This window comes from Bradyrhizobium sp. AUGA SZCCT0283 (genome assembly GCF_018130385.1).
GTDB lineage: Bacteria > Pseudomonadota > Alphaproteobacteria > Rhizobiales > Xanthobacteraceae > Bradyrhizobium.
The window spans coordinates 171,054-281,399 of record NZ_JAFCLU010000008.1 but is presented as its reverse complement, the minus strand read 5'-3'; the positions used below and the strand labels follow the sequence as shown (position 1 = coordinate 281,399).

The following is a 110,346-nucleotide window of genomic DNA, read 5'->3' as shown; positions in this document are numbered from 1 at the left end:
GCGTCCATCGCATCTCACCGCACGTTCGTGACGATGGCCAACGCCCCTCATCTGCCGTGAGACAAGCGGAGTTATGCCGATGATTTGGGCTCGAAGTTAAGCGGAATATTTTTGCGGGAAGGGCTGGACAGGCTTCTGGGTGATTTGCCTCCAGGCACGTACAATATCTTGCGACCGTCGCGAGGGCCGGACGAATGCCCTGCTCCCGCGCTCGGCTTGTCGCTCTTACAGACGTGATCTAAACTTGACGGCCTAACCATAATAAATCGTGCGAGCCCGATCCGCATGCGAGGGAGGAGACAATGAAGGCATTCATGATGGCCGCGGCGGTTGTTGCCGGCATCGCTGCCAATGCGGCAAATGCCGCGCCGCTACCCGAGGCAAAGCCGGATGAGGTCGGATTTTCGCAGCAGGGACTGGCCCGGCTGGACGATTTTTTTGCCCGCGAGATCGCCGCGAAACGTGTGCCCGGCGCCGTGGTCGCGATAGCCCGCGACGGAAAGCTCGTACAGTACAAGGCGTACGGCCAACTTGATCCGACGAAAGGCACGGCGATGCCGCTGGATGCTGTGTTCGCGCTTGCCTCCATGACCAAGCCGATGGCCGCCGTTGCGGGTCTGACGCTTATGGAACAGGGCCGCCTGCCGCTTCAGGCAAAGCTTGCGGATTACTATCCCGCGTTCGCCGAGATGAAAGTGGGTGTTGCGCAGGCGGATGGTTCGCTGAAGCTCGAAGCGCAGCTTTCACCGATCTACATCCACGACCTTTATCGACATACGTCCGGCCTGATGTATGGAGGACGCCCGGACAGCTCGAGCCCGGTAGCGCGTCAGTACCCGGACGGGACAGCGCCGGCGATCGAGGGTGATACGCAGGCGTTCATCGATCGCATCACAAAGCTGCCGCTGGCGCACCAACCGGCGACAGTTTTCGAGTACGGCTTCTCGATCGACGTGCTCGGCGCAGTTGTTGAAAAAGTAAGCGAGCAGCGGCTTGGCGACTACCTGGCCGGCAATGTGTGGCAGCCGCTCGGCATGAGGGACGCCACGTTCCACCCCACGGAGGCACAGCGCGCTCGTCTTGCCCGGCCATTTCCCAATAACCCGCTGACGGGTAAGCCACAGGCGATCAAACTACTCGATACACCAACGAAGTTCGACTGCGGTGGCGCCTGCGCGTTTGCAACCGTGGGCGACTACGTACGCTTTGGGCAAATGCTGCTCAATGGCGGCGAGCTCGACGGTCAACGCATTCTCGGGCCCAAGACAGTACATCACATGGTCACCAACCACCTTGGGCCGGAAATCAAGAACAACGTGGCCAATGTGGAGCCGCATCGCGGTGGCTTTGGCTTCGGCCTTGGAGTGGCAGTGCGGACGAGCGAAGGTCTGTCCTCGGTTCCGGGCAATCCCGGCGAGTTCACCTGGAATGGCGCGTATGGCACGCAGTTCTTCTGCGACCCGAAAGAGCGCCTTGTCGTCGTCGTTGGAACGGCGGCGCCCGGCGAACTTCGGAAGTACTATCGTGAGCAGGTCCAGGACATCGTCTACGGCGCCATGGTGCGGTAGTTAATTGTAGGGTGGGCAAAGCGCAGCGTGCCCACCATCTCGCAGCGAAATCGCTGAAGGATGGTGGGCACGTCGCTTGCGCTCCTTTGCCCACCCTACGACTCCTTACGCGGGCATCATCGGCTCCGGACAATTGGTCAACCGCGCGGGAACGCCGACCGCGGTGCAGCCGGGCGGCACATCATGCTCGACGACGGCGCCGGCGCCGATCTTGGCGAAATCGCCGATGCTGACGCCGCCGATCACGGTCGATCCGGCGCTGAGATAAACGCCCCTCCCGATTTTCGGAGCACGGTCCGGCTCCGAATGTTTGCGGCCGATGGTGACGTTCTGCAGGATCGTCACCTCGTCGCCGATCACGGCAAAGGCGCCGATGATGATGCCGGTGGCGTGATCGAGAAACACCGACGTTCCGATCGATGCGGACGGATGAATGGAGACCTGAAGCTGATCGGACGACAGGCTTTGCAGCAGCAGCGCAAGATCGCTGCGCCTCTCGCGCCAGAGCCAGTTGGAGACGCGCCAGGCCTGCAGCGCGACGTAGCCCTTGAAGTTCAACAGCGGCGGCAGAAGCGCCGTGGTCGCGGGATCGTGAACAGCGATGCTCTGCAGGTCGCAGCTCGCCGCATCGATCAGATCGGGCGAAGCAACGAACACGTCACGGACGATCTGCGCAAACCGCCCGCGATCCGCGGAGCTCTTGCCGAGCCGCGCGCCGATCTGGTGAGCCAGCGCGTGAGCGAAGTCGGGATGATCGAGAATAGCCGATGACAGCGCGGCGCCGAATACCGGATCACGCGCCACGGCGCTTTCAGCTTCACGCCGGATCATTCGCCAGAGCTGATCGGCAGATAGCATTACATTCATGGCGGCCGTCCCGGATTGCGCGCGTCTGCATCATATAGACCGGCCGGGGAGCAGCGCCATGAGGCCTGATCCAAAAACAAACCGCCCACCTGCTCTCGCAAATGGGCGGCTGTATCCGCCGTCAGGCATCATGGGGGCATCACGCCTGAGGCTGAACTCTCACTCGCGACGCTATTCGCTTAGCCCTGCTGCGGCTGGTCGTTCGGCGGGGTCGGACGCTGCTTGTGCTGCGCCATGAACTGGTCGAACTCTTCCTTGTCCTTGGCGTGACGCAGGCGGTCGAGGAAATTCTTGAACTCGACCTGCTCTTCCTCGAGCCGACGCAGGGTTTCCATGCGGTACTCGTCGAACGCGCGGTTGCCGCTGGTGGGCGGACCGAAGCCGAAGCCGCCAAATCCACGGCCTTCCATGCGATTGCGCATCCGGTCCATCTTGTACTGCATCCGCTCCATCTTGTTCTGCCAGCGATCCCCGTGACTCCAGCAACCCATTTTTCTGCTCCCTAGTGTGAAAAAGAGGAGGGCAAGGCCGATCGGCCACCAGATGATGAAGCCGAGGATGGTCACGGCGATCCAGCCGGGATGCCAGGGGCTCTCAAGCATATGCGGGGGTCGATAGGATTCTTCCGTTGGGCCGCGCCATCGATTGACATCTGCGGTGTAGGCCATTTCCCTCTCCATGACGGCGATCACGCCGTTGTGAATGTAAATAACATTTACATACCTAAACCATCCCGCGTTTTTGTCAAGCGCGCGGCTCGCCGCACCCGAAAAATTATTTTGGGGTGCCCCAGGGACCGGATGGCCCACCGGTAGGCGGCACCGGCGGCGGCCCCGGCGGTTTTGGCTCCGGCCGGCGGTCGGTCGCGAAGCCGAGGCCGCGCAGATAGATCAGCACTTCGGCTTCCAGGAGATCCTCCGGCGACATCGGTAGTTTGCGCCGCGCCGCGTCGCCGCGGCCGAACAGCGAGGCCACGCCGTGCGCCATCGACCAGATGTGCAGCGCCATCATCATGGCCGGCGGCCGCGGCATGCCGGGCGGCGCCATCGCCGCAAGCCGTTCGGCGGCGGCGCGGATGATGGCGAACGCGCGCTCGCTTGCGGCCATTAGCGTGGGGTTTAAATCGACCGGAATGCCGGATTCGAACATCGCCGAATAGAACGCGGGCTCATTGCGGGCGAAGGCAAGATAGGCCTTCCCGACCCGCTCGAATGCCGACACCGTGTCCGGCCGGCCGTCGTCCCAGGCCTGCGTCAGCAGCGCCTCGAACTGCTCAAAACCGCGCTGGGCGATCGAGGACAGCAATTCATCGCGATCGCGGAAATGGCGGTAAGGCGCAGCGGGGCTGACGCCCGCCATCCGCGCCGCGTCGGCAAAGGTGAAGCCGGCCGCGCCCTTCTCGGCGATCAGGCCGAGCGCTGCCTGCAGCAACGCCTCTTTCAGATTACCGTGATGGTAGCCGCGTTCGCTGCGGCGTTGTTCCTTGCGCCAGCTCATGTGAAAGGCTTTTACATGAGCCGGCTGAAAAGGTCACTCATTTTGAGGCCGTTAACGGGTGTTCATCAAGATTAACGGCGCGCGGGTGCGGCGTAATTCCGGACGATTCTAACCTTCTGGGTCTAACCGCCCGGGATCGGGAGCACCGGCATGACCTCCACGCGCTCGCCGGGGAAGATCGCAAAATGCGGGTGGTTCTCGAACAGTTTCGCGGCGGCCTCATGTGAGCCGGCGCGCACCACCGTGAAGGCGCCCATCTCGTTGGCGATGTCAGCAATACCGTTTGAATCGACCTTCTTGGTCTTGCCGAGCGGGCCCCCCATCGCGACGATCGCCGCCTGGTGTTTTTCGACCCAAGCCTTCCACGCCGCGATTCCCTGCTGCTCCCTGGTACGCCGCTCAGCCTCAGACAGCGCATTCCAGGCCGCCATTTTCGCGCTGGTTTTGCTGCCGAGAAAGACGGCCAGAAACGTATCGCTGGTGCTCATGAGATTTCTCCTCGCTTTGCGGTTGACGGATCGGCGATAGACGTTCGACTTAACGGCGTGCGGAGCCCTGTTGCAGAGACTCACCGCGCCTTGTGCGCACTTCCCTTCTGCAGCTCGGCGAAGCCTTTGGCCGCCTCCTGCACTTCCTCGGAGAAATCGGCCATTTCCTGCACCTGGCGGATCTCGATGATTTCGTTCTCCGAGGCCGGGCATTTCTTCGCCCAGGCGATTGCCTCCTCGCGCGACTTCACATCGATCATCCAGTAGCCGCCGAGCACTTCCTTGGCCTCGGTAAAGGGGCCGTCGGTGACGACGGGCTTGCCGGTGGCGAAGGAAACCCGCACGCCCATCGACGGCGGATGCAGCCCGTCGAGCGCGATCAGCACGCCGGCGTCTTTGAGCGCCTCGTTGTACTTCATCATCGCTTTCACCCGCTCGGGGTCGAGCTGGACGTCCGGCGGCGCGGTCTCATAGCCGAGGGGTATCATCAGCATCATGAATCGCATGGTGGGTGTCCTTTGCTTCAAGTTGCCGTCATTCCGGGGCATCGCGCAGCGATAAACTTCGGTGCGCGATTGCGCACCTGAGAATCTCGAGATTCCCCGATGCGCAATTGCGCATCTGATGTCTGGTCCTTTCGGACCATCCCGGAATGACGGCAAGTCGTTACTTCTTCGCGGCCTGGGACCGCAGCCGCTCTTCCTGCTCGCGCAATTCCGGGGTGAGCGCTTCGCCGAAATCTTCCGCCGCAAACACCTGGCGGATTTCGATCTCGTCGCCATCGAGGAACGGCGCGCGCTGCATCCATTCGATCGCCTCGTCGAGCGATCTGGTGTTGATCAGCCAGAATCCGGCGACGAGATCGCCGGAGAGAGCGAACGGGCCGCGGCTGACGCCGCCCTGCCCGCTGCCATACTTGATCCGCGCGCCCTTCGCGCTCGGATGCAAGCCCTCACCCGCCTCCATCACGCCGGCCTTCACCAGCTCCTCGTTGAACTTGCCCATCGCGGTCAGCAGTTCCGTGCTCGGCATCACGCCGGCTTCCGAATCCTTGCTGGCCTTCACAATCACCATGAATCGCATTGTCGCACTCCGTATGCGTCTCTTGGGCCGGCTACCGTCGCCTCGGCCTTCATCAACAAGACGAACGGGGTTTTACGGCACCGACATGTCGATAAAAATTATTTTGGAGACATGGCTCCCTTTTCGTCACGCCCGGGCAAAAGCGCGAAGCGCGTCTTCGTGCTGGATATCCCGGGCATCCAAGGTCTTGCGTCACATAAACAGAGAAGACGTGGATGGCCGGGACAACAAGCCCGGCCATGACGAAGAAGAGACACTTGACGCAGCATGCCCGCGAAGCTACCCGGCCTGTTTGACGAACTTGCCGTTTTGGCATGTCGCGCCGAAATAGACGTCGATGCGGTTCACCTTGTTGCCCTCGAAGACGAAGAACTCGGTATTGCGAAACGTCTTGCCGTCTTTGGCGACACAGCGGTAGGTCACGAAGGCTTCATCGCTTTCGACGAAAATTCGCTCCAGCTCGTGCCGCTCGATCCAGTCGCTGTTGTTCCAGCAGCGTTCGAAATAGGTCGGCTTGTCGATCGCATCGTCGTAGGGACTGGTGAAGCGAAAATCGTCGCTGAGCGCGCTCTCGACGAAGTTGCGATCGTTGGCGAGATAGGCTGCAAAAATGGCGCGGATCGTATCCGCCCTGCTTGCATGCGCCATTCAACGCTCCTCCTTCAGGACTCTTTGGGCACCATCCGGAAATAGGGCTCCGCCTCCGTGCGCACGCGCGCGAACGAGGGCCGCGCTTTCAGCCGTTCGAAATAGGCCGCAAGATTCTTCTGCGTTTCCTCGAACGGCACCACCATGCTGCCGTAGAACAGCGACGGCGCAGCGGCGCAATCGGCAAGGCTGAAATCCTCGCCCATCGCCCACACTCCCTTTGCCATCTGCTGCTCGATCATGGCGTAGGAGATCAGCAACTGCGCGCGGGCTTCCTCGACGCCGTGCGGATCCTTTTTGTCCGCAGGCCGCAGCCGGTCCAGCATGATCTTCTGCATCGGCAGATGCACATAGAGATCGTAGAAGCGGTCGCGCAGCCGCGTCTGCAACGCAAGGTCGGCATCGTGGGGAATGAACCGCGTGGGGCCGCGATAGTGGCGATCCAGATATTCGATGATGATGCTCGACTCCGGCACGGTCTCGTTCCGCGCTTCGTCGCGCAGCACCGGAAATTTTCCAATTCCCCACAGCTTCACCAGCGCGGCGCGCTCCGCGGGATTGCCGAGATCGACCAGGTTCGGCGTGAACGGAGTGTCGTTCTCGTACAGCGCAATCAACGCCTTCCAGCAGTACGAGGCCAGCGGGTGGAAATGCAGCGTGAGCGACATGGAAATCTCGGTATTGACGGACCTTGCCGGCAAGACGATCGGCGTGCGGGCACGCCGACATTTGCCGCAGATTATTGTGCCGCTGCCGGCACGTAGCGCAGGATCACGATGCCGGTCGACAATGGCCGGCTGTCGATCAGCTTCAGCTTGAGCTTTCCGCCCGGCTTGAACAGCGGCGTTCCGCCGCCGAGGATGATCGGATTCAGCGCGATGCGGAACTCGTCGATCAATCCGTGCGGGATCAGGCTACCGGCGAGATCGGCGCTGCCGAACAGAAAAATATCCCTGGCGCTGTCGCGTTTCAGCCCGGCGACGGTCTCGGGGACATCAGCACTGAACATCTGCGTGTTGTTCCAGTCGGATTTTTTCACCGTGCGGGAGAACACGTATTTCGGCGCGGCATTCATGAAGTCGGCGACCTCGCCGGTCGCGCTCGGCCAGTGATTTGCCATCAGTTCGTAGGTGACGCGGCCGAACAGCAATCCGCCGGCGGCGTTCAACTGCTCGATCGACAGTTGCTCGAGTTCGTCGCCCCAGACGTCGGAATGCCAGGAAATGTCGCGGTTCGGACCTTCGACGAAGCCATCCAGCGTCATCAGATTCCACATAATCAATTTGGCCATCGTGCATTTCCTAAACCGATTGCGTTTTGCAACTGGTTGTATCCTGAGATAACCGGTGCAATATTGCAAGCAGTTTTTTTTAAGGGCCCCCGACCGCCCGTCTGGAACCGAACATGACCGACATCAGGCGTTCCGGCTGCCCGATCAATCTCTCGCTGGAAGTCCTCGGCGACAAATGGAGCCTGCTCATCATCCGCGACATGATGTTCGGCAACCGCCGGCACTTTCGCGAGCTCTTGACCAAATCGGAGGAAGGCATCTCCTCCAACATTCTCGCCGACCGGCTGAAGACCCTGCTCGACGAGGGGATCATCACCCGCGAGGACGATCCCACGCACAAGCAGAAGGGAATCTATTCGCTGACGGAACAGGGCATCGAGCTGTTGCCGGTTCTCGCGCAGATGGCGGCCTGGGGTTACAAATATCTTCCCGTCAGCAAGGAACTCGGCATTCGCGCGCGGCTGCTCAGCGAGGGCGGAGCGAAAATGTGGGCCGAATTCATGGATGAATTGCGCGAAAGCCATCTCGGCGTGAAGCGGCGCAGGCGAACCGGCCCGTCAGTCGGCGAACGACTGCAGGCGGCTTACGAAAGCGTCGTGAAGGCAAGGTAGCCCCCGATCGCGCGCCCGCCGCGGAAGCGAAGGCGATCGCGCAGCGCTAGACTAACGCTTCGCCATCGGCAGGAGCATTGACCTGATACGGGACGTTTCCCGTGTCGCATCGGGCCTGCCCGAATCTGCATTGAATTTCACTGCACCCCAGCCGGGACACGGCACGGGGCTTGGGTTATAGGAGCGGGAATCTTTCTCTCGCCAACGGACCCGCCCATGCCTCCCTCCCCGCAAAAGATTGCTCTCGTCACCGGCGCCGCGCGCGGCATCGGGCTTGCGACGGCCAAACGCTTTCTCGCCGAGGGCTGGCAGGTGGCGCTGCTGGACATCGAGGGCGAGTTGCTGCATGTCGCGGTCGCTGGCCTCGCCAACCCGGACAATACGCTGGAACTGCATTGTGATGTCTCCGATGCCAAGGCGGTGGCGAACGCCATGGCGGCGGTGAGCGAACGCTTCGGCCGGCTCGACGCGCTGATCAACAATGCCGGCATCGCGGTATTCGCGCCTTTGCTCGACACCTCGGATGAAGACTGGAGCCGCATCCTGCAGGTCAACCTCACCGGCCCGTTCCTGTGCACCAAGGCGGCGGCGCCCCTGATGCGCGAACATGGCGGCGGCGCGATCGTCAACATCACCTCGATCTCGGCGGTGCGCGCCTCGACGCTGCGCTCGGCCTACGGCACCAGCAAAGCCGGGCTTGCGCATCTCACCAAACAACTCGCGGTCGAACTGGCTTCGCTCGGCATCCGCGTCAACGCCGTGGCGCCCGGCCCGGTCGAGACCGCGATGGCCAAGCAGGTCCACACGCCGGAAATCCGCGCCGACTATCACGACGCCATTCCGCTGAATCGTTACGGCCTCGAGGAGGAATTGGCGGAAGCGATCTTCTTCCTGTGCAGCGATCGTTCGAGCTACATCACCGGCCAGATCCTCGCCGTCGACGGTGGTTTTGATGCCGCCGGCATCGGCCTGCCGACGCTGCGCGGCGCGCGGCGGAACGGGTAGGAGTTCGCAGACTTCGTAGGGTGGACAAAGGCGCACTTGCGCCGTGCCCACCATTTATCAACATCGGGGTATTGAATCGTGGGCACGCTGCGCTTTGCCCACCCTTGTATTAGCGCGAAGGATTAAAGTGGCGTCGTTCCGTGAGGAATGGCCCAGCCTGGGTGGCCGCCCGGGCTGGGCCGCCGATTGATCGGATCGATGCCCACCGAAGCCTTGAGGGCTGTCTTTCGTAGCAAGATCGCGATCGGCACTTCATCGGGACCCGGATGGTTGAACGAACTTTAGGTTCGCATTCACAAGGGAGGGTTCGAGGAAGATGGCCAAGCGTATCACAGTCTGTGCCGGGATCGATACCGGCAAACGGAAGCTCGACGTGGCAATCGATGGCAGCTGCGAGCAGTTGCAGGTTGAGAACACTGCAGAAGGCCACAAGGTATTGCTGGAGTGGCTGCAGCGCCACAAAATCAAACGCATCGGGATCGAGGCGAGCGGCGGTTACGAACAGCCAGTGGTCGCCGCGCTTCGGCGCAAGCGGTTTGTGGTGGTCGTGTTTCAGCCGGCACAAGTGCGCGCCTATGCCAAGTTCCACTTGCGACGGGCCAAGAACGACAAGATCGATGCCGCGCTGATCGCCGCCTGCACCGCTGCGGTCAGGCAGATTTATCCGGCGCCAGATCCCCGGCTATCGCCGTTTGCCGAGCAGCTGACAATGATCGATCAGATCGGCGAGGATATCATGAAGCTCAAAAACCGGATCGAGACCTGCCGCAACGAGCGAATCCGGGCGGTATGGAAAGAAGATATCGCCCGCCTGGCCAAGCGCGCGAGGACCGAACTCAAAGCTTTGGTGGCGGCGATCCGCCAGTATCCCGATCTCGCCGAGCGGCTGGAACTGATCCACAGCGTCGGCGGCGCGGGGTTGCCGACCGCGGTCGCCATCCTGGTGCGAATGCCCGAGATTGGCCAGCTCACTCGCGAGCAAGCCGCGGCACTCGCCGGGCTAGCCCCCTATGACGATGACAGCGGCGATCAGGTTGGCGCCCGTCACATCGACGGTGGCCGCGACCGCTTGCGCCGCGCGCTCTACTTGGCGGCGCTGCCGGCCTCCATGCGCTGGAACCCGCAGCTCATCGCCCTTTATCAACGACTGAGGGCCGCGGGCAAAGAGCACAAGCGCGCGCTGGTCGCCTGCGCCAGGAAATTGCTCATTTTCGTCAACACCGTCGTGGCGCGCGGCACACCTTGGCAAGGTGAGCCACCTGCCGCACGCACCACGAATCCATCGACCGCCTAACTCAAGTTTTGGTTCGCCCGGAGCATTTGTCTTCGTCCTTGCACGCCGTGCTCACGACGTCGCGCGCGGCCGCCGTCAAGGATGGCCGTCGCTCAATCTCGCCCATCCCTCGCTGCCGCCAGGCCACGCCTTGACGGCGGCGAGTACGACGTCATGCTTGCAAGCAAGCTGACGATCCCATTGCCCACAATCAATCGATCTAATGGTTGCTACGGGCTGTGTTGTCTACCAGCGCGTATTCACCGCAACCACACGCCAGCCGTCCTCCAGCCGATCGACGCGCGTCAGCGACAGCGGATCGATCACGAAGCGCAGCGCCTGCTCGGGCGCAAGATCGAGCGCGATGGCGAGCACGGCGCGGATGGTGCCGGAATGCACGACGAGGATCGCTTCCCCTGCGGGCAGCAGCGCAAGGCCGGCGCTCGCGCGCGCGATCTGATCGACGAAACTTTCGCCGCCGGGCGGCCGGTTGCTCGCGGGCGACTCCCAGAACGCGCGATAGGCCGGGCCGAGTTCGCGTTCGAGTTCGTTGTGACGACGTCCGGTCCACGCGCCAAAATCCTGCTCGCGAAAGGCTGTCTGTTCGACCGCAACGAGACCCAGCCTTTCGGCCGTCTCCCGCGTGCGGCGCGCCGGGCTGCACACCGCAAAAGCGCCTCCCGGCAATCTTGCCTTGAGCGCGGCAAAACCTGCGGCATCGCCAAGATCGGTCGGCGCGTCGGGTCCGTGAATCACGCCGCGCGGTCCGTCGACCGGCGCGTGGCGGATCAGCCAGAGATTTGTCTGGACGTTCATGGCGACGCCAGCCGTGCGGCGAGCAGGACAAGGATCGCGGTCTCGGCCACCTGCTCGGCGCCGCCGAGCACATCGCCGGTCTGGCCGCCGATCTGCCGCAGCGCCAGCCACGCGATGGCGAGCCCGCTCAAGCCCGCCACCACCGCCGCCCACAACGCGTTGCTCCATGACAGCGACGCCAGCGCGATCAGCAGCGCCAGCCCGCCGGCGATGGCCGCCGTCGCCGCATCGGGCTGGCCGGCGTTGCGGGCCAATCCATCCTTGCGCGCATAAGGCAGGTTCAACGACATCGCGGGCAAGATGCCGCGCCCCAGCGCATGCGCCGCAATCAGGCTCGGGATGACGTGGCCGTCCGGGATCGCCGCCAGCGCGGAGACTTTCGCAGCAAAGCTCACCAGCAGGATCATGGCGCCATAGGTGCCGAGCCGGCTGTCGCGCATGATCTCCAGCTTGGATTCGAGATTGCGGCCGCCGCCGAATCCGTCGGCGACGTCGGCTAAACCATCCTCGTGCAACGCGCCGGTGACGATGGCGCTGCCGCCCAGCGCCAGCGCTGCGGCCGCCAGATCGGGCACGCCGATCGATCGCAGGCCGAGGCATAGCAATCCTATCGCGGCGCCGATCAGCGCGCCGACCACCGGAAACATCCGGTGCGCGCGCACGAAATTCTGCGGCATCGCGCCATCCGGATGCGGCATCGGCAGCCGCGTCAGGAACGCGACGGCGGTTTTGAAATCGTCGAACCATTCATTCATGGAGATGTCCGGAGAATCGTTCTAGCGTGCGGCCCCGATTCGACGAGAGAATCGCATGCAGTTTGCCAGTCTAGACGACATCCGCGCCTTCTGTCGCGACCTGCCCCGCGGCGATCGGCGATTCGCTGACATGGCCGCGCAGCGGCAACAGAATCTGACAAAGCCGCCTGGCAGCCTCGGCCGCCTCGAAGAACTTGCGATCTGGCTGGCGCAATGGCAGGGCCGCGAAAAGCCGCTTCTGGAACGCATCACCATCGCCGTGTTCGCCGGCAATCACGGCGTCGCCGCACGCGGCGTCTCGGCCTATCCGCAGGCCGTCACCGCGCAGATGGTGGCGAATTTTGCCGCAGGCGGCGCGGCCATCAACCAGATCGCCAAAGCCGCCGCCGCCGAGCTGCGGGTGGTGCCGATCGAACTCGAACGGCCGACGCGCGATTTCACCGAGGCGGCGGCGATGAGCACGGACGAATTTCTCGCAGCGGTCGACGCCGGATATCGCACCGTGCCTGACGATTGCGACCTGCTGGCGGTCGGTGAGATGGGCATCGCGAACACGACGACGGCGGCCATGCTGTGCGCGGCCCTGCTCGGCGGCGGCGCGGCGCGCTGGGCCGGCCGCGGCACCGGCGTCGACGACCACGGGCTGGCGCGCAAACGTGCGGCGATCGAGACCGCGCTGCATTTCCATCGCGGCATCCTCGGCGATCCGCTGGCGGTGGCGGCAGCCCTTGGCGGCCGCGAGCTCGCGGCGATCGCCGGCGCCGTGCTCGCCGCGCGGCGGCATCGCGTCCCGGTGCTGCTCGACGGTTTCGTGGCGACATCCGCGGTGCTGCCGCTCGCACGTCTTGATGCAGGCGCGCTCGATCATTGCCGCGCCGGGCACGTCTCGGCCGAATCCGGCCACCGCGATCTCCTGCGCGAACTGAAGCTGCCTCCGCTGCTCGACCTCAGAATGCGGCTCGGCGAGGCGTCCGGCGCGGGGGTCGCGATCCTGCTGGCGCGCGCCGCGCTGGCCTGCCATGCCGGAATGGCGACATTCGCGGAGGCCGGCGTTTCCGACTCGGAGGATTGACGAAACCTTGCCACATATCTCAGCGTAACTGGCCGGGAGGGCAGTGCTGACGAAGGAGCTGCACATGCGAATGGCGGTCATCAAGGTAATCGTAGTCGCCGCCGCGCTGTTTGCGGCAATCGTGCCGGTGCGGGCCGAGATTCGCATTCTCGCCAGCCCCGGCGGACAGGTCGGACCGTTTCTCGAACTGTTCGATCGCGTGCGCCAATCCGGCGAGCGGGTGGTGATCGACGGGCCATGCCTGTCGGCCTGCACGCTGGTGCTGATGACGATCCCGGAGGAGCGCATCTGCGTGACGCGCCGCGCGGTGCTGGGATTTCACGCCGCGCGCTCGATCGACCGCCGCGGCCGGATCTATGCCGAACCGGAGGCCTCGCGCGCGGTGCAGGAAGCCTACCCGGCGCCGGTGCGGGACTGGATCAGCCGCCGCGGCGGCCTGACCTCGCGGCTGTTGCTGTTGCGCGGGCGCGAACTCGCCGCGATCTATCCGCGGTGCAGGTAGGATTTCGTAGATTTCGTAGGGTGGGCAAAGGCGCACTTGCGCCGTGCCTACCGCCTTCCCTGAAGCACCGATGGTGGGCACGCTTCGCTTTGCCCACCCTGCGAGTCACGCTTTACATGTCCTCCTTCGGGCAATTCACCATCCAGGGAATGCCGAACTTGTCGACGCACATGCCGAACCCGTTGGAGAAGAAGGTCTTGCCGAACGGCATCCGCACCGTGCCGCCTTCCGCGAGCGCGTTGAAGCGGCGCTCGGCGTCCGCGGGATTCTCGACCGCAAGCGCAACCGAAAAGCCCTGCGGCTGATGGTAATCGCCGGGCGTGGCGTCGGACGCCATCAGCACCTCGCCGTCGATGGTGATGCGGGCATGCATGATCTTCGTCTTCCAGTCCGCCGGGATCGGCATCTCGGCGGGTCCATCGCCATACGGCATCATGGCCTCGATCTGGGCGCCGAGCGCCTTTTGATAGTACTTCAGCGCTTCCTCGCAATTGCCGTTGTAGAACAGATAGGGATTGACCTGCATCGCTGGCTCCTTGGGTAACTGATATCCGAGTGACGATTTATTTCTCGGTGAGCTTCTTCAGATTGGCAAGACCGGCTTCGAAATCCCGGCCAATCATCTTGTCCAGGTTCATGAAGACCTGGATCAGCCTGGTCACGAAGCGCGCGGGACCATGCATCAGCCATGTGACATGGGTGCCATCGCCCTGCGGCAGCATTGTGAACTCGGCGGTGTTATGGCCCTCGAACGGCGTGAAGAAATCGAGCTTGATGACGATCTTTTGCGGTGCGGAGGCTTCGAGAATTTCCATGCGGCCGGAACCGACATTCTTGTCGCCGTCCCAGGCATAGACCGCGCCCTTGCCGCGCTCCGCCCCGCCATAGGTGCGCTTCATCGCCGGATCCTTGTTTTCATACGGCGACCAGCTTCTCCACTGGTGAAAATCGTTGATCAGCGGAAAAATCATTTCCGCCGGCGCCTTGATGCTGGTCGCGCGCTGCACCCGCAGCGTATTCGGTCTGGTCGCAGCGAAAATGAGCACCGCGGCAATGGCAATCGCCAGTATGACGGCGACGGTAACGATGTCGAACATGTCTGGCTCCTTATGTGAAGTCTATCGTTGATATCAAATCAGCGGCGGAACGGGATCAAGCCGCGCAGGTTGTTGTCGCGCAGCCACAGCCCGCCCCACACCATCAGGCCGAGATAAAGTCCGAACAGCGTGTGGGTGAACAGGGGACTGCCGATCCGCACATGCGAGGCCATGGCGCCGCCGAGATAGCCGGTAAGCAGGATCGCGCCGAGGATCGAGGTCGGCGGGATCGAATAGAGCACGGTGCAGACGATGGTGATGAGGCCGAGACTCCGCGCCAGCGTTTCGCTCGAACCATAGCCCATCCTGTCCATGGTCTCGGTGACGATCGGCCATGGCACCAGCTTGATGGCGCCATCGATCATCAGGAACACGATGACGAGGCCGGAGAGGATGCGGCCGGCCCAGCGTGCGGACCTAGAGGCCGGAAGGGTTTCGGCGATGACAGTCATGACTAATCCCCGTTGTCTTGAATGGCTGTTCGGATTCAAGACGAACGAGGGGAGCGGAAACCGACAGACGCGGTGAATTTTTTCAGTTCTGCCGCTCTTCCCTTCTCCCCTTGTGGGCGAGGGTGGATCGAATGAGCATCAGCTCATTCGAGACGGATGAGGGTCTGTCTCCGCGGAGAGAACCCCTCATCCAGCGCGCTTCGCGCGCCACCTTCTCCCAGCGAAGTCGGATTTATCCGACTTCGACATTTTAAAGTGCCCAACTCGGGTAGACCCGAGTTGGGTGGGAGAAGGAAAACGCCTACTTCCCCGCCTTTTTGCCGCGGGGCTGGCTGTCGCGCTGCAGGCGGTCGAGGTGCATGCGGATGTGGGCGGCTTCGGCCGAGGTGTTGGCCAGCGCGATGGCGCGGTCGAACGCGGTGCGGGCCTCGTCGTTGCGGCCGAGCTGCATCAGGAAGGCGCCGCGCACGCCGAAGAAATGAAAATAGTTCGACAGCCGCGGCGCCAGCGGTTCGATCATGTCGAGCGCGGCCTGCGGTCCCCGCACCTTGGATACGGCGACCGCACGGTTCAGCGTCACCACCGGCGACGGCTGCATGATCTCGAGCGCGCCATAAAGCAGGTCGATCTGGGTCCAGTCGGTATCCTCGGGCTTTTCGGCGCGGGCGTGCAACGCCGCGATCGCGGCCTGTACCTGGTAGGGCCCGCTGCGGCGATGGCGCATCGCCTTGTCGATCAGCGCCAGACCCTCGGCAATGAGCGACTTGTTCCACTTGGAACGGTCCTGATCGTCGAGCAGGATCACCGCACCATCGGCGTCGAACCGCGCCGCGGCCCGCGCATGCTGTATCAGCAGCAGCGCGGTCAGCCCCATGATCTCCGGCTCGCTCTGGAACAGCCGCAGCAGCAGCCGGGCCAGCCGAATGGCTTCCTCGCACAAGGGCGCGCGTATCTCGGCGGTATCGCCTGAGGCCGAATAGCCCTCGTTGAAGATCAGGTAGATCATGGCGGCGACGGAGGTGAGGCGTTCAGAGCGCTCCACCGCGCCCGGCGTTTCGAACGGCACGTTGGCGTCGGCGACCCGTGCCTTCGCCCGCGTGATGCGCTGCTCCATCGCGGCTTCCGAGACCAGGAAGGCGCGCGCGATCTGCTTGACCGTGAGCCCCGAGACGATGCGCAGCGCGAGCGCGATCTGCTGCGTCGCCGGCAGCTCCGGATGGCAGCAGATGAACAACAGGCGCAGGATGTCGTCGCGATAATGCGACCCGTCGAGCCGCTCGGCCAGCTGTTCCTCGGCGTCATCGAGATCGGAGATCGCCTCGTCCTCCGGCAGCGCCTCCTGCTTCTTGCTCCGTCTGATATCGTCGATCGCGACATTGCGCCCGACCATGATCAGCCACGCCGCGGGATCGCGCGGCGGGCCGTTCTGCGGCCAGCTCTTCAGCGCGCGCAGGCAGGCGTTCTGAAACGCCTCCTCGGCGGTGTCGAGATTGCGGAAATAGCGCAGCAATGCGCCGACCGCCTGGGGGCGCGCCGAAGTCAGCGCGGCATCGATCCAGGCGGCGTCGGTCACGACGGCACACTCCCCGGCCGGAGCAGGCCGACGGGCCGAATCTCATAGGCCCCGCCGGGATTGGCAGCTCCGAGATCGCGCGCAACGTCGAGCGCCTCGTCGAGATTCTTGCAGTCGACGACATAGAAGCCGAGCAATTGCTCCTTGGTTTCGGCATAGGGGCCGTCGAGCACCAGCGGCGGATCATCCTTGCGCAGCGTGGTCGCCGCCGTGGTCGGCAACAGCCGCGCGACCGGACCGAGCCGGCCCTGCTTGGCGAGCTTGTCCTGCACGACGGCGAGCTTCGTCATGACCTCGGCGTCCTGTTCCTTGGTCCAGGAACCGACGGTGTCTTCGTCGTGATAGCAAAGGATGGCGTAAAGCATGAGGGCTGGCATCTCCGTTGTCACAATGACGAACGATTATGCCCGCTGCCGACAGGTGCGTCGAAGAAATTTTGGAATGTTCCGTCGCCGGTCAGGGGCCGACGATCGGAGGCGGTCGCGGATTGAAGTGCCTGTAGGTGTGGACGACCGCCTTGGAACAAAGAAGGCACACGACGAGAATGAGAATGATGTTCTTGATCGTCTTCATCTGACGGTCTCGACTTTGGCCGGGCCAAAGTCGCGGTGATTGCTCTGGTAGGAAAGCGCCAGCCAGAACATCACCGCCACGATGATGAAACCGCGTATCACCAGGAGATGCCATACTGCGCGGCGATCTGGCGCGCCTTTTGCTCGTCGGTCTCGATCAATTTGCACACGAGAAGGGTCTCCCTTGTTCGATGAAAGGAGGCTAGAGAAGCGGTTCGATCGATTATGTGAGGCGAGTCACGCTGCGTGACGATACGAAAGGGACGGCCGGAAGAATGACAGTGAACAAAGGTGCGCTCGCCATCCTGGTGCATGGCGGGACTGACAACTGGTCGCCGCAGCGCTGGAAAGGCCGGTTCGACAGCGTCTGCCCGGACCGTTCCGTGCTGCTGCTGCCGGATACCTCGTTCGATCCGGCGGAGGTGCATTACGCCGCGGTGTGGAAGCCGCGTCCCGGCGAGCTTGCCGCCTTCCCCAACCTGCGTGTCATCTTCAATCTGGGTGCCGGTGTCGATGCGTTGATGGCGGACCGCTCATTGCCCGACGTGCCGCTGGTGCGCGTGGCCGTCACCGACCTCACCGCGCGGATGACGGAATATGTCGTGCTGCATGTGCTGATGCACCACCGGCAGGAACTCTACTTGCGGGAATCCCAGCGCGCCAAGCGCTGGGCGCCGAAATTGCAATGGGCGGCGGGCGCGATCTCGGTCGGCGTCATGGGGCTGGGCACGCTCGGGGCTGACGCGGCAGTCGTGTTGAAGCGCCTCGGCTTTCGCGTCGCGGGCTGGAGCCGGAGCCCGAAGACGATCGACGGCATCGATTGCTTTCACGGCGAGCCGCAGTTCGAAGCGTTCCTGCGGCGGACCGACATCCTGGTCTGCCTTTTGCCGCTGACGCCGGAGACACGGCACATTCTCAACCGCGCGCTGTTTGAGAAGCTGAGTCGCAAAAGCCCGCTCGGCGCGCCGGTGCTGATCAATGCCGGCCGCGGGGCCTTGCAGAACGAAGCCGACATCCTGCAATGCCTCGACGACGGCACGCTCGGCGCCGCCTCGCTCGACGTCTACGCCACCGAGCCGCTGCCCGTGGACAGCCCGTTCTGGACCCACCCAAAAGTGGTGCTGACCCCGCACAACGCCGCCGATACCGATACCGACGAGATATCGAAATATGTCGCGCAGCAGATCGCGCGCTTCGAGGCCGGCGGCGCGCTGGAAAATGTGGTGGATCGCAATCGGGGGTATTAGCGCACGCGAGGGTTGCGTGCGCCAGGCAGCCTTGAAAGGTTGCACGGCCGGCGCCATTCACCCAAAATTAGCAACGTTTTGGTATTTCTAAGGGATGGCCAGCACAGCACGAAACGGTTTCTCCCGACACATCAATCTGGGGCTCAGAACCCGGATCACCGCCGCCCTGGCGCTCGCCTCGGCGGGAACGGCGGTCTTCATCCTGCTGGGTGCGATGTGGATTATCTCAGGGGTCGTCGATCGCGCCGATGAACGCGAATTGCGCAGCCACTACGACGCGCTTCAGTCGAGGCTGGGCCAGGAGGCACGACGGGCCGCCGCGATGAGCGCCGTCGTCGCGACCATACCGGCGGTTCAGGAAGCGATGGCGCGCAACGACCGCGATGCCCTGATGGGATTGTTCGGCGCCGGATTTGCAGCCCTGAAATCCGATTACGGCGTCGACCAGTTCCAGTTTCATACGCCACCGGCGATATCCTATCTGCGCGTCCATCAACCCCAGAAATTCGGCGACGACCTGTCGAGCTTCCGCAAGACGGTGGTCGCGGCCAATCAGGCGCGCAAGCCGATCGTAGGCCTCGAAGGCGGCGTCGCCGGGCTCGGTATCCGCGGCGTCGTTCCGGTCGCGCTGGCCGGCAAACATCTCGGTTCCGTGGAGTTCGGCCTGACCTTCGGCCAGCCGTTCTTCGACGAGTTCAAGCGCACCCGCGGCGTCGATGTCGCGTTTCATCTTTCGGCCGCCAGCGACTTCAAGCTGTTCGGCGGGACGCTGGACGGCCGAAGCTTCTTCGATCCGGCCGACTATGGCCGTGCCCGCGACGGCGGCTTCGTCATCCACCAGGGCAAACTCGGCACCACGCCGGTTGCCGCGTTGCTCGCCCCGATCAAGGATTTTTCCGGCAACTCGATCGGCGCCGTCGAAATCGTGATGGACAACAGCGAGTATGTGACCTCGCTCGATCGCGCACGCCAGCTCGCCATCGGCATGGCGCTGCTCGGACTGGCCATCGCGGCGGCCGCCGGATTGCTGATCGCCCGCGGCATTTCGCGCCCCATTCTGGCGATTACGGCGGCGATGCGCGATCTCGCGCATGGCAAGCTGGAATTCGAATTGCCGGTTCATCAGCGCCAGGACGAAGTCGGCGAAATGGCGCGGGCCGTCGCGGTGTTCAAGGACAATGCCGTCCGCATGCAGAAGATGCAGTCGGATCAGGCGGAAGCCAAGGCCCACTCCGAGCAGGAAAAACGCCGCGCATTCGCGGCGCTGGCCGACAGTTTTGAGGCGAGCGTCCGCGGCGTGGTCGAGCGCGTGTCGGCAGCCGCGACCGAAATGCAGGCGACGGCGCAGTCGATGTCCTCCATCGTCGAGCAATCGCGGCAGCAGACGCTCACGGTTTCCACCGCATCCGAACAGGCTTCCGACAACGTCCAGACCGTTGCCGCGGCGGCTGAAGAATTGTCGTCGTCGATGGACGAAATCGGCCGGCGGCTGACGCATGCCTCCACCGTCGTCGGCAAGGCCGCGAACGACGGCCAGCAGTCGAACAACCGCGTCCAAAGCCTCGCCGCCGCCGCCCAGAAGATCGGCGAGGTGGTCTCGCTGATCAACCAGATCGCCAGCCAGACCAACCTGCTCGCGCTCAACGCGACCATCGAGGCCGCGCGCGCCGGCGAATCCGGTCGCGGGTTTGCGGTCGTCGCGAGCGAAGTAAAGACGCTGGCGACGCAGACCGCCAAGGCCACCGAGGAAATCCGCGGCCAGATCGCGGCGGTCCAGAGCGAAACCACCGCGGCCGTCGAAGGCATCCAGTCGATCTGCACGACGATTCGGCAAGTCGATGAAATCTCCGCGGCCATCGCCGCGGCCGTCGAGCAGCAGGGCTCGGCGACGCAGGAAATCGCACGCAACGTGCAGCAGGCTGCGGCCCGAACCGGCGAAGTCTCGCGCAACATTTCAGGCGTGACGACCGGCATCGGCGCCACCGGCGATGCCGCGCAGGAAGTGCTCAGTTCGGCGGGCGAACTGGCGCAGCAATCGAGCAAGCTGCGCAGCGAGGTCGACCGCTTCCTCGCCCATATCAGGGCGGCGTGAGGCGACCCACCGATCGGAAGCTCTATCGTCGTCCCTGCGAACGCAGGGACGACCTGAAGTTACTTGGCCGGGCCAACCATCACATCGAGCGCGCCGTTCACGATCGCCTCCAATTCCCTGCGCGGCGTCTGCGCCCGGGCGCGGATGGCGATGGTGTGGATGGTGGCGGAGGCGAGTTGGGCCAGGACGACCGGATCGGCGCTTTCGGGCAATTCGCCCTTCTCCTTGGCGCGCCGGAAACAGGCGGCAAAAGCCTTGTCGAGTTCGGTGAAGCCTTCCAGCACCATGGTGCGGATATCGGGATCGTGTACCGCCTCGGAGGCCGCGGTCATCACCGTAAAGCAGCCGCGCGGACCGGATTCGCCGGACAGATAGATATCGAGCGCCACCGCATAGATCCGCTCCAGCCTTCGGCGGATCGGCAACTCGCCGCGGAAGATGTCGCCCATGGCCGCCCGCGCGTCCTCGCGATAGCGCCGGTAACTCTTGATGAATAGCTCGCGCTTGTCGCCGAACGCCCCGTAGAGGCTCGGCCGGTTCATGCCGGTGGCGGCGGAGAGATCGTCGAGCGAGGTCGCCGCGAAGCCATCCTTGCGGAACAGGTCGAGCGCCTTGCCGAGTGCGACGTCCGGCTGATAGGCGCGCGGCCGGCCGCGGCGCTTGGGCGCCACGGGATCGTCGATCTTCGTCACAGGCGGCTTTTTACTTTTTTGTACCATTTCGCAATAAATTCCTTGACCAGATTTATATTATGCGGAACAGTATAAAAATCAATCCCGCCCGCCTTACGCGCCGGCCCGATTGATCAACTGCCAAGGAGGCAAACCATGGATCTCTATTTTTCGCCGCTGGCCTGCTCGCTGGCGACCCGGATCGCGCTGTATGAAGCCGGCGCCGAGGCCAACTATCTCGAAGTCGATCCCAAGACCAAGGTGGTGCAGAACGACGGCTCGGATTTTCGCGCCGTCAACCCGCTCGGGCTGGTGCCGACGCTGCGCACCGACGACGGCACGGTGCTGACGGAGAACGCGGCGATCCTGCAATATGTCGCCGACCGTTTTCCGAAAGCCGGCATCTCGGCGGTATCGGCTGAGGAGCGCAGCCGCCTGCATCAATGGCTCTGCTTCATCGGTACCGAACTGCACAAGGCGCTGTTCGTGCCGCTACTCGACAAGACGGCGCCGCAGGAGGCGAAGACCTATGCACTGGGCAAGAACCTGTCGCGGCTCGACTATCTCGAAAACTACCTGAAGGGCCGTGAATTCCTGCTCGACCATTTCAGCGTCGCCGACGCCTATCTCGTCACCATCATCAACTGGACGATGGCGACGCCGCCGATCGAACTGGCGAAATGGCCAAACGTGAAAGCCTATTACGAGCGGCTGCGCACCCGCCCCAGCATCGCGAAAGCGGTCGCCGAGGAGTTCGAGATGTACAAGGCCGAACTCGCTCGGCACAAGGCGGCGGCGTAAGGCGTTCGTCTCTCAACGCGTCGTCCCCGCCTAGTGCGCAATTGCGCACGGGGCGCGGGGACGACGTCGTTGTAGCAGCCGTCAATCCGCCGGCGCCAGCAACCGCGCCGTCAGATCGCTCAGCGCCCGCCGAAAGATTCCGGCGTCGTTGCGCGCCCGTGCCAGCACCAGCGCGCCTTGAATGGTCAACAGCGCATCTTCCGCGCGCCGCTGAGCTTGACTCTTGCTCAATCCGGATCGCCGCAGAAGCTGCGCCAGCGCGGCCTGCCAGCGCGCAAAATAACCATCGACGGCTTCGGTAAAAGTGTCGCGCGCAGAACCGAGCGCCACCAGTCCGACCAGACAGATGCGATCGCCGGAATGAAAATACTGGTCGACGCCCGCGATCATCGCAGCGATCGCGCGCGCGGCATCGTCGGCCTCGCGCAACGGTGCATAAATGTTGAGTTCGAACCAGCCGCCGATGTCGGCGAGCACCTCGGCGGCCATCTGCTCCTTGCCGCCGGGGAAGAGGTGATAGAGGCTGCCCTTGCCGAGCCCGGTGGCCTCCGTGATCAGCGTCAGCGAAGCGCCCTCATAGCCATGCGCGCGAAACACCTCGCCAAGCGCCCGCAATACTTCCCTGCGCTCGACGCCCTTTTTCAGCATCGCGTCACAGCGGGTTCTCGCTTAAGCCCGCGACATCGGCCGGGCGCGGCCCTGGAGCCGGCCAGTGGAAGCGGCGCTCGCTCTGCTTGATGGCGACATCGTTGATGCTGGCCTCGCGCCGCCGCATCAGGCCGTGCTCGTCGAACTCCCACTGCTCATTGCCGTAGGAGCGATGCCACTGCCCGGCATCGTCGTGCCACTCATACTGGAAGCGCACGGCAATGCGGTTCTGATCGAACGCCCAGAGGTCCTTGATCAGGCGGTAGTCGTGCTCCTTCGCCCATTTGCGGGTGAGGAATTCGACGATCGCCTCGCGCCCCTGGAGGAATTCGGAGCGGTTACGCCAGCGGCTGTCCTCGGTATAGGCCAGCGACACCCGCACCGGATCGCGCGAATTCCAGGCATCTTCCGCCATGCGCGCCTTCTGGGCGGCGGTTTCGCGGGTGAAGGGCGGCAGCGGCGGACGCGACATGACATTTCTCCGAATGGGCGATCCCGGGATATTGTACCGATCGGTACAGAGAGTCAATCCGGAAAGATCAATCCGAAGCCAGATCGGCCTTCATCAACTGCCGCAGCGATTTCGGGATCGGCTTCGCCCGGCCCTCGCTGATGAAGGCAACGCGCACCTCGGCCTTGACCAGCACCTCATCGCCACGCCGCACCTCCTGCGCCAGCGTGATGGAGGCGCCCTTCACGGCGACCGGCCACGTCACGACGTCGAGCACATCGTCCATCCGCGCCGGCCGGAAAAAATCGAGCTCCATCGAGCGCACCACGAAGGCGAAGCCCGGCGTCTCCTCCAGCGCCTGTTCGAACAGCGCGTGCTGCGACGCGCCCATCAGCCGCAGATGGTTGGTGCGGCCGCGCTCCATGAAGCGCAGGTAGTTGGCGTGATAGACGATACCCGAAAAATCGGTATCCTCGTAGTAGACGCGGACCTGCATGTGATGGCGGCCGTCGCGGATCTCTCCGTCGAGGGGGGACATGAATGCCTATTCCCCCATTTCGGTCGCGAGCGAAAGCGATCTTGCTACCGCAAGCAAGCGCTTGTCCCGCGTCCAGATCAGGGTCTCAGCCGTCAGCGCGGCAGCAGCAAGCAGATGCGCATCGACATACCCGATGCCGGATCCCGGCAACTTTCGATCAGAGATAAATTTGAGGACCTCATCGAAACTGGCTACGGCTGTCTTCGGAAGGGTGTTCAAGTCGCTCATCAATTCGTCGGTGCCGAGAGCGCGCCCAAGCAACAATTCGCCAACTACAAAAGGGTGCATGGCGACTTCGCCGCGATCGAGCAATTGCGCCAAACGCAAATCGCCGCGGCGAAAATGATCTATCCAGATTGACGTATCGGCCAACACCATCATTTAGAGCGACGGCGCGGCGGCGCCTTGGCGTCCGGTTGCGTCCCCCCCATACGGGCAAGCCGGCGCGCGGCTTCGCGTTCGACAAACGCCTTCAATGCCTCCCGTATCACCGCGGATTTCTCGGTGACACCGGCAAACTCCTGCGCCTTGGCAAACAACTCGTCGTCAATTGCAATCGTGGTTCTCATGGGGAGCGGCTCCTGTGCATCAAGAATAGCATCATTTGATGCAGATTCCTATGCCGGAGATTCGAGAGCTACGCCACCGCCGGCCGCGGCGCGCCCAGCGTTACCAGCACGATTTCCGGCGGCACCCCGAGCCGGAACGGCATGATGCTGCAGCCGAGGCCGCCGGAGACCACGATGTCGCAGTTCATGCGGATATGGCCATAGGCGAGTTGCTGACCGGATGGCGAAACCGGCGACCAGCCCAGCATGCGCACCTGGCCGCCATGGGTATGGCCGGAGAGCTGCAGCGCGACGCGCGAGGGGACACGCCTCGCTATGTCGGGCTCATGCGCCATCAGAACCACCGGCGCGTTATCGGTGACTTTCGCCAGCGTCGCGCCGAGATCGTCGACGCCGATGCGCTTGAGCGGCCTGAAGCGGCGCGCCGGCATATAGGCGAGCTGGTCGCCGAGACCGGCCAGCCAGAACGAATGGCCATTCTTAAAGAGCTTATTCGCATCGTTCTCGTAAACCGGGATACCGGCGGCCTCCAGCGCGCGGCCTGCGGACGGCAATCCCCGCCCTTCCCGCTGCACGGTCTTGTCTTCCCACCAATCGTGATTGCCAAGCACCGCGTGCACGCCGAGCGGCGCCTTCAGGCCGGCGAGCACGGCCGCCCATTCGGCATCGGGAATGAAGCGCGTCACCTTGCGATGTCCGGCCACATAGTCGCCGAGCATGACGACGATGTCAGGCTTGAGCGCATTGGTGCGTTCGACGATCGCCTGGACATGATCGAGCGACATCCAGGGATCGCAGGCATGGAGATCGGCGATCGCGGCGATCCTGAGCTTGAGACCTGCCGGCCATTGCGGCGGTGAAATGTCGTACCGCGCGACGCGTAGCCGGACGACCGGCGCAGAGAAGCCGTAAGCGGTGGTCGAGACGCCCAGCGCACCCAGTCCACCCACGGCTTGCAGAAAATGACGGCGTGTTAACATGTGATCCATTCGTGATGCATCGCAAACATGGTGGCGGATTGAGCCTGAATTGCGGTGCGTTTGTGCAGATCGTCAGCAGAGCTCCAGCAGCTTCTCACCAGCGGTTCTGCCCCACCAGGGCATCCAGCCGCGCCTTTAGCTCGTCGGGTGCGCGGTAATACCAGACGCCGCCGAGCAGATCGTGGAAACGCTTGTCCGCGGCCGCTTCGCGCTCGATGCGGTCGATGGTCTCCATGCTGATGACGTCTTCGAGCGGACCGGCAGCAAGCAGCGACAGCATCACCGGGTTGGTCTCGATCTTAAGGATCTCGACGATGAGGTCTATTGCCTTATCGGGGTACTCCTCCCGCAGCTCGCGCTCGTAATCCATCATCGCGAAGAAATTGTCATCGCGGTCGCGATCGGATTTCGAATATTGCTCGACCCAGGCGCGCGCCAGCTCCGCCACCGGCATGGCGTCGCACTCAAGCGGACGCTTCGGCGTCCGCCGCGCGAGATCGTCGGCGCGCCAGCCCTTGCTGTCGGCAATCGCTTCGATGCGCCGCTTAAACGGCTCCTCGGGTCCGAAGTAAATCCCGCCCAGCAGCCAGCGCAGCCCCGCGTTCTGTTTCGCCTCGGATTCGATGCGGTCGATCACGGCCGCGCCATGCGCATAGAGCAGCGAGAGCATGAACTTGTCGTTGAGCTGCATCACGGTCGGCTTGTCGGACTCGGAGTGCAACACTTCCAGCGCAAGGTCGAGCGCGCGGTCCGGCCGCTTGTGCGGCAGATGATCGAAATAGAGGAACGCCGACCAGGCGGCACCCGTCTTGTCGCGCCGGCTCAGGCGCTGCAGCGCGCCCCACATCGAGGCAAGCTCGGCGATCGGCATGGCGTCGAGGAACGTTTCGGTGTCGTCGGGTGTCGCCAGTTCCGGCGCCGCCGCAATGAGCGCCAGCATATCAGCGTCTTCGGTCGAACCCATCGTTGTTGCACTCCACGGCAAGCAGACCCGGCGCGGAAGCGCGCCTGGCATTTTGTCCTTAGTGCATCGCCGCAATGATCGGGTTCGAAGCGATCAATCGTCGCTGTCGCCGTTGCCGAACAGGCCGAACTGCGCGGGATCGCGCGCGGGCTCGGCGAGGCCGAGATGGCGGAAGGCGTGCGAGGTCAGAAGCCGGCCGCGCGGGGTGCGCTGCAGATAGCCGCACTGGATCAGGAACGGCTCGATGATGTCCTCGATGGCGTCGCGCGGCTCCGACAGCGCCGCCGCCATGGTCTCGACACCGACCGGGCCGCCGCCGTAGTTCAGCGCGATCGTCGTGAGATAGCGCCGGTCCATGGCGTCGAGGCCGGCGGCATCGACCTCCAGCGCGCTCAGCGCGTGGTCGGCGATGGCGCGGTCGACGGAACTCGCATCCGCGGCCGAGGCAAAGTCGCGCACGCGGCGGAGCAGCCGTCCAGCAATCCGCGGCGTGCCGCGGGCGCGGCGCGCGATCTCGTTGGCGCCATCGGGCGTCATGCCGATGTTGAGCACGCGGGCGCCGCGGGTGACGATCTTCTCCAGCTCTTCCTCGGTGTAGAAATTCAAGCGAATCGGAATGCCAAAACGGTCGCGCAGCGGATTGGTCAAGAGGCCGGCGCGCGTGGTGGCGCCGACGAGCGTGAACTTTGCCAGATCGATCTTGACCGAGCGCGCCGCCGGTCCTTCGCCGATGATCAGGTCGAGCTGGAAATCCTCCATCGCAGGGTACAGCACCTCCTCGACCGCCGGGCTGAGGCGGTGGATTTCGTCGATGAACAAAACATCTCGCTCTTCCAGATTGGTCAGCAGCGCCGCGAGATCGCCGGCTTTTGCAATGACGGGACCTGACGTGGCGCGGAAACCGACGCCGAGCTCGCGCGCCACGATCTGCGCCAGCGTGGTCTTGCCGAGGCCGGGAGGACCGACAAACAGCACATGGTCCAGCGCCTCGTTCCGCTTGCGCGCGGCCTCGATGAAGATCGAGAGATTCTTGCGCGCCTGCGCCTGCCCGACAAACTCCGACAGCAATTGCGGGCGCAGCGCGGTGTCGCCGACATCGTCGGAACGGCGCTCGGGCGTGACGATGCGGGAGGGCGGGTTCACTCGCTGCCCCGCTTGTACTTGTTGGGCAGGAGTTCGCCGATGGTCACGACTTTCGGCGCACGGCCGTTGTCGGGGACGATGACCCGCGCGTTGGCGTCATAGTCGTGGATCAGCTCGCGACAGATGCCGCAGGGCGAGACCACCGCGATCTTGCCGGGCTCACCGGGCTTGGGGTGACGCACGGCGACGATGGTTTCAATGCCGTGGTCGCCGTTTTCGGTGATGGCACGGCCGATGGCGATCGCTTCGGCGCAGACCGCGATCCGGCCGATATAGGCGTCGATATTCACGCCGGTGACAATACGGCCGTCACGGGTGCGCATGGCGGCGCCGACCTCCTGCCAGTCGTCGCGATAGCGCCGGCTGATGGCTTCGGTGGCGACGGCGATCAGTTCCTCGTCCTTGTTGCTCAGCATGGCAGAGAATGCGTTCCTTCGTCAGTCGGTGGCCGGCGACGGCAGTCTATTTCGACAATTCCTTCAGGCCTAGCCGGATCAGCTGCGCGGTCTCCGCCTTCTCACCCGCGCTGCGCGAGGCGGCGGCGATGGCCGCCGCCGCCTGCGGCTGGCCGTAGCCGAGATTGACCAGCGCGGAGATCGCATCCGTCACCGGGCGCGGTGCGCGGTGATCGTCGATCGCGCCGGCAAGATGCACCACCGCGGGATCGACGTTGGCGAAGGCGGGCGCCTTGTCCTTCAACTCGCTGACGATGCGCTCGGCGACTTTCGGGCCGACGCCGGGCGTGCGCGATACCGCGGCCTTGTCGCGCAGCGCGATGGCGTTGGCGAGTTCGGCCGGCGGCAGCGTCGAGAGCACGGCGAGTGCGACCTTGGCGCCGACGCCCTGCACGGTCTGCAGCAGACGAAACCATTCGCGCTCGGTATCGGTGCGGAAACCGAACAGTTTTATCTGGTCCTCGCGTACGTAAGTCTCGATCGAGAGCACGGCGGCGTCGCCGGGCGATGGCAGCGCCTGCAGCGTGCGCGACGAGCAATGCACCTGATAGCCGACGCCGCCGACGTCGAGGATTACGTAGTCCTCGCCGTAGGAATCGATCAGGCCTTTGAGTTTACCGATCATAGGTTCGCCACCTTCAGCCGCAGCGCCGCGCCCTGGCGTTGATGGGCGTGCGTGATGGCAATCGCCAGCGCGTCGGCGGCGTCGGCGGATTTCGGCTCGGCCTTCGGCAGCAATATCTTCAGCATGACAGCGATCTGGTTCTTGTCGGCGTGGCCGGCGCCGACCACGGTCTTCTTCACCTGGTTGGGCGCATATTCCGCGACCGATATGCCGAACATCGCGGGCGCCAGCATGGCGACGCCGCGGGCCTGGCCGAGTTTCAGCGTGGCGACGCCGTCCTTGTTGACAAATGTCTGCTCCACCGCGGCTTCCGCCGGCCTGAAATCGCCGAGAACGGCGGCCAGGCCCTCATGGATCGCCAAGAGGCGGCTGGCCAGCGGCAGACCGTCCGGCGGCTCGACCGAACCGCAGCCGATGAAGACGAGCCGGTTGCCCTCGGTCTCGATCACGCCCCAGCCGGTGCGGCGCAGGCCGGGGTCGATGCCGATGATCCGGACGGGTTGGCGAATCGGTGGGGGTGTCATGGCGTAGTGATAACGCCAGAAGGAGGCAATCGAAATAGCAACCGGGCCGCCATCAACCGTGAAGCCGCCGCTCGGCTGGCGCAACACGGCGCTCATCCGGGGGTGCAAATTGGTGCGGTTTCGGCCCGAAACGCGCAGCCTTCAGCCGGGTCGACGCCCGCCTGCCTCTCTCGAAACCGATAGCGCAACCGCAAGCTCTAAACTAGAACATCTCCGGCCAGCCGGTTCGCCGGAGCCGAGTGAACGGAGCACCACCTTGAACAAAGAATTGACCAATCGCAGCGCGACCGAAACCCAACTTGGCGAAGAGCTGAAGGCCTTGACCGGCGAGTGCCTGAACCGCTTCACCGGCGAATGGAACAATCATCTGGCCGTGACGCTCAAACGGCAGACGCTCTCGCGGTTGCTCTATTGGGACCAGCTCTATCGGCAAATCCTCGAGAAGCCCGGCGTGATCTGCGAGTTCGGCGTCCAGTGGGGAGCTTCGCTGGCGCAATTGATCAATCTCCGGGGCATCTACGAACCCTAAAATATCAGCCGGCTGATCTACGGCTTCGATACCTTTTCAGGCTTCGCATCCGTCGACGCGAAGGACGGCGGGTTCAGCGAAAAGGGCGATTACGCGACCAGCACCGGATACGAAACGGTGCTCGAAAAACTGCTCGACATCCACGAGGCCTTCTGCCCGGTATCGCACAAGAAGAAATTCCAGCTCATCAAGGGCGACGCCTCTGTCACCGTCAAACAATGGCTCTCCGACAATCCTTCGGCGATCATCGGCATGGCGATCTTCGACATGGACGTCTACAAGCCGACCAAGGATGTGCTGGAAGCGATCCTTCCGCGATTGGCCAAGGGTTCTCTGCTGGTATTCGACGAACTCAACTGCCCGCATTTTCCCGGCGAAACGCGCGCGGTGGATGAAGTCCTGAAGATCAACAATCTCCGCCTCAGGCATTTTCCGCACCAGCCCTACTGCGCCTGGGCCGTGTACGGGGAGTAGTTGCGTCCCCGCCCGTCAGGCCCCCGGGCTGGTCGCGACAACCCGGTGCGTCAGTCTATGCCGGCGCGCAATGACGGCGCGGTCTTCGCCAGGCGGTTCTGGTAGACGTAGGAGTACATCACGACGAACATCACGATGTCCCGGTTGTAGACATCGGGCGGAAACCGCTCCCATTGTCCCTCAAAGCCGGAGTAGAGATTCTCGAACAGGATGTCGCCATTCAAGACCTGCGACATCAGCGAGGAACCGACCGTTATTCGCTTGTTCGGCAGCCCGTTCTTGTGGGCGCCGATGTGAACGTCGCCGCCGAACACGACCGTGCCGGTCGTGTTGACGTCGGGCACGACAATCTCAAGCGACTTTCCGACAATGGTCTCGAAGAATTTTGCATCGTCCTGAATCTTGCGACCGACGAACTTGTTCAGATTGTCGAGGAAGTAAAGGAACCTCTCCTGGTCGAAGGCGGCCTTCGGTGCCGGCGGCTTGTAGGTGTCGCACTGGTCGATGATCCCATACGCATCATAATAGCGCACGGTGGCGTCCTTGAGTTGCTTGTCGCTGTAATCCGCGTGCGAAATGAACGCCTTCGCGATCTCGCCATCCGAGAGATCGAGCACATCGCCGGGATAGAAGTCCCTCACATTCACCCTGTCCAGCAATTCCCGGGATTTGGCATCGTCGAGCAGTTCATCGCGGATGAACTTGGCCGTCGGGACGAGACCAAGGTCCAGGTAAGACGGGAATTCCTTGACGAAGATCGACGCAAAGCCGGCATAGGAATAGAAGGTATCGAGCCCCAGGGCATCGGCATTCTTCATGCCCTGAACCACCATTCCCTTCACCTTGGACCGCAGGATCGTGAGCTTCTGCCGGTCGTCGAAGCAGGTGTAGCTGAGCGGATGGCCGGAGGCGCTGTTGGTCTGACTGAAGAACGCAATGTTCCGGTTCGCATATTTCGCGCGGTCGTTGGCGATGCTGGATAGCGCCTCGGGCGCGAACTCGAACCAGTTGTCGTTGCAGTGAATGATGAAGCCGCTGCCAGTGTCGATGGTATAGGTGGCGTCATCGAGCGACCGCGTCGGATCGACGTAGCTTTTCACGGCAAAGCCATTCTCCAGCACCGTCCCCCGATCGCTGTCGGCGGTCTTGAGATTGCCAAAGCCCAGCTTCTTCAGCCGGTTCAAGACCGACGGCGCGTTGAAACTCGCGGTGACGATCTCGATGTCCTTGTCGAAAATGCGCAGCATGTCGTCGTCGCAATGATCGTCGTGGCCATGCGAGATCAGGATGCTGAGCTTGTTGCCGAGTGCGGCGAGATAGGTCGGGTGGACATATTGCTGGAAGGTCGGCAGCCAGCTGCCGAAGCCGACACGCAGATGCCACGGGTCCGTCAGCAGATAGCGGTCTCCTTTCTTGATCAGGAGGCTCGCATGGTTCACGAACATCAGGCTGGTTTTTTGCTGTGATTGCTGCGGCGTGTCGCGTGCCTGCTCAGTCATCTCGGTCCTCGCTTCTGCTTTGTGGATGGCTGGCAACGGCCGGCTTCATCCGCCCATCTTTGCGACCAGCGCGTCGGAAATCTCGAAATTGGCATAGACGTTCTGGACGTCGTCGTGCTCGTTCAAGAGGTCCATCAGCTTCAACAGCTTCTCGCCGGTCTCGTCGTCGACCGCGACCGTGTTTTGCGGCTTCCAGGTCAGCGCCGCCTTGCGGGCTTCGCCGAATTTCGCCTCCAGCGCCTTCGCAACCTCGCGAAAGGTTTCCTGCGAGGCGTAGATCTCGTGGCCGCTTTCGCTTGATACCACGTCGTCGGCGCCGGCCTCGATCGCGGCATCCAGCATCGCGTCGTCGGAGGCTGTGCTTGCGTCATATTCGATGATGCCGGTGCGGTCGAACATGAAGGCGACCGAGCCGGTTTCGCCGAGATTGCCGCCGGACTTGGCGAAGAAGGAGCGGATGTCGGAGGCGGCGCGGTTGCGGTTGTCCGTCAGCGCCTCGACGATCACGGCGACGCCGCCGGGGCCGTAGCCCTCATAGCGGATTTCGTCGTAGCTCTCGCTGTCGCCGCCGGTCGCCTTCTTAATGGCGCGCTCGATATTGTCCTTCGGCATGTTTTCCTGGCGCGCCGCGATCACGGCCGCGCGCAGCCGCGGGTTCATGGCCGGGTCCGGGGTGCCGAGCTTGGCCGCCACCGTGATTTCCCGCGCCAGCTTGCCAAACAATTTCGACCTCTGGGCATCCTGCTTGCCCTTGCGGTGCATGATGTTCTTGAATTGGGAATGGCCGGCCATGCAGAGGTCTCTTGGATTCGTCCGGAGGGGATGTGGGTGAAAGCGCGGCCTTATAGGCCGACAATCGGGCAAAATCAAAGATTTGCGGCCGATTCGGCTACTAAAGTAGCGACCGCCTGCCGGAATATCAGGCAGTTGTTAACCATGACTTCATGCTCGGATGAGAGGATTTAGTACCCATCCTCAACTTTTAAGAGACGTCATGGCGTTCGGTTTGTTCAAAAAGCAGGTGCCGGCAGCGGCTGCGCCGGCCGCTGAAGCCAAGGTTCCGCAGGCCCCGGCCGCGGCTGCGGCCGCCAGCACCGAGGGCGATTCGGCCAGGGCCATCCTTGAACTGCTGGAACTCGAACTTGGCACGATGATCCGCCAGCTCGAGCGGGCGGCCAATTCGGTCGCCGGCGGCGCCGAGGCGACGGCTGCGACGCTTTCCACCATTCGCCAGCGCACCGACGCCCTGACGAGCCGCACCAGCGCCGCACAGGGCACCGCGACGACCTTTTCGCACGCCGCCGACAAGTTCACCCAGTCGGCGCAGGGAATCGGTTCCCAGGTGCGCGACGCCGGCAAGCTCGCCGACCAGGCCAGCGACGCCGCCCGCGAAGCCAGCGCCAATGTGGACCGGCTGAGGGAATCCTCGGCGGCGATCGGCAATGTCGTCAACCTGATCGCGCAGATCGCGCGGCAGACCACGCTCTTGGCGCTCAATTCCACCATCGAGGCCGCACGCGCCGGCGAGGCCGGACGCGGTTTCGCCGTGGTCGCCACCGAGGTGAAGGCGCTCGCGGTGCAGACCCAGAACGCGACTGAAGAGATCACCAAGAAGATCGAGGCGCTGCAGCGCGACGCCGCGGGCTCGGTAGATGCCGTGCATCGCATCTCGCAGGCGATCGAAGCGATCCGCCCGGTGTTCGAGAACGTTAACGGCGCGGTTGCCGAGCAGAGCGCGACGACCGGCGAAATGGCCGACAATGCGGCTTCCGCGTCGAGCTTCATCGGCTCGGTCGGCGACAGCGCCACCGAGATCGACCACGCGACCAAGGAAGCCGAGGCCCATGGCGAAAGCGTCGCCAGGGCCGGACGGGCGGTCACGACATTTGCGCAGAAGCTCAAGTCGCGTTGCGCCGTGCTGCTGAGACAGGGAGAGAAAGAAGGCGACCGCCAGGACCGCCGCAAGGACCAAAGGCTGCCTTGCAGCCTCAAGATCGAAATTGCCGCCCCGCGCGGGGTGATATCGGCGCCGGTCTACGAAATTTCCATGGGGGGCATTCTGGTCAGCGGGGCAGACGCGGAAGCGCTGGTGCAGGGCCAGAGCTTCAACGCGACGCTGGAGGATATCGGCGCCTGCCGGATTCGCATCGTCCAGCGGTCGAAGGCCGGCACGCACGCGCATTTCGAAAGGCCGGATGCGGCGCTGATCGAGAAGATCGAAGACAAGCTGTGGTCGATCCAGGACGACAACACCGAGGCGGTCACCCGCGCGATGGAAGCCGGCGCGGCGCTGAAGAAGATTTTCGAGAACGGCATCGACAGCGGCGCCATCTCGATCGAAGACATGTTCGATACCAATTATGTCGAGATACCGGGCAGCAACCCGGTGCAGTACCGCACCAAAATCCTGGACTGGGCCGACCGCGCTTTGCCGCCGTTCCAGGAAGCGTTCCTGGCCAAGGACAAGCGGATGGCTTTCTGCGCCATGACCGACACCAACGGCTACCTGCCGGTGCACAACAAGATCTATTCGCACCCGCAGCGGCCGGGCGACGTCACCTGGAACACTGCCAACAGCCGCAACCGCCGCATCTTCAACGATGCGGCAGGCCTTGCCGCCGGGCGCAACCAGCGCGCCTATCTGATCCAGAGCTACGCCCGCGACATGGGCAACGGTAACACGGTGATGATGCGCGAGATCGATGTGCCGATCCGCGTCAAAGGCCGCCACTGGGGCGGCTTCCGCACGGCCTACCGGCTCTAGTGCGCTCTCAGGCAAGACTCCAAGGCGCGAATCGCGTTCTAAGCTTGGAATTGGAATGCGATCGCCGCGGTAGGCCGATCATCGGCTCTGACTGGAGAAAGCTCGAACATGTCCTTTGTGCAGCTTGCAGTCCTGGACACTCAATCCAACCAGACACTGGCCGAACGACTCATTGACCAGCTTGCCAACCGCATCGGCGGGCTCGGCGTGGAGCCAGGCCACGCAATTAGCTGCGAGCTTGTCATCCCGGGTTGCCACGACATTGCTTGATCTTGCTAAATGTCAGCCGCACCTGCACTCTGCCGCGCGGCTTTTTCTTGCACCACGATTCCTTCCAGTCGTGAGATGTTTTCCAGCAGGCGCTGGCTGGTCAGGACGAGGAAGTAATAGCCAAATTGCGGATTTTGGAAATAAATCTCGAGCAGCTTTTCATAGGTTATGGTCAGTACTTGCCCGTCCTCTATGCATTCGACCGTCGCGGTTCGCTGCTTATTGGGCGTAAGGAAGCCAAGTTCGCCCACGATACGTCCCGGCGGAAGTTCGACGCCGATTTCCGTGACTAAATACCTTCCTGTGATCGTCAGGAACATTTCGTTGGCTGCATCGTCCTTCTTGCACAATGTGTCGCCCCGGCGATATCTGCGCTCGGTCATGAACGGCCTGAGCCATTCCATCGAGGTATCGCTCTCCGTCGCGATACGTGCCTTCTTGATCAGATTTTGCATTTGACGGAGGCGAACGGCGTTGATCGGCAGCAAAAGCAGATAAAGCAGAAAGGTCGCGACGTTGCCGGAGAGCGCGCCAAAGGCGACGAAGAACGTACAGCCGGCCATGTTCGCGATGCGCAGCGGCACCATCGTCTGCATCAGCAAGGTAGCAACAAAGAAGATGGCGCCAATCAGGGCGAACATGTTGGCAAGCGTGATGTTGGCCAGCCCGATTTCCAGCAGCCGGTTGAATAGTGCGTCGTAGGTGATGTTGTTGGGATCAAGGCCCATTTGCACCAGGATCTTTGCGACCCTGAGATTGTCCGCCGCGGTATCGAGAATGCGGTTCAATATCGTCGAAAAATCTGCACTGCTGGACGCCATCGGACCATCCCCCGCGTCATTGCCGCTTTAGTTGACGTTGAATCAACAAGGCGCGCACTCGAATGACGACGATCATATCAGTTCGCTTAAAACTGACGCAGCTTCGCTGCACAATCTTGTGATCTGCTGCGTTGGCGCAAGCAGCCTCTGCATCGCGTTCCCCGGTTTGATCCTCGTCAGACCCAGAACCCCGGCACCGCAGGCTCGAGCCTTCCGCCTTTCCGCACCGGCGCGACACGCAGCGCCAGGCCGGTGGAATCATCGGTCTCGACCGCAACGCCGCTGAGTGTCGCCACGCCTGCCGCCGGTTCGAAGCGCCCTGAGGGAATGCCGGTCGTGAAGCGCCGCAGCGGCTCTTCCTTCTGCATGCCGATGATGGAATCATAATCGCCGGTCATGCCGGCATCGGTCATGTAGGCGGTGCCGCCGGTAAGGATCTGGTGATCGGCGGTCGGCACATGGGTGTGGGTGCCGACGACGAGGCTGGCGCGGCCGTCGCAGAAGAAGCCGATGCCCTGTTTCTCGCTCGATGCCTCACCGTGGAAATCGACCACGATCGCGTCCGCTGCCTCGCGCAGCGGACAGGCGTCGAGTTCGCGGTTGAGCACCGCGAAGGGATCGTCGAACGGCGTCATGAAGACGCGGCCGATGGCGTTGACGACCAGCGCGCGCTTGCCGTTCTTGGTATCGACCAGGGCCGCGCCGCGGCCGGGCGTTCCCTTTGGATAATTGGCGGGGCGGACCAGCCTCGGCGCGCGCTCGATGAACACCAGCGCCTCGCGCTGATCCCAGGCATGATTGCCGAGCGTGACGGCATCGGCGCCGGCGTCGAGGAATTCCTGATAGATCGCCTCGGTGATGCCAAAACCGCCGGCGGAATTCTCGCCATTGACGACGACGAGATCGAGGGCCCAGTCTCTGACCATGCCGGGCAGATATTCCGCGATCGCGGTGCGGCCTGCCCGGCCGACCACGTCGCCAACGAAGAGAATACGCAAAGTTCAGCTCCGGAAATCGAACACTTTCTTTTCCGTTAGCACATAATCCAGCGCCACGTCGTGCGGCTGCGCGGGAACGGCTTTTATTTCCTGCACGGAAAAGGCGGTGCCGACGGCCGTGATGGCCTTCGCCTTGCGCAAATGGGCAAGCGTGAAGTCGTAATGTCCCGCGCCATAGCCGATGCGGTGGCCCTGGCGGTCGAACGCCGCCAGCGGAATCAACATGACATCGGGAATGAGCTCGGCGGCGGCCGGCGACGGCTCGAGAATGCCGAGCGGCCCCATCATCAGCCGGGCGTCGGGCGACCAGGCGCGAAAGGCGAGCGACTTGCCGCGCGCCATCACCGCCGGCAGCGCCAGCTTCGCGCCCTGCTCGGCGAGCCTGCGCATCAAGGGCGCGGGATCGATCTCGCTGCGGATCGGCGAATAGCCTGACACCACCATGCCCGGCAGAATCGCAAACGGCACGCCACGCTTGGCCATCGCCTGCGCCGCCGCAGCGCGCTGCTCGTCGCTCAACGCGTCGCGCTTGGCCAGCGCGGCGGTGCGGAGGTCGGCTTTCGACACGGTTGCCGTCATGCGGGGTCTTGTTCTGCCGTCATCAGCAAGCACAGGATTTCGACGCAATCGTAGCCCGGATGGAGCGCCGCGAAATCCGGGGCCTTGTCGCAATCGAACAGCCTGTCCCGGATTGCGCTTCGCTCCATCCGGGCTACGCTGGACATTGCCGCAGCAACGGCAATGCACCGAAGAACTGTGGAAACAAGCCCACCGACAAAAAAACAAGAGTGCGAAGCCGCATACGCCGTTGAAGCACTCGATCCCGGAGTTCCCTACGAAAGTAGGTGGGCACCATATGTCCGGGTCCACGGACCCGGCCAGGGACAGTTCCCTAAAGGATCGATAAGGCCCCGGGGATATATGGCTCCTGACGCACGACGCAGCTTCGCCAACACAATGTAAGCGCTGCTGGCTCGATCCGCCAGCACTAACCCAGCCCGTCACCCGATCGCGACGCCGCTGCCGATGGTGCGGTTGAGGACTTGCGTGGTCTTTTCAATACGGTCGGCGGCGGCGTTGAGCGCGTTGGCGACCGCGACCTGGGTGGCCTTCGCGCGGTCGGCGGCGGCGACGCGCACGTTGCGCAGGGTTTCGAGTTCGCCCTCCAGCGCACGGATGCGCGCGTTGGCATCCAGCAGTTCGTCGCACACGGTGAGCGCCGCCATCACGGTGAGGCGCGCATCGCCGATCTCGCCGAATTTGCCGCGCAGCTCGCCGACCCGCGTTTCCAGGCTCTCGGCGAGCTTCAAGAGCCGCACTTCCTGCCCTTCCTCGCAGGCCATGCGGTACTGCCGGCCGTTGATGGTGACGTTGATGTGGCTCATTCATCCTCTCCGGAATCGAGCACCGCACGGATGGTGCCGATCGCGACATCCAGTCTTTCTGATATCTCGCGGTTGGTGCGCTCCAGCCGCCGCGTCTTCACCAGCGAGCCGTCGAGTTCGTCGGCGAGCCGCGAGCGATCGGCGCCGAGCGCCTGGATCCGGCTCGCCAGTTCGTTCTCATCGCGGTCGGCGTCGCGCCGCCGCTCGGCCGCGGCCTCGAGCGCATCGAGCGCCATCATCAGGCGCCGCGTGGCGGCGTCGATGTCGGCATAGACCGGCTCGGCATTGCCGGCCCCGTTGGTGTAACGATCGCTCATGAGGGACAGCGCGCACCTTCGCGTAGGCCCGCCGCACGGCAGCAAAATCCGCGGTTCGGCAAGCGGTTAGAGCACGAAATTTACGTGGCAAGCGAGCCGAGTGCAACGCCGACGCGAAGCTATGCACCGCTAAGCAACTTTTCGCACCGGAAGGGCGTTTCCTCGCCTTGGACTCGGGGGATTGAGGTGCTATCCAGCCCCGACTTTCCCTTAAGCCACGCCCGTATTGCGGCCTTTGCCCGGTACGTACCCACAACCAAGCACCTCATTTCAGGCGGATTTTCATCATGACGCAGGTCGATCATACCCGTATGGCCAATGCGATTCGCGGGCTTGCCATGGATGCCGTCGAAAAGGCGAAATCCGGCCATCCCGGCTTGCCGATGGGCGCCGCCGACATTGCGACCGTGCTGTTCACGCAGTTCCTCAAATTCGACGCGGCTGCGCCGGCCTGGCCGGACCGCGACCGCTTCGTGCTCTCGGCCGGCCATGGCTCGATGCTGCTCTATGCCTTGCTGTACCTCACCGGCAACAAGGACATGACGCTCGACCAGATCAGGAATTTCCGCCAGCTCGGCTCCAAGACGCCGGGACACCCCGAGAACTTCGAGACCAGCGGCGTCGAGACCACGACCGGCCCGCTCGGCCAGGGCATCGCCACCGCGGTCGGCATGGCGCTGGCGGAGAAGATGCTCGCTGCAGAGTTCGGCAAGAAGGTGGTCGGGCATCACACCTACGTGCTCGCCTCCGACGGCGACCTGATGGAAGGCGTGTCGCAGGAAGCGATCGCGATGGCCGGTCACTGGAAACTCAACAAGATGATCGTGCTATATGACGACAACGGCATCTCGATCGACGGCCCGACCTCGCTCGCCGATTCGGTCGACCAGGTGAAGCGCTTCAAGTCCGCGGGCTGGGCGGCCGAGCTGATCGACGGCCAAGATCCGAAGGCGATCGCAGCTGCGATCACGCGGGCGCAGAAATCCAACAAGCCGTCGCTGATCGCCTGCAAGACCACCATCGGCTACGGCGCGCCGACGCGGGCCGGCACGGCGAAAGCCCACGGCGAGGCGCTCGGCGCCGACGAGCTCAAGGGCGCCAAGGAAAAGCTCGGCATCTCGCTCGAAGCCTTTTCGGTGCCGGACGATGTCCTGAAAGCCTGGCGTGCTGCCGGCAGCCGCGGCGCTGCCGCGCGCGAGGAATGGCAGGCCCGCTTCGACGAACTCGGCAGCCGCAAGCGCGCCGAGTTCGAGCGGCGGATGCGGCACGAACGGCCGGCTTCGCTTTCGAAGGCGCTGCGCGCGCACAAGAAGGCGCTGCTGGAAACGCCGCAGAACGTCGCCACGCGGAAATCCTCCGAATCCGCCATCGAGGCGATTGCATCAGCGATGCCGATGGAATTCGTCGCCGGATCGGCCGACCTGACCGGCTCCAACAACAACAAGGCGAAATCGGCGGTGGCGTTCACGGCCAAGACGCCGAAGGGCCGCTTCATCCATTACGGCATCCGCGAGCACGGCATGGCTGCGGCCATGAACGGCATCTTCCTGCATGGCGGTTTTGCGCCGAACGGCGCCACCTTCCTGGTGTTCACCGACTACGCGCGGCCTGCGATGCGGCTCGCCGCACTGATGGGCGCGGGCGTCGTCTACGTGATGACCCATGATTCGATCGGGCTCGGCGAAGACGGACCAACGCATCAGCCGGTGGAACACCTCGCTGCTTTGCGTGCGATTCCCAACATGCGCGTGTTCCGGCCCTGCGACGCCGTCGAGGTCACGGAATGCTGGGAACTGGCGCTGAACCGGGTCGACGGCCCGACGGTGCTGGCCCTGACCCGCCAGAACCTGCCGCAGCTCCGCACCTCAGCGCCGAACGACAATCCTTGCGCGCATGGCGCCTATGAGCTGGTCGCGGCGCAGGGCGACGCCAAAGTGTCGCTGTTCGCCTCGGGCTCCGAGGTCGAGATCGCGGTGGCCGCCCAGAAGCAGCTGGCTGAACGCGGCATCGCGTCGCGGGTGGTCTCGGTGCCCTCGCTCGAATTGCTGCTGGCGCAGCCGGCGGACCGGCGGAAGGCCATCATCGGCAATGCCCCGGTCAAGGTCGCCATCGAGGCCGCGGTACGCTGGGGCTGGGACGCCGTGATCGGCCAGAATGGTGAATTCGTGGGCATGCACGGTTTCGGCGCCAGCGCGCCCGCGAAGGACCTTTTCAAGCACTTCGGAATTACCGCCGAGGCCGTCGTTAACGCTGCCCTGAAGCGCTTGGGCTGACAGTTGAGCTATTGGGGAAAAAGGACTACCTAGACCCCCATCTTGACCGTTCCCGCCCGGCCGAACCGGGCGTTCCGCCGTCAGCACCTCCGTGGAACGTCTCCGCGGGGCCGGCATCGGCTATCAGAGGAGAAACGAGCATGGCAATCCGCGTCGCGATCAACGGATTTGGCCGCATTGGCCGCAACGTGTTGCGGGCGATTGCGGAATCTGGCCGCACGGATATCGAGGTGGTCGGCATCAACGATCTCGGCCCGGTGGAGACCAACGCCCACCTGCTGCGCTTCGATTCCGTGCATGGCCGCTTCCCCGGCACCGTGACCGTCGATGGCGACTCGCTCAGCCTCGGCAACGGCAAGATCAAGGTTTCCGCCGAGCGCGACCCCTCCAAGCTGCCCTGGAAGGCCCTCGGCGTTGATATTGCGCTGGAATGCACCGGCATCTTCACCGCCAAGGACAAGGCCTCCGCGCATCTGACCGCCGGCGCCAAGCGCGTGCTGGTCTCGGCGCCCGCCGACAATGCCGACGCCACCATCGTCTTCGGCGTCAACCATGACACCCTGACCCGGGATCATCTGGTCGTCTCCAACGGCTCCTGCACCACCAACTGCCTAGCGCCGGTTGCCAAGGTGCTGAACGACACGGTGGGCATCGAGACCGGCTTCATGACCACGATCCACGCCTATACCGGCGACCAGCCGACGCTCGACACCCTGCACAAGGATCTCTATCGCGGCCGCGCGGCGGCGATGTCGATGATCCCGACCTCCACCGGTGCTGCAAAGGCGATCGGCCTCGTACTGCCGGAATTGAAGGGCAAGCTCGACGGCGTCGCGATCCGCGTGCCGACCCCGAACGTTTCGGTGGTCGATCTCAAGATCGTCGCCAAGCGCGCCACCGACGTCAAGGAAATCAACGCGGCGATGAAGCGCGCCTCCGAGCAGCAGCTCAAGGGCATCCTCGGCTACACGTCGGCGCCGAACGTCTCGATCGACTTCAACCACGACCCCCACTCGTCGACGTTCCACGAGGACCAGACCAAGGTGCAGAACGGCACGCTCGTGCGCGTGATGTCCTGGTACGACAATGAATGGGGTTTCTCCAACCGCATGGCCGACACCGCCGTGGCGATGGGGAAGCTCCTGTAAGTCTCGTGTCCCGGACGCGCCGCGGCACGAAGTGACGCGACGCAGAGCCGGGACCCACGCAACATAGGTCCCGGTTCAGCACAGCGGCACTTCGCGCCGCCGTGCGCCCGGGACAAGAGAGCGCCAATGCAGAAAACATTCCGCACCCTCGATGACGTCGACGTGAAGGGCAAGCGCGTGCTGCTGCGCGTCGATCTCAACGTGCCCATGGAAAACGGCCGCGTCACCGACGCGACCAGGCTCGAGCGCGTCGCGCCGACCATCACCGAAATTTCGGACAAGGGCGGCAAGGTCATCCTGCTCGCCCATTTCGGCCGGCCGAAGGGACGCGATGCCAAGGATTCGCTGAAGCCCGTAGCGGCGGCGCTGGGACAGGTCATCAAGAAGCCGGTCGCCTTCGCCGACGACTGCATCGGCGAGGCTGCGGCCAAGGCCGTCGCCGCCATGAAGGATGGCGACATCCTCTGCCTGGAGAACACCCGCTTCCATAAGGAAGAAGAGAAGAACGATCCGGCGTTCGTGGCCGAGTTGGCGAAGCTCGGCGACATCTGGGTCAACGACGCCTTCTCGGCCGCGCACCGCGCGCATGCTTCCACCGAAGGCGTCGGCCACAAGCTGCCCGCCTATGCCGGCCGCACCATGCAGGCCGAACTCACTGCGCTTGAGAAGGCGTTGGAAGCGCCGACCAAGCCGGTGATCGCGATCATCGGTGGCGCCAAAGTCTCGACTAAGATCGACCTGCTCGAAAACCTCGTGACAAAAGTCGATGCGCTGGTGATCGGCGGCGGCATGGCCAACACCTTCCTGCACGCGCAGGGCGTCGGCGTCGGCAAGTCGCTGGCGGAAAAGGATCTCGCGGCAACCGCGCTGCGCATCGTGGAAAAGGCCGAAGCCGCGAACTGCGCCATCATCCTCCCCGTCGATGCCGTAGTCGCCTATCATTTTGCGGCCAACTCGCCCTCGCACGCCTATGGCCTCGACGCCATTCCGGCCGACGGCATGATCCTCGACGTCGGGCCGCAATCGATCGCGCGGATTCATTCCGCGATCGACGACGCCAAGACGCTGGTCTGGAACGGCCCGCTCGGCGCGTTCGAAATGACGCCGTTCGACCGTGGCACCATGGTAGCGGCCAAGCATGCCGCCGAGCGCACCAAGGCCAAGAAACTGATTTCGGTCGCCGGCGGTGGCGACACCGTCGCGGCGCTGAACCAGGCCGGCGTGGCAGACGATTTTTCCTATGTTTCGACGGCCGGCGGCGCGTTTCTCGAATGGATGGAAGGCAAACCGCTGCCCGGCGTGGAAGTTCTGAAACTGCGTTAGACCCAGACTTAATGGAGCGCCAAAGGCGCGGCAAATACAGGAGAATTTGAATGGCTCGCATTACCTTGCGTCAACTGCTCGATCACGCGGCAGAGCACGATTACGGGGTGCCGGCTTTCAACATCAACAACATGGAGCAGGCGCTGGCCATCATGGAGGCCGCCTCTTCGCTCGACGCGCCCGTCATCATCCAGGCCTCGCGCGGCGCGCGCTCCTACGCCAATGACGTGATGCTCAAGCACATGATGGACGCCGTCACCGAAATCTATCCGCAGATCCCGGTCTGCGTGCATCTCGATCATGGCAACGAGCCCGCCACGTGCATGACCGCGATCCAGGCCGGCTTCACCTCCGTCATGATGGACGGCTCGCTGAAGGCCGACGGCAAGACCCCCGGTGATTGGGACTACAATGTCGGCGTGACGAAGACCGTCACCGACATGGCCCATCTCGGCGGCATCTCGGTGGAAGGCGAACTCGGCGTGCTCGGCTCGCTCGAGACCGGCATGGGTGACAAGGAAGACGGCCACGGCGCCGAAGGCAAGCTGTCGCACGACCAGCTGCTGACCAATCCCGACGAAGCCGTGAAGTTCGTCAAGGAGACCAGGGTCGACGCGCTGGCGATCGCGATGGGCACTTCGCACGGCGCCTACAAGTTCACCCGCAAGCCGGACGGCGACATCCTCGCCATGAACGTGATCGAGGAGATCCATCGCAAGCTGCCGAACACGCATCTGGTGATGCACGGTTCGTCCTCGGTGCCGCAGGATCTGCAGGAGATCATCAACGCCAATGGCGGCAAGATGAAGCCGACCTGGGGCGTGCCGGTGTCCGAAATTCAGCGCGGCATCAAGAACGGCGTGCGCAAGATCAACATCGACACCGACAACCGCATGGCGATGACCGGCCAGATCCGCAAAGTGCTGAAGGACAATCCGGAAGAATTCGATCCGCGCAAATACCTGAAGCCCGCGATGGAAGCCATGGCCAAGCTGTGCAAGCAGCGGCTGCAGGAATTCAATACCGCGGGGCAAGCCAGCAAGATCAAGAAGGTGCTGACGACGGCCGAAATGGCCAAGCGGTACAGCAAGGGCGAGCTTGACCCGCGGGTCGCCTGAGCGGGCCGCCCGCGCCTCGCAAACACCCCCGGTGCGACGAACGTTTTCTAGGCAATTGCCCGAGAACCGCCTATTTTGGTGCGCAAGGGCATGATGTTTCTGGAGAACTTCGATGAATCTCGCTGACCTCAACAAAGTTGCCCTCGCCATGGTTACCCCGGGCAAGGGCATTCTCGCCGCCGACGAATCCTCGGGCACGATCAAGAAGCGTTTCGACGCCATCAAGGTCGAATCGACCGAGGAGAACCGCCGCGACTATCGCGAGATGCTGTTCCGCTCCACCGAGGCGATGAGCAAGTACGTCTCGGGCGTGATTCTGTACGACGAGACGATCTGGCAGAACGCGAAGGACGGCACGCCGCTGGTCAAGCTGATCGAGCAGTCCGGCGCGATCCCCGGCATCAAGGTCGATGAGGGGACGCAAGCGCTGCCGCAATGTCCGGGCGAACTGGTCACTGTCGGCCTCGACAAGCTCGCCGAACGGCTGAAGAAATATTACGAACGCGGCGCGCGCTTCGCGAAGTGGCGCGCGGTGATCGATATCGGCCGGGGCACTGACGGCCCGGGTATTCCCACCATGACCGCGATCAGCGTCAACGCGCATGCGCTGGCGCGCTACGCCGCGCTGTGCCAGGCGGCGCAGATCGTCCCCATCGTCGAGCCGGAAGTGCTGATGGACGGCGATCACGACATCGACCGCTGCTATGACGTGACCCAGCGTGTTCTCAACAAGACGTTCCAGGAATTGCGCGTGCAGCGCGTCGAACTCGAAGGCATGGTGCTGAAGCCCAACATGGCCATTTCAGGCAAGAAATGCCCAAAGCAGGCTTCCGTCGAGGAAGTTGCGGAGAAAACCGTACGGCTTTTGAAGGCGTGCGTGCCTGCAGCCGTGCCGGGCATCGCCTTCCTGTCCGGGGGACAATCCGACGAGGAAGCCACCGCGCATCTGAACGCCATGAACCGGATCGGCGGGCTTCCCTGGCGGCTGACCTTCTCCTACGGCCGGGCGTTGCAGGCGGCGCCGCAAAAGGCGTGGTCGGGCAAGGCCGAGAATATCGCCGCGGGCCAGCGCGCCTTCACGCACCGGGCGCGGATGAACGCGCTGGCGAGCAAGGGCGAGTGGGAAACCGGCCTTGAAAAGAAGGTCGCCTAGAGTTGGCCAATAAATCCGTTCCGCCGCGCCCGGCGCCGCGCCTCTATCTCGCGACACCAGAAGTGGACGATCCGTCGCAGCTCGCAAGCCTGCTTCCGGAGCTGTTGGCCGCGGCCGACGTCGCGGCGGTGCTGCTGCGGCTGAAGCAGACCGATCAGCGCACCATGATCGCGCGTGTGAAAACGCTGGCGCCCGTGATCCAGAACGCCGGCGCGGCGCTACTGCTCGACGGCCATGTCGAACTGGTGGCGCGTGCCGGCGCCGATGGCGCGCATCTGAACGGCCTCGCTGCGCTGGAGGATGCCTTGCCGTCGCTGAAGCCGGACCGCATTGCCGGCGTCGGCGGCCTTGCCACGCGGCACGATTCGATGGCCGCGGGCGAACGGGGCGCCGACTACGTGCTGTTCGGCGAGCCCGACGCCAACGGCCAGCGGCCCTCGGCTGAAGCGATTGCTGAGCGCCTGCAATGGTGGGATGAACTGTTCGAGCCGCCTTGCGTTGGCTTTGCCATCTCGTGCGAGGAGGCTTTCGAATTCGCCGCGGCCGGCGCGGATTTTGTGCTGGTCGGCGATTTCATCTGGGCGGACCCGCGCGGCGCAAAGGCGGCGCTGACCGATGCCGGGCTAGCGATCGCGCAGGCGTACGAAGCAGCGTTCGGAAAAGCCAAGGCTAGTACGGACAAGGCCGGGCACGGATAACGCCGGACCATGAAACTCCTGCGTCCCATATCGCTGCTTGCGGGCCTCTTGATGACGATGACCGGCGCCACCGCGCAGGTCTCGCTGACGCCGCCTGCCGCGCAGCCGCCCGCGAGCCCTCCGGCGGCGAAAAAGGAGGCGCCCAAGCCAAAGGCGCCGACGGCTGCGAAAAAGCCCGCTGCGACACCGACACCGACGCCGGCGGCGCCGCTCAAGCCTGCGATAACGACCAAGCCCGTGGCAACGCCTGTGCCCTCCCCCTCGCCGACGGCCGCCTTCGAGGATCCGAACGTCGACACCGTCTACGGCGCCTATCAGCGCGGCCTCTACAAGACGGCCTTCGATCTCGCGATTACGCGCGCGCAATATAACGGCGATCCCAAGGCGATGACGATGCTGGGCGAGCTCTACGCCAACGGGCTCGGCATCAAGCGCGACTACGCGAAGGCCGCCGATTGGTACCAGCGCGCGGCCGACGCCGGCGACCGCGAAGGCATGTTCGCGCTCGCCATGATGCGGCTGTCCGGCCGCGGCGGCGCCGCCAATCGCGAGCAGGCGGTGAAGCTATTGGCCTCCGCGGCCAAGCTCGGCAACCCCAAGGCGGCCTACAATCTGGCGCTGCTCTATCTTGACGGCAACACGCTGCCGCAGGACGTCAAACGCGCCGCCGAACTGCTGCGCGTCGCCGCCGACGCCGGCAACCCGGAGGCGCAATATGCGCTGGCGACCTTCTACAAGGAAGGCAACGGCGTGCCGAAGGATCTCGAGCGGGCAGTGCGGCTGCTGCAGGCGGCGGCACTGGCCGACAATGTCGACGCCGAGGTCGAATATGCCATCGCGCTGTTCAACGGCACCGGAACGCCGAAGAACCAGCCGGCCGCGATCGCGCTGCTGCGCAAGGCCGCGCGGCAGAACTCGCCGATCGCGCAGAACCGCCTCGCCCGCGTGCTCGTGAGCGGGCTGGGGGCGCCGGTGGACAAGATCGAAGGCCTGAAATGGCACCTGGTCGCCAAGACCGCCGGCAAGGGCGACCCTGAGCTGGATGAGCGGCTCTCGGAGCTCAGCCCCGAGGACCGCGTCAAGGTCGAGGCGGCGGCGAAAAAATGGACCGGTACCGCCGGTCCCACGACCAACAAATGACGCCTTGACGGCGGCACATCTGCAGGGCACCCAGTCCCCAACCCCCTGACGGCATTGGCCCGTTCCCTCACACCATAAGCTCGCATCATGCTGTATTCAGCCCTTATCAACGTCATGGTGAAAGCCGCGCGCCGCGCCGGCCGCAGCCTCAAGCGCGACCTCGGCGAGATCGAGCATCTGCAGGTGTCGCTGAAGGGGCCGGCGAACTTCGTCACCAAGGCCGACAAGCGCGCCGAGGAAATGCTGTACGAGGACCTCGCCAAGGCGCGGCCGGGCTACGGCTTCATCGGCGAGGAAGGCGGAACGCGCGAAGGCGCCGACAAGAGCCACACCTGGATCGTCGATCCGTTGGACGGCACCACCAACTTCCTGCACGGCATCCCGCAATTTGCGATCTCGATCGGCCTGCAGCGCGAGGGCACGATCATTGCGGGCGTGATCTACAACCCCGCCAATGACGAGTTGTACATCGCCGAGCGCGGCAAGGGCGCGTTCCTCAACGACCAGCGGCTGCGCGTCTCCGGCCGCCGCCAGCTCAATGAATGCGTGGTTGCCTGCGGCCTGCCGCATATCGGCCGCGGCGACCATGAATTGTCGAACCGCGAAATGGCCGCGATCCAGAACAAGGTGGCGGGCCTGCGCCGCTTTGGCGCCGCCTCCCTCGACCTCGCCTTCGTCGCCGCCGGCCGCCTCGACGGCTACTGGGAACGCAATTTGCAGCCCTGGGACATCGCGGCCGGGCAGATCATGGTGCGGGAAGCCGGCGGAACGATCTCGGGCATGGAGGGCAGCGACGATCCGCTGAAGACCGGGCACGTGATCTGTGGCAACGAGTTCGTGCACGGGGAATTGGTGAAGATTCTGAAGCCGCTGGGGAAGTAGGGCGACGGTTCCAAGCCACGCGCCGTCGCTCCATCCGCGATCGGGGTGATGCAGCCTTCCGGAGGCGGCGGAAGGACACGGAGGAGCCTCGGCGCTCCCAGCAAAAATATTGAAAACAACCCCATGCACAGTAGCCGGCACTCGTCGAGTGCCGAAGTAGACATTTGACACGTCGGGCAAATCAGCGAGACAAGACCATCATCCACCGAACGAAGCGATTGTAACAAGTCGTGCGGGGACCACAGGTCGCGCCATGGCGCACCTGAACGCAGGACCCAAACGATGCGATCGAGCACGCGGCGGTCATCTACCCGCCGAACGCCGCGCGGCTTGTTCGGCAACATCGGCCTAATGGCGGTCCACTCATGTTCGCCGAATTCGCCGCGGATGATTCGAGGCTCCGGTTTCGAAACTTGAATGACGTGAAGGGGAGCGCCATCAATCCGCACCGGCCTCTAGCGGAGCCGCTAATTGCTCTGAATTTACTTCCGCTTTCGGAGCCATTGCCGGCATGGCCGGACTTGCCGCTGGGTCGCCCGTGTAGCGATTGACCCATCTGCGACATTAGGCAGCACTCAAGAAAGTGCACGATCTCACTTGATCGGCGGAACGGGATCGCGCAAGCGGCGATGTCCTGAGCCTACGCGCTTATGTTCAACTGCCGCAGGACATCAGCGATGAGTTGCTTCACGTCCTGATGGCCACCGTTGTTAAAGGTGATGCGCGTGCCTTGTCCGTCGAGCAGTGGTGTGGCGGTCACGATCCTATCCGTGTTGATGACGATCGGCTGATCGTCCGGTTGCGTGAACTGCACGAATGCCATGAAAGATCCTGGCTGTTGTTGACGTGAGTTCTTCGTAGCTCGCCCTTGCGGGCTATCCCTAAACACCCGACCCATTGCAGGGTCGCGAGACTAGGTAACGCCTCCGAGAATTACGGCTTCGGCCCCATGTGATGGGGATCGCTCCTCGGTCCGCCGCTGTAGTGATGACTACCGCCACCGGCGGAGGACTTCTTCGCGGCGACTCCCCGCGGGTAGATGTCTCCCTGCGCGTAGATATCGCCTCCGCTGCTGATTTGCCGCGTAGGCATGAAACTCGACTTCGGACCGCCTTGGTACTGTTGAGCCATGCTGGATACAGTCAGCACAGGCGTGATGAGCGCGATGGCAAGGATGTATTTGATTGTCATAGGTTTCCTCCGACATTTGTTAGAGGCTGCCACCGCCAGGGCTTCGTCGCATTGATATTGATCAACATGGCGACGAGAATGCCCCTTTTTTAGGCTCCAGCGATGCTGCGCCGACGTGAGCCGCCGAGCATCGCCATCCTCCAACGGAAACTGCTTTCAAATCAGCGACTTAATTGATCGCTCGAAAGCGCACCAGGTTGGCATGCGATTTGCGGCGCGTGGCGCAGGATTGATCACGCCGCGGAGAAGGTAATGCGAGTGTGCCTAATTTCTGCCGTTCTATTGACGGCGCTAACCGCTACTTCGGCTTCCGCGACCATCATTATCAGCGACGACATCGGCGGTAAGATGCGGGACTACACGACGCGCTTCCGACAGGTGCGCGACTCCGGCGAGCCCGTTGTCATTAGCGGCACTTGCGTTTCGGCCTGTACAATGGTGCTTGGACTCGTACCGAGCGATCGAATCTGCGCCACCCCTAATGCGGTGCTTGGATTCCATGCCGCATGGATGTTCGACGAGTCCGGCAAACGCGTCGTCAGCGCATCCGGGACGCAAGATCTAATGGAGACCTATCCAGCTTCTGTGCGCGCTTGGATCGCACGGCACGGCGGGTTGACCCGAAAAATGATGTACCTGCGAGGTCGTGATCTCGCCGCCATTGTTGCGCCTTGCAATAGTTCACGCGCGGCGTCTGCTTCACGCGCAAAGCGCTTAGGCGGTTTCCATCAAGATTCTGATACAAGTACGCCTCGCGCCAGTTTTAATGCGCGCTGAACAACGAGCCCAGATTAGGCCATCGCACTGGCTTGTTCATTCGTCCTTGCCGCCTCAGCAAGGAATCTGAGCCATCAGCGGATGCCACGCAGGGATGGTTCATGTCCGCCTATGGCACATAGCGTCGTTTCGCTGCTATGCAGCAGCACGTCGGGCATCGGGGCATAGCGGACTCTGGCGCGGCGTCAGCCCGGCAAATTTATCGGTTCATGGACTGGATGCATCGGCCTCCAGCCTGCGCCAAGGCTTCTCGACGGCCCGAGACCGCAAATCCCGGCGAAGCCCTGGCGTCGCGAAGTCACTGAGCATGACAACGTCTATCACTTCACTGGCGCCGGCGGGCCGACCACCTCGACTCCCGCGGTCGCCTCCACCTTCTCCCGGTCCCCCGCCAGCACGCGCTGCACCGAGACGAAGAACACCGGCACCATCAGCAGCGCCAGGATCACCACCGCGATCATGCCGCCCATGACGCTGGTGCCGAGCGCCTGCTGGCTGGCGCCGCCGGCGCCGGTCGCAATCGCCATCGGCAGCACGCCGCAGACGAAGGCGAGGCCCGTCATCAGGATCGGGCGGAAGCGTAGTGAGCACGCTTCGATCGTGGCCTCGACCAGCGGCTTGCCTTGCGCGCGCAGATCCTTGGCGAATTCGATAATGAGGATGGCGTCTTTTGCCGCCAGGCCGATGATGGTGATCAGGCCGACGGTGAAATAGACGTCGTTCGGCAGGCCGCGCAGCGTGGCGGCGATCACCGCGCCGCAAATGCCGAGCGGCACTGTCAGCAATACCGCGAGCGGAATAGTCCAGCTCTCGTAGAGCGCGGCGAGCAGCAAAAACACCACCAGCACCGAGAGGCCGAGCAGGAACGGCGCCTGCGAGCCGGACAGCTTTTCCTGCAGCGACTGACCGGTCCATTCGTAACCAAAGCCGCGCGGCAGCTTGCCCGCGAGCCGCTCCATCTCGGCGATGGCATCGCCGGAGGTGAAGCCAGGCTTGGCTTCGCCGGAGATGCGCACGGCGGGATAGTAGTTGAAGCCGGCGATCTGGGTCGGGCCCTTCGACCACTGCACCGTGGCGAAGGCAGAGAACGGCACCAATTGCCCGCGGCTGTTCTTGACGTTGTAATTGAGGATGTCGTCGGCGTTCATGCGGCTGGCCCGGTCGGCCTGCACGATCACGCGTTGCATCCGTCCCCGATTCGGGAAGTCGTTGATGTAGTTCGAGCCGAGATTGGTCGAGATGGTCTGGTTGATATCCTCGAAGGTGACGCCGAACGCGCCGGCCTTTTCGCGGTCGATCATCAGATTGACCTGCGGCGCCGGCGGCAGTCCCTCGACATAGACCTTCTGCAGCACAGGGCTGGCATTGGCTTCCGCGATCAGCCGATCGGCGGCGGCAACCAGCGCCGGATAGCCCTTCTGGCCGCGATCCTGCAGGCGGAACGAGAAGCCGCTGGAATTGCCGAGATTGTCGATCGGCGGCGGCTGCAGCGCCGAAATTTTGGCGTCGCGGATCGACGAAGATAGATCGCGGTTGATGTCGGCGACAATCGCAGCCGCAGAATCCTGCCGGCCCCGCTCCGACCAGTCCTTCAGCGTGATGAAGGCCTGCGCGGTGTTCACGCCCTGGCCGAGGAAGCTGAAGCCGGTCAGGAACGTCACGTCCTCGACGCCGGCGCGGTCGCGGAGATATTTTTCGACCTGCTCGACCGCGGCCTCGGTGCGGGCATAGGAGGAGTCGGATGGCGTCTGCACGTCGGTGGTGATAAAGCCCTGGTCGTCGACCGGCAGGAAGCCGCCGGGCAGCCGGACGAATCCCCAGCCGAGCCCGATCAACAGCGCGGCGTAGATCAGCATCAAGCGCCCGGTGCGCTTCAACGAACCTTTTACGGTGCGCGTATAGCTGCCGCGGCTGGAATCCAGCACGCGGTTGAACCAGCCGAACACGCCCTTGCTGGCATGGCCATGGCCGGCTTCGACCGGCTTCAGCAGCGTCGCGCACAGCGCCGGCGTCAGCGACAGCGCCAGCAGCGCGGAGAAGGCGATGGCCGAGACCATGGTGACCGAGAACTGGCGGTAGATGATGCCGACCGATCCCGGGAAGAACGCCATCGGCACGAACACCGCCATCAGCACCAGCGTGATGCCGATGATGGCGCTCGTGATCTGCGACATCGCCTTGCGGGTCGCTTCCTTCGGCGGCAGGCCCTCCTCCGCCATGATGCGCTCGACGTTCTCGACCACGACGATGGCGTCGTCGACGAGGATGCCCACGGCCAGCACCATGCCGAACATCGTCAGCATGTTGATGGAATAGCCGGCCGCCATCAGCACCGCGCAGGTACCGAGCAGCGCCACCGGCACCACGATGGTCGGGATGATGGTGTAGCGGATGTTCTGCAGGAACAGGAACATCACGATGAACACCAGCACCACCGCCTCGACCAGCGTCATCAGCACCTTGTTGATCGAGGCCTTGACGACGGGGGTGATGTTGTAGGGGATTTCGTAACCGATATTGGCCGGAAAGAATTTTGACAGTTCTTTCATCTTGGCTTCGACGGCGCTGGCGGTCGCCAGCGCGTTGCCGGTCGGCGACAGCAGCACCGAAAGGCCCGCGGTCGGCTTGCCGTTGAGCCGCGTGTTGAACTGATAGCTCAGGCCGCCGATCTCGATGCGGGCGACATCGCGCAGCCGCACGGTCGATCCATCCGGATTGGCGCGCAGCGTGATGGCGCCGAATTCATCGGGCGAGGCGAGCTGGCCCTTGACCAACACCAATGCGGAAATCTTCTGTTCCGGCGTGCTCGGCTCGGCGCCGATGCTGCCCGAGGCCACCTGCGCGTTCTGTGCTGTTATCGCCTTGTTGACGTCGTCGGCGGTGAGACCGTAGCCGACGAGTTTTGCGGGATCGATCCAGATCCGCAAAGAACGTTCGGTGGAATAAAGCGTGGCGCGGCCGACGCCGGGAATGCGCCGGATTTCACCGAGCACGTTGCGGATCATGAAATCGCCGAGGCCGATTTCGTCGAGCGAGCCGTCGGTCGAGTTCAGCGTAATGATCTGCAGCACGGCGGAAGAGGCTTCCTCGACCAGGATGCCCTGCTGGATCACGGCGCGCGGCAGCCGCGCCTCGACGCGCTTGAGGCGGTTCTGCACTTCGACCGAGGCCGCGCCGGTCTCAGTGCCGGGCACGAAGTTGGCTGTTATTTCGACCTGCCCCAGCGAGTCTGAGGTGGATTCGAAATTGAGGATGCCGGAGGCGCCGTTGAGTTCCTCCTCGATCAGCCGCGTGACGCTGTTGTAGAGATTTTCCGGCGACGCGCCGGGATAGCTGGTCGAGATCGAAATCGAGGGCGGCGCGATGATCGGATACTGCGCGACCGCCAGCAGCGGAATCGAGATCGCGCCGATCAGGCAGATGAAAAGCGCAACCACCCAGGCGAAGATCGGCCTGTCAATGAAGAAGCTGGGCATATCCCGATCTCAGCGGGCGGCTTGCGTCGCCGGTGCGCCCGGTATGGTACCAACCGAGGCATCGGCATCGATCCACGCCTTCGCCTTGACCTTGTCGCCAGGCACGAATTTCTGGAATCCGTCGACGATGACGCGATCACCGTCCTTGAGACCTTCGCTCACCAGCCAGACGCCGTCCTGCACCGCGCCGGTGCGGACCGGCTGCGTGGCCACGCGGCCGTCGTCCTTGACCACGAAGACCTCGCTGCCGCCGCCGGCATCGCGCTGGATCGCCTGCTGCGGCACCGCGATGGCGTCGGAATCGATGCCCTGTTCGATCAGGACGCGGACATACATGCCCGGCAGCAGCTCGCGATTCGGATTCGGAAACTGTCCGCGCAGCGTGACCTGTCCCGTATAGGCATCCACCTTGGCTTCGGAAAACAGCAGCTTGCCGGAAACCGGATAGACCGTGCCGTCGTCGAGCACGAGGCGGACCTTGGCCGCGTCGGGCGCAATCCGGTCGAGATCGCCGCTGTCAAACGCACGGCGCAGCTTGTTCATCTCCGAGACCGATTGGGTGAAGTCGGCGTAGATCGGGTCGAGTTGCTGGATCGTGGCGAGACTGGTGGTCTCGTTCTGCACCACCAGCGCGCCCTCGCTCACCAGCGCGGCGCCGACGACGCCGCTGATCGGCGCGCGGATCGTTGCATAATCAAGGTTCAGCCTGGCGCGCGCGACGTCGGCCTTGCGGCTGCCGACCTCGGCGTCGGCTTGGCGCTGGGCCGCGATCGCCTTTTCGTTCTCGGCCTCGGGCGCCGCGCGCTGGCTGGTCAGCGTTGCGATGCGCCGCGCATGCTGGCTGGCGAGATCGAGCGCGGCCATCGCCTTGTCGAGGGCGGCTTCGCTGGCCTGCAACTCCACTTCGAACGGCTTCGGGTCGATCCGGTAGAGCGGATCGCCGGCCTTCACTTCGGTGCCTTGCTGGAACAAGCGTTCGACGACGATACCGGAGACGCGCGCACGGACATCGGAGACGCGTGTCGGTGCGATTCGGCCGGGCAGTTCGCGGATAATTGCGCGGGCCTGAGGTCTGACGGTGAAGGTGCCGACCTCGGGTTCGGTCGGTTTTGCTGCCGCTGACGCAGCTATCGGTTCGTTGCAGCCAGCCAAAAGCGGCGCCATCGCAGCCAACATCAAAACGATGCATGCCGATCGCGTTTGTAGTCCGGACATTGAAAGCATTGCCCCAGTTCAAAGTTGAAGCGCGAATTGAGCACTCGCGACGTTGTCGTAGGAGACTTTGGGAACTCACGGTTGATGGATACAGGATAGGGCGAGCCTGCTGCGATGCAATACGCTTTCGTGGCGGCTCAATGTCACACAAAGCTATCGCGCTGATCTAACAATGCCTTTTCAGGACTCACTGGATTGTGAGTCGGTTCCATTCCGGGCTCGGAAAAAGGGATTAAGACCAATGGTCAAAAACGTATCGTTTCGCTGCACGAGAAAGCGGCAAACAGTAATCTTGTGAGGCAAGGCCCACGAATCATTAAATGCTTCGTTAACAGGCCGCCTTCAGCCGATAATGACTGACGCCCCACTCGCTGCCGCCGGCGTAACCGAACAGGCCTGCGGTGGCGAGCAGGAACCAGCGCCAGCGCCGCATCCACAACGCCGTCTCGCCGCCATGGACCTTGCGAAGCACGCGCTCGATTTCGTCGCGATGCGTGTCGAAGTTGTCCAGCCAATCCTGCGCGGTGCGCTGATAATGCACGCCGCTCCAGCGCCATTCCTTTTCGACCTCGAACAGATCGGCATATTGCCGGATCAGATGATGGCTCGGCATCACGCCGCCGGTGAAGAAATGTTGCGCGATCCAGTCCTCGCCATCGGCGCGGTTGAACAGATAAGCGCCGGAGCGATGGGTGAAGATATGCAGGAAGAAGCGGCCATTGGGCTTCAACCACTCGCCCACGCGGGTCATCAATTCGCGCCAGTTCATCATGTGCTCGAACATCTCGACGGAGACGACACGGTCGAACTGCACTTCGGGCGCGAACACGTTCATGTCCTGCGTGAGGACGCGCAGATTGGCCAGGCCGCGCTGCGCGGCTTCACCCTCGACGTATTCGCGCTGCGCGTTCGAGTTGGAGACCGCTGTCACCAGCGAATGCGGGAATTGCCGCGCCATCCAAAGCGACAGCGAACCCCAGCCGCAGCCGAGTTCGAGGATCGATTGCCCGTCATCCAGATCGGCATGCTCGACGGTCTGGCGCAACGCCTCTTCTTCGGCCTCCCGCAATGTCGAGGCCGGCTCCTTGTAGAAGCACGAGGAATATTTGCGGTTGGGACCGAGCACATGGGCGAAGAACGCCGCCGGCACTTCGTAGCGCCGGGCGTTGGCCTCGCCGGTATATCCGGCAACGGCGCGCGCCACCATTTCGTCGGCGAACCAGGCATCGCTTTCCGTGTTCCCGGTGGCGAGCCGTGTGGCGGTGCGCGAGCATAGCCGGTGAATTGCGGCGCGGATGATGACATCGGGCAACGGCACCCGTTCGGCGGTGCCGATGATGGTGGAGGCGAAGCTCATGCGACCACTCCCTTCATTTTGAGCATGATCTCCGCGCAAACGCGTTCCGCGTTTGTCGCGAGCGAAAACCGGCCACCACTTTGCGCTAACGCGGCCCTCCGGGTCGGGATCATGCTTACGGCGGCCACGGAAAGAACGGGCTGGTGCGCGATTGGTAGTCGAGATAGCGATCGCCGCGCGAGCGCAGCATCTGCTGTTCCAGCGGCGGGATCCCGGTCACGTAGACCAGGATCCAGTACATGAAGACCGGGCCCAGCAGGGCAGCGAAACCCCACGGATAGGTAAGCGGGTCGCCGGACGAAATGCCGATGACGGGATAGGCCAGCCACCCGAACCATTCGAAGAAATAATTGGGATGGCGCGACCAGCGCCACAGCCCGACGTCGCAAACCCTGCCCTTGTTGGCGGGATCGGTTCGGAACGCCCTGAGTTGCGTATCCGCCAGCGCCTCGCCCACAATGCCGGTCAACAGGATCAGCCCGCCCAGATAGTCCGCCGGCCGCAACCCGTCGCCGGGCACGTGGGCGGCGACAAAGATGGCGAATGCCAGCGGGATCGATCCGAGCCCCTGATTCTGGAGAAAGATGAACATCCTCCGCGGAGAATCGGTCCCCCATTCCCTGGCGAAGTCCGCATAACGGGGATCGTCTGATATCCCTGCGCTGCGGATCGCAATGTGAACCCCGAGCCGCAGCGACCAGATCGCGACCAACGCCGCCACCAGCCATTGCCGGGCATTGGGCGTGGCCCCCTCGAGCGGCCACAAGGCGCTTCCGACGCCGACCAGGCCGAGCGAAAAGGTCCAGATCGTATCGACCCAGCCGGAATTGCCGGTCCGCTGCTGCACCAGCCAGGCGCCCGCCATCAGGACCGCAAGCGACGCGGCAATGGCCGCCAGCGCCTTGAGATATAAGGCCGTCATGAAAAATCCCGGTTGGACATCGAAACGATCCAAAATACGCTGATGTCAAAGCCGGGTTTCGGGAAGAGGTTCCACCATCGTCTGCCCGAAATCGCGGCTTCCCAGCTTTTTTCTCCAGCCCGCTGTGCCATATTGGTTCCCCAGCGCGGCTTTTCGTAACGGATGACACCCGCAAATGCCCTCAGGCCCTTCCTCCCGCTCCGAAATGGAAATCGAACTGAGCAAACTGTCCTCGCCCCGGATTTTCCTGGTGCGGATGCTGGTGTTCCTGGTGCTGTGCACGCTGGTCACGGTCGTGCTCTACAAGCAGATCATCGCGGCGTTCTTTGCCAATCCCGGCCTCAACGCCCTGATCGGCGCGGTGCTTCTGATCGGCATCATCCTGTCGTTCCGGCAGGTGATCCGGCTCTATCCGGAAGTGGCCTGGGTCAACAATTTCCGTATCGCCGATCCCGGGCTGGCGCTCGCGCGGCGGCCGACCCTGCTGGCGCCGATGGCGGCGATTCTCGGCGGCGAGCGCTCCGGGCGGATGACGATCTCGCAGCAGACCATGCGGCATTTGCTGGATTCGATCGCGACGCGGCTGGACGAAGCCCGCGATATTTCCCGCTACATGACGGGCCTGCTGGTCTTTCTCGGCCTGCTCGGCACCTTCTGGGGCCTGATCGAAACCGTAGGCTCCGTCGGCAAGGTGATCGAAGGCTTGAAGGTCGGTGGTGATGCCGGCTCGCTGTTCGACACCCTGAAAGAGGGGCTGGCCGCGCCGCTCGGCGGCATGGGCATTTCGTTCTCGTCCTCGCTGTTCGGCCTCGCCGGCTCCCTGATCCTGGGTTTTCTCGACCTGCAGTCGAGCCAGGCGCAGAACCGCTTCTACACCGACCTGGAGGACTGGCTCGCCTCCACCGTGCGCGAATATGGCGATGGCGGATCCGGCATCGGCGGCGAATTGCAACATGCGATGGAACGGATGCGCGCGGTGGTTGAAGAGAGCGGCGGCAGCCGCAACACCACGGCGGCGATGGCCAACCTCGCCGAAGCCATCCAGGGCCTGGTCGCGCATATGCGCACCGAGCAGCAGATGATCCGCGAATGGGCCGACGGCCAGGGCGAGCAAAACCGCGAGATCAAGAAGCTGCTGGAGCGGATCGCCAAACAGCCCGAGAAGAGCTGAAGGGCAATGTTCATGTCCCGGACGCGGCGCAGCACGCATAAGCGCGTTTACGCGCGTCTTCGACGCGCTATGGTGATGCGACGCAGGGCCGGGACCCATCGCGAGCAGGTCCCGGCTCTGCGGAGCAGCGTTTCACGCTGCACCGCGTCCGGGACACGATAGTGGAGACAAGCAATGGCCCTCGCCCGTGCACGCCGCAGCGAATCCGGTTTCAACTACTGGCCGGGGTTCGTCGACGCACTGTCGACACTGGTGCTGTCGATCGTGTTTCTGCTGTCGGTGTTTCTGGTGGTGCAGTTCTTCCTGTCGCAGGAGGTCACCGGCAAGGACAAGGCGCTGGAGCAGCTCAACGCCAAGATCGCGCAGCTCAACGACCTGCTGTCGCTGGAGAAGCTCGGCAAGATCTCGCTCGATGACCAGATCGGACAATTGCGCGCCGGCCTCGCCGCTGCCGAAAGCGAGCGCGATCGCATCAAGGGGCTTTACGAGGGGCTGGCCGGCGCCGGTGGCGACGCCCAGGGCCGCGCCAACGAGCTCAACAAGGCGCTCGAATCCGAAAAGACGGTGTCCTCGCGCGCGCTCGCCCAGATCGAGGTGCTGAACCAGCAGATCAGCGCGCTGCGCCGCCAGCTCGCGGCGCTCGAGGAAGCGCTGGAGGCCTCTGAAAAACGCGACAAGGAATCGCAGGGGCGGATTGCCGATCTCGGCCAGCGCCTGAACGTCGCGCTGGCGCAGCGCGTGCAGGAATTGTCGCGCTACCGTTCGGAGTTCTTTGGCCGCCTGCGCGCCATTCTGGGTAATCGCCCCGACATCCGGATCGTCGGCGACCGCTTTGTCTTTCAGTCGGAAGTATTTTTTGACACCGGTCAGGCATTGCTGCTGCCCGAGGGCCGCGCCGAACTCGACAAGCTCGCCACCGCGCTGATCGATCTGGACAAGCAGATTCCGAGCGAGATCGGCTGGGTGCTGCGGGTCGACGGCCACACCGACATGCGGCCGATCAACTCGCCGCTGTTCAAGTCGAACTGGGAATTGTCGTCGGCGCGCGCCATCTCCGTGGTGCAGTATCTGGTTTTCCTCGGCGTCCCCGCGCAGCGGCTGGTCGCCGCCGGTTTTGCCGAATTCCAGCCGCTCGACACCGCCCCCACCGAAGAAGCCTACAAGCGCAACCGCCGTATCGAACTGAAGCTGACGGAACGGTAGTGGCCGCGGATTTCACGCTCCGTCCCTATCGCGCTGAGGACGAAGACGCTGCGATCGAGCTGTGGCGGCTGACGTGGCAGCAGGCCTACCCCGCAATCGATTTCACCGCCCGCGTGCCGTGGTGGCGCGAGCGTTGGCGCAACGAGCTGGTGCCGAATGCTTCGATCATCGTCGCCGAACACGCGGACGCGCTGATCGGGTTCGTGACCATCGACGGATCAGGCTATCTCGACCAGCTCGTGGTCGGCCCCAATCACTGGGGCTCGAAACTCGCCACCGCATTGGTCGATGAAGCGAAACGCCTGTCGCCCGGCGGCGTTACCCTGCTGGTCAACAAGGACAACGCCCGCGCCATCCGCTTTTACGAGCGCAACGGCTTTGGGCATGCCGGGGAGGACGTCAATCCGACATCGGGGCGTCCGGTCTTGAGAATGACCTGGAGACCGTGACTGTCATCACAGGCCTGACGAGTGGGTGCGGTAAGCCGATTGCGCAACTCAACAGCGGAGACGAAGCGATGACGCGGGCCGAATTTGCCAAGGGCTCGGCGACGTTCCTGGTGGTGATCGTTGCCGGATTGCTGTCAGAGGCCTATCTGGATCGGCACCTCGCTGCTGCCGAGACGGACAAAAAAGCGACGTCGAGCGATGGCACCGAAGCCTCGGCACCGACCACATCGTCGGCGGCATGCGTCGGGAAAGACGGCTCCTGGAAAAACTGGCCGTGGTCGAACGTGCCGATACTATCGCCAAAATGCCGCGAGGATCGTTAGCCGCTCGTGGGCAGCGTCACACACCGCGAAACAGCACGCCAACCATCAATGCAACATAGGCGATGGCCAGGACGTCGAAGACCCGCGACGAACTGACGATCGGGACGGAAACGTGAGCATAATGAACGAGAAAGGCGATAACCGCCAGCACCAGCGAAATCAGGAATATCACGAGCGACGGCGGCGTCAGCGCAAAACCTGCGCGGCGGTAAGGCATGCCCCTCTCCTGTTCGATCGGACCTAGAGAACGAGGTTGCAACAGACTCGCAACGTTTTGGTTCCCGCTTTTTTATCCCCCCTCGAACTGCAGCCGCGCCAGCCTTGCATAAAGCCCGTTCGCGGCGACCAGTTCGGCATGCGTGCCTTGTTCGACGATCTTGCCCTGGTCCATCACCATAATGCGGTCGCAGGACAGCACGGTCGCGAGGCGATGTGCGATGACCAGCGTGGTGCGGTGGCGCATCAATTCCTCCAGCGCGGTCTGCACCAGCGTCTCGCTTTCGGCATCGAGCGCGGAGGTCGCCTCGTCGAGCAATAGCAGCGGCGCGTCGCGCAGGATCGCGCGCGCGATCGCGATGCGCTGGCGCTGGCCGCCGGACAGCGTCACGCCGCGCTCGCCGAGCTGCGCCTCGAAGCCGCCGGGCAGACGCCGGACGAATTCGGTGGCATGCGCCAGATCGGCGGCGCGCTCAACCTCGGCATCGCTGGCGTCGGGCCGGCCGAAGCGGATGTTTTCGCGCGCGGAGGCCGCGAACACCACCGTGTCCTGCGGCACCAGCGCGATGCGCGCGCGCACGTCAACCGGATCGGCCGATCTGACCGGTACGCCGTCGAGCGAAATCGTGCCGCGCGCGGGATCGTAGAAGCGCAGCAGGAGATGAAACAGCGTGCTCTTGCCCGCCCCTGATGGTCCGACGATCGCGACCTTTTCGCCGGCCTTGACCGCGAGCGAGACGTTGTCGATTGCGAGCACGTCCGGCCGCGTCGGATAGGCGAAGCTGACATGATCGAAACCGACGTCGCCGCGCGCAGGCTGCGGCAGTGCTGCCGGCTGCGGCGGCGCCGCGATCTGCGATTTCACGCGCAGGATCTCGAACAGCCGCTCGGCGGCGCCCGAGGCGGCCGAGACTTCGCCCCAGACCTCGCTGAGCTGGCCGAGACCGGTGGCGGCGAACGCCGCGTACAGCACGAACTGGCCGAGCCGGCCCGGCGTGATCTGGCCGGTCAGCACGTCGTGCGAGCCGACCCAGAGGATCGCCACGACGCTGGAGAACACGATGAAGATGATGATCAGCGTCAGCACCGCGCGCGCCCGCGTCGAGTTGCGTGCCGCCTCATAGGCCTGTTCGACCTCGCCGCCGAAGCGGCTGGTCGCCAGCCGCTCGCTGGTATAGGCCTGCACGGTCCTGATCGCGCCGATCAGTTCGGAAGCGTAGGCGCTGGCGTCCGCCAGCGTATCCTGTGCGTTGCGCGACAGCCGCCGCACCCAGCGTCCGAACGCCACCAGCGGAATCACGATCAGCGGAATCGCCAGCAGCACGAAGCCCGACAGTTTTGGGCTCGTGATCACCATCATGGCGGTGGCGCCGATGAACAGCATCATGTTGCGCAGCGCGATAGACACCGAGGCGCCGACCGCGGATTTGATCTGGGTGGTATCGGCGGTCAGCCGCGACACCAGTTCCCCCGAGCGCGCGGAATCGAAGAACGCGGGCGACAGCGAGACCAGATGCGCGAACACGTCGCGCCTGAGATCGGCGACGATGCGCTCGCCGATCGTCATGACGAGATAGTAGCGCGACGCGCTTGCCGCGGCCAGCACCGCGACAATGGCGATCATGACGCTGAAATAGCTGTTGATCAGCGCGATGCCTTCGGGGCTGAAGCCGAAATCGATCATGCGCCTGACCGCGATCGGCACCACCAGCGTGGTGATCGCCGCAACCGTCAGCGAGATGAAGGCAAGCAGCGCGCGTCCACGATAGCGCGCGACGTAAGGCGCCAGCGCCAGCAGCGGGCGGAGCCTGGCGCTCGTCTTGGCCGGCGACTGCGTCAACTGGGATTCGATGAAGGCCTCTTCCTCAAGCAGCGCATCGCGCCGTGGAGGCGTGCTAGGGGGGGCCTCAAACTGTTCCGCTGCGCTCATGAAATCCGACCGGTTTTGCCGCCCCCAGATAGGCCCCTCGGGGCCCCTCTGGCAAATCCGGCAGATTCCCAATCAGGGCTTATACGTAGCTTGTTTTGGCGGGCGGCTTACGTTATAGAGCCGCCAAATCCCGTATCCCCTGACATTTGCGACGGGCGCCGGCGCGCCGAAGGATATGCCATGAAAGCCGAAATTCATCCGAATTATCATATGATTACGGTCGTGATGACCGACGGGACCGAGTACCAGACCCGCTCCACTTGGGGCAAGGAAGGCGACAAGCTGAACCTCGATATCGACCCCAAGTCGCACCCGGCCTGGACCGGCGGCTCGCAGCAGCTCCTCGACCGCGGCGGCCGCGTGTCGCGCTTCCAGAAGAAGTTTTCGGGCTTCCTCAAGAAGGACTGAGGGTTTTCGGGTCCCCTCCCTGCTCCCGCCCAGACATGAAAAACGCCCCGGTTTGCCGGGGCGTTTTTTGTTTCGCTCGTCATTGCGAGGAGCGAAGCGGAGGCATGGATTGCTTCGCTTCGCTCGCAATGACCATGGAGAGGCTTACTGCTCGAACGCCGCCTTCAGGCGGTTGAGCTGCGGCACCAGCGGGTTGCCGATCGGGGCCCGTTCCGCTGGCGGCGTGTGGATCGTGGTGTCGAGCCGGCGAACCCGCGTCTGCAGGCTCATCGAGCGCGCAATCAGATCCTGCAATTGCTGCGGCAGCTTTGCGATCATGTCCTCAGCACCGGGATCGGCGGCCGTAAGCTTGACCTTGGTCTTTTCCCGATTGGCCTGGGTCAGCGTCATCTCGCCTTCCTTGACCGCGCGATGCAGCAGCAGCCAGGATGCGAGCTGCATCAGGCGGGTGGTGAGGCGCATGCTTTCGGTTGCGTAAGTGAGGCTGACGGAACGTTCGAGCGCCTTGGCCTCGGTGCGGCCGTCGCCGTCGAGATAGGCGGCGGTTTCCTCAACCAGGTCCATGCCTTCCCGAAACAGAACTCCGAATGCCGCGGAATTGGTGAGCCGCTCGCTGAACAGAACGAGCGCGGATTCGCTTTGCGAACGGTCCGCCATGGTTAACGCCCTCACGCCACTACTTGCCCCGCCGGCTGTGAACCACCGGCTTATGATGAACAAATCATTGCTCGGGCGAAGTCGAGAGTCCAGCGGCAACCGGATTTATGGTTTCCAGCGTATGGGGGCACAAAATAGCCGTGCTGCGCACAAAAAAGAGCCGCCGTTTCCGGCGGCTTTTGAAGTTGATAACAGGGAGGCGTCAAACAGAGTGGACAGGAGCCACTCGGTGTCCAAACGAGGACGATGCCAGTCATAATCGAGAAAGCTTAATCCTTCGTAAACGAGCGATTTTCTTCAGGGATTATTTGCCATGTCGGCCAGTGGCCGAGTTTAATCTTGACTCCAACCACAGGGGCGTCCTGCGGAGCAGGGACCCATAACACCGGCGGTCGTGATTGCGGGAAAAGTCGGCCAGCGGCCTGCCACAAGATGGGCCGCGGCGTATTGGTCCGGGATCGCGTTCGCTGCGCTCACTTGTCCGGGACGACGGGATGAGAGATCGGGCTGCAAAATCCTACGTCTTGAAAAAGCTGTTCGCCGCATCCTTTGACGCGCGCTTTTTGGCGACGGCCTGTTGCAACCTTTCGATCTCCGAATTCATCAGCGCGATGCGCTCGGTCAGTTCCTCAACCGACAGCAGCGACAGGTCCTGCCCGATCTCGTGGGTGATTTTCTTCCGCGGCTTGTCGTCATCCTCGATGGCCATGCGTTTCTCCGTGCTCTCGGCGATCCCCGGAGCGGTTGCCAGCCGGAGCCGGGCTGGCTAATCAGGGGCCGCCTTCAAAATTCCCGCATTTCGCAAGGACAAATCATGGAAAAGCTGCCCGCGCAAATGACCGTCATCGGCATCAGCAAGCCCGGCGGCCCCGAGGTATTGTTGCCGGAAACCCGCGCCGTGCCCGTGCCCGGTCCGGGCGAAATCCTGGTCAAGGTGATGGCCGCCGGCGTCAACCGCCCGGACGTCGCGCAGCGCTCCGGCGCCTACCCGCCGCCGCCCGGCGCCAGCGACCTGCCCGGCCTTGAAATCGCAGGCGAAGTAGTCGCCCTCGGCGCAGGCGCCACCAGGCACAAGCTCGGCGACAAGGTGATGTCGCTGGTGGCGGGCGGCGGCTATGCCCAATACTGCATTGCGCAAGACGCGCAGGCGATGGCGGTGCCGCCGTCGCTCTCGATCCAGGAAGCCGGCGCGCTCCCGGAAACGCTGATGACGGTCTGGCACAATGTGTTCGAGCGCGGCGCGCTGAAGCCGGGCGAGACCTTGCTGATCCACGGCGGCTCATCCGGCATCGGCACCATGGCGATCCAGCTTGCGAAAGCGTTCGGCTCGAAAGTGATCGTGACCGTCGGCTCGCAGGACAAGATCGACGCCTGCCTGAAACTCGGCGCCGACCGCGCCATCAACTACAAGACCGAGGACTTCGTGGCCGTGGTCAAGGCGGAGACCAACAATGTGGGAGCCAACCTGATCCTCGACATGGTCGCCGGCGACTATGTCGATCGGAACTATGATGCCGCCGCGGTCGATGGCCGCATCGTGCAGATCGCAACCCTCAACGGACCCAAGGTCACCGTCAACATTGCCAAGGTGATGGTGAAACGGCTGACCCACACCGGCTCCACGCTGCGCCCCCGTACTAATGCGGATAAGGCGGCGATGGTCGCGGCGATCGAGGCCAAGGTCATGCCACTATTGCGCGAAGGACGGGTAAAACCGCTGATGGACAGCTCATTCCCGCTGGAAAAGGCCGCCGACGCACACCGGCGGATGGAGACCAGCGCACATATTGGCAAAATTGTGTTGGCGGTTTAGCCGATCGCCAGCGAAGCGAAGGCGGAAACCCTTTGATTCGCTTCGCTTTCATGTCATTTATCGCGGACACCGCCGGACTATTCGCAGGCCCGGGAGGTCGTTGTTCTCGGAGTACTGACATTGCGTCTGATCAGGTGCCTTGCGCGGTTAGCGCTGGGCCTCATGATTGTTGCGGTCGCGCCAGCGGCGCACGCCATTGACGCGGTCAGCGTCCGCAGTGACGCGCCTGCCATCGATCTCACCGCAGTCCTCGACCACCAGCGCAGCGAAACCGACCGCATCCAGGTTTCGACGGCGCCGGGAACCGACGGCATCGTCCGCCGCATCGAAGTCCGCGCCCGCGAAGGCGGGCAGAACTGGGTGGTGTTCGCGCTGGCCAACAACACCGACGACCAGCTCGACCGCCTGATCGTCGCCCCGCATTATCGCATCGTGTCGTCCGGCCTGCTGTGGCCCGACCTCGGCCTGTCGCGCATCGCAACCATCACCCCGTCGACCGGCGATCGTCCGGAACGCCAGGAAAGCGCGACCGCCGACATCTTCCGCATCACGCTCGATCCCGGCGCCGTCATCACCTTCGTCGCCGAACTGCGCACCGACAAGCTGCCGCAGCTCTATCTGTGGGAACCCGACGCCTACAAGGACAAGGTCAACTCGTTCACGCTCTACCAGGGCATCGTGATCGGCATCTCCGGCCTCCTGGCGCTGGTGCTGACGATCCTGTTCGTGGTCAAGGGCAGCATCATGTTCCCGGCTGCCGCAGCACTTGCCTGGGCGGTGCTGGTCTATATCGGCGTCGATTTCGGCTTCTGGGGCAAGGTGCTCGACATGTCGAACAACGCCGAGCGCGTCTGGCGCGCGGCGGGCGAAGCGATCCTGGCGGCGACGCTGCTCGTGTTCCTGTTCGCCTATCTCAATCTCAGCCGCTGGCATGTGCGCTATTCCCACATCACCGTCGGCTGGCTCGCCTTCCTCGGCTCGCTGGTGGCGCTGGCGCTGTTCGATCCCGCGGTCGCCTCCGGCATCGCGCGCATCTCGCTGGTGCTGATCGCCTTCGCCGGCTTTGCCCTGATCGTCTATCTCTCGACGCATGGTTTCGACCGCGCGGTGCTGTTGATTCCGACCTGGTTCCTGCTGGTGGTCTGGGTGATCGCGGCCGGCATGACGGTGGCGGGCTCGGTGACCAACGACATCGTAGGCCCCGCTTTGCTCGGCGGCCTCGTGCTGATCGTGATGCTGATCGGATTTACGGTGATGCAGCACGCCTTCGCCGGCGGCGGCGCGACCACCGGCATCGTCTCCGACGTCGAGCGCCGCGCGCTGGCGCTGACGGGCTCCGGCGACCTGATCTGGGACTGGGACGTCTCGGCCGACAAGGTGTTCACCAGCCCGGAGACCGAAAGCCTGCTCGGGCTGAAACGCGGCACGCTGGAGGGCCCGGCCGCAAAATGGCTCGAGGTGCTGCACCCGCTCGACCAGGATCGCTTCCGCGCAGCCCTCGACAGCGTGCTCGACCAGCGCCGCGGGCGGCTGGTGCAGGATTTCCGCCTGCGCACGCCCGATGGCCATTTCATGTGGTTCGCGCTGAAGGCACGCCCGGTGGTCGGCTCCGACGGCGAGGTCTCGCGCGTGGTCGGAACGCTGACCGACGTCACCGAGATCAAGAACGCCGAAGAGCGCATGCTGCACGATTCCGTGCATGACAACCTCACCGGTCTGCCGAACCGCAAATTGTTCATGGATCGCCTTGGGGCGGTCGCCAATTTCGCCAAGAGCATGCCGACCCTGCGGCCGACGCTGATGGTGATCGACCTCGACCGTTTCAAGCAGGTCAATGATTCCGTCGGCATCGCGGTCGGCGACTCCATCCTCTTGACGCTGGCGCGGCGCCTGACGCGCATCCTGAAACCGCAGGACACGCTGGCGCGGCTGGCCGGCGACCAGTTCGGCCTGATCCTGTTGTCGGAGCAGGATCCGGCGCGCATCACCGCGTTCGCCGAAACCATCCGCAAAACCATCCGCGCGCCGATCGCCTTCAACGACCGCGAGATCTTCCTGACCGCTTCCATCGGGCTCGCGCTGTCCGATCCGCAGACGCAATTGACCGACGAGATCATCAAAGACGCCGAGCTTGCGATGTATCACTCCAAGCGCATCGGCGGCGACCGCATCGACGTCTACAAGCCCGCGATGCGCGCCCGCAAGACCGACCGCCTGACGCTGGAAAGCGAACTGCGCCGCGCCATCGAGCGGCAGGAAATTACGATCCTGTACCAGCCGATCGTGCGGCTGGAAGACCGCTCGATCGCCGGCTTCGAGGCCCTGGCGCGCTGGGATCATCCCAAGCTCGGCCGGATGTCGCCGTCGGAATTCATCTCGATTGCCGAGGAAATCGGCCTGATCGTCGATCTCGGCATGTTCGTGATGGACCAGACCGCGCGGCAGCTTTCGGTGTGGCAGCGCGCGATGCGCTCGCGCGAGCCGATCTTCGCCTCTGTCAACGTCTCCTCGCGGCAGTTGCTGCGCCATGATTTGATCCACGATATCCGCACCGTGCTGTCACGCTCGTCGGTGGCGCGGGGCACGCTCAAGCTGGAATTGACGGAATCGCTGGTCATGGAGAACCCGGAGCACGCGGCGCAGATGCTGACCCGCATCCGCGAGCTCGGCACCGGGCTGTCGCTCGACGATTTCGGCACCGGCCATTCCTCGCTGGCCTATCTGCAGCGTTTTCCCTTCGACACCATCAAGATCGACCAGTCCTTCGTGCGCACCACGAGCCGCGGCACGCGCCCCGTGATCCTCAAATCGATCATCGCGCTCGCCCACGACCTCGGCATGGACGTGGTGGCGGAAGGCGCGGAGACGGATTCGGACGCGGTGGAGCTCTATCAACTGGGCTGCGAATACGCGCAGGGCTTTGCCTTCGGCGAGCCGATGGACGCCGACGCCGCGATGCGGCTATTGACGGAAGAGCGGCTCGAGGCGGCGAGCTAAGCGGCCTCGGCGAAGGACCCCTACGCCGCTCGTCTGTGAGGTGGTGGGGCCAATTGCCTTTGCTACAACTACGCCCGGGGTTATGAATCCCCGCCTTTCTACCCGCGGCGCGCCACGTGTTACCACCAGCCCGGTTGCATCTGACGATAGTACTGGCCGCCGCGCCGGCGCGTATTGCCGGCTTGGGGGTCCCGATCGCGTTGGAAATTGAAGAAGCCGAAGCCATCGTCGCCCTGGACGTCGTCGCTCGCAACGAAGACATCGGCTGTCGGCCGCCGCGTTAAGAAGCCGCCCTGGGGTTGGTTGTTCAGCACCGCGACAAACTCCGTGCGATAGTTGGTCTCGCGGCTCAGCGGCTCGTCCGAGATGACGATCGAGGATCGCGGCAATGCGGTCGGCGCGATGCGATCGAGCACATCCTGCGGAACGGCGATGCGGTCGAGCGCAGCCTTGGCGTTGTCGCCGTTGTCGATCGTGACCGCAGTCCAGCGCAGGCCCGCCTCGCTGCGCGCCACCGCCGTGAACACATGCGTGCCGATCGGTCTTTCGGGATTGCGGATCGTGACCGGAACCTCAATCGTCGCATCGAACACGATGCCGCCGCCGTCAGGTGCCGGCTTATGCGTGGGGCGGCGCACGTAAAGCTTCTGCGTCGCGCGGCTGATGTAGATCGAGACCGGCTCGAGCGCGAGCCTCGCCTCGCTCGCCGCTTTGGCGGTGTCGGCTTTCCGCGTCTGCGCCGTCTTGGCCGCTTCCTTTGCGACGGCGGCGGCGTCGAGCTTCGATTTCGCGTCGGCCCTGGCGGTGTCGAGCTGGTTCCCCAGTTCCGCGGCCTTGGCGACGGCCTTTTGCTTGAGGTCCTCGGCCCGCGCCTTGGCCTCGTCCGTCCTGGCGGCGGCGAGCGCCTTGTCGGCGTAAGCGAGCTCGGCGGCGGCGCGGGCCTTGAACCCCTCCAGCTTGCGCAACGACGCCGACAGCGACGCCGACTCGCGCGTCGCTGTCGCGGCGGCTTTCTTCGCCTCGTCGGCCGTCTTGGCGGCCTCGGCCGCCTCACGGGGGAGCGCCTCGGCCCTGGCCGGCGCGGCCGCGATGGCCTCCGCCTTCGGCACCAGCAGCGCCGGATGGGAGAACTCGACCGGCTCGGCGTTATCAGGCGAGATGATCACCCGCATCCCGATCCGCGTCCTGTCGAACAACTTCTCGGCAAAGCCAAAGGGCATCCGAATGCAGCCGTGCGAGGCCGCATACCCCGGCAGCGGCCCGCCGTGCAGCGCGATGCCGTTCCAGGTGATGCGCTGCATGTTCGGCATCTCGGCATCGTCATAGAGGGTCGAGCGGTGTTCCTTCTCCTTTTCGAGGACGGCGAAGATTCCGGCCGGCGTCTCGCGTCCCGTGGTGCCGGTCGACACCGGCGCGCGCATGATCCAGCCGTCGGCGTCGTAGAAAGTGACCTGCTGGGCCTTGATCGACACGATCGCCATGATCGGCTCGCCTGCATCGCGCGGCGCCGTCGCCTCGGTGGGAGGCTTGGGGCGCGCCTGTCTCGCCGCGGCGTCGGCGGTCAGCGCCGTCACTGCTGCCATCGCCGCAAGCGTCACAATGGCGGGAGGGCCCCAACGCCGTATCGCCACGGTGGATCGCGCCGTCGTAAATCGATTCACCATGCCATGCCCCGGTTGAAATGCCTGTCCGCGCTTGCATCGATCAAGTATCAGATCGCGATTTTGGACTAACTAACCGCCGCCGCCATCCACGCCGCCAATTTGCTCCTTAAGACTATCGGCACGTTCCGTTGGCAATTCTCTCATATACGACAGCCCGCGTAGCAGGAAGCGTGTCTCGCGGCGGAAAATTGGCACTTTTTGGACGTGCAGCACGGAGCAAGACGACGTCGGCTCCAGAGGGAAAAGCAGACGTCCCTGCCGGTGATGACGGGTGAGCGGCGCGCCCTCACCGCCTCACCGGCATCTTCTTGAACTTCACGCTCTTCCCGTCCGCCTGCCGCGTCGCGATATAGCCGGCTTCCAGGCAGGCCTCGCGCTGCGGCATCTTCTCCTGCGGGCTGCGCAGCGTTTCCCACCATGATGCGCGGTGCGCGGCGCGCGGCAGGGCTGCGTCGATGATCTCCTCGATCTGTTCGAAACTCAGCACGAATTCAGGAAGTTTCTGCTTCTTCAGATAGTTCCGCAGCAGGTCGTAGTCGTTCACCCGTGTCTCCAATGGCGATTTGCATAAAACCGTCGCTCCCGGCAACCAAGCGTTAACTGATTATCATATCGCTGTCGCCGTTTAAGGCCGCAACAACATATCTGGCAGCATACCGGAAGGCTTGGAGCGGACCATGCTGTTCGGACGGCAAAGCGACGTGGCCGGAAAGGGTTGGTTCAGGAGAGACTCCGGCCGCCGGCCCTGGCGATTGTCTGCGAAGCTGTTGATCGCGTCGTCCATTGCGACCGTGATCGGTTTCTCCGCGATTTGCACCAGCGTCATGCTCGACATGCGCCGCGGCGAGGAAGAGCTCGCGCGCCAGACTCTGGAAAATCTCGCTGCCGGCATCGATGCCGACATCAGCCGGAATATCGAACTTTACGACCTCTCGCTACGCAATGTCGTCAGCAACCTGGTGATACCGGAGATCAAGGGCGTCAGCAAAGAAATCCAGCACCTGATCCTGTTTGATCACGCCGCCACCGCCAAACACTTCGGCGCCATCCAGGTGTTCGACGCGCAGGGCAAGCTGACACACGACGCGGCAAGCCTCGATCCGGCGCCGGAGGATCGCAGCGACGAGGAGTATTTTTGGGTTCATCGCTCCGACCCCGATGTGGGCCTATATATGAGCCGCCCGATGCTGCGCCGCGGCGCCTATTCGATCGTGCTCAGCCGGCGCATCAACGATACCGATGGCGGCTTCCTTGGCGTCGTGGTGGGCTCGATCCGTTTCACTTATTTCCATGACCTGTTCGGCCGGCTCACCCTCAACCCCGGCGATACGATCACGGTGTTGCGCCGCGATCGAACGATCATCATGCGGACGCCGTTTGACCTCGATGTCATCGGAAAGAATCTGGCGGAGCGGCCAAACTGGCGGGCGGACAATCTGAAGGAAGGCACGGCCTATGCCGGCGTCGGGCCGGTGGATCCGACGCCGCGGCTTTATGTTCGAAGCGGCAGCACGAATCTGTTCTTTGTCGTGGTCGGAAAGCCGCTGGCGAGCATCCTGAACCTTTGGCACCGGGAAGTGCTGCGGATCGGGGCGGTCATGATGGTGCTGATCCTGTTCGTGGTCGGTACCACGCTGTTCCTCGCGCGCGAGATCGGCCGCCGCGCCGAGGCCGAGCGCAAGCTGGAGGAGCTGGCGACGACCGATGCGCTCACCGGCCTGAAGAACCGGCGCAAATTCGATTCCGAAATCGATCTGGAATGGCGGCGGGCGGCGCGCAACGAGACCTCCATCGCGGTGCTGATGATCGATGCGGACCACTTCAAGGCCTACAACGACACCTACGGACACCAGGCCGGCGACCAGGTGCTGGTCGGCATCGCGATCTGCATTTCGGACTCGGTGCGGCGGTCGGGCGACTGTCCGGCGCGCTACGGCGGCGAGGAATTCGCGGTACTCCTGCCGGGCCTCTCGGCGGTGGAAGCGTTCACCGTCGCCGAAACCATCCGCCTGAAGGTCGAACAGTGGGCGGAAGACCCCAGCGTGACGACCGTCAGTATCGGTGTGGCGAGCATGACGCCGGCTGCGCCATTGAGCTGGCCCGACCTCATCGAAGCCGCCGACAAGGCGCTCTATGCCGCCAAAGCCAATGGCCGCAATCAGTCGGTGGTCGCCGCGATCCCGCAGCTGGCGCTGGTGGCGTAAGCGTTCACCACCGCACCGTCGTCATTGCGAGCGAAGCGAAGCAATCCATGCCTCAGCGCATGCGGAGCGATGGATTGCTTCCGCCTTCGCTCTTCGAGCTACGGCGGACAAGTCGTCGCGTTCGCTCCTCGCAATGACGGCGACAACAGCGTCGGCCTTCCTCACTTCTCCAGATACTTCTTCATCTCTGCGCGCAGGCCGTCGCGAAGGTCGGGGCGTGCCATTCCGTAGGCGATGTTGGCGCGCAGGAAGCCGGATTTCGAGCCGCAATCGTGCCGCTCACCCTCGAACTCCACGCCGTAGAAGCTTTGCGTCCTGGCGAGGGTTTTCATCGCATCGGTGAGCTGGATCTCGTTGCCCGCGCCGCGCTCCTGGGTCTCCAGGATCTTGAAGATTTCCGGCTGCAGGATGTAGCGCCCGGTGATCGAAAGGTTTGACGGCGCGGTGCCCTTCGGCGGTTTCTCCACCATGCCGTTGACCTCGAACATATTCTTGGCGAGCCGCTTGCCGACGCCGCAGATGCCGTATTGATGGGTGAGATCGTCGGGCACCGCTTCCACCGCGAGCAGATTGGACTTGCCGCCGAGCTTGCTGGCAGCCTCGATCATCTGCTTCAGGCAACCCGGGCTGTTCAGCACCAGTTCGTCCGGCAGCAGCACGGCGAACGGCTCGTCGCCGACGATGTCGCGCGCGCACCAGACCGCGTGCCCGAGGCCGAGCGGCGCCTGCTGGCGGGTGAAACTGGTGGCGCCGGCTTCGGGCTGGTCGCGCGCCAAAATGTCCTGCTCGGCCTTCTTGTTACCGCGCGCGGCCAGCGTGGTGTCGAGCTCGAACATCCGGTCGAAATGATCCTCGATCACGCCCTTGTTGCGCCCGGTGACGAAGACGAAATGCTCGATGCCGGCCTCCTTGGCCTCGTCGACCACGTACTGGATCAGCGGCTTGTCGACGATGGTCAGCATTTCCTTCGGCATCGCCTTGGTGGCGGGCAGGACGCGGGTGCCGAGACCGGCGACCGGGAAAACGGCTTTACGGATTTTCATGGGATGTCGAGGGCCTTGGAAATGAGGAATTTTGGGAACGGGGAAAGTGCTTTGATTGCACGTTGGTAGCCGGTTTGCATCCCCCAACAAAGGCGGATGTATGGTGCCAGTTGTTTCGCCTCCCCTTGCGCTGGCCGGGGGCGACAACGAAATTCCGCCTCTGTTAAGCTGTTGGAAACCGTGGCAGGGCCTTCTGAACCGGGGTGAGAAACAACGGACGGACACTGAATGGGTTTGCCTGAACGAGCGATGACCAATCGAGCCGGCGCGATCATGATCGCGGCGGCGCTGGCGTGTTCCAGCCAGGCCGTTTTTGTCAGCCCGTCCCAGGCCCAATCCTCCGGCAACGGGGTTTCGAACTTTTTCGGCAACATCTTCTCCGGTCCGAAATCCGGCCCGGCACCGCAGGCCGCGCCCGGCCCGGACGGCGGTCCGCCGGCGCCGCCCCCTTGGAGCGGCGAGGACGGCGCCTCCGGCCATCCGCTGATGACGGCATCCGCGATCCGGCAGGCGGCCGCGAATTTTCAAAATTGCGTCGCCTCGATGTGGCCGGATGCCGCACGGCGCAACATCACGCAAGCGAATTTCGAGCGCTTCACCGCTGACCTCGAGCCCGATTTGCGCATCATGGACCTGATGGATTCGCAGCCCGAATTCACCAAGGCGATCTGGGACTATCTCGACATCCTCGTGAACGACAATCGTCTCGCCAAGGGCCGCGAGATCCTCGCGAAATACAAGCCGCAGTTCGACGCGGCGGAGAAAGCCTACGGCGTCGACCGCTACGCGATCGCCTCGATCTGGGGCATCGAGTCGAACTATTCGACGCAGATGGGCGACCGCAACGTGGTGCAGTCGACGGCGACGCTGGCCTGCATCGGCCGCCGCCAGGCGTATTTCAGGGACGAATTCCTCACCGCGCTGGAAATCCTCAACCGCGGCGATCTGCGTCCCGAACAGATGCGCGGCTCCTGGGCCGGCGCGTTCGGGCCGACGCAGTTCATGCCGACCGCCTTCAAGCGCTACGCCGTGGATGCTGACGGCGACGGCCGCCGCGACGTCGTCGACAACGCCGCCGACCTGATCGCCTCCACCGCCAACAACCTCAAGAAGGACGGCTGGCAGACCGGCCGAAGCTGGGGCTACGAGGTGGTGCTGCCGGAGGGTTTTAATTTCATGCTGGCGGACAAGGCCAAGGCGATGACGATCGCGCAGTGGCAGAGCCAGGGAATGAAGCGGGCCGACGGCAAGCCGTTCCCTGACACCACCGAAAAGGCCTATCTGCTGGCGCCCGCCGGCGCGCAGGGGCCCGGCTTCCTGATGCTGCAGAATTTCCGCGTGATCATGAAATACAACCCGGCGGAGGCCTATGCGCTGGCGATCGGCCATTTTGCCGACCGCCTGCGCGGCGGGGCGCCGTTCGTGCAGCCCTGGCCGCGGCAGGAACGGGTGCTGTCGCGCGCCGAGCGGCTGGAACTGCAGCAGCTCCTGGCCCAGCGCGGCTTCTATCGCGGCACGCCGGACGGCCAGTTCGGCGGCCAGACCCGGGAGGCGCTGCGCAGCTTCCAGGCCTCGATCGGGACGCCGGCGGACGGATTCGCCTCCTCCGACGTCCTGGAGCGGCTGCGGGGGCGGTAGAGCCTTTAGTTTTAGTTTTGACCCGTTTTCTTTACGCGAACCGGACTCCACCTCGCTCGAAAACGCTATGAAAGTCAGGTTTTCCGCCCGAAAGTAACCCTGAAAACCACGATTCGGCAGAAGCCTTGACGGTCGGGCCGGAACCCCGGTTTATGGGGAAAATCTGCCCGCTTGCGGCCCGATTCCGCTACTATATTTCACGCCTCACGATCCATTGCGACCGAGCCGGATGCGAAAGCCAAAGTCCTTCTTGCGCGTGTTCACCGACACTGGCCCGCTGGTGGCGCTGGCGGTTGCGATCGCGCTTCTGATCGGGATCGTCGGCCCTGCCTCGGCGCAGTTTTTCAATTTCGGTGGCTTCGGCGGTCCGCCGCAGCGGCAAGCGCCACAACGTGGCGGCGGCTGGTTCGGCGGCGATTTCTTTGCACCCTTCCAGCAAGGGCCTCAGCAGCAGGCGCCGCGCCAGGATTTCTCCCGCGCGCCTGGGCCCGCCAAGCGCGACACGGTGCCGGAACGTAACGTGCTGGTGCTGGGCGACGCCATGGCCGACTGGCTCGGCTATGGCCTGGAAGACGCCTATGCCGAGCAGCCCGACATGGGCGTGATCCGCAAGCACAAGACCGCCTCCGGCCTGATCAAGTATCAGCCGCGCGGCGAGCCCGCCGATTGGGCCGCGGCCGCCAAGGGCATCCTCGCCAACGAAAAGCCGGATGCCATCGTCGTCATGCTCGGCCTCAACGACCGCCAGGCCATCCGCGAAGCAGCGCCTGAGAAGAAGAGCGACAAGAAGGACGACAAGAAGGACGCGCGCGCCAAGCCGGGCGATGCAAAGTCCAAGCCTGAAAGCTCGACTGATACTGCCAAGGCCGATGCTGGCAAGACTGATGGAACCAAGGCAGACACTGCCAAGGCTGATACCGCGAAGGCTGACGATGCCGAGGACGATGATACACCGCAAATCGCAGCCCCCGAAAAGAGCGCGCGCTCAGGCGGCGGGCTCTACGAATTCCGCGACGAGCGCTGGGTCGAACTCTACGCCAAGAAGATCGAAGAGCTGATCGGCGTATTGAAATCCAAGGGCGTGCCGGTGTTGTGGGTCGGCCTGCCTGCGATCCGCGGGCAAAAGGGAACGGCCGACATGCTGTTCCTGGATGCGCTGTATCGCGACGGCGCCGGCAAGGCCGGCATCACCTATGTCGATATCTGGGATGGCTTTGTCGATGAAGCCGGCCGCTTCCTGCAGAAAGGTCCCGACTTCGAAGGCCAGATCCGCCAGTTGCGTACGGCCGACGGTGTCTTCTTCACCAAGCCCGGCGCGCGCAAGCTTGCACATTATGTCGAGCGCGAAGTGACGCGCCTGCTCGCTGCCCGCTCCGGGCCGATCGCCGTGCCGATCGAACCGGCAACCCCAGACGCCAATGTCGTGCCGGGTCAACCGGCGCCGCGTCCCCTCGCCGGACCGGTCATGCCGCTGGTGGCCTCTTCCGTTGGCACGGATCAGTTGCTCGGCGGTCCCGGCTCGCGTCCGGCCGGGGTCGATGCGCTAGCTGCGCGCACGCTGGTGAAGGGTGAAGCGCTGGCGGCACCGGCTGGCCGCGCCGACGATTACGCCTGGCCGCGCCGGGAAATCGGCCGCGAGCAGGCCAAGGGCGATACGCCGGTAGCAGCCACCTCTCCGAGCGGAACGGTGACGGCGGTGCCCGGACAGAAGCAGCTTTTGCTTCCGCCGCCGCAGCAAACGTTACAACAACAGAAGAAGCAGCAGCCGATGCAGATCCGACCCGCGCAAACCAACGGGCCGTCGCTGCGCGATTTCTTCGGCGGGTTCGGCGCGGCGCCGCGTCAGCCCGCGCCGCCTGCGGCCGCACCGCCGCGTGGACCCGTGGCCCCGGGCGTGCCGCGCCCGCCGGGTAATGTCGGACGATCGGCCGAGGTCCCGCCGGGCAATCTCACGCGATTCTGACGCCTCACCGTGAGACGCGCGTTTCCCGACGATGCATTGCATCGCCGGCGAACTAATCAGGACCGTTCTGGAGCCCCGTTCCGATGGAATCGGAACGGGGCTCCAGATTTTTGATTTGACGCGTTTTCTTGACGCGAACCGGTCTCCACTTCGCTGGAAAACGCTCTAGCCGTAATAGCGCCAGCGCGGCGGCGGGCGGCGCGGCGGGCGCGTCATCAACAGCGCCAGCGCAAATCCAATTCCACCTGCGACCAGCAGCGCGCCGAGCGGATTTTCCTGCACGGTCTTCGCTACCGCTTGCTGGCCGCTGCGAACGGTGTCGCCGCTGTTTTCATAAGCATCCTTGGCGTAGTTGACGGCGGCATCCGTGGCGTCGCGGGCGGCATCCTTGGCCTGGCCGTAGAGATTTTGCACCGTGCCGACGGCTTCGCGCGCGCGGCCCTCGGCCTGCGTCTTCGCATCGCCAGCCATGTCGCCGACAGCGCCTTCGACCTTACCGGCAAAATCCTTGGCCGAGCCGACAATCCGATCCTTGTCCATCGCGATTACTCCCTGTTTCAGGAAAGGTAACCGGCGAGACCCGTTCAGGTTCCTGAAGCGCTCGAAATGCCCCGGTTCAGAACGCTTGGCTCAAAGTATAAGCCCGCCATCGACCACGATGGTCTGGCCGATGATGTAGGACGAAAGCGGCGAGGCCAGGAACAGCGCCGCGCCGGCCATGTCGGCGGGCGTGCCGAGCCGCTTCAGCGGGATCCGCTCCAGCGCGCCTTCGAGCCGCTTCGGATTTGATGTCGTCGCCTTGGTCATCTTGGTGTCGACCAGGCCGGGCGCGATGCCGTTGACGCGGATGCCATTGCCGGCCCACGCCTCGCCGAGCGTGCGCGTCAGTCCGACTGCGCCGGTCTTCGAGGCGTTGTAGGCCGGATTGCCCATGGTGGAGTGATAGGCGGCGGTCGAGCTGACGATGATGAGCGAGCCTTGGCTCGCGCTCAGCATCGCCTGGAATTTGGTCGCGCATGCCATCAGGCTCATCAGGTTGACTTCCACGACCTTGCGAAAGCCATCCATCTCGAATTCGCCGCGGCGGTAGATCACCGCGCCTTGCGCCAGCACCAGCACATCGAGTTTCGCGAAAGTTGGCTTGAAGGATTCGATCGCCTGAGCATTGCTGACGTCGAGCCGGAAGTAGTCGAGACCTTCGAGATGCGACCCTTCGTCGGGCGAATAGTCGGCAGCGTTCGCGCGGGTGCCGCAGACGGCAACATTCGCGCCCTTGGCGCGGAACGCCTGCGCGATACCGTTACCGATGCCACTGGAGCCGCCAACCACCAGCACCTGCCTGCCGCTGAAATCCAGTTCGTTCATCCCTGCGATCCTTCTTTTTTGTGTTCTAATTCAAGCCTTCGTCGAGGAATTTGACCATCAGAATCTCGTCGTAGTATCGGCCGTCCTGCTTGAGGGCTCGCTTTTCGTAGCCGTACTCGACAAAGCCCATGGCACCGTAAAGCCGGCACGCAGCTTTGTTCTCGTTCACCACAGTCAGCTGGACCATCTCCACGCGCCCGTCCGCATGGTCGAGCACAGCCGCGACAAGTCTTTTTCCAAGATTCAAATTTCGCGCAGCGGCTCGAACATACATGCCCCAAAGCAGCCCTTTATGCGCCTGCTTCGAACCTTCCGGCGCGGCATATCCGGCTATTCCCATAAGCGCTCCGTCAAGGAATGCGCCGAAGACATCTGCGCGGACAACGACCGCTTCGAACCACGACAGCGGTTGCGCGTTTTCTCTCTCAAACGTGCTGGCGAAAGCCTCGGGATTTCTTTTCAACGCCTCCAGCCGGATATCCCTGTAGAGGGCGGTGTCTGAAGTCTCGAGGCGACGAATCTGCAGAGGGGGAATGTCGGCCACCGTTGCACCTGTTGCTGCCTGGTTTGACCTGTCTGCGGATCGGTGCCAGCCTTGTCAATCCCGCAACGTGCACCACGCATCTCTGTCCGGACCGCATCATGTCAGATTTCAAGCAGCTCAGCCGCTCGGTCAAAGGCCTGACCGTCCTCGTCACCGGCGCCGCCAGCGGCATGGGACGCGCCACGGCGGAGGTGTTCGCGAGCGACGGGGCCAATGTCGCCGTCACCGATATCAGCGCGGAAGCCACGCGGGCCGTCGCCGGCGAGATCGCATCAAGGGGCGGCTCGGCAAGAGCCTGGACGCTCGACGTCGCCGACCGCGACAACATCAACGATGTGGTCGACAATGTCGCCGCGCATTTCGGCGGGCTCGATATTGTCGTCAACAATGCCGGCATCTCCGTGCGCGTCGCGATCGACGATGACGGCTATGACGAGGCATGGGCAAGAGGCCTGGCCGTGATGCTGACGGCGCACCAGCGCATCATCCGCGCTGCACTGCCTTACCTGCGCAAATCGAAATCGCCGCGGATCGTCAACATCGCCTCCACCGAGGCGCTCGGCGCCACCGCATTGCACAGCCCCTACTCCGCCGCCAAGGCCGGCGTGGTCGGCCTGACGCGCTCGCTGGCGGTTGAACTCGGCCGCGACGGAATCACGGTGAACTGCATCTGCCCGGGGCCGATCCTCACGGGCATGACCGCCCGGATCGCCGCCGAGCACAAGGCAATCTACGCCAGGCGCCGCACCGCCCTCGGCCGCTACGGCGACCCGGAGGAGGTGGCGCACATGACGCTGAGCCTGTGCCTGCCGGCAGCCTCCTTCCTGACCGGTGCGGTGATCCCCGTCGACGGCGGGTTGATGGCTCGAAACGCGTAGCGGGCATGCGTCCGCAGCGTTGACTTGGATACGTCGGAGAGTAATTTTTCTTCCAAATGGAGTGGGACAAAACCGCCCGCCGCTTTCAGGAGAGACGCCATGACGGTCACGATCCGGCAGCTTCATCCGCATTTTTTCGGCGAAGTTTCCGGCGTAGACTTGCGCAAGCCCCTGACGCCGCAGGAAGCGGCCGATATCGAAGCCGGCATGGACAAATATGCCGTGCTGCTGTTCCGCAACCAGGACATCACGGACGAACAGCAACTGGCTTTTGCGCTGAATTTCGGCGAGCGCGAGAAGGCGCGGGGCGGCACCATCACCAAGAAGGAAGACTACCGTCTGACCACGGGGCTGAACGACGTTTCCAACCTCGGCAAGGACGGCAAGCCGCTGCCGCGCGACAGCCGCACCCACCTGTTCAATCTCGGAAACTGCCTGTGGCATTCCGACAGCTCGTTCCGGCCGATCCCGGCAAAATTTTCGCTTTTATCGGCGCGGGTGGTGAACCCGAAGGGCGGCAACACCGAATTCGCCGACATGCGCGCGGCCTATGACGCGCTCGACGACGACACCAAGGCCGAGATCGAGGACATGATCTGCGAGCATTCGCTGATGTATTCGCGCGGCTCGCTCGGCTTCCTGGATTATTCGGGCGAAGAGAAGGAAATGTTCAAGCCGGTGCTGCAGCGCCTGGTGCGGACGCATCCGGTGCACCGCCGCAAGTCGCTGTACCTGTCATCGCATGCCGGCGCGATTCTGGGCATGAGCGTGCCGGAAGCGCGGCTATTGTTGCGCGATCTCACCGAGCACGCCACGCAGCCGGAGTTCGTCCACGTCCATAAATGGACGTTGCATGACCTCGTGATGTGGGACAACCGCCAGACCATGCACCGCGTGCGGCGCTACGACCAGTCGCAGCCCCGCGACATGCGCCGGGCGACGGTAGCCGGCACCGAGCCGACGGTGCAGCAGCAGGCGGCGGAGTAGAGAGCGAAGGCTGTAGGGTGGGTAAAGGCGCACTTGCGCCGTGCACACCATCCATCCAAACCGTTGTCGTGAATGATGGGCACGCTTCCGCCTTCGCTCTACGAGCTACGGCGGACAAGTCGCTTTGCCCACCCTTGCGAATCGGATCTACGCGTGCCCGGCCTCGTTCGACAGCATGCCGGGATCGATGCCGATCTTGCGCAGCGCGCGCTGGTATTTTTCATCGACGTCGTCGCCGAAGACCAGATCCGGATCGGCGTCGCAATGCAGCCAGCCATTGTGCTGGATCTCGCTCTCGAGTTGGCCCGGCGCCCAGCCGGCGTAGCCGAGCGCCAGGATCGCGTGCTTCGGCCCGGTGCCCTTGGCGATCGCCTTGAGGATGTCCACCGTCGCAGTCAGGCAGATGCCGTCGTCGATATTCAGCGTCGCATCCTGGATGAAGAAATCGCTCGAATGCAGCACAAAGCCGCGGCCGGTATCGACCGGGCCACCCTTCAGCACCTGCATGGTCTCGGCGTTCTCCGGCAGCTTGATCTGGTCGGCCTTCTGGATGATGTCGAGTTGCACCAGCAATCCCGGAAAATCGATGCTGCCGGCCGGACGGTTGACGATGATTCCCATCGCCCCTTCCGACGAATGCGCGCACATGTAGATGACGGAGCGCTCGAAGCGCGGGTCACCCATGACCGGCATGGCGATCAGCAGCCGGCCGTCCAGATAGCCCTCATTGGACGAATTATCGCCAATGCCGGCGGCTTTGCGGCGAACGGGCTTCGGTGTTTTGCCTTCAGGGCTCATCCGTAAAGGCCTCTCTTGCTGATTGCATATCCTGATATCGGGTTGGGTTTCTGTCAATCAAGCTTCCGGCATCATTCGGCGGCCGATCACACGCAATTCAATGGTTTGCGCCGCAACTTGCCTGTAAAGACGTCCCATGATCGTGCTGGTTCCCCTACGCGCCGCGCTCGGCGTCGCCGCTTTATGTGTCGCGTGTACGACGTCGGAGGTTCGCGCCGAGGATGCGTCGCCATGGCAACGCGACGCCCATTCCGCGGTCCGGCTGCTGGCGGGATCGCGCAGCGGCACGGTGCTGCTCGGCGGCGTTGCCATCCAGTTGCAGCCGGGATGGAAAACCTATTGGCGGACGCCCGGCGATTCCGGCGTTCCGCCGCGCTTCGACTTCTCCAAATCGGACAATGTCGAAGCCGTGACCGTGCTGTGGCCGGCACCGAAGAAATTCGACGATGGCGCCGGCGGCACCGCGCTGGGATACAAGCAGCAGGTCGTGCTGCCGTTGCGGATCGTCGCCAAAAATGCCGACAAGCCGGTGACGCTGCGCGCCCACGTCAGTTACGCCGTCTGCGACAAGCTCTGCATTCCGGTCGAAGCCCATGCCGAACTGGCTTTTGCGAGCGTCGCAAGCACCGAGGACGGCACGCTGTCCGATGCGCTTAATACCGTGCCTAAGCCCGCCAATGTCGGCGACCCCAATCCGCTGACCATCCGCGACGTCAAGCGCGAGGGAAAGAACAACGTGCTGGTCGACGTGACCGCGCCCGAGGCCAAGGAGGTCAGCCTGTTCGTCGAGGGGCCGACGCCTGACTGGGCGCTGCCGGTTCCCAGACTGGTCGAGCAAAGCCCGCCCGGCGTCAAACGGTTTACCTTCGAACTCGACGGCCTGCCGCCCGGCGCCAGCCCCGACGGCGCCGCGCTCAAACTGACGCTGGTCAGCGGCGACCGGGCCTACGAGTTCAACGTCAGTTTGAACTGACGTCCGCCGGCAGTATGGGCGCAGCCATCGCCGAGCGGCCCCAGCTTCCGCCAGCGCGCAAGAAGCACTGCTCACGCTGGCGGGCATTTCCCGGTCAGTTCAGCGAAATGCTTGCGATCCGAGGAGAACCGGCCACGCCGGCTCTCCTTCAGGAATAATATCTACCCTTTCTGACCGCTCATTTGCTGGGCGCGCATATAGCTCTTGCAAGCCCCCCGCATATCGCCCTTCGCCATAGCGGCATTTGCCGCGCCCATCTCCTTCATCATCCCCGCCTTGCCAGGCGTGTCAGGCATAGCCGCGCTGGACGTGACGAGCTTGGCCATGTTTTCGCTCGTGCAAGCCATCTTCGCGGAAGCCGGGCTGAGGGCCAGCGCAGTAGTGACTGTAATAGCGGTAACAAGCAGTTTCATGTTTCTCCTCCCGGCCGCACAATGCGGCCGGAACTAAAAGTTGGAAAAGCTCGGAAAAGTTCCCGCGAACTGCATTGCGGCGCCGGCTTCCGCATCGGGCCATGACTTCAGGAATTTTTGGTGCATCATCTACCCCGCCCGGAACGGCGCCTCGCCAGCCCGCAATCCAACCGAATCTTAACGAATCGTTGATACATCCGACCATTGCCGCCGCCTCGCGGCGCGTTTCGGGGATGCACCCTCGTGGCCGTGATGGATACGCAATCCGCAACCGCCTCGCTTGCCGGCGTAATCACGCGCCTGCGTGCGCTGCTTGGCGGCTCCCATGAAGCCTCCGTCACAAAGCGGCTGGCCGGCACCATCTTCATCATCCGCGTCTTCAGCGCAGCGCTCGCCTATTTCTCGCAGATCCTGCTGGCGCGCTGGATGGGCGGCTCGGATTACGGCGTCTACGTCTATGTCTGGACCTGGGTGCTGCTGCTCGGCAGCATGATGGATTTCGGCATCTCGGCATCCGCGCAGAAGATCATTCCGGAGTATCGAACGCGCGGAGAACACGCCCTGCTGCGCGGCTTCCTCTCCGGCAGCCGCTGGATCACGTTCGCCGTCTCCTCCATCGTCTCGCTGCTGCTGGCTGGCGTGGTGAAGGGATTGTCGCCGTGGATCGACGGCAATGCGATTGTTCCCCTCTATGTCGGCTGCCTGACGCTGCCGGCGTTTGTCGTCGCCAACACCCAGGACGGCATCGCCCGCTCGCATGACTGGATGCGGCTTGGCCTGATGCCGCAATTCATCGTGCGGCAGTCGCTGATCATCGGCCTGACCGCCGGCGCCTTCGTGCTCGGCTTCAATCTCGGCGCCACCGCCGCGATGTGGGCCAGCGCCGCCGCGGTCTGGATCGCGATGATCAGCCAGATGATCGTGCTGAACCGCAGGCTCGGCGGCCACATCGAGCCTGGCCCCAAGGCCTATGATTTCCGCGGCTGGCTCGCGGTCTCGTTGCCGATCCTGCTGGTGGAAAGCTTTTATCTGCTGTTGTCCTACACCGACGTGCTGGTGCTGCAGCAGTTCCGCTCCTCCGAAGAAGTCGGTGTCTATTTCGCTGTCGTGAAGACGCTGGCGCTGGTCTCCTTCATTCACTATGCGATGGCGGCGACGACGGCGCATCGCTTTGCCGAATATCACGCGCAAGGCGACAAGCCACGGCTGTCGGCCTATGTGGCGCACGCGATCCAGTGGACGTTCTGGCCGTCGCTGGCCGCCACCATCCTGCTGCTGGCGCTGGGCAAGCCGCTGCTGTGGCTGTTCGGACCGCAATTCGTGGTCGGCTACGACATCATGTTCATTGCCGCTGTTGGCCTCGTCGTGCGCTCCGCCATCGGCCCGGTCGAGAGGCTGCTCAACATGCTCGGCCACCAGCACATCTGCGCGCTGGCCTATGCGCTGGCGTTTGTCATGAACGTCGTGCTGTGCGTGATGCTGGTGCCGCGCTTCGGTGGCCATGGTGCTGCGGCTGCAACCTCGATCTCGCTGGCGTTCGAGACGGTGCTGCTGTTCTGGATCGTGCGCCGGCGGCTCGGACTGCACGTGCTGGCGTTCGGCAAGCGCGGCTCCTAGAGCCCAGCGGCCAGTCCGGTTTCCCTCAGACGGCTGCCACCATCGACGTAGCAGGACACCGCTTTCGCCCTGCACCGGCAAATTGGGGAAAATGACCATCAGCATACAAAGCGCGCATGAAATATTCTTATTTCATCCGATCGCCTGCCATCGATAGGACGTTTATTCCCTGCGTTGATATATACTCGCACATGCGAAATGGAACTTGCGCCCGGAAATGATGGATCCGCTCTACGTTGCCTCGGGTTTCGGGGTCGGCCTGCTGGTCGGGATGACAGGCGTCGGCGGCGGCTCGCTGATGACGCCGTTGCTGATCCTGCTGTTCGGCGTTCACCCGTCGACCGCTGTCGGCACCGACCTGCTTTACGCCGCGGCGACCAAGACCGGCGGCAGCCTGGTGCATGGCTGGGCCCGCAGTATCCACTGGCCGGCGGTGATCCGGCTCGCCAGCGGCAGCATCCCGGCAAGCCTCGTCACCCTGCTTGTGCTGTGGCAGCTCGAACTCAAGGGGGATTCCGCGCGCAGCCTGATCAATCTGGTGCTGTGCTTTGCGCTCATCCTCACGGCGACGTCGTTGATCTTCCGCAAGGCGATCATGGATCGATACCGCCGGCGCATGGAACGGCTCGATGTCTCGATGACCGGCCGCGGGACCGTGCTGGTCGGCGTTGCGCTCGGTGTGCTGGTCTCGATATCGTCCGTGGGCGCCGGCGCCGTCGGCGTCACCGCGCTCTTGCTGCTCTATCCGCGCCTGCCGATGGCGACCATCGTCGGCTCCGACATTGCGCACGCGGTGCCGCTGACGCTGGTCGCCGGCATCGGCCATTGGGCGCTGGGTTCGGTCGATTGGGCGCTCATGGGAGTGCTGCTGATAGGCTCGCTGCCCGGCATCGTGATCGGCAGTTACTGGGCGGTTCGCGTGCCGGAGATGGTGCTCAGGCTGCTGCTGGCCACCGTTCTGATTCTGGTCGCTGGCAAGCTTGGCTTCAATGAATTGTACCTGTCGACGGAGAGCATCGCGGCCGTAGCCGGGAGCGCCGCCCGTTAGGCGCTCCCGGCGCTGCCCGCAATTGCTATGCCGCGGTCCAACCACCGTCGATCGACAGATTGGCGCCGGTGATCTGGGCGGCATCGTCGCCGCACAGGAACAGCGCTAACGCCGCGACCTGCTCCGAGGTCACAAATTCCTTGGTCGGCTGCGCCTCCAGCAGCACATCGTTGATGACCTGCTCCTTGGTCATGTTGCGCGCCTTCATGGTGTCGGGAATCTGCTTCTCCACCAGCGGGGTCCAGACGTAACCGGGACTAATGCAGTTGCAGGTGATCTTGAAGGTCGCAAGCTCCAGCGCCACCGTCTTGGTGAGGCCGGCGATGCCGTGCTTGGCCGAGACATAGGCCGACTTGAACGGCGAAGCGACCAGCGAATGGGCGGAAGCCGTGTTGATGATGCGGCCCCAGCCGCGTTTCTTCATGCCGGGCACCGCGGCGCGAATGGCATGGAATGCCGACGACAAATTGATCGCAATGATCGCGTCCCATTTCTCGATCGGAAACTCCTCGATCGGCGACACGAACTGGATGCCGGCATTGTTGACGAGGATGTCGACCGAACCGAAGGTCTTCTCGCCGAGCGCGACCATGTCGGCGATCTCGGCGGGCTTGGTCATGTCGGCGGGCGAATGCACGGCCCGTACCCTAAAATCGGTTTCGATGCCGGAACGCTCCCGCTCGATATCGGCCGGCACGCCCATGCCGTTGAGGACGACATTGGCGCCGGCGGCGGCGAACGCGCGCGCGTAAGCCAATCCGATGCCGCTGGTCGAGCCGGTCACGACGGCAGTCTTTCCTTTTAACGTACCCATTCTATTCACTCCTGCTTGGCTCCGGGGCCCTTGGAAACATCCCCCGTCATATCGTAGGCCATCATGGTCTCGCCGGATTGCGGACGCTCCAGCACGTCCTTGTGACGCATCGACTGATGAACGTCGCGGACGCCCGCGTTCCAGTGCTCGATCATGGCGACATGCGAAAAGTCGTAGTCTTTGGACGAAGTTTCGTAGTTCTTGCTCTTGTAGATCAGGTGCACCACGGTGACGGTGTTTTCCGTGGCCGCGCTGCAGAGGACTTCCACCGACGGATCATTCTTGAGGTAATCGGGCAGTTTTGCGAGCAGCTCCCGCAACGCCTTTCGCGTGTTGTGCACCTGCTTGTTCTTGTCGGTACTCATGCGGGTGCGGCTGGAAAAACGGATGTCCTTTTCCCGCTCGGCGGCCTCCAGCAGCGACGTCGGCAATTCCCCGCGCGCGCTGAACAGGTCGACCTGGAAGATCAGGAGATCGCGCTGGGTCTCCTCGCCCAGCACGTGATCGAGCGGGGTGTTGGAGGCGATGCCGCCGTCCCAGTAATGCTCGCCTTCGATCTCGACGGAGGGAAAGCCGGGCGGCAGCGCGCCGGAGGCCATGATGTGCTCCGGCCCGATCTTCTTGCCGAGTTTCCTGAACTCGAAATTGTCGAAATATCTGAAATTGCCCGAGGTCACGCCGACCGCGCCGACGCTGAGCCGCGTCTTCAGGTCGTTGATGCGATCGAAGTCAACCAGCCGCTCCAGCGTCTTCTTCAAGGGCGCGGTGTCGTAATAGCTCTGCGATTGCGGGCTGCCGGGCGGCCACAAGGGCGCGGGCGGAATGCGCGGCGTAAAGAAGCCGGGCACGCCGAAGGTCGCAATCAGGGCGGCGCTGGTTTCGTTGAACAGCGAGCGCGCGCGGTCGCCATTTGTGACGGGATTCCACCGCACCGGAGACGACACCATCTCCCAGAATTCTTTCAACCGGTCGACCCGCTTCTCGCCTTCGTTGCCCGCAATGATCGCGGCGTTGATGGCGCCGATCGAAATGCCCGCGATCCATTCCGGTTCGAAGCCTGCGCGACACAGCGCCTGAAAGGCGCCGGCCTGATAGGAGCCGAGCGCGCCGCCGCCTTGCAGCACCAGCACGCGCTGCGCTTTGGCAGGTGTGGTTGCGGGCGCGGGGTTTGAATGATCCATCGTGACCGTCAATCAGTGGGCAAAGAGGCCGGCACCGTGGCGGCAGTTCGCGACGGCGTCAATCGGCGAGATCGAAGCAAGGATCACGCCGAGTTTACCGCCTTGTGAGGCATCGAAGCCCGTAACCGGACCTGCTTCAGGTTGACGCAAGGATGAGCGTCCAGAACACCTTGTATTTGGTGTTTGGAGCATAAGTCGCCGCGATGCCCAATTTTGTGACACCGTTCTTGAGCATGTTGGCCTTGTGCGGCGGCGAGTCGCGCCAGCCGGAGAAGGCCTCCGCCAGGGTGTGGTATCCGGCCGATACATTTTCGACAGCGAGCGTCGCCGGATAGCCGGAGGCCCCCAGCCGCTTGTCCAGCGGACCCTTCACATTGTGGTCCATCTTGTTGCGCGCCGCCATTGCCTGGGACTGCTGCTCGGCGAGCTTGATCAACTCGGGATCGACCACCACGGAGCCAAGGCCGTTGTTCTGGCGATATTGCGAAATCATGATCGCCGCCGCGACCGGATCGAGTGTGGCGCCGGGTTGCGCCATGTCGAGATACATGGCCGGCTGATCCGGGATTTTGACGTCTGCCGAACAGCCGGCAAGCAGCAAGAGCCCGATAATCGCGGTAGTCGTCCGTTTCACTGAAAGAATCCCCCGAAGAATCCGCAAAAGGCTGGACGCGGCCGTTGTTGCATACCAACCGTGGCTGAATGGTGAACGGGGGCGGATTTCGTGGGGTTGCTATGGGGCTACGAGATCAATCCTGGGCGGCAAAGATCCGGTAGCGGCGGGGCTGCAGGCCGATGATCTCGCCGGCCTGGAGTTCCCGGTCCCGGGGGGCGTCGATCTCGATCACGGTCTTGCCCTCGCCGCCCGAGAGCGCGATTTCCGCCCGCTGGATCGGGCCGAACGAGCGGACATGGCGCACCGCGCCCTCCAGCGAGCCGGTTCCGGCCGGCCCGATCTGCATGTCATGGCGGCGGACGAACAGCTTGGAGGCGCCGGAGGCCGCGCCACCGGCGGCGATGTTGAGCGGCCGGCCGCCAAGCCGCACCGAGCCGCCGGTAACTTCCACCGGCAGCACAATCGACTCGCCGATGAAGCCGTGCACGAAGGCGGTGGCGGGATTGTCATAGACATCGCCGGGCGTGCCGATCTGCTCGATCCGGCCCTTGTCCATTACCACCACGCGGTTGGCGACTTCGAGCGCCTCTTCCTGGTCGTGGGTGACGAAGATCGAGGTGACGTGGATCTCGGAATGCAGCGAGCGCAGCCATTGCCGCAGCTCTTTCCGCACCTTGGCGTCGAGCGCGCCGAACGGCTCGTCGAGCAGCAGGATGCGCGGCTCGATCGCGAGTGCGCGCGCCAGCGCGATGCGCTGCCGCTGGCCGCCGGACAACTGGCTGGGATAGCGATTGGCCAGCCAGTCGAGCTGCACGAGATCGAGCAATTCCTTGACGCGGGCGCGGATCGTGGCCTCGTCCTTGCGGATGGCGCGCGGCTGCACGCGCAGGCCAAAGGCAACGTTTTCGAACACCGTCATGTGGCGGAACAGCGCGTAGTGCTGGAACACGAATCCGACATGGCGCTCGCTGGCGCCGTGGCCCAGCGCATCCTCGCCGTCGATCCGCACCTCGCCGGCGTCGGGCCAGTCGAGGCCTGCAATGATCCGCAACAGGGTCGTCTTGCCCGAACCGGATGGACCAAGCAGCGCCAGCAATTCGCCCTTGCCGACCTTCAGATCGACATTGTCGAGGGCTGTAAACGCGCCGAACTTCTTGACGATGTTTTTGACTTCAATGGTCACTTGGATCGTCCCTTGGGGTTTGTCCTTCGTCCAGACGCTGTTCGAGAACGGTCTTCACGACCAGCGTGATCAAAGCCAGCATCGCCAGGAGCGAAGCTATCGCAAACGACGCCACGAATTGATACTCATTATAGAGAATTTCGACCAGCAGCGGCATGGTGTTGGTTTCGCCGCGGATATGGCCCGACACCACCGACACTGCGCCGAACTCGCCCATGGCGCGCGCGTTGCACAGCAGTACGCCATACAACAGGCCCCATTTGATATTGGGCAGAGTGACGCGGAAGAAAGTCTGCAGGCCTGACGCTCCCAGCGAGATCGCCGCCTCTTCCTCCTGCGTGCCCTGCTCCTGCATCAAGGGGATGAGCGAACGGGCGACGAACGGAAACGTCACGAAGATGGTCGCGAGCGCAATGCCCGGCACCGCGAACAGGATATGGATATTGTTCGCCTGCAGCCACGTGCCCCAATAACCCTGGGCGCCGAACAGGAGCACGAAGACGAGGCCCGAAATGACCGGGCTGACCGAGAACGGCAGGTCGATCAGTGTGATCAGGAAGGTCTTGCCGCGGAATTCGAATTTCGCGATTGCCCAGGCGGCGACAACGCCGAACACAAGGTTAAGCGTGACCGAGATCGCCGCAACCAGCAGCGTCAACCTGATCGCCGACAGCGCCTCCGGCTCGGCCAGTGCGGCAAAATAGGCGCTGATGCCTTTCGAAAAGGCCGATGCGAACACCACGACCAGCGGCAGCACGACAAAGACAGTGAGGAAGCTGACGGCAAGCGCGATGATGACGAAGCGGACGGGTGCGGGCTCGGTCCGCAGGTCCTTCGGCGAAGCAACCACGCGCGCCCGGTCGCTCGCCTCGCGGTGCGACGGCGGCGAGATCGCAAGGTCCGCCGTCGACGCGTAGGCCCTTAGCGGCGTCGCCGGAGTGACAAAGCTTGATTGCGTCGACATCGACCGGCCCTCAATGCGCGGGAATGCGGGTTTGCGCCCAGCGTTGCAGGCGATTGACGACAAGGATGATCAGGAACGAAGCCAGCAGCATGATGACGGCGATCGCCGTCGCATCGGCATAACGAAATTCGGACAACCGGATCACGATCAGGAGCGGCGCGATCTCCGACACGTTCGGCAGATTGCCGGCGATGAAGATCACCGAGCCGTACTCGCCGACCGCGCGCGCGAACGCCAGCGCAAAGCCGGTCAGCAGCGCCGGGATCAGGCTCGGCAGGATCACCCGGAACACCGTGTGCCAGCGGTTGGCGCCGAGGCTCGCGGCCGCCTCCTCGATTTCAGGATCGAGATCGATCAGCACCGGCTGCACCGTCCGCACCACGAACGGAATACCGATGAAGACCATCGCAATGAAAATTCCGATCGGCGTGAACGCCACCTTGATGCCGAGCTCGGCGAGCGGCGCACCGAGCCAACCCTTCTGCGCGAACAATTGCGTCAGCGCCACGCCCGCCACCGCGGTCGGCAGCGCGAAGGGAATGTCGACGATGGCGTCGAACAGCCGCCGGCCCGGAAAACGGTACCGCACCAGCGCCCACACGATGATCGTCCCCATCACCAGATTGACGCAGGCCGCCGCAAAGGAGAGGCCGAACGAAATCTTCAGCGCATTCAGCGTGCGGCGGCTGGTGAGAATTTCCCAGAACTGTCCGGGCGAGAGCTCGAGCGTCTTGAGAAAGAGACCGGCAAGCGGAATGAGGATGATAACGGAGAGCCATGTCAGGGTCAGTCCCATGGTGAGACCGACCCCCGGCAAGCTGCTTTGCCGCGCGACCGCTGTGCTCACAAATCCCCCTGCTTCCGCTATGGCTGCCCGTTGGCCAGATCAATTCTTGTAAATCTGGTCGAAAATGCCGCCTTCGCCGAAGTGATCCTTCTGCGCCTTGGTCCAACCACCAAAAACGTCATCGATCGTGAAAAGTTCGACCTTGGCGAACGATTTTTCGTACTCCCTCGCGATTTCGGAATCGCGCGGACGGTATGAATTCCGTGCGGCAATTTCCTGACCTTCCTTGGTATACCAATACTTAAGGTAGGCCTCGGCGACCGCGCGCGTGCGTTTCTTATCGGCAACCTTGTCGACGACCGCGATCGGCGGCTCGGCGAGAATCGACAATGGCGGCGCAACGATCTCGAACTTGTCCTTGCCGAACTCGCGCTGCGCGAGGAACGCCTCGTTCTCCCACGCCAGCAGCACGTCGCCGACGCCGCGCTCAACGAATGTCACCGTCGAGCCGCGCGCGCCGGTGTCGAGCACCGGCACGTTCCTGAAGAGATCGCCGACGAACTTCTTCGCCTTGTCGGCGGAACCGAATTTCTTTTCCGCAAAGCCCCACGCCGCCAAATAATTCCAGCGCGCGCCGCCCGAGGTCTTCGGGTTCGGCGTAATCACCTGCACGCCGGGCTTGATCAGATCGTCCCAATCCTTGATGGCCTTGGGATTGCCCTTGCGCACCAGGAACACGATCGTCGACGTATAGGGCGACGCATTCAGCGACAGGCGCTTCTGCCAATCCGGCGCCACCAGCCCCTTGGCGGCGATGGCGTCGATGTCATAGGCCAGCGCCAGCGTGACGATGTCGGCTTGCAGGCCGTCGATCACCGCGCGCGCCTGCGAGCCCGAGCCGCCATGCGATTGCTTGATCTCGATGCTCTTGCCGGTCTCTTTCTGATAGGCCGCGACAAACGCCTTGTTGAAATCGGCGTAGAGCTCGCGCGTCGGATCGTAGGACACGTTGAGCAGGGTATAGTCGGCAGCGAAGGCCGAGCTCGCCCAGAGCAGTCCCGCGACGAGCGGCAGAATGCGACGGATCATCGTTGATCTCCATTCGGCTTGATCAAGCATATCATCAAACACGAACGTATAAGTCGCGACGAAAGGCCGCTTAGTCAACGAAACCGCATTTCATTGTTTGCGGTTCCGCAGCTTCAATGTCCTATGAAATCCGGCCGCTTAAGAAGTTTTCGTGGTGTGAATGCCGCATTCCGTCTTGGGTCTGCCGCGCCAGCGACCGGCACGCGCATCCTCGTCCGGCGCGGTCCGGCTCGAACACGGCATGCACCCGACCGACAGATAGCCGGAGGCGACCAGCGGATGCGGCGGCAATTTGGCGAGATTGTAGATCGCCTCGATCTCTTCGCGCGACACCTTGGCGAACGGATTAAATTTCAACTTCGCGCCGTCGTCCTCAACGACGGGAATCTCGGCGCGCGCGCCACCCTGAAAACGCTTGCGTCCGTTGATCCAGGCCGAGAACGGCTTGAGCGCCCGCGCCAGCGGTTCCACCTTGCGGATACGGCAGCAGGCTTCGGGATCGGAAAACCATAGTTCGCGATCGGGATCCTGGCGTGAGAGCGCCTCTTCCAGCGGCTTGATCGAGCGAACGTCGCGAAGGCCGAGCGTAGCAATCAGCGTGTCGCGATAGGCGAGCGTCTCCTCGAACAGCCATCCGGTGTCGAGGAAGATCACGGGAATCGCGGGATCGACGTCCGCCATCACCTTGAGCAGCGCCGCCGATTCCGTGCCGAACGACGACACCAGTGCAAGCTGTTCGCGGCCGACGGTCCTGAGCGCGGTTTCAATGACATGCGCCGGCGAAGCGTCGCGCAGGGCATGGTCGAGCGTCTGCGCCGAATGAAGGATCGCCGCATTTGCGGCGGGGCCGTGCTGTACGATCGTGCTCACTGGCCGGCACTCTCCGAATGACGCAACTGCATGCGCCGATTGAGCGCGGTGACCCGGCCGTCGCCGGTCGGCTGGTAGAACACCGAATAGCGTTTGGTGGTGGCCGCAAACGCCGCCGCGTCACTGTCCTTCTTCACCTCGAAGGCGTCGAAGCCCGCGCGCAGCATGAACACGAACTGATCGCGCAACACCTGCCCGGTGGCGCGCAGTTCGCCTTCGAACCCGTACCGCTCGCGCAGGAGCCGCGCCTGGCTGTAGGCGCGGCCGTCGCGGAACGACGGAAACACCAGTGCCACCGCCGCCAGCCGGTCGAGATACGGCACGAGATCGTCGATGTCGCGATTGTTCGGCCAGATCACGCCGAGCTTGCCGGCGCGGGCCAGCAAGGCTTGCGGATCCTCGAGAAACCGCGCCGCCGGCACCAGGATCGCGCCATCGCCCGGCAGTTCGGCGCCGTCGAACACATGGACGAACAGGTCGGCTGCAATTTTTCCGTCTTTAACGAGTGGCATAGACCCGCTCCCTGAATGGTTCGACGCCGAGCCGCTTCACCGTATCGACGAACAATTCGTCAGGGCGCGCGCGCAAGGCAAGATAGGCTTCGACAATGTCCTCGATCACGTCGGCGACGTCGCCGTAGGGTACCGCCGGTCCGATCAGCGTGCCCATCTGGGCGTTCTCGTCGGCGCGGCCGCCGATGGTGATCTGGTAGAATTCCTCGCCGTTCTTCTCGACGCCGAGAATGCCGATGTGGCCGACATGGTGATGTCCGCAGGCATTGATGCAGCCGGAAATGTTGATGTGCAGGCGGCCGATCATGTTCGCCGTCTCGTGATTGGCGAAGCGGCGCGTCAGTTCCTGCGCGATCGGGATCGAGCGTGCATTGGCAAGCGAGCAGTAATCCAGCCCCGGACAAGCAATGATGTCGGAGACCAGATTGATGTTCGGCGTCGCGAGGCCGATCTTGTCGAGCGCCTTCCACAGCGCGGGCAGATCGCGCTTGGCGACGTGCGGCAGCACCAGGTTCTGCTCGTGGCCTACACGAATCTCGCCGAAGGAATATTTGTCGGCGAGATCGGCGACCGCGTCCATCTGGTCGGCAGTGGCATCGCCCGGAGGGCCGCCTACCGGCTTCAGCGACAACGTCACGATCGAATAGCCCTGCACCTTGTGCGTGAACACCGAGTTGCGGCGCCAGGCCTCGAAATGCGGATCATGCGCCGTCTTCTTCAGCTCTTCCGGCATGTGCGGCAGCTTGTCATAGGCCGGATAGGAGAAGCGCGAACGGATTTCCTCGATCACGGAATCCTCCAGCGTCAGCGCGCTGTCGCGAATATGCTCCCACTCCTCCTCGACTTCGGCTGCGAACTTCTCGATGCCGAGCTCGTGCACCAGGATCTTGATGCGGGCCTTGTAGATGTTGTCGCGGCGGCCGTACTGGTTATAGACTCGCAGGATTGCCTCGACATAGCTGAGGATATCGCGGCGCGACACGAACGGCTTGATGGTCTTGGCGATGAACGGCGTGCGGCCAAGCCCGCCGCCGACCAGCACCTCGAATCCGGTCTCGCCTTCCGCATTCCGGTACAGACGCAAGCCGATGTCGTGGATCTTGATTGCGGCGCGGTCGTGGTCGGAGGCCGTGATCGCGATCTTGAACTTGCGTGGCAGGAACGAGAATTCCGGATGCAGCGTGGTGTGCTGCCGCAGGATCTCCGACCAGATGCGGGGATCCTCGATCTCGCCCGGCGCGACGCCCGCCCACTGGTCCGAGGTAACGTTGCGCATGTTGTTGCCGGAGGTCTGCATGGCGTGGATGCCGACTTCGGCAAGATCGGCCAGCGCATCCGGCAGTTCGGAGAGCTTGATCCAGTTGTACTGGATGTTCTGCCGGGTGGTGAAATGGCCATAGCCGCGGTCGTAGCGCCGCGCGACATGGGCAAGCGTCCGCAACTGCTTCGACGACAGCGTGCCGTAGGGAATGGCGACGCGGAACATATAGGCGTGCAGTTGCAGATAGACGCCGTTCTGCAGCCGCAGCATCTTGAATTCGTCCTCGGTGAGCTCGCCGGAGAGACGGCGCTTCACCTGGTCGCGGAATTCGGACACGCGTTCATTGATCAGCGTGCGATCGAGTTCGTCATAAGCGTACATGATGGATCAGCCTTGATGGGTCGGTTTAGGCCGGAAGCAGGTCGATGGTGAGACCCTTCGACCGGATGCGTTCGCGCAAATTGCCGGGTTTGATCTCGCCACTGTCCTTGAGCTCGACCGGCGCGATATAGGCGCCGACCGCGCCGACGTCGTCGGCATTGGCTTCGGCCAGCAGCGCCCGCGCCTCATCGGAGGTGCGCACGACCGCAGCGTCCGACAAGCTTGCCGACCAGCCCTGCTGCGCGGTGCGATAGATCACGATGCCATCCGAGGTGCGGTTGGCGGTAACCATCGAGGGACCGGTGATCTTGATTTTTTGTTGAAGCGGAGAGGTCATTCGGCAGCATCCAGCAGTTTGGAGATGACTTGATTGAGGTTGGCCTGTCGCCACGGCGCGGAATGCGCGACGACGTCGCCGATGATGAGGATGGCGGGACCGCCATCGATTTTTTCGACCAGCGCGGGAAGATTTTCGAGCGTCCCGACTACGGCCTGCGCATCCGGCCGCGTCACCCGCGCGAACACGCCGACGGGTGTTTGCGGTAACCGGCCGGCGGCAAGCAGGCCCGCGCGCACCGATGGCGCCGCGGTCATGCCCATATAGACCACGATGGTCATTTTCCTGTCTGTCAGCACCGACCAGTCAACGGTCTCGGCATCCTTTGCCTTGTGCGCAGTCAGGAAAGTGATGCGCAGCGCCTCGTGCCTAAAGGTCAGCGGCGCCTCGAATTGCGCGGCGGCGCCGAGCCCTGCGGTAATGCCCGGCACCACCGAATAGGCGACGCCGGCTGCGCGCAACGCTTCGATTTCCTCGCCGCCGCGGCCGAAGATGAAGGGATCGCCGCCCTTCAGCCGCACCGCGCGCTGACCGGATTTCGCTGCCTCAATCAGCAGTTTGTGGATCGCATCCTGGCCGACGCCGGGCTTGCCGACGCGACGGCCGACCGGAATGCGCGAGGCGTCGCGACGGATGCGATCGAGAATTTCCGGCGATACCAGTTCGTCGTAGAAAACGACGTCGGCATCCTGCAGCGCGCGCAGCGCCTTGATGGTGAGCAGATCCGGATCGCCCGGTCCGGCGCCGACCAGCGTCACCCTGCCCTCGGCCTTGCCGTCCTGGTTCGCGCCGGCGAACGCTGCGGGATCGGCGATTTCGTTCAGCGCTTTTTCAGCCTCGTCCTTGCGGCCGGCGAGCACCAGCGCGCCGATCGGGCCATCGATCACGCGCTCCCAGAAGCGGCGGCGCAACGGGAATTCCGGAATGCGCGCATGCATTGATTTGCGAAAGCTGCCGATGAAGGCGGCGAGATCGCCGATGCGCGCCGGCAGCACCGCTTCGACGCGCTCGCGCACGCGGCGCGCGACCACCGGCGACGCGCCGCCGGTGCCGACGGCAACAACCACGTCGCCACGATCGACGATCGCGGGAAAGATGAAAGTGGAATGCGCGAGATCGTCCATCACATTGACGGGCAGCCCGACCGCCTTCGCGCGCGCCGACATCGCAACGCCGATGTCGCCGGCGCCAGCGCAGAGCACCGCAATCACGCCGGACAGATCGGAAGTGAGCGGATCGCCGGTGGCGCGTTCGATCCGGGCCGCATGCGCCGCATCAAGCCCCGAAACGTCATGACTGCCGTCGGTCGTAAACCAGCGGATGTTTGCCCCGGCTGACGCCAGCAAGCGCAATTTCGCGCGCACGAGTTCGCCGGCTCCGACGAGCAGCACCACGCCGCTTTGCAGATCGAGAAACACGGGCAGAAATCGCATGCGAAACTCGCTTCCCCCACTTCGGGGTTGACTGGAATTATTTTCTATATATGTGTCGTTCAACGCCCGCAAAGAGAAAATTATTTCTTCTCTATTGCATCGCAACTATAGAATTTTCGCCCCCCAAGGCCAAGGCCCAGAGATGCATCTTCTCAACCCCGACTCCGCCAAAGACCGGCTGCGTGGCGCCGACCTCACTAATGGCTCCGCCGTCCCACAAATTTTCGCCGATGGACGACTACTGCCGCCCTCGATGGACCATCTCGACGAGCTCGAGGCGCAGAGCATCTACATTCTGCGCGAGGCGTTCGCGCGATTGAAGAAGCTCGCGCTGCTGTGGTCGCTGGGGAAAGATTCCAACGTGATGATCTGGCTGGCGCGCAAGGCCTTCTTCGGCCGCGTGCCGTTTCCGGCATTGCATGTCGACACCGGCAAGAAATTTCCGGAGATGTATGCGTTCCGCGATCGCTTCGGCGAGGAGTGGGAGCTCGATCTCAAGATCGAGCCCTGCCCGCCGATCGACGCCGTCGATCCGACCCTGCCGCCGGCTGCACGTTCCGCCGCCCGCAAGACCGAAGGGCTGAAGTGGGCGCTGACCAAATATGGTTTCGACGGCTTGATCGCCGGCATCCGCAGGGATGAAGAGGCGACCCGTGCCAAGGAGCGCGTGTTCTCGCCGCGCGGGCTCGAAGGCGGCTGGGATGTGCGCGACCAGCCCCCGGAATTCTGGGACCAGTTCAACGCTTCGCCACCGCCCGGCGCGCATCTGCGCATCCATCCGATCCTGCATTGGACCGAAGCCGACATCTGGGCCTACACCAAGCGCGAGAACATTCCGATCATCCCGCTCTATCTCTCGAAGGACGGCAAGCGCTATCGCTCGCTGGGCGATCAGGACATCACCAATCCGGTGGCTTCCACCGCCTCCAGCATCGATGAAATCCTGACCGAGCTCGACGGCACCAAGGTGCCGGAGCGCGCCGGCCGCGCGCTCGATCACGAAACCGAAGATGCTTTCGAGCGGCTGCGCGTCGCCGGCTATCTCTAACGGACATTTGGTGTGAGCGTCGCTATGAACATGATCCTCCCCGCAAGCGTCTCGGCCACGCCGAACGGCACCACGTCGATGCCAAATGGCACGACGCGACCGCAGGTCCGCATCGTCATCGTCGGCCATGTCGACCACGGCAAATCCACCTTGGTCGGCCGCCTGCTGCACGAGACCGGCAGCCTGCCCGAAGGCAAGCTGGAGATGCTGAAAGCGGTCAGCGCGCGGCGCGGCATGCCGTTCGAATGGTCGTTCCTGCTCGACGCGCTGCAGACCGAGCGCGACCAGGGCATCACCATCGACACCACGCAAATCCGCTTCCGCACCCGCTCGCGCGACGTCGTGCTGATCGACGCGCCCGGCCACGCCGAATTCCTCCGCAACATGATCACCGGCGCCTCGCAGGCCGACGGCGCGGTGCTGATCATCGACGCGCTGGAAGGCGTGCGCGACCAGACCAGGCGGCACGGCTATCTGTTGCATCTGCTCGGCATCAAGCAGGTCGCCATCGTCGTCAACAAGATGGACCGCGTCGATTTCAGTGCTGATCGCTTCAAGGAGATCAGCGACGAGATTTCCGCGCATCTGACCGGCCTCGGCGTGACGCCGTCGGCCGTGATTCCGATTTCCGCGCGCGATGGCGACGGCGTCGCCGAACACACGCCGCGGATCGGCTGGTATCAGGGACCGACCGTGGTCGAGGCGCTCGACGCGCTCGAACCGGCGCGGCCGCTGGAGCAACTGGCACTGCGCCTGCCCGTGCAGGCGATCTACAAATTCGACGACCGCCGCATCGTTGCGGGCCGTATCGAGTCCGGACATCTGAGCGCCGGCGACGAAATCGTCATCATGCCTGCCGGCAAGATCGCAAAGATCAAGACCGTCGAGAGCTGGCCAGTGACGCCGCTCACGGGCAGCCATGGCGCCGGACGCTCGGTCGGTATCACGCTAGATCGTGAATTGTTCATCGAACGCGGCGACGTCATCGCGCACGCCGGCGCGACCCCGCGCGATACGCGGCGCATTCGCGCCCGCATTTTCTGGCTGCACGACAAGCCGCTGTCGAAGGGCGACCAGATCCTGATCCGCCTCGGAACGCGGGAATCGCGCGCCAGCGTGGTCGCGATCGAAAAGGCCGTCGACCCCGGCGAGCTCTCCAACGAGGAAACCAAGGCGATCGCGCGCAATCATGTCGGCGAAATCGACATCTCGCTGGCGCAGCCGATCGCGGCCGACCCCTATCAGGAAAATCCGCGCACCGGACGGCTGGTGATCGAGGTCAACGGCCGCATCGCCGGTGGCGGCCTCGTGCTGTCGGTCGATGCCGGACAGCGTGCGGTCCCGATCGACATCGTGCCGGTCGAATCCGCACTTCGCCCCGAAGAGCGCTCGGCGCGCTACCGCCACAACGGCGCGGTGATCTGGCTGACAGGTTTGCCGGGCTCCGGAAAATCGACGCTCGCCCGCGCACTGGAGCGCCGGCTGTTCTCACGCGGCGGCTCGCCGATCCTGCTCGACGGCGACACGCTGCGCGCGGGCCTCAACGGCGATCTCGGTTTCTCCGCGCAGGACCGCACCGAAAATATCCGCAGGCTTGCGGAAGTCGCGACCCATCTGGCGCGCAACGGACACATTGCCGTCGTCGCCGCGGTTTCACCCTCGGCGGACGATCGTGCCGCTGCCCGCCGCATCGCCGACACGACGTTCCGCGAGATCTATGTCGCAACGCCGGCCGAGATCTGCGAGAGCCGCGACCCCAAGGGCCATTACGCCAAGGCGCGCGCCGGCACGCTGCAGGCGTTCACCGGGATCGGCAATGATTACCAGCCGCCGGCCCGCGCGGAGCTCAGCATCGACACCTCGGCCCGAACGGTTTCGGACGCAACTGACGAGATCGAGCGGATGCTGGCGGAGACCGGTATTCTGTTCGACGAACTGGTCGATCTGGCAGCTAACATCTAGGCCTTTTAGGCACTTCTCATCGACCCGGCTTTAGGGCTAAAAGGGCGGCCAACGCTGCCCTTTTGGCGCGTTTTTTGCTGCTTTTCGCCAGAAAACAGCCTTTCAACGCCAATTTCTACCGAGAAAGCCCATCATGAATCGTGTCGATGCCCACGGATTGAAGATCGCCCCTGTCCTGTTCGATTTCATCGCCAAGGAGGCGGCCCCCAAAACCGGGATTTCGCCCGATGCATTCTGGGCCGGTGTCGCCGCTATCATCAAAAAATTAGGGCCGAAAAACCGCGAGTTGCTCGCCTTCCGCGATGCGCTGCAGGCCAGGATCGACGGCTGGCACCGCGCCAACAAGGGCAAGCCGTTCGACATGAACGCCTATACGGCCTTCCTCAAGGAGATCGGCTATCTCTTGCCGGAGCCGGCCACGCAGAGGGTTGAGACATCAAATGTCGATGAGGAAATCGGCAAGATCTGCGGACCGCAGCTCGTCGTGCCCCTGACCAATGCCCGCTACGCGCTGAACGCGGCGAACGCGCGCTGGGGCTCGCTCTATGACGCCTTCTACGGCACCGACGCGATCCCGCATGATCCGAGCGAGGCTGGCCGCGGCTTCAACAAGGCGCGGGGCGACAAGGTGATCGCCAAGGCAAAAGCCTTCCTCGATGCCGCCGTGCCGCTCGCGACCGGCAGCCACACCGACGTGACGTCGTACAGCGTCATCGCCGGCCAGCTCGCCGTGAAGCTCAAGAGCGGCAACGCCACCGCGCTGAAGACGGCGGCCCAGTTCGCAGGCTTCCAGGGCGATGCCGCGCAGCCTTCTGCAATCCTGCTGGTCAACAACAGCATGCATGTCGAGGTCAAGATCGACCGCAGCCACTTCATCGGCAAGGACGATCCGGCCGGCGTCGCGGACATGATCCTGGAATCGGCGGTCTCCACCATTCTCGACATGGAAGACTCCGTCGCCGCTGTCGATGCCGAGGACAAGGTTCTGGTCTATCGCAACACGCTCGGCCTGATGAACGGCACGTTGGTTGCCGATTTCGAGAAGGGTGGCAAGGCGCTCGAGCGTGCGCTCCACCCCGATCGCGTGTACAAAACGCCCGATGGCAAGCAGCTCACGCTGCACGGCCGCGCGCTATTGCTGATGCGCAATGTCGGCCATCACATGTTCACCGACGCCGTGCTTGACGAGAGGGGTGAGGAAATTCCGGAAGGCCTGCTCGATGCCGCGGTGACCGGCCTGCTCGCGATCCATGATCTCAAGGGCTATTCGAAAGTCAGGAACAGCCGGACCGGCTCGGTCTACATCGTCAAGCCGAAGATGCACGGCCCCGACGAGGTCGCGCTCACCTGCGAACTGTTCGGCGATGTCGAAAAACTGCTCGGACTACCCGAGAACACCATGAAGGTCGGCATCATGGATGAGGAGCGCCGCACCACGGTCAACCTCAAGGCCTGCATCCAGAACGCGTCGAAGCGCATCTGCTTCATCAACACCGGCTTCCTCGACCGCACCGGCGACGAAATCCATACCTCGATGGAAGCGGGCCCGATGATCCGCAAGAACGACATGAAGGCGCAGCCCTGGATCAAGTCCTATGAGGACTGGAACGTCGACATGGGCCTGATCGACGGCCTGCCCGGCCATGCCCAGATCGGCAAGGGCATGTGGGCCGCACCAGACAAGATGGCCGACATGCTCACCCAGAAGCTCGGCCACCCGCAGGCCGGCGCCACCACGGCATGGGTGCCGTCGCCGACCGCCGCCACGCTGCATGCGCTGCATTATCACCAGGTCAACGTGCAGGCCCGGCAGCAGGAACTCGCCAAGGGCGGCCAGCGCGCAAAACTCTCCGACATCCTCACCATTCCGGTGTCGCAATCGAACTGGGCGCCTGATGACGTGAAGCAGGAGATCGACAACAACTGCCAGGGCATTCTCGGCTATGTCGTGCGCTGGATCGACCAGGGCGTCGGCTGCTCCAAGGTGCCCGACATCCATGACGTCGGCCTGATGGAAGACCGTGCGACGTTGCGCATTTCCAGCCAGCATCTGGCGAACTGGCTGGCGCATGGCGTCGTCAGCAAGGACCAGGTGATGGAATCGCTGAAGCGGATGGCGGTCGTGGTCGACAAGCAGAACGCCGGCGACCCGCTCTACAAGCCGATGGCGCCTTCGTTCGACGGCGTCGCCTTCCAGGCCGCCTGCGATCTCATCTTCAAGGGCCGCGAGCAGCCGAACGGCTACACCGAGTACATCCTCACCGCGCGCCGCCGCGAGGCGAAGGCGGCAGGCTGATCAGCGGTCACGATGCCGCAGGAACGCTTAAGCTCTCCGTCCGTTGTTGGACATCCCCACATGGAAGGAGACAGCGATGGATTGGAACAGGGTTGAAGGGAACTGGAAGCAGTTCAAGGGCGCCGCCAAGGAAAAATGGGGCAAGCTCACCGATGACGATCTCGACGTGATCGAGGGCCGCCGCGAACAACTCGAGGGCAAGCTGCAGCAGCGCTACGGCTTTGCCAAGGACCAGATCCGCAAGGACGTGGACGACTGGTTCGGGAGCTTGAAGTAGGTCGCGTTTTCCGAGCATCAAAAGCCCCGGCATGTGCCGGGGCTTTTTTGCTTTGGCAGGTCGGCGCTAGATGACGGCGATGTATTTCAACAGCGAGATCACGCCGAGGATGATCACGACGACGCGGGCAATCTGCTTGGCGCGGCCGTCGAGCGGCAGCAGGTTGATGAGATAGAGAACGAGGATAATGACCAGGAACGTGATGAGTACGCTGACGAGCATGCGGGGTCCCCCCTCGGCATTTGCCGAAAAATGCGCTGGCAGTGTTTTGTTAACGTGAATGAGCGCATCGGGTTCCCGTTGGCGGAACCTTAAATCGCTCGGAAAACCGCAATCATTTCAACGATCCTAGTATTTATACGGCAATAGCGCTGTCTAACTATTTACCGCTTTCCCGCCAAATGGCCCGCGAGCCTCGGGGGAGCATCCATGTTGAATCGTCTGACCGTATCCGCGCTGCTGAAGATCGTCATCCTCGTCACCTCCTTCAGCGTGGTGGTTGGATTTTCGCTCAATGCCTGGGACTCCTGGGGCCGCTTGCAGGCGGCGAGCCGCATCGCTGTCATCGCCGATGCCTCGGCGAACATGTTCAAGGCGATGCACAATCTGCGCACCGACCGCTCCACGACCACCCGGCTGCTGAATTCCGACGCGCCGATGGAAGCCGATATCGAGAAATACCTGCGCAACATCCGCGACACCGAAATGCCGGCGATGGGCAACGCGCTCGCCCTGCTCGGCGGCCTGGAATTCGCCCAGCAGCAGACGCTGGTGCCCGAGTTCGACCGCCTGTTCAAAACGATGACCACGCTGCAGAAGGAGTTCTGGGAAGCCGTAGCCAAGCCGAAGGCACAGCGCCGTCCTGAACTGGCCAAGGAGTACATGACTGCCTCCAACGCCATGCTGGAGGCGCTGGAGAAGTTGTCCGGGACGCTGGCCACCGCCGTCAATCATCAGGACGCAACGATCGACCAGTTGCTCGCGATCAAGCAGATCGCCTGGCTGTTGCGCAACACCGCCGGCGAAGCGTCGCTGATCGTCTCGATCGGGCTCAACACCGGGAAGGTCGCGCCGGAGGCGAAGCTCGCCTATACGAAATTCACCGGCGGCATCGAGGCGACATGGACCGCGCTCGAGTCGACGGCGTCGGGAATGCAGCTGCCGCCGGCGATCTCGAGCGCGATCGCCGCGACCAAGACCGCCTATTTCGAGCCGCAATATCTCAGCCTGCGCGACCGGTTGCTGACGCAGATCGCAGCCGGCGAGAAGCCGGAACTGACCGCCAACCAGTGGACCCCGGTCACGGTCGGGCGTCTCGGCGCCGCCGTCACCGTGGCCGAAGCAGCCCTCGACGCCGCTAAGGATCACGCCGCACATCTGCGCTCCACTGCCCAGCGTTCGCTGGTGATGCAGCTCACGCTGCTGGCCGGCGCGCTGGCGCTCGCGTTCGGCGCCATGACAATCGTCACCCGCCGCGCCATCAAGCCGCTGCACAATATGCGCGACGCCATGCTGAAGGTCGCGGCCGGGCGCAACGCCGGCGCCATGGCGTGGCAGCAGGCGATCGAGAGCTATGTCGGCGAGTTCGAGAGCATCGTGCGCCAGACGCTCAGCCAGCTCGGTGACGCTTCGGGCCAGATGCGGACCACCTCGGCCGGCCTGTCGACAATTTCGCGCCAGACCAACGAGCGCGTCCAGGTCGCCGGCAAGGCATCCGGCGAGGCCTCGATGAGCGTCGAGACGGTAGCCGCGGCTTCCGAAGAGCTCAGCGCCTCGATCAACGACATCAGCCAGCAGGCGGCGCACGCCGCCGGCATCGCCAGCCGCGCGGTCGGCCAGGCGCGTGACACCGACGGCACCGTCCAGGGGCTCGCCCAATCGGCCGGGCGGATCGGCGAAGTCGTCGGCCTGATCAACACCATCGCCGCGCAGACCAACCTGCTGGCGCTCAACGCCACCATCGAGGCCACGCGCGCCGGCGAGGCCGGCCGCGGCTTCGCGGTGGTCGCCTCCGAAGTCAAATCGCTGGCGAGCCAGACCGCGAAGGCGACCGAGGAAATCTCCGAGCAGATCTCCGACATCCAGCGGGTAGCGGGCGAGGCCATCGACGCCATCAAGGGCATCGGCAGCATCATCGGCGAGGTCAACGAGGTCGCGACCGCGATTGCCGCCGCCGTGCAGCAACAGGGCGCCGCGACGCAAGAGATCACGCGCTCGACGCAATTCGCCGCGCAGGGCACCAAGAACGTGTCCGACAACATCACCGGCGTGAAGGCCGATGCGGACGCAGCCGCCGCCGCCGAGGATGTGAAGCACGCTTCGCAGACGCTGGAGACGCAGAGCCAGCAACTGGGCAATCAGGTCACCGATTTCCTCGGCAAGATCCGCGCGGCGTAATTCCCCTCCACGCGTCATGCCCGGCCATGACAGCCGGCAAGCACCCTCACTCCCTCGCCACGACAGGCACCCGCCCGTACTTGGCGCGGACCTTTTCCGAGGCGGGCGAGAAATTCAGTTCGGCGCCGCGCCTGTCGGCGCTGCGGCCGGCGACCAGAAGGCCGTTCTCGCCGGCGACGATATCGCCCTTGCGCAGCGTCGGGTCGTCCTCGATCTTGACCGGCGCGAGACCGATCTGGTCCTTGCCGTTGCAGGTGCAGCCGCTGACGAGTTCGTTGCGATAACGGAACGCGTTCGGCAGCTCCGAATAGGATTTGCCGTTTTCGGCGGTCGCATTGTCGATGCTGCTGCCGTAGAACACTTTGGTTTCGCTCGCCGGGCAGAAGCCGTTGCAGGTAGCCGCGCGGCTTGCATTGTCTGATGCGGTGACCGGGAAATAGCGCCCGTCGCAGGTCCGCACGCAAAACGCCTGGCCGCCGCCGTAGCGAGCACGCCCCTCGCCTCGCGGCGCGTAGACCTGACCGTCGTCATTGCCGAACGGCATCTGGATATAGGGTTGCTGGCGCGGGCGGGCGAACCCGCCGAACAGTTGCGAGAAGAAGTCCTGGGCCTGCGCGGCAGGCGCCAGCACCGAAGCACACACCAACGCGGCTGCCCCCCATGCTGCCGGTTTTCCTGATCGCATCAAGCTTCTCCTCTCATGCCACACGACGCGTCGACTCAATTGAGCTGCGGCGCCAGCAGGTTCATCGCCTGGCGGCCCGAGGGCGTGGTCGCGACCGGGCGCGGATGCGTGCCGGCCGGACGAGCCGTGATGCCGGTCCTGCTATCCCCGCCGCGCGCCATCACCGGTGCGTTCTTCGGCAGCACCACGACCTTGGTGCCGACATCGACCCGGCTGAACAGATCGGCGACGTCCGCATTGGTCAGGCGGATGCAGCCCGACGAGACGAATTTCCCGATCGTCGAAGGATCGTTGGTGCCGTGAATGCGGTACTGGCTGGTGCCGAGATACATCGCCCGCGCGCCGAGCGGATTGCCGGGACCGCCGGCCATGAAGCGCGGCAGATAGGGCTGGCGCGCGATCATCTCTGCCGGCGGATGCCAGTCCGGCCATTCCGCCTTGCGGCTGATGGTCTGCACCCCGGACCAGGTAAAGCCGTCGCGGCCGACGCCGACGCCATACCTGATGGCACGTCCCTGGCCGAGCACGTAGTAGAGCGTGGTGTTGCCGGTATCGATAATGATGGTGCCGGGCGCCTCGGTGGTGCCAAAGGCGACGACGGCGCGGCGAAGCCGCTCGGGCGTCGCGGCCTCGTCGGAGGCGATCACCTCATCGGTAGGATATGCATTCGGCTGGCTGGCAGCGTAGCCGAAGGTCTGCGCGCTCGCAGCGCCGGACAATACAGGCGCCAGCAGGACGGCGCTGATGAGAACGAGTGCGCCCGTTACGCGCGACGAAGGCCGGCGATCAAAGGACTGTGTCATGGGACTGCCCCGTTGGATGTGCATCATTGGATGCTCTGCACCAACAAACGCGCCGGGGGGCCGGCAGTTCCGTTCGGCCGCCGTTGCGGTGCCACCTTGCCAAGCGCGACAATGCACATCTCCACGATTGGAACCCGCGTGTCCGCGCCACGTTGTGGTGGCAGTACGGATCGCGAGGTCGCGTCTGCCTATGATCGCCGCCTCGGGCGGGGGAAAACCATTGTGAGCGTCATTCCCACCAAGCCTGTACCCGCCAAGCCTTCGCCCGCCAGGCCTTTGGCTTCCAAATCCCCGCCGACAAGACCTTTGCCCGGTGAACGCCAGCTTCCCAACGGGCACGAAGGTACGCCGGTCCCCGACAGCAGAAACGAATTGCCGCCGGTCATCCGCCGCACCGAAGTGGTGGCCATCGCCCTCGTCGGCCTCCTGATCATCTGCATCATTGCCGGCCTCTATCTGGCCAGGGCGTTCTTTCTGCCGATCACGATGGCCTTCATCGTCGGGACCATGCTGTCGCCGGCCGCCAGTTTCCTCGAACGCTGCCGCATTCCGCGCGCGATCGCCGCCGTGCTGATCGTGGCGACCGCCGGCGCCGGGGCCACCTTCATGGTCGGCATGATCGCCTCGCCCGCAGTGGAATGGAGCGGCAAGCTGCCGGAGCTGGGGGCGCTGCTGAAGGAGAAGCTGCACGTGTTCGACCGGCCGCTCGCGCTCTGGCAGGAGCTGCAAAGCATGCTCGGCGGCCCCGGCACGCTCACGACATTGCATCTGCCCAAGATCGACTGGGTACAGCCGACATTGGAATTCCTGTCGCCGACCTTTGCCGAATTCCTGCTGTTCGCGGCCACGCTGATCCTGTTCATCGCGAGCTGGCGGGACCTGCGCCGGGCCATGATCATGAATTTCGGCGAGCGAACGGCGCGGCTGCGGACGTTGCGGATGATCAATGAGATCGAGGAGCATCTCGGCAACTACCTCTTGATGGTGACCACGATCAATGTCGGCGTCGGCGTCGTCACCGGCCTGATCTGCGCGGTCACGGGCATGCCCAATCCGGCCGGCCTCGGCGCGCTGGCCGCGATCCTGAATTTCATTCCGATCATCGGCCCGGTGGCGATGTTCGCGGTCCTGGTCGTGGTCGGCCAAGTCGCGTTCCCGAGCATTGGCGCCGGACTGCTCGCACCGGCGCTGTTTGCGGCCATGACCTTCCTGGAAGGTCACTTCCTCACCCCGATGATCGTCGGCCGCCGGCTGGAGTTGAACGCGCTCGCCGTGTTCATCGCACTCGCCTTCTGGACCTGGCTGTGGGGCCCGATGGGCGCGTTCCTGTCGTCGCCGCTCCTAATCGTCGCGCTGATCGTGAAGGAGCATCTGATGCCGCCCGATTCGCCGCAGCTGCCCGAGGATTAGCCGGCTCCGCACCGGGAACTTCCCCTTCGACGGGGCGTTTGTTCCGCAGCTGATTTCAGTACCTGGGAGCTTTCGATGTCGATGACGAACGGTGAAGCCGCGACGAGAAATCCGACCGACAAAGCGACCTATGAACGCCTGCAGAAGGATGTAATCGCCGTGAAAAACGATATCGCCGCCCTGACCGAACAGATCACCGACGCGCTCAACAGTTTCGCCGGCACCGCCACCAAGCAGGCGCGCCGGGGCTACAAGCAGGCGCGCGCCAATGCGGAACAGGCCGTCGACGACATGTCCGAGCGCGGCAGCGCGATGATGGACGCCGCCCATGACGCCGCGTCCTCGATCGAGGAGACGCTGGAAGACGCCATCACGCAGCGCCCGCTGGCGACTGTCGCGCTGGCGCTTGGCGTCGGCTTTCTGATCGGCGTGGCGTGGCGCAGGTAGATCTGGCGCAGGTAGTTTGGGCGCAGACGATTGTGGCGCCGATCGACTTCGGTAGCGCGTGGCGGCGAGCCAGACGCCGCGGCGCCGTTGCGTATTGCGGCTTGTTTCGTTGACGTCGTTTTCGGATCTCAGCTTTCGGATCGAGGCTCTTGGATCAGAGGTTTGGCCATGTTTCAGCGACTGATCGATGATTTCAAGGAGTCGACCGGCTCCGCGCTGCGGCTGACGTCGCTTGCGGCAGCGGCGGCCATGGCGTTGCTGGTCACGACCGGCTTTCTGTGCGCGGCGGCTTTCGTGTTCGTGCTGGAGAGATACGGTCCCGTGCAGGCCTGCCTGACCGGGGCCGCCATCTTCTTCGTCGTCACCCTGATCGCGGCCGGCTGCTACATGGCGCGCAAGAAGCAGATCGAGGCGCGCGCCGAAGAGGCGGCGAGGATGGCAAAATCCACCGCGCAGACCGTGCTGTCCGATCCGATGCTGGTGGCGGCCGGCATCCAGGTGATCCGCGCCGTCGGCGTCAAGAAGCTGATCCCGATCCTCGCGGTCGGCGGGCTGGCGCTGGGATTTCTCGCGAGCCGCGCCAACAACGGCGGCAGCGCCAGCGAAGCGCCGGCGGAGTAGCAAGTCCGCACCCCGCGAAGGCGAGGTATCGAGCGCGCCGCGGCCTATCCACGTCATTGCGAGCCAACGGGTCGGCTAAACATTCCGGTCCCGCAGGATGACATACATCCGCGATCTCGCGGCGCATTGCGCCCGAGGTTTGCTGGAGAACTTCCCGCCCTCGTTATCAGAGGGCGCAGGGAAGACCGGGTGCACGCTGCACCCGCGGTCTCGTGTGCAATTGCGCACAAGGAACGCGCACACGAGCATACAGGTCCAGCGGAAACACTCCGGCCTTCCCTGCGCAATGGCTTTACGGCTTACTTCGTGCTCTCCCCGGTGAACGGCTTTCTTGCCACCGTCGTCCTCAAGAAGCTTGCTTCTCAAGAACTTGACGCCAGCACCGCGGCGTCAGGACCACACGACTTCGCCGTACGCTTGAGCCGCACACGTCAGTCGCGGCTCTCGCGTCCATCGCATCTCACCGCGCGTTCGTGACGATGGCCAACGCCCCTCATCCGCCGTGAGACGGGCGGAGTTATGCAAATGATTTGGTCTCGAAGTTAAGCGGAATATTTTTGCGCGGAGGGCTGGACAGGTTTTAACTGATTTGCCCGTCGTGCCAACTTGTCGCAGTTGTGCGTCGAGATTCTGCTTGCGCGCAAAGCAAATCAGTTCGCAGTGCGCAGCAATTCGTAGGGCAAAGCGCAGCGTGCCCACCATCAAGAGGCGCGCGCGATGATGGATGGTGGGCACGTCGCTAACGCGCCCTTGCCCACTCTACGGATCTATGGATCCAGGCGCGCTTCGCGGACACCGCACGCCACGATCAGGTCACGCAGCGACCGGGCTGAAGCAGTTTTGCAACTTCGGTCAACACGCTGACCGGCGGTTCGCAGGCCACCGTCATCTTCGATGCGCCGGGCCTGGCCGGCCCCGCCGGGCGGTTCCGTACCTGCTCGCGAACCACGGGCGCTTGGACCGTGGGCGCCTGGACCACGGGAACACGCACCACCACGGAGGTGTCATCGAGGCCGACGTTACGGATCGTAATCGTCTCGGTCTGGCCCGGCGCGGCCTTCAGCGCCGCGCGGTCGGCCTTGGCGGCGCGGTTGATCTCCGCCGCCGGCTCGGTCGCGGCGAGTTGCCGCCAGCCGGTGAGGTCGTGGCCCGAGGCGAGTTGGAAGGCGCCAAATGTCGCGGTAATAGCGAGAGCGGCTAAAATTGCTTTGAAAATCTGTGACATGCGATTTGTCCCTCGCCCCATGGCGATCACGGACACAACCCGGGCCGAGCCATCGAAGGTCCGGCGCTTCTCGATCACTTAACCGTGTACGAAAAAAATCTGCGGAGCGCGGGAACGAATCCGGGGGCTCGGAGTCATCCCGGCAGCCGGTTATTCCCCCTGCCCCATTGACCGGCGACGTAGGGCGCGACCGTGGTGATGCCGGTCGCGCCCTGCTTTTTTTGACTGGAGTATCGGTTCTGATTGATCAGAACCGATACTCCAGATTCTTGCTTTGACGCGTTTTCTTCGCGCGAACCGGTTCCCACTTCGCTCGAAAACGCTATGGCGCCAGCTTCTTCAGCGCGCGTTCCAGCAGTTCCAGCCGATCCTGACCCCAGAAGATTTCACCGGACGGCAACACGTAGCTCGGCGCACCGAAGACGCCCGCGCTCAGCGCCTCCTGCGTAAATTTCTCATGCAGCCCGTCGAGTTCGGCGTCCGAAGGAGCGCCCGCGCGCAGCTCCGTGGCGTCGAGGCCGGCGCGCTGGGCGGCCAACGAGATCGCTGCGGGATCGGCGAGCGTTTCCTCGCGTTCCCATACCGCGCGGGAGAGTTCCAGCGACAGCCGATGGGCATTCCTGCCCTGCAGCTTGGCCGCAATCACCAGGCGGGTCGCCGCAGTGTCGTCGCAGGGAAAATGCTTCGGCTCAAGATTGATCGGAATGCCCAGCACCTCGCGCCAGCGCTTCAACTCCATCATCCGGTAGGCCTGCCGCTGCGGCGAGCGCTTCGGCAGCGGCAGCCCGCCGGTCTGCTCGAAGATCGGCCCGAACTTGCAGGGCTTAATGTTGACGG

At 63.7% G+C, this 110,346-nt stretch carries 114 protein-coding genes, 1 other RNA gene and 1 pseudogene (1 of these 116 cut by a window edge); 44 read left to right on the top strand and 72 right to left on the bottom strand.

The window, feature by feature from the left end; translation table 11 throughout:
* The first annotated feature begins 302 nt into the window (after positions 1-302).
* Positions 303-1,568: a serine hydrolase gene (locus JQ624_RS14435; RefSeq protein WP_212419543.1), complete on the top strand. Its 1,266-nt coding sequence runs from the start codon at positions 303-305 to the stop codon at positions 1,566-1,568.
* Positions 1,569-1,673: 105 nt separating this feature from the next.
* Here the strand turns inward: JQ624_RS14435 and JQ624_RS14430 are convergent, their stop codons facing one another.
* The 9 genes from JQ624_RS14430 to JQ624_RS14390 form a co-directional block, all read right to left on the bottom strand.
* Positions 1,674-2,435: a serine acetyltransferase gene (locus JQ624_RS14430; RefSeq protein ID WP_409334324.1), complete on the bottom strand. Its 762-nt coding sequence runs from the start codon at positions 2,433-2,435 to the stop codon at positions 1,674-1,676.
* A gap of 179 nt (positions 2,436-2,614) precedes the next feature.
* Entirely contained in the window at positions 2,615-3,103 is a 489-nt protein-coding gene (locus tag JQ624_RS14425) for a DUF2852 domain-containing protein (protein ID WP_212419542.1), read from the bottom strand.
* A gap of 106 nt (positions 3,104-3,209) precedes the next feature.
* On the bottom strand, positions 3,210-3,932 hold the full coding sequence (locus tag JQ624_RS14420) for a TetR/AcrR family transcriptional regulator (protein ID WP_212419541.1): 723 nt from the start codon (positions 3,930-3,932) through the stop codon (positions 3,210-3,212).
* A 122-nt stretch (positions 3,933-4,054) separates the two neighbouring features.
* The gene (locus JQ624_RS14415; RefSeq protein WP_212419540.1) at positions 4,055-4,420 is read right to left on the bottom strand and encodes a hypothetical protein; all 366 of its coding nucleotides are present in this window, start codon (positions 4,418-4,420) and stop codon (positions 4,055-4,057) included.
* An 80-nt stretch (positions 4,421-4,500) separates the two neighbouring features.
* Complete coding sequence (locus JQ624_RS14410) at positions 4,501-4,926, bottom strand: YciI family protein (protein WP_212419539.1); 426 nt, start codon at positions 4,924-4,926, stop codon at positions 4,501-4,503.
* A gap of 160 nt (positions 4,927-5,086) precedes the next feature.
* The gene (locus JQ624_RS14405) at positions 5,087-5,503 is read right to left on the bottom strand and encodes a YciI family protein (protein ID WP_212419538.1); all 417 of its coding nucleotides are present in this window, start codon (positions 5,501-5,503) and stop codon (positions 5,087-5,089) included.
* Between the two features lie 279 nt (positions 5,504-5,782).
* The gene (locus JQ624_RS14400) at positions 5,783-6,151 is read right to left on the bottom strand and encodes a nuclear transport factor 2 family protein (protein ID WP_212419537.1); all 369 of its coding nucleotides are present in this window, start codon (positions 6,149-6,151) and stop codon (positions 5,783-5,785) included.
* A gap of 14 nt (positions 6,152-6,165) precedes the next feature.
* Positions 6,166-6,819 (bottom strand): glutathione S-transferase family protein, encoded by a 654-nt coding sequence (locus JQ624_RS14395; RefSeq protein WP_212419536.1) that lies wholly within the window; start codon positions 6,817-6,819, stop codon positions 6,166-6,168.
* Between the two features lie 71 nt (positions 6,820-6,890).
* Entirely contained in the window at positions 6,891-7,442 is a 552-nt protein-coding gene (locus tag JQ624_RS14390) for a dihydrofolate reductase family protein (RefSeq protein WP_212419535.1), read from the bottom strand.
* Positions 7,443-7,555: 113 nt separating this feature from the next.
* Between JQ624_RS14390 and JQ624_RS14385 the strand changes: the two genes are divergently transcribed.
* From JQ624_RS14385 to JQ624_RS14375, 3 genes are all read left to right on the top strand, one after another.
* A complete protein-coding gene (locus tag JQ624_RS14385) occupies positions 7,556-8,053 on the top strand; it encodes a helix-turn-helix domain-containing protein (RefSeq protein ID WP_212419534.1) in 498 nt (165 codons plus the stop codon).
* Positions 8,054-8,269: 216 nt separating this feature from the next.
* Complete coding sequence (locus JQ624_RS14380; protein ID WP_212419533.1) at positions 8,270-9,058, top strand: SDR family NAD(P)-dependent oxidoreductase; 789 nt, start codon at positions 8,270-8,272, stop codon at positions 9,056-9,058.
* Positions 9,059-9,374: 316 nt separating this feature from the next.
* Positions 9,375-10,352, top strand: coding sequence for an IS110 family transposase (locus JQ624_RS14375; RefSeq protein WP_212419532.1), 978 nt, complete (start codon positions 9,375-9,377; stop codon positions 10,350-10,352).
* A 225-nt stretch (positions 10,353-10,577) separates the two neighbouring features.
* Here JQ624_RS14375 and JQ624_RS14370 read toward each other — a convergent pair whose 3' ends face one another.
* The gene (locus JQ624_RS14370) at positions 10,578-11,147 is read right to left on the bottom strand and encodes a histidine phosphatase family protein (protein ID WP_212419531.1); all 570 of its coding nucleotides are present in this window, start codon (positions 11,145-11,147) and stop codon (positions 10,578-10,580) included.
* The gene (cobS, locus tag JQ624_RS14365; protein WP_212419530.1) at positions 11,144-11,902 is read right to left on the bottom strand and encodes an adenosylcobinamide-GDP ribazoletransferase; all 759 of its coding nucleotides are present in this window, start codon (positions 11,900-11,902) and stop codon (positions 11,144-11,146) included. The genes JQ624_RS14370 and cobS overlap by 4 nt, the downstream gene beginning before the upstream one ends.
* Before the next feature lie 55 nt (positions 11,903-11,957).
* On the opposite strand from cobS, the gene cobT reads away from it, so the two are divergent.
* Positions 11,958-12,974, top strand: coding sequence for a nicotinate-nucleotide--dimethylbenzimidazole phosphoribosyltransferase (gene cobT / locus JQ624_RS14360; protein ID WP_212419529.1), 1,017 nt, complete (start codon positions 11,958-11,960; stop codon positions 12,972-12,974).
* A 70-nt stretch (positions 12,975-13,044) separates the two neighbouring features.
* Positions 13,045-13,476: a hypothetical protein gene (locus tag JQ624_RS14355; protein ID WP_409334327.1), complete on the top strand. Its 432-nt coding sequence runs from the start codon at positions 13,045-13,047 to the stop codon at positions 13,474-13,476.
* A 112-nt stretch (positions 13,477-13,588) separates the two neighbouring features.
* Here JQ624_RS14355 and JQ624_RS14350 read toward each other — a convergent pair whose 3' ends face one another.
* The 5 genes from JQ624_RS14350 to JQ624_RS14330 form a co-directional block, all read right to left on the bottom strand.
* On the bottom strand, positions 13,589-14,002 hold the full coding sequence (locus tag JQ624_RS14350; protein ID WP_212419527.1) for a VOC family protein: 414 nt from the start codon (positions 14,000-14,002) through the stop codon (positions 13,589-13,591).
* A 37-nt stretch (positions 14,003-14,039) separates the two neighbouring features.
* Entirely contained in the window at positions 14,040-14,573 is a 534-nt protein-coding gene (locus JQ624_RS14345; protein WP_212419526.1) for an SRPBCC family protein, read from the bottom strand.
* 38 nt (positions 14,574-14,611) lie between these two features.
* A complete protein-coding gene (locus tag JQ624_RS14340) occupies positions 14,612-15,025 on the bottom strand; it encodes a DoxX family protein (RefSeq protein ID WP_212419525.1) in 414 nt (137 codons plus the stop codon).
* Positions 15,026-15,326: 301 nt separating this feature from the next.
* Positions 15,327-16,598: an RNA polymerase sigma factor gene (locus tag JQ624_RS14335; protein WP_212419524.1), complete on the bottom strand. Its 1,272-nt coding sequence runs from the start codon at positions 16,596-16,598 to the stop codon at positions 15,327-15,329.
* Entirely contained in the window at positions 16,595-16,963 is a 369-nt protein-coding gene (locus tag JQ624_RS14330) for a YciI family protein (protein WP_212419523.1), read from the bottom strand. The genes JQ624_RS14335 and JQ624_RS14330 overlap by 4 nt, the downstream gene beginning before the upstream one ends.
* 488 nt (positions 16,964-17,451) lie before the next feature.
* Between JQ624_RS14330 and JQ624_RS14325 the strand changes: the two genes are divergently transcribed.
* On the top strand, positions 17,452-18,417 hold the full coding sequence (locus JQ624_RS14325) for a glyoxylate/hydroxypyruvate reductase A (RefSeq protein WP_212419562.1): 966 nt from the start codon (positions 17,452-17,454) through the stop codon (positions 18,415-18,417).
* Positions 18,418-18,511: 94 nt separating this feature from the next.
* The gene (locus JQ624_RS14320) at positions 18,512-20,509 is read left to right on the top strand and encodes a methyl-accepting chemotaxis protein (RefSeq protein ID WP_212419522.1); all 1,998 of its coding nucleotides are present in this window, start codon (positions 18,512-18,514) and stop codon (positions 20,507-20,509) included.
* 59 nt (positions 20,510-20,568) lie between these two features.
* Here the strand turns inward: JQ624_RS14320 and JQ624_RS14315 are convergent, their stop codons facing one another.
* On the bottom strand, positions 20,569-21,228 hold the full coding sequence (locus tag JQ624_RS14315) for a TetR/AcrR family transcriptional regulator (protein WP_212419521.1): 660 nt from the start codon (positions 21,226-21,228) through the stop codon (positions 20,569-20,571).
* Between the two features lie 108 nt (positions 21,229-21,336).
* Here JQ624_RS14315 and JQ624_RS14310 point away from each other — a divergent pair, with 108 nt between their 5' ends.
* Positions 21,337-21,981: a glutathione binding-like protein gene (locus tag JQ624_RS14310; protein ID WP_212419520.1), complete on the top strand. Its 645-nt coding sequence runs from the start codon at positions 21,337-21,339 to the stop codon at positions 21,979-21,981.
* A gap of 81 nt (positions 21,982-22,062) precedes the next feature.
* Here the strand turns inward: JQ624_RS14310 and JQ624_RS14305 are convergent, their stop codons facing one another.
* From JQ624_RS14305 to ruvC, 11 genes are all read right to left on the bottom strand, one after another.
* Complete coding sequence (locus tag JQ624_RS14305) at positions 22,063-22,629, bottom strand: TetR/AcrR family transcriptional regulator (protein WP_212419519.1); 567 nt, start codon at positions 22,627-22,629, stop codon at positions 22,063-22,065.
* A 4-nt stretch (positions 22,630-22,633) separates the two neighbouring features.
* Positions 22,634-23,101 carry a nuclear transport factor 2 family protein gene (locus JQ624_RS14300; RefSeq protein ID WP_212419518.1) on the bottom strand — a complete coding sequence of 156 codons (468 nt, stop codon included), beginning with the start codon at positions 23,099-23,101 and terminating at the stop codon, positions 22,634-22,636.
* 67 nt (positions 23,102-23,168) lie between these two features.
* Positions 23,169-23,618, bottom strand: coding sequence for a tol-pal system-associated acyl-CoA thioesterase (gene ybgC / locus JQ624_RS14295; protein WP_212419517.1), 450 nt, complete (start codon positions 23,616-23,618; stop codon positions 23,169-23,171).
* Between the two features lie 6 nt (positions 23,619-23,624).
* A complete protein-coding gene (locus JQ624_RS14290) occupies positions 23,625-23,999 on the bottom strand; it encodes a type II toxin-antitoxin system VapC family toxin (protein ID WP_249129787.1) in 375 nt (124 codons plus the stop codon).
* On the bottom strand, positions 23,996-24,187 hold the full coding sequence (locus JQ624_RS14285; protein WP_212419516.1) for a type II toxin-antitoxin system VapB family antitoxin: 192 nt from the start codon (positions 24,185-24,187) through the stop codon (positions 23,996-23,998). The genes JQ624_RS14290 and JQ624_RS14285 overlap by 4 nt, the downstream gene beginning before the upstream one ends.
* Before the next feature lie 68 nt (positions 24,188-24,255).
* Positions 24,256-25,167: a metallophosphoesterase gene (locus JQ624_RS14280; RefSeq protein ID WP_212419515.1), complete on the bottom strand. Its 912-nt coding sequence runs from the start codon at positions 25,165-25,167 to the stop codon at positions 24,256-24,258.
* Between the two features lie 94 nt (positions 25,168-25,261).
* On the bottom strand, positions 25,262-26,131 hold the full coding sequence (locus tag JQ624_RS14275; RefSeq protein WP_212419514.1) for a DUF6869 domain-containing protein: 870 nt from the start codon (positions 26,129-26,131) through the stop codon (positions 25,262-25,264).
* 93 nt (positions 26,132-26,224) lie between these two features.
* Positions 26,225-27,274 (bottom strand): Holliday junction branch migration DNA helicase RuvB, encoded by a 1,050-nt coding sequence (gene ruvB / locus JQ624_RS14270; protein ID WP_212419513.1) that lies wholly within the window; start codon positions 27,272-27,274, stop codon positions 26,225-26,227.
* On the bottom strand, positions 27,271-27,690 hold the full coding sequence (locus tag JQ624_RS14265) for a cytidine deaminase (protein WP_212419512.1): 420 nt from the start codon (positions 27,688-27,690) through the stop codon (positions 27,271-27,273). The genes ruvB and JQ624_RS14265 overlap by 4 nt, the downstream gene beginning before the upstream one ends.
* Before the next feature lie 46 nt (positions 27,691-27,736).
* Positions 27,737-28,354 (bottom strand): Holliday junction branch migration protein RuvA, encoded by a 618-nt coding sequence (ruvA, locus tag JQ624_RS14260; protein ID WP_212419511.1) that lies wholly within the window; start codon positions 28,352-28,354, stop codon positions 27,737-27,739.
* Positions 28,351-28,878: a crossover junction endodeoxyribonuclease RuvC gene (ruvC, locus tag JQ624_RS14255; protein ID WP_212419560.1), complete on the bottom strand. Its 528-nt coding sequence runs from the start codon at positions 28,876-28,878 to the stop codon at positions 28,351-28,353. The genes ruvA and ruvC overlap by 4 nt, the downstream gene beginning before the upstream one ends.
* Positions 28,879-29,134: 256 nt before the next feature.
* On the opposite strand from ruvC, the gene JQ624_RS14250 reads away from it, so the two are divergent.
* A complete protein-coding gene (locus JQ624_RS14250) occupies positions 29,135-29,407 on the top strand; it encodes a hypothetical protein (protein WP_212419510.1) in 273 nt (90 codons plus the stop codon).
* Between the two features lie 117 nt (positions 29,408-29,524).
* A complete protein-coding gene (locus JQ624_RS14245; protein ID WP_212419509.1) occupies positions 29,525-29,881 on the top strand; it encodes a hypothetical protein in 357 nt (118 codons plus the stop codon).
* Positions 29,882-29,931: 50 nt separating this feature from the next.
* On the opposite strand, the gene JQ624_RS14240 is transcribed toward JQ624_RS14245, so the two are convergent.
* Both JQ624_RS14240 and JQ624_RS14235 read right to left on the bottom strand, forming a co-directional pair.
* The gene (locus JQ624_RS14240; RefSeq protein ID WP_212419508.1) at positions 29,932-31,380 is read right to left on the bottom strand and encodes an MBL fold metallo-hydrolase; all 1,449 of its coding nucleotides are present in this window, start codon (positions 31,378-31,380) and stop codon (positions 29,932-29,934) included.
* 45 nt (positions 31,381-31,425) lie between these two features.
* Positions 31,426-32,172, bottom strand: a complete 747-nt coding sequence (locus JQ624_RS14235) for a YebC/PmpR family DNA-binding transcriptional regulator (RefSeq protein WP_212419507.1) — start codon at positions 32,170-32,172, stop codon at positions 31,426-31,428.
* 202 nt (positions 32,173-32,374) lie between these two features.
* On the opposite strand from JQ624_RS14235, the gene JQ624_RS14230 reads away from it, so the two are divergent.
* Both JQ624_RS14230 and JQ624_RS14225 read left to right on the top strand, forming a co-directional pair.
* Positions 32,375-34,144: a methyl-accepting chemotaxis protein gene (locus JQ624_RS14230; protein WP_212419506.1), complete on the top strand. Its 1,770-nt coding sequence runs from the start codon at positions 32,375-32,377 to the stop codon at positions 34,142-34,144.
* A gap of 108 nt (positions 34,145-34,252) precedes the next feature.
* The gene (locus JQ624_RS14225) at positions 34,253-34,414 is read left to right on the top strand and encodes a hypothetical protein (RefSeq protein WP_212419564.1); all 162 of its coding nucleotides are present in this window, start codon (positions 34,253-34,255) and stop codon (positions 34,412-34,414) included.
* Between the two features lie 5 nt (positions 34,415-34,419).
* On the opposite strand, the gene JQ624_RS14220 is transcribed toward JQ624_RS14225, so the two are convergent.
* The 6 genes from JQ624_RS14220 to JQ624_RS14195 form a co-directional block, all read right to left on the bottom strand.
* Positions 34,420-35,235 carry a Crp/Fnr family transcriptional regulator gene (locus tag JQ624_RS14220; protein WP_212419505.1) on the bottom strand — a complete coding sequence of 272 codons (816 nt, stop codon included), beginning with the start codon at positions 35,233-35,235 and terminating at the stop codon, positions 34,420-34,422.
* Positions 35,236-35,411: 176 nt separating this feature from the next.
* Complete coding sequence (locus JQ624_RS14215; RefSeq protein WP_212419504.1) at positions 35,412-36,233, bottom strand: TIGR00282 family metallophosphoesterase; 822 nt, start codon at positions 36,231-36,233, stop codon at positions 35,412-35,414.
* A gap of 3 nt (positions 36,234-36,236) precedes the next feature.
* Positions 36,237-36,812 (bottom strand): 5-formyltetrahydrofolate cyclo-ligase, encoded by a 576-nt coding sequence (locus JQ624_RS14210; protein WP_212419503.1) that lies wholly within the window; start codon positions 36,810-36,812, stop codon positions 36,237-36,239.
* 210 nt (positions 36,813-37,022) lie between these two features.
* Positions 37,023-37,183: non-coding RNA, 6S RNA (gene ssrS / locus JQ624_RS14205), on the bottom strand.
* A gap of 51 nt (positions 37,184-37,234) precedes the next feature.
* Positions 37,235-37,618: a cell division protein ZapA gene (locus JQ624_RS14200; RefSeq protein WP_025588130.1), complete on the bottom strand. Its 384-nt coding sequence runs from the start codon at positions 37,616-37,618 to the stop codon at positions 37,235-37,237.
* Positions 37,615-37,935: a DUF4164 domain-containing protein gene (locus tag JQ624_RS14195; RefSeq protein ID WP_212419502.1), complete on the bottom strand. Its 321-nt coding sequence runs from the start codon at positions 37,933-37,935 to the stop codon at positions 37,615-37,617. Before JQ624_RS14195 ends, JQ624_RS14200 begins: the two co-directional genes overlap by 4 nt.
* Before the next feature lie 287 nt (positions 37,936-38,222).
* On the opposite strand from JQ624_RS14195, the gene tkt reads away from it, so the two are divergent.
* The 8 genes from tkt to JQ624_RS14155 all read left to right on the top strand — a co-directional run bounded on the left by tkt (position 38,223) and on the right by JQ624_RS14155 (position 47,670).
* Positions 38,223-40,208 carry a transketolase gene (gene tkt, locus JQ624_RS14190; protein WP_212419501.1) on the top strand — a complete coding sequence of 662 codons (1,986 nt, stop codon included), beginning with the start codon at positions 38,223-38,225 and terminating at the stop codon, positions 40,206-40,208.
* A 140-nt stretch (positions 40,209-40,348) separates the two neighbouring features.
* Complete coding sequence (gene gap, locus JQ624_RS14185) at positions 40,349-41,356, top strand: type I glyceraldehyde-3-phosphate dehydrogenase (protein WP_212419500.1); 1,008 nt, start codon at positions 40,349-40,351, stop codon at positions 41,354-41,356.
* A 126-nt stretch (positions 41,357-41,482) separates the two neighbouring features.
* On the top strand, positions 41,483-42,679 hold the full coding sequence (locus JQ624_RS14180) for a phosphoglycerate kinase (RefSeq protein ID WP_212419499.1): 1,197 nt from the start codon (positions 41,483-41,485) through the stop codon (positions 42,677-42,679).
* A gap of 50 nt (positions 42,680-42,729) precedes the next feature.
* Complete coding sequence (gene fba, locus JQ624_RS14175) at positions 42,730-43,797, top strand: class II fructose-bisphosphate aldolase (protein ID WP_212419498.1); 1,068 nt, start codon at positions 42,730-42,732, stop codon at positions 43,795-43,797.
* Positions 43,798-43,909: 112 nt separating this feature from the next.
* A complete protein-coding gene (locus tag JQ624_RS14170) occupies positions 43,910-44,950 on the top strand; it encodes a class I fructose-bisphosphate aldolase (protein ID WP_212419497.1) in 1,041 nt (346 codons plus the stop codon).
* A gap of 2 nt (positions 44,951-44,952) precedes the next feature.
* Positions 44,953-45,648, top strand: a complete 696-nt coding sequence (locus tag JQ624_RS14165; protein ID WP_212419496.1) for a thiamine phosphate synthase — start codon at positions 44,953-44,955, stop codon at positions 45,646-45,648.
* 9 nt (positions 45,649-45,657) lie between these two features.
* Positions 45,658-46,788, top strand: coding sequence for a tetratricopeptide repeat protein (locus tag JQ624_RS14160; protein WP_212419495.1), 1,131 nt, complete (start codon positions 45,658-45,660; stop codon positions 46,786-46,788).
* Positions 46,789-46,875: 87 nt separating this feature from the next.
* A complete protein-coding gene (locus JQ624_RS14155) occupies positions 46,876-47,670 on the top strand; it encodes an inositol monophosphatase family protein (RefSeq protein ID WP_212419494.1) in 795 nt (264 codons plus the stop codon).
* 202 nt (positions 47,671-47,872) lie between these two features.
* On the opposite strand, the pseudogene JQ624_RS14150 reads toward JQ624_RS14155, so the two are convergent.
* From JQ624_RS14150 to JQ624_RS14120, 7 genes and pseudogenes are all read right to left on the bottom strand, one after another.
* Positions 47,873-48,014, bottom strand: a pseudogene (locus JQ624_RS14150) (transposase); the annotation flags it as partial.
* Between the two features lie 296 nt (positions 48,015-48,310).
* Complete coding sequence (locus tag JQ624_RS14145; protein ID WP_212419493.1) at positions 48,311-48,493, bottom strand: hypothetical protein; 183 nt, start codon at positions 48,491-48,493, stop codon at positions 48,311-48,313.
* A 110-nt stretch (positions 48,494-48,603) separates the two neighbouring features.
* A complete protein-coding gene (locus tag JQ624_RS14140; protein WP_212419492.1) occupies positions 48,604-48,861 on the bottom strand; it encodes a hypothetical protein in 258 nt (85 codons plus the stop codon).
* A gap of 1,097 nt (positions 48,862-49,958) precedes the next feature.
* Entirely contained in the window at positions 49,959-53,114 is a 3,156-nt protein-coding gene (locus tag JQ624_RS14135; RefSeq protein ID WP_212419491.1) for a multidrug efflux RND transporter permease subunit, read from the bottom strand.
* A 9-nt stretch (positions 53,115-53,123) separates the two neighbouring features.
* Positions 53,124-54,329: an efflux RND transporter periplasmic adaptor subunit gene (locus JQ624_RS14130; protein ID WP_212419490.1), complete on the bottom strand. Its 1,206-nt coding sequence runs from the start codon at positions 54,327-54,329 to the stop codon at positions 53,124-53,126.
* 328 nt (positions 54,330-54,657) lie between these two features.
* Positions 54,658-55,686 (bottom strand): cyclopropane-fatty-acyl-phospholipid synthase family protein, encoded by a 1,029-nt coding sequence (locus JQ624_RS14125; RefSeq protein WP_212419489.1) that lies wholly within the window; start codon positions 55,684-55,686, stop codon positions 54,658-54,660.
* Positions 55,687-55,801: 115 nt separating this feature from the next.
* Positions 55,802-56,608, bottom strand: a complete 807-nt coding sequence (locus tag JQ624_RS14120) for a DUF1295 domain-containing protein (protein ID WP_212419488.1) — start codon at positions 56,606-56,608, stop codon at positions 55,802-55,804.
* Positions 56,609-56,783: 175 nt separating this feature from the next.
* Here JQ624_RS14120 and JQ624_RS14115 point away from each other — a divergent pair, with 175 nt between their 5' ends.
* The 4 genes from JQ624_RS14115 to JQ624_RS14100 all read left to right on the top strand — a co-directional run bounded on the left by JQ624_RS14115 (position 56,784) and on the right by JQ624_RS14100 (position 59,754).
* Entirely contained in the window at positions 56,784-57,779 is a 996-nt protein-coding gene (locus tag JQ624_RS14115; protein WP_212419487.1) for a flagellar motor protein MotA, read from the top strand.
* 174 nt (positions 57,780-57,953) lie between these two features.
* On the top strand, positions 57,954-58,982 hold the full coding sequence (locus JQ624_RS14110; protein WP_212419486.1) for a peptidoglycan -binding protein: 1,029 nt from the start codon (positions 57,954-57,956) through the stop codon (positions 58,980-58,982).
* On the top strand, positions 58,982-59,431 hold the full coding sequence (locus JQ624_RS14105) for a GNAT family N-acetyltransferase (protein WP_212419485.1): 450 nt from the start codon (positions 58,982-58,984) through the stop codon (positions 59,429-59,431). The genes JQ624_RS14110 and JQ624_RS14105 overlap by 1 nt, the downstream gene beginning before the upstream one ends.
* Positions 59,432-59,499: 68 nt before the next feature.
* Positions 59,500-59,754 (top strand): hypothetical protein, encoded by a 255-nt coding sequence (locus JQ624_RS14100; protein ID WP_212419484.1) that lies wholly within the window; start codon positions 59,500-59,502, stop codon positions 59,752-59,754.
* Positions 59,755-59,770: 16 nt separating this feature from the next.
* Here the strand turns inward: JQ624_RS14100 and JQ624_RS14095 are convergent, their stop codons facing one another.
* Together JQ624_RS14095 and JQ624_RS14090 are read right to left on the bottom strand one after the other, a co-directional pair.
* On the bottom strand, positions 59,771-59,971 hold the full coding sequence (locus JQ624_RS14095) for a hypothetical protein (RefSeq protein WP_212419483.1): 201 nt from the start codon (positions 59,969-59,971) through the stop codon (positions 59,771-59,773).
* Between the two features lie 72 nt (positions 59,972-60,043).
* The gene (locus JQ624_RS14090) at positions 60,044-61,900 is read right to left on the bottom strand and encodes an ABC transporter transmembrane domain-containing protein (protein WP_212419482.1); all 1,857 of its coding nucleotides are present in this window, start codon (positions 61,898-61,900) and stop codon (positions 60,044-60,046) included.
* Positions 61,901-62,080: 180 nt separating this feature from the next.
* Between JQ624_RS14090 and rpmE the strand changes: the two genes are divergently transcribed.
* Entirely contained in the window at positions 62,081-62,308 is a 228-nt protein-coding gene (gene rpmE, locus JQ624_RS14085) for a 50S ribosomal protein L31 (RefSeq protein ID WP_025588166.1), read from the top strand.
* A 144-nt stretch (positions 62,309-62,452) separates the two neighbouring features.
* Here the strand turns inward: rpmE and JQ624_RS14080 are convergent, their stop codons facing one another.
* Positions 62,453-62,965: a DUF1465 family protein gene (locus JQ624_RS14080; protein ID WP_212419481.1), complete on the bottom strand. Its 513-nt coding sequence runs from the start codon at positions 62,963-62,965 to the stop codon at positions 62,453-62,455.
* Positions 62,966-63,482: 517 nt separating this feature from the next.
* Positions 63,483-63,674 carry a DUF1192 domain-containing protein gene (locus tag JQ624_RS14075; protein WP_212419480.1) on the bottom strand — a complete coding sequence of 64 codons (192 nt, stop codon included), beginning with the start codon at positions 63,672-63,674 and terminating at the stop codon, positions 63,483-63,485.
* Between the two features lie 105 nt (positions 63,675-63,779).
* Between JQ624_RS14075 and JQ624_RS14070 the strand changes: the two genes are divergently transcribed.
* Entirely contained in the window at positions 63,780-64,778 is a 999-nt protein-coding gene (locus JQ624_RS14070) for an NAD(P)H-quinone oxidoreductase (RefSeq protein WP_212419479.1), read from the top strand.
* 120 nt (positions 64,779-64,898) lie between these two features.
* Positions 64,899-67,775: an EAL domain-containing protein gene (locus JQ624_RS14065; RefSeq protein ID WP_212419478.1), complete on the top strand. Its 2,877-nt coding sequence runs from the start codon at positions 64,899-64,901 to the stop codon at positions 67,773-67,775.
* Between the two features lie 119 nt (positions 67,776-67,894).
* Here the strand turns inward: JQ624_RS14065 and JQ624_RS14060 are convergent, their stop codons facing one another.
* Both JQ624_RS14060 and JQ624_RS14055 read right to left on the bottom strand, forming a co-directional pair.
* Positions 67,895-69,439, bottom strand: a complete 1,545-nt coding sequence (locus tag JQ624_RS14060; RefSeq protein WP_212419477.1) for a L,D-transpeptidase — start codon at positions 69,437-69,439, stop codon at positions 67,895-67,897.
* 286 nt (positions 69,440-69,725) lie between these two features.
* Complete coding sequence (locus JQ624_RS14055; RefSeq protein ID WP_212419476.1) at positions 69,726-69,983, bottom strand: hypothetical protein; 258 nt, start codon at positions 69,981-69,983, stop codon at positions 69,726-69,728.
* A 133-nt stretch (positions 69,984-70,116) separates the two neighbouring features.
* Between JQ624_RS14055 and JQ624_RS14050 the strand changes: the two genes are divergently transcribed.
* On the top strand, positions 70,117-71,643 hold the full coding sequence (locus tag JQ624_RS14050) for a diguanylate cyclase (protein ID WP_212419475.1): 1,527 nt from the start codon (positions 70,117-70,119) through the stop codon (positions 71,641-71,643).
* Between the two features lie 161 nt (positions 71,644-71,804).
* Here the strand turns inward: JQ624_RS14050 and galU are convergent, their stop codons facing one another.
* Positions 71,805-72,686, bottom strand: coding sequence for a UTP--glucose-1-phosphate uridylyltransferase GalU (gene galU / locus JQ624_RS14045; protein ID WP_212419474.1), 882 nt, complete (start codon positions 72,684-72,686; stop codon positions 71,805-71,807).
* A 249-nt stretch (positions 72,687-72,935) separates the two neighbouring features.
* Between galU and JQ624_RS14040 the strand changes: the two genes are divergently transcribed.
* On the top strand, positions 72,936-74,324 hold the full coding sequence (locus JQ624_RS14040) for a lytic murein transglycosylase (RefSeq protein WP_409334323.1): 1,389 nt from the start codon (positions 72,936-72,938) through the stop codon (positions 74,322-74,324).
* Between the two features lie 229 nt (positions 74,325-74,553).
* Positions 74,554-76,287 (top strand): SGNH family hydrolase, encoded by a 1,734-nt coding sequence (locus JQ624_RS14035; protein ID WP_212419473.1) that lies wholly within the window; start codon positions 74,554-74,556, stop codon positions 76,285-76,287.
* Positions 76,288-76,452: 165 nt separating this feature from the next.
* Here JQ624_RS14035 and JQ624_RS14030 read toward each other — a convergent pair whose 3' ends face one another.
* The 3 genes from JQ624_RS14030 to JQ624_RS14020 all read right to left on the bottom strand — a co-directional run bounded on the left by JQ624_RS14030 (position 76,453) and on the right by JQ624_RS14020 (position 78,196).
* A complete protein-coding gene (locus JQ624_RS14030) occupies positions 76,453-76,827 on the bottom strand; it encodes a CsbD family protein (RefSeq protein WP_212419472.1) in 375 nt (124 codons plus the stop codon).
* Between the two features lie 90 nt (positions 76,828-76,917).
* Entirely contained in the window at positions 76,918-77,652 is a 735-nt protein-coding gene (locus tag JQ624_RS14025) for an SDR family NAD(P)-dependent oxidoreductase (protein ID WP_212419471.1), read from the bottom strand.
* A 25-nt stretch (positions 77,653-77,677) separates the two neighbouring features.
* Positions 77,678-78,196 (bottom strand): GNAT family N-acetyltransferase, encoded by a 519-nt coding sequence (locus JQ624_RS14020; RefSeq protein ID WP_312014417.1) that lies wholly within the window; start codon positions 78,194-78,196, stop codon positions 77,678-77,680.
* A gap of 98 nt (positions 78,197-78,294) precedes the next feature.
* On the opposite strand from JQ624_RS14020, the gene JQ624_RS14015 reads away from it, so the two are divergent.
* Both JQ624_RS14015 and JQ624_RS14010 read left to right on the top strand, forming a co-directional pair.
* Positions 78,295-79,074 (top strand): SDR family NAD(P)-dependent oxidoreductase, encoded by a 780-nt coding sequence (locus tag JQ624_RS14015; RefSeq protein ID WP_212419470.1) that lies wholly within the window; start codon positions 78,295-78,297, stop codon positions 79,072-79,074.
* Positions 79,075-79,173: 99 nt separating this feature from the next.
* Positions 79,174-80,061, top strand: a complete 888-nt coding sequence (locus tag JQ624_RS14010) for a TauD/TfdA family dioxygenase (protein ID WP_212419469.1) — start codon at positions 79,174-79,176, stop codon at positions 80,059-80,061.
* Between the two features lie 147 nt (positions 80,062-80,208).
* On the opposite strand, the gene JQ624_RS14005 is transcribed toward JQ624_RS14010, so the two are convergent.
* Complete coding sequence (locus JQ624_RS14005) at positions 80,209-80,859, bottom strand: YqgE/AlgH family protein (RefSeq protein WP_212419468.1); 651 nt, start codon at positions 80,857-80,859, stop codon at positions 80,209-80,211.
* A gap of 136 nt (positions 80,860-80,995) precedes the next feature.
* Here JQ624_RS14005 and JQ624_RS14000 point away from each other — a divergent pair, with 136 nt between their 5' ends.
* Positions 80,996-81,832, top strand: a complete 837-nt coding sequence (locus JQ624_RS14000) for a protein-disulfide reductase DsbD domain-containing protein (protein ID WP_212419467.1) — start codon at positions 80,996-80,998, stop codon at positions 81,830-81,832.
* 161 nt (positions 81,833-81,993) lie between these two features.
* On the opposite strand, the gene JQ624_RS13995 is transcribed toward JQ624_RS14000, so the two are convergent.
* The gene (locus JQ624_RS13995; protein WP_212419466.1) at positions 81,994-82,245 is read right to left on the bottom strand and encodes a hypothetical protein; all 252 of its coding nucleotides are present in this window, start codon (positions 82,243-82,245) and stop codon (positions 81,994-81,996) included.
* A 252-nt stretch (positions 82,246-82,497) separates the two neighbouring features.
* On the opposite strand from JQ624_RS13995, the gene JQ624_RS13990 reads away from it, so the two are divergent.
* On the top strand, positions 82,498-83,862 hold the full coding sequence (locus JQ624_RS13990; RefSeq protein WP_212419557.1) for a polysaccharide biosynthesis C-terminal domain-containing protein: 1,365 nt from the start codon (positions 82,498-82,500) through the stop codon (positions 83,860-83,862).
* Positions 83,863-84,079: 217 nt separating this feature from the next.
* Entirely contained in the window at positions 84,080-84,910 is an 831-nt protein-coding gene (locus JQ624_RS13985; RefSeq protein WP_212419556.1) for a sulfite exporter TauE/SafE family protein, read from the top strand.
* A 25-nt stretch (positions 84,911-84,935) separates the two neighbouring features.
* Here the strand turns inward: JQ624_RS13985 and JQ624_RS13980 are convergent, their stop codons facing one another.
* From JQ624_RS13980 to cysG, 12 genes are all read right to left on the bottom strand, one after another.
* On the bottom strand, positions 84,936-85,724 hold the full coding sequence (locus JQ624_RS13980) for a 3-hydroxybutyrate dehydrogenase (protein WP_212419465.1): 789 nt from the start codon (positions 85,722-85,724) through the stop codon (positions 84,936-84,938).
* A gap of 5 nt (positions 85,725-85,729) precedes the next feature.
* A complete protein-coding gene (locus JQ624_RS13975) occupies positions 85,730-86,905 on the bottom strand; it encodes a patatin-like phospholipase family protein (protein WP_212419464.1) in 1,176 nt (391 codons plus the stop codon).
* A 136-nt stretch (positions 86,906-87,041) separates the two neighbouring features.
* A complete protein-coding gene (locus tag JQ624_RS13970; protein ID WP_212419463.1) occupies positions 87,042-87,539 on the bottom strand; it encodes a CAP domain-containing protein in 498 nt (165 codons plus the stop codon).
* 115 nt (positions 87,540-87,654) lie between these two features.
* Positions 87,655-88,704, bottom strand: a complete 1,050-nt coding sequence (locus JQ624_RS13965) for a sulfate/molybdate ABC transporter ATP-binding protein (RefSeq protein ID WP_212419462.1) — start codon at positions 88,702-88,704, stop codon at positions 87,655-87,657.
* Complete coding sequence (gene cysW, locus JQ624_RS13960; protein ID WP_212419461.1) at positions 88,694-89,668, bottom strand: sulfate ABC transporter permease subunit CysW; 975 nt, start codon at positions 89,666-89,668, stop codon at positions 88,694-88,696. The genes JQ624_RS13965 and cysW overlap by 11 nt, the downstream gene beginning before the upstream one ends.
* A 10-nt stretch (positions 89,669-89,678) precedes the next feature.
* Positions 89,679-90,485 (bottom strand): sulfate ABC transporter permease subunit CysT, encoded by an 807-nt coding sequence (gene cysT, locus JQ624_RS13955; protein WP_212419555.1) that lies wholly within the window; start codon positions 90,483-90,485, stop codon positions 89,679-89,681.
* A 69-nt stretch (positions 90,486-90,554) separates the two neighbouring features.
* Positions 90,555-91,544 (bottom strand): sulfate ABC transporter substrate-binding protein, encoded by a 990-nt coding sequence (locus JQ624_RS13950; protein WP_212419460.1) that lies wholly within the window; start codon positions 91,542-91,544, stop codon positions 90,555-90,557.
* Between the two features lie 138 nt (positions 91,545-91,682).
* Positions 91,683-92,405: a phosphoadenylyl-sulfate reductase gene (locus tag JQ624_RS13945; RefSeq protein WP_312014418.1), complete on the bottom strand. Its 723-nt coding sequence runs from the start codon at positions 92,403-92,405 to the stop codon at positions 91,683-91,685.
* A gap of 5 nt (positions 92,406-92,410) precedes the next feature.
* Positions 92,411-92,926: a DUF934 domain-containing protein gene (locus JQ624_RS13940; RefSeq protein ID WP_212419458.1), complete on the bottom strand. Its 516-nt coding sequence runs from the start codon at positions 92,924-92,926 to the stop codon at positions 92,411-92,413.
* Positions 92,913-94,568 carry a nitrite/sulfite reductase gene (locus tag JQ624_RS13935; RefSeq protein WP_212419457.1) on the bottom strand — a complete coding sequence of 552 codons (1,656 nt, stop codon included), beginning with the start codon at positions 94,566-94,568 and terminating at the stop codon, positions 92,913-92,915. Before JQ624_RS13935 ends, JQ624_RS13940 begins: the two co-directional genes overlap by 14 nt.
* Positions 94,569-94,593: 25 nt before the next feature.
* Complete coding sequence (locus JQ624_RS13930; protein ID WP_212419456.1) at positions 94,594-94,905, bottom strand: DUF2849 domain-containing protein; 312 nt, start codon at positions 94,903-94,905, stop codon at positions 94,594-94,596.
* Entirely contained in the window at positions 94,902-96,338 is a 1,437-nt protein-coding gene (gene cysG / locus JQ624_RS13925; protein ID WP_212419455.1) for a siroheme synthase CysG, read from the bottom strand. Before cysG ends, JQ624_RS13930 begins: the two co-directional genes overlap by 4 nt.
* Before the next feature lie 253 nt (positions 96,339-96,591).
* Between cysG and cysD the strand changes: the two genes are divergently transcribed.
* From cysD to JQ624_RS13905, 4 genes are all read left to right on the top strand, one after another.
* Entirely contained in the window at positions 96,592-97,386 is a 795-nt protein-coding gene (gene cysD / locus JQ624_RS13920) for a sulfate adenylyltransferase subunit CysD (RefSeq protein ID WP_212419554.1), read from the top strand.
* 24 nt (positions 97,387-97,410) lie between these two features.
* Positions 97,411-99,348, top strand: a complete 1,938-nt coding sequence (gene cysC / locus JQ624_RS13915) for an adenylyl-sulfate kinase (protein ID WP_212419454.1) — start codon at positions 97,411-97,413, stop codon at positions 99,346-99,348.
* Between the two features lie 133 nt (positions 99,349-99,481).
* Positions 99,482-101,644, top strand: coding sequence for a malate synthase G (locus tag JQ624_RS13910; RefSeq protein WP_212419453.1), 2,163 nt, complete (start codon positions 99,482-99,484; stop codon positions 101,642-101,644).
* 76 nt (positions 101,645-101,720) lie between these two features.
* Positions 101,721-101,921, top strand: coding sequence for a CsbD family protein (locus JQ624_RS13905; protein ID WP_212419452.1), 201 nt, complete (start codon positions 101,721-101,723; stop codon positions 101,919-101,921).
* 66 nt (positions 101,922-101,987) lie between these two features.
* Here JQ624_RS13905 and JQ624_RS13900 read toward each other — a convergent pair whose 3' ends face one another.
* The gene (locus JQ624_RS13900) at positions 101,988-102,143 is read right to left on the bottom strand and encodes a Thivi_2564 family membrane protein (protein WP_212419451.1); all 156 of its coding nucleotides are present in this window, start codon (positions 102,141-102,143) and stop codon (positions 101,988-101,990) included.
* A 207-nt stretch (positions 102,144-102,350) separates the two neighbouring features.
* Here JQ624_RS13900 and JQ624_RS13895 point away from each other — a divergent pair, with 207 nt between their 5' ends.
* Positions 102,351-104,318: a methyl-accepting chemotaxis protein gene (locus JQ624_RS13895; RefSeq protein ID WP_212419450.1), complete on the top strand. Its 1,968-nt coding sequence runs from the start codon at positions 102,351-102,353 to the stop codon at positions 104,316-104,318.
* Between the two features lie 46 nt (positions 104,319-104,364).
* Here JQ624_RS13895 and JQ624_RS13890 read toward each other — a convergent pair whose 3' ends face one another.
* Both JQ624_RS13890 and JQ624_RS13885 read right to left on the bottom strand, forming a co-directional pair.
* Complete coding sequence (locus tag JQ624_RS13890) at positions 104,365-105,003, bottom strand: DUF2865 domain-containing protein (protein ID WP_212419449.1); 639 nt, start codon at positions 105,001-105,003, stop codon at positions 104,365-104,367.
* A gap of 35 nt (positions 105,004-105,038) precedes the next feature.
* On the bottom strand, positions 105,039-105,806 hold the full coding sequence (locus JQ624_RS13885; RefSeq protein ID WP_212419448.1) for a L,D-transpeptidase: 768 nt from the start codon (positions 105,804-105,806) through the stop codon (positions 105,039-105,041).
* Positions 105,807-106,082: 276 nt separating this feature from the next.
* Between JQ624_RS13885 and JQ624_RS13880 the strand changes: the two genes are divergently transcribed.
* The 3 genes from JQ624_RS13880 to JQ624_RS13870 all read left to right on the top strand — a co-directional run bounded on the left by JQ624_RS13880 (position 106,083) and on the right by JQ624_RS13870 (position 108,284).
* Complete coding sequence (locus tag JQ624_RS13880; protein ID WP_409334326.1) at positions 106,083-107,216, top strand: AI-2E family transporter; 1,134 nt, start codon at positions 106,083-106,085, stop codon at positions 107,214-107,216.
* A gap of 75 nt (positions 107,217-107,291) precedes the next feature.
* A complete protein-coding gene (locus JQ624_RS13875; RefSeq protein WP_212419446.1) occupies positions 107,292-107,663 on the top strand; it encodes a YqjD family protein in 372 nt (123 codons plus the stop codon).
* 168 nt (positions 107,664-107,831) lie between these two features.
* A complete protein-coding gene (locus tag JQ624_RS13870; RefSeq protein WP_212419445.1) occupies positions 107,832-108,284 on the top strand; it encodes a hypothetical protein in 453 nt (150 codons plus the stop codon).
* An 808-nt stretch (positions 108,285-109,092) separates the two neighbouring features.
* Here the strand turns inward: JQ624_RS13870 and JQ624_RS13865 are convergent.
* Together JQ624_RS13865 and JQ624_RS13860 are read right to left on the bottom strand one after the other, a co-directional pair.
* Positions 109,093-109,509: a hypothetical protein gene (locus JQ624_RS13865; protein ID WP_212419444.1), complete on the bottom strand. Its 417-nt coding sequence runs from the start codon at positions 109,507-109,509 to the stop codon at positions 109,093-109,095.
* A 322-nt stretch (positions 109,510-109,831) separates the two neighbouring features.
* Positions 109,832-110,346 carry the 3' portion of a 2-hydroxychromene-2-carboxylate isomerase gene (locus JQ624_RS13860; protein ID WP_212419443.1) on the bottom strand. It continues 97 nt past the right edge of the window, so 515 of the gene's 612 nt are visible here — the last part of the coding sequence; its start codon lies off the right edge, out of view; it ends in the stop codon at positions 109,832-109,834.

Coding starts and splice junctions, on each gene's coding strand:
- JQ624_RS14435 (WP_212419543.1), top strand. CDS start 303: ATGAAGGCATTCATGATGGCCGCGGCGGTTGTTGCCGGCATCGCTGCC.
- JQ624_RS14430 (WP_409334324.1), bottom strand. CDS start 2,435: ATGAATGTAATGCTATCTGCCGATCAGCTCTGGCGAATGATCCGGCGT.
- JQ624_RS14425 (WP_212419542.1), bottom strand. CDS start 3,103: ATGGCCTACACCGCAGATGTCAATCGATGGCGCGGCCCAACGGAAGAA.
- JQ624_RS14420 (WP_212419541.1), bottom strand. CDS start 3,932: ATGAGCTGGCGCAAGGAACAACGCCGCAGCGAACGCGGCTACCATCAC.
- JQ624_RS14415 (WP_212419540.1), bottom strand. CDS start 4,420: ATGAGCACCAGCGATACGTTTCTGGCCGTCTTTCTCGGCAGCAAAACC.
- JQ624_RS14410 (WP_212419539.1), bottom strand. CDS start 4,926: ATGCGATTCATGATGCTGATGATACCCCTCGGCTATGAGACCGCGCCG.
- JQ624_RS14405 (WP_212419538.1), bottom strand. CDS start 5,503: ATGCGATTCATGGTGATTGTGAAGGCCAGCAAGGATTCGGAAGCCGGC.
- JQ624_RS14400 (WP_212419537.1), bottom strand. CDS start 6,151: ATGGCGCATGCAAGCAGGGCGGATACGATCCGCGCCATTTTTGCAGCC.
- JQ624_RS14395 (WP_212419536.1), bottom strand. CDS start 6,819: ATGTCGCTCACGCTGCATTTCCACCCGCTGGCCTCGTACTGCTGGAAG.
- JQ624_RS14390 (WP_212419535.1), bottom strand. CDS start 7,442: ATGGCCAAATTGATTATGTGGAATCTGATGACGCTGGATGGCTTCGTC.
- JQ624_RS14385 (WP_212419534.1), top strand. CDS start 7,556: ATGACCGACATCAGGCGTTCCGGCTGCCCGATCAATCTCTCGCTGGAA.
- JQ624_RS14380 (WP_212419533.1), top strand. CDS start 8,270: ATGCCTCCCTCCCCGCAAAAGATTGCTCTCGTCACCGGCGCCGCGCGC.
- JQ624_RS14375 (WP_212419532.1), top strand. CDS start 9,375: ATGGCCAAGCGTATCACAGTCTGTGCCGGGATCGATACCGGCAAACGG.
- JQ624_RS14370 (WP_212419531.1), bottom strand. CDS start 11,147: ATGAACGTCCAGACAAATCTCTGGCTGATCCGCCACGCGCCGGTCGAC.
- cobS (WP_212419530.1), bottom strand. CDS start 11,902: ATGAATGAATGGTTCGACGATTTCAAAACCGCCGTCGCGTTCCTGACG.
- cobT (WP_212419529.1), top strand. CDS start 11,958: ATGCAGTTTGCCAGTCTAGACGACATCCGCGCCTTCTGTCGCGACCTG.
- JQ624_RS14355 (WP_409334327.1), top strand. CDS start 13,045: ATGGCGGTCATCAAGGTAATCGTAGTCGCCGCCGCGCTGTTTGCGGCA.
- JQ624_RS14350 (WP_212419527.1), bottom strand. CDS start 14,002: ATGCAGGTCAATCCCTATCTGTTCTACAACGGCAATTGCGAGGAAGCG.
- JQ624_RS14345 (WP_212419526.1), bottom strand. CDS start 14,573: ATGTTCGACATCGTTACCGTCGCCGTCATACTGGCGATTGCCATTGCC.
- JQ624_RS14340 (WP_212419525.1), bottom strand. CDS start 15,025: ATGACTGTCATCGCCGAAACCCTTCCGGCCTCTAGGTCCGCACGCTGG.
- JQ624_RS14330 (WP_212419523.1), bottom strand. CDS start 16,963: ATGCTTTACGCCATCCTTTGCTATCACGACGAAGACACCGTCGGTTCC.
- JQ624_RS14320 (WP_212419522.1), top strand. CDS start 18,512: ATGGCCAGCACAGCACGAAACGGTTTCTCCCGACACATCAATCTGGGG.
- JQ624_RS14315 (WP_212419521.1), bottom strand. CDS start 21,228: ATGGTACAAAAAAGTAAAAAGCCGCCTGTGACGAAGATCGACGATCCC.
- JQ624_RS14310 (WP_212419520.1), top strand. CDS start 21,337: ATGGATCTCTATTTTTCGCCGCTGGCCTGCTCGCTGGCGACCCGGATC.
- JQ624_RS14305 (WP_212419519.1), bottom strand. CDS start 22,629: ATGCTGAAAAAGGGCGTCGAGCGCAGGGAAGTATTGCGGGCGCTTGGC.
- JQ624_RS14300 (WP_212419518.1), bottom strand. CDS start 23,101: ATGTCGCGTCCGCCGCTGCCGCCCTTCACCCGCGAAACCGCCGCCCAG.
- ybgC (WP_212419517.1), bottom strand. CDS start 23,618: ATGTCCCCCCTCGACGGAGAGATCCGCGACGGCCGCCATCACATGCAG.
- JQ624_RS14290 (WP_249129787.1), bottom strand. CDS start 23,999: ATGATGGTGTTGGCCGATACGTCAATCTGGATAGATCATTTTCGCCGC.
- JQ624_RS14285 (WP_212419516.1), bottom strand. CDS start 24,187: ATGAGAACCACGATTGCAATTGACGACGAGTTGTTTGCCAAGGCGCAG.
- JQ624_RS14280 (WP_212419515.1), bottom strand. CDS start 25,167: ATGTTAACACGCCGTCATTTTCTGCAAGCCGTGGGTGGACTGGGTGCG.
- JQ624_RS14275 (WP_212419514.1), bottom strand. CDS start 26,131: ATGGGTTCGACCGAAGACGCTGATATGCTGGCGCTCATTGCGGCGGCG.
- JQ624_RS14265 (WP_212419512.1), bottom strand. CDS start 27,690: ATGCTGAGCAACAAGGACGAGGAACTGATCGCCGTCGCCACCGAAGCC.
- ruvA (WP_212419511.1), bottom strand. CDS start 28,354: ATGATCGGTAAACTCAAAGGCCTGATCGATTCCTACGGCGAGGACTAC.
- ruvC (WP_212419560.1), bottom strand. CDS start 28,878: ATGACACCCCCACCGATTCGCCAACCCGTCCGGATCATCGGCATCGAC.
- JQ624_RS14240 (WP_212419508.1), bottom strand. CDS start 31,380: ATGACTGAGCAGGCACGCGACACGCCGCAGCAATCACAGCAAAAAACC.
- JQ624_RS14235 (WP_212419507.1), bottom strand. CDS start 32,172: ATGGCCGGCCATTCCCAATTCAAGAACATCATGCACCGCAAGGGCAAG.
- JQ624_RS14230 (WP_212419506.1), top strand. CDS start 32,375: ATGGCGTTCGGTTTGTTCAAAAAGCAGGTGCCGGCAGCGGCTGCGCCG.
- JQ624_RS14225 (WP_212419564.1), top strand. CDS start 34,253: ATGTCCTTTGTGCAGCTTGCAGTCCTGGACACTCAATCCAACCAGACA.
- JQ624_RS14220 (WP_212419505.1), bottom strand. CDS start 35,235: ATGGCGTCCAGCAGTGCAGATTTTTCGACGATATTGAACCGCATTCTC.
- JQ624_RS14210 (WP_212419503.1), bottom strand. CDS start 36,812: ATGACGGCAACCGTGTCGAAAGCCGACCTCCGCACCGCCGCGCTGGCC.
- JQ624_RS14200 (WP_025588130.1), bottom strand. CDS start 37,618: ATGAGCCACATCAACGTCACCATCAACGGCCGGCAGTACCGCATGGCC.
- JQ624_RS14195 (WP_212419502.1), bottom strand. CDS start 37,935: ATGAGCGATCGTTACACCAACGGGGCCGGCAATGCCGAGCCGGTCTAT.
- tkt (WP_212419501.1), top strand. CDS start 38,223: ATGACGCAGGTCGATCATACCCGTATGGCCAATGCGATTCGCGGGCTT.
- gap (WP_212419500.1), top strand. CDS start 40,349: ATGGCAATCCGCGTCGCGATCAACGGATTTGGCCGCATTGGCCGCAAC.
- JQ624_RS14180 (WP_212419499.1), top strand. CDS start 41,483: ATGCAGAAAACATTCCGCACCCTCGATGACGTCGACGTGAAGGGCAAG.
- fba (WP_212419498.1), top strand. CDS start 42,730: ATGGCTCGCATTACCTTGCGTCAACTGCTCGATCACGCGGCAGAGCAC.
- JQ624_RS14170 (WP_212419497.1), top strand. CDS start 43,910: ATGAATCTCGCTGACCTCAACAAAGTTGCCCTCGCCATGGTTACCCCG.
- JQ624_RS14160 (WP_212419495.1), top strand. CDS start 45,658: ATGAAACTCCTGCGTCCCATATCGCTGCTTGCGGGCCTCTTGATGACG.
- JQ624_RS14155 (WP_212419494.1), top strand. CDS start 46,876: ATGCTGTATTCAGCCCTTATCAACGTCATGGTGAAAGCCGCGCGCCGC.
- JQ624_RS14145 (WP_212419493.1), bottom strand. CDS start 48,493: ATGGCATTCGTGCAGTTCACGCAACCGGACGATCAGCCGATCGTCATC.
- JQ624_RS14140 (WP_212419492.1), bottom strand. CDS start 48,861: ATGACAATCAAATACATCCTTGCCATCGCGCTCATCACGCCTGTGCTG.
- JQ624_RS14135 (WP_212419491.1), bottom strand. CDS start 53,114: ATGCCCAGCTTCTTCATTGACAGGCCGATCTTCGCCTGGGTGGTTGCG.
- JQ624_RS14130 (WP_212419490.1), bottom strand. CDS start 54,329: ATGTCCGGACTACAAACGCGATCGGCATGCATCGTTTTGATGTTGGCT.
- JQ624_RS14125 (WP_212419489.1), bottom strand. CDS start 55,686: ATGAGCTTCGCCTCCACCATCATCGGCACCGCCGAACGGGTGCCGTTG.
- JQ624_RS14120 (WP_212419488.1), bottom strand. CDS start 56,608: ATGACGGCCTTATATCTCAAGGCGCTGGCGGCCATTGCCGCGTCGCTT.
- JQ624_RS14115 (WP_212419487.1), top strand. CDS start 56,784: ATGCCCTCAGGCCCTTCCTCCCGCTCCGAAATGGAAATCGAACTGAGC.
- JQ624_RS14110 (WP_212419486.1), top strand. CDS start 57,954: ATGGCCCTCGCCCGTGCACGCCGCAGCGAATCCGGTTTCAACTACTGG.
- JQ624_RS14100 (WP_212419484.1), top strand. CDS start 59,500: ATGACGCGGGCCGAATTTGCCAAGGGCTCGGCGACGTTCCTGGTGGTG.
- JQ624_RS14095 (WP_212419483.1), bottom strand. CDS start 59,971: ATGCCTTACCGCCGCGCAGGTTTTGCGCTGACGCCGCCGTCGCTCGTG.
- JQ624_RS14090 (WP_212419482.1), bottom strand. CDS start 61,900: ATGAGCGCAGCGGAACAGTTTGAGGCCCCCCCTAGCACGCCTCCACGG.
- rpmE (WP_025588166.1), top strand. CDS start 62,081: ATGAAAGCCGAAATTCATCCGAATTATCATATGATTACGGTCGTGATG.
- JQ624_RS14080 (WP_212419481.1), bottom strand. CDS start 62,965: ATGGCGGACCGTTCGCAAAGCGAATCCGCGCTCGTTCTGTTCAGCGAG.
- JQ624_RS14075 (WP_212419480.1), bottom strand. CDS start 63,674: ATGGCCATCGAGGATGACGACAAGCCGCGGAAGAAAATCACCCACGAG.
- JQ624_RS14070 (WP_212419479.1), top strand. CDS start 63,780: ATGGAAAAGCTGCCCGCGCAAATGACCGTCATCGGCATCAGCAAGCCC.
- JQ624_RS14060 (WP_212419477.1), bottom strand. CDS start 69,439: ATGGTGAATCGATTTACGACGGCGCGATCCACCGTGGCGATACGGCGT.
- JQ624_RS14050 (WP_212419475.1), top strand. CDS start 70,117: ATGCTGTTCGGACGGCAAAGCGACGTGGCCGGAAAGGGTTGGTTCAGG.
- galU (WP_212419474.1), bottom strand. CDS start 72,686: ATGAAAATCCGTAAAGCCGTTTTCCCGGTCGCCGGTCTCGGCACCCGC.
- JQ624_RS14040 (WP_409334323.1), top strand. CDS start 72,936: ATGACCAATCGAGCCGGCGCGATCATGATCGCGGCGGCGCTGGCGTGT.
- JQ624_RS14035 (WP_212419473.1), top strand. CDS start 74,554: ATGCGAAAGCCAAAGTCCTTCTTGCGCGTGTTCACCGACACTGGCCCG.
- JQ624_RS14030 (WP_212419472.1), bottom strand. CDS start 76,827: ATGGACAAGGATCGGATTGTCGGCTCGGCCAAGGATTTTGCCGGTAAG.
- JQ624_RS14025 (WP_212419471.1), bottom strand. CDS start 77,652: ATGAACGAACTGGATTTCAGCGGCAGGCAGGTGCTGGTGGTTGGCGGC.
- JQ624_RS14015 (WP_212419470.1), top strand. CDS start 78,295: ATGTCAGATTTCAAGCAGCTCAGCCGCTCGGTCAAAGGCCTGACCGTC.
- JQ624_RS14010 (WP_212419469.1), top strand. CDS start 79,174: ATGACGGTCACGATCCGGCAGCTTCATCCGCATTTTTTCGGCGAAGTT.
- JQ624_RS14005 (WP_212419468.1), bottom strand. CDS start 80,859: ATGAGCCCTGAAGGCAAAACACCGAAGCCCGTTCGCCGCAAAGCCGCC.
- JQ624_RS14000 (WP_212419467.1), top strand. CDS start 80,996: ATGATCGTGCTGGTTCCCCTACGCGCCGCGCTCGGCGTCGCCGCTTTA.
- JQ624_RS13995 (WP_212419466.1), bottom strand. CDS start 82,245: ATGAAACTGCTTGTTACCGCTATTACAGTCACTACTGCGCTGGCCCTC.
- JQ624_RS13990 (WP_212419557.1), top strand. CDS start 82,498: ATGGATACGCAATCCGCAACCGCCTCGCTTGCCGGCGTAATCACGCGC.
- JQ624_RS13985 (WP_212419556.1), top strand. CDS start 84,080: ATGATGGATCCGCTCTACGTTGCCTCGGGTTTCGGGGTCGGCCTGCTG.
- JQ624_RS13980 (WP_212419465.1), bottom strand. CDS start 85,724: ATGGGTACGTTAAAAGGAAAGACTGCCGTCGTGACCGGCTCGACCAGC.
- JQ624_RS13975 (WP_212419464.1), bottom strand. CDS start 86,905: ATGGATCATTCAAACCCCGCGCCCGCAACCACACCTGCCAAAGCGCAG.
- cysW (WP_212419461.1), bottom strand. CDS start 89,668: ATGTCGACGCAATCAAGCTTTGTCACTCCGGCGACGCCGCTAAGGGCC.
- JQ624_RS13950 (WP_212419460.1), bottom strand. CDS start 91,544: ATGATCCGTCGCATTCTGCCGCTCGTCGCGGGACTGCTCTGGGCGAGC.
- JQ624_RS13940 (WP_212419458.1), bottom strand. CDS start 92,926: ATGCCACTCGTTAAAGACGGAAAAATTGCAGCCGACCTGTTCGTCCAT.
- JQ624_RS13935 (WP_212419457.1), bottom strand. CDS start 94,568: ATGTACGCTTATGACGAACTCGATCGCACGCTGATCAATGAACGCGTG.
- JQ624_RS13930 (WP_212419456.1), bottom strand. CDS start 94,905: ATGACCTCTCCGCTTCAACAAAAAATCAAGATCACCGGTCCCTCGATG.
- cysG (WP_212419455.1), bottom strand. CDS start 96,338: ATGCGATTTCTGCCCGTGTTTCTCGATCTGCAAAGCGGCGTGGTGCTG.
- cysD (WP_212419554.1), top strand. CDS start 96,592: ATGGACCATCTCGACGAGCTCGAGGCGCAGAGCATCTACATTCTGCGC.
- cysC (WP_212419454.1), top strand. CDS start 97,411: ATGAACATGATCCTCCCCGCAAGCGTCTCGGCCACGCCGAACGGCACC.
- JQ624_RS13910 (WP_212419453.1), top strand. CDS start 99,482: ATGAATCGTGTCGATGCCCACGGATTGAAGATCGCCCCTGTCCTGTTC.
- JQ624_RS13905 (WP_212419452.1), top strand. CDS start 101,721: ATGGATTGGAACAGGGTTGAAGGGAACTGGAAGCAGTTCAAGGGCGCC.
- JQ624_RS13900 (WP_212419451.1), bottom strand. CDS start 102,143: ATGCTCGTCAGCGTACTCATCACGTTCCTGGTCATTATCCTCGTTCTC.
- JQ624_RS13895 (WP_212419450.1), top strand. CDS start 102,351: ATGTTGAATCGTCTGACCGTATCCGCGCTGCTGAAGATCGTCATCCTC.
- JQ624_RS13890 (WP_212419449.1), bottom strand. CDS start 105,003: ATGCGATCAGGAAAACCGGCAGCATGGGGGGCAGCCGCGTTGGTGTGT.
- JQ624_RS13885 (WP_212419448.1), bottom strand. CDS start 105,806: ATGACACAGTCCTTTGATCGCCGGCCTTCGTCGCGCGTAACGGGCGCA.
- JQ624_RS13875 (WP_212419446.1), top strand. CDS start 107,292: ATGTCGATGACGAACGGTGAAGCCGCGACGAGAAATCCGACCGACAAA.
- JQ624_RS13870 (WP_212419445.1), top strand. CDS start 107,832: ATGTTTCAGCGACTGATCGATGATTTCAAGGAGTCGACCGGCTCCGCG.
- JQ624_RS13865 (WP_212419444.1), bottom strand. CDS start 109,509: ATGTCACAGATTTTCAAAGCAATTTTAGCCGCTCTCGCTATTACCGCG.